The 114,179-nt window shown below is 70.8% G+C and carries 106 protein-coding genes (2 of these 106 cut by a window edge); 58 read left to right on the top strand and 48 right to left on the bottom strand.

Annotated elements, in window-relative coordinates:
• The 7 genes from P8R59_RS07170 to P8R59_RS07140 form a co-directional block, all read right to left on the bottom strand.
• Nucleotides 1-706, bottom strand: the 5' portion of a protein-coding gene (locus P8R59_RS07170) for a pyridoxal-phosphate-dependent aminotransferase family protein (protein WP_278103349.1). The gene continues 524 nt to the left of window position 1, outside the view; only the first 706 of its 1,230 coding nucleotides appear in the window; the start codon lies at nt 704-706; its stop codon lies off the left edge, out of view.
• A gap of 145 nt (nt 707-851) precedes the next feature.
• A complete protein-coding gene (locus P8R59_RS07165) occupies nt 852-2,474 on the bottom strand; it encodes an AtzH-like domain-containing protein (protein WP_278103348.1) in 1,623 nt (540 codons plus the stop codon).
• Nucleotides 2,471-2,653: a hypothetical protein gene (locus P8R59_RS07160; protein ID WP_278103347.1), complete on the bottom strand. Its 183-nt coding sequence runs from the start codon at nt 2,651-2,653 to the stop codon at nt 2,471-2,473. Before P8R59_RS07160 ends, P8R59_RS07165 begins: the two co-directional genes overlap by 4 nt.
• A complete protein-coding gene (locus P8R59_RS07155; protein WP_278103346.1) occupies nt 2,650-3,786 on the bottom strand; it encodes an acetamidase/formamidase family protein in 1,137 nt (378 codons plus the stop codon). Before P8R59_RS07155 ends, P8R59_RS07160 begins: the two co-directional genes overlap by 4 nt.
• Nucleotides 3,783-5,111, bottom strand: coding sequence for an allantoinase AllB (gene allB / locus P8R59_RS07150; protein WP_278103345.1), 1,329 nt, complete (start codon nt 5,109-5,111; stop codon nt 3,783-3,785). Before allB ends, P8R59_RS07155 begins: the two co-directional genes overlap by 4 nt.
• Before the next feature lie 51 nt (nt 5,112-5,162).
• Nucleotides 5,163-5,987, bottom strand: coding sequence for an aspartate/glutamate racemase family protein (locus P8R59_RS07145; protein ID WP_278103344.1), 825 nt, complete (start codon nt 5,985-5,987; stop codon nt 5,163-5,165).
• Nucleotides 5,984-7,648, bottom strand: a complete 1,665-nt coding sequence (locus P8R59_RS07140; protein WP_278103343.1) for an NCS1 family nucleobase:cation symporter-1 — start codon at nt 7,646-7,648, stop codon at nt 5,984-5,986. Before P8R59_RS07140 ends, P8R59_RS07145 begins: the two co-directional genes overlap by 4 nt.
• Nucleotides 7,649-7,807: 159 nt before the next feature.
• On the opposite strand from P8R59_RS07140, the gene P8R59_RS07135 reads away from it, so the two are divergent.
• From P8R59_RS07135 to hpxO, 4 genes are all read left to right on the top strand, one after another.
• The gene (locus tag P8R59_RS07135) at nt 7,808-8,407 is read left to right on the top strand and encodes a helix-turn-helix domain-containing protein (protein ID WP_278103342.1); all 600 of its coding nucleotides are present in this window, start codon (nt 7,808-7,810) and stop codon (nt 8,405-8,407) included.
• A gap of 202 nt (nt 8,408-8,609) precedes the next feature.
• On the top strand, nt 8,610-9,125 hold the full coding sequence (uraD, locus tag P8R59_RS07130) for a 2-oxo-4-hydroxy-4-carboxy-5-ureidoimidazoline decarboxylase (RefSeq protein WP_278103341.1): 516 nt from the start codon (nt 8,610-8,612) through the stop codon (nt 9,123-9,125).
• Nucleotides 9,122-9,442, top strand: coding sequence for a hydroxyisourate hydrolase (uraH, locus tag P8R59_RS07125; RefSeq protein ID WP_077050920.1), 321 nt, complete (start codon nt 9,122-9,124; stop codon nt 9,440-9,442). The genes uraD and uraH overlap by 4 nt, the downstream gene beginning before the upstream one ends.
• 9 nt (nt 9,443-9,451) lie before the next feature.
• Complete coding sequence (hpxO, locus tag P8R59_RS07120) at nt 9,452-10,636, top strand: FAD-dependent urate hydroxylase HpxO (RefSeq protein WP_077050921.1); 1,185 nt, start codon at nt 9,452-9,454, stop codon at nt 10,634-10,636.
• Between the two features lie 311 nt (nt 10,637-10,947).
• On the opposite strand, the gene P8R59_RS07115 is transcribed toward hpxO, so the two are convergent.
• On the bottom strand, nt 10,948-11,472 hold the full coding sequence (locus P8R59_RS07115; protein WP_077050923.1) for an adenine phosphoribosyltransferase: 525 nt from the start codon (nt 11,470-11,472) through the stop codon (nt 10,948-10,950).
• A gap of 402 nt (nt 11,473-11,874) precedes the next feature.
• On the opposite strand from P8R59_RS07115, the gene P8R59_RS07110 reads away from it, so the two are divergent.
• Together P8R59_RS07110 and P8R59_RS07105 are read left to right on the top strand one after the other, a co-directional pair.
• Nucleotides 11,875-13,554 carry a glycoside hydrolase family 13 protein gene (locus tag P8R59_RS07110; protein WP_278103340.1) on the top strand — a complete coding sequence of 560 codons (1,680 nt, stop codon included), beginning with the start codon at nt 11,875-11,877 and terminating at the stop codon, nt 13,552-13,554.
• Nucleotides 13,555-13,581: 27 nt separating this feature from the next.
• Nucleotides 13,582-14,574: a LacI family DNA-binding transcriptional regulator gene (locus P8R59_RS07105; RefSeq protein ID WP_278103798.1), complete on the top strand. Its 993-nt coding sequence runs from the start codon at nt 13,582-13,584 to the stop codon at nt 14,572-14,574.
• 139 nt (nt 14,575-14,713) lie between these two features.
• Here the strand turns inward: P8R59_RS07105 and P8R59_RS07100 are convergent, their stop codons facing one another.
• Together P8R59_RS07100 and P8R59_RS07095 are read right to left on the bottom strand one after the other, a co-directional pair.
• Nucleotides 14,714-15,964 carry a septum formation family protein gene (locus P8R59_RS07100; protein WP_278103339.1) on the bottom strand — a complete coding sequence of 417 codons (1,251 nt, stop codon included), beginning with the start codon at nt 15,962-15,964 and terminating at the stop codon, nt 14,714-14,716.
• A gap of 27 nt (nt 15,965-15,991) precedes the next feature.
• Nucleotides 15,992-17,185 carry an NAD(P)/FAD-dependent oxidoreductase gene (locus P8R59_RS07095; RefSeq protein ID WP_278103338.1) on the bottom strand — a complete coding sequence of 398 codons (1,194 nt, stop codon included), beginning with the start codon at nt 17,183-17,185 and terminating at the stop codon, nt 15,992-15,994.
• 317 nt (nt 17,186-17,502) lie between these two features.
• Between P8R59_RS07095 and P8R59_RS07090 the strand changes: the two genes are divergently transcribed.
• The 4 genes from P8R59_RS07090 to ypfJ all read left to right on the top strand — a co-directional run bounded on the left by P8R59_RS07090 (nt 17,503) and on the right by ypfJ (nt 21,194).
• Complete coding sequence (locus P8R59_RS07090) at nt 17,503-18,717, top strand: amidohydrolase (RefSeq protein ID WP_278103337.1); 1,215 nt, start codon at nt 17,503-17,505, stop codon at nt 18,715-18,717.
• A gap of 46 nt (nt 18,718-18,763) precedes the next feature.
• Nucleotides 18,764-19,258 carry a hypothetical protein gene (locus P8R59_RS07085; protein ID WP_278103336.1) on the top strand — a complete coding sequence of 165 codons (495 nt, stop codon included), beginning with the start codon at nt 18,764-18,766 and terminating at the stop codon, nt 19,256-19,258.
• A 100-nt stretch (nt 19,259-19,358) separates the two neighbouring features.
• Nucleotides 19,359-20,204, top strand: coding sequence for a serine hydrolase domain-containing protein (locus tag P8R59_RS07080; protein ID WP_278103335.1), 846 nt, complete (start codon nt 19,359-19,361; stop codon nt 20,202-20,204).
• A 117-nt stretch (nt 20,205-20,321) separates the two neighbouring features.
• Nucleotides 20,322-21,194: a KPN_02809 family neutral zinc metallopeptidase gene (gene ypfJ / locus P8R59_RS07075; protein WP_278103334.1), complete on the top strand. Its 873-nt coding sequence runs from the start codon at nt 20,322-20,324 to the stop codon at nt 21,192-21,194.
• A gap of 151 nt (nt 21,195-21,345) precedes the next feature.
• On the opposite strand, the gene P8R59_RS07070 is transcribed toward ypfJ, so the two are convergent.
• The 6 genes from P8R59_RS07070 to P8R59_RS07045 form a co-directional block, all read right to left on the bottom strand.
• Complete coding sequence (locus tag P8R59_RS07070) at nt 21,346-22,578, bottom strand: glycoside hydrolase family 32 protein (RefSeq protein WP_278103333.1); 1,233 nt, start codon at nt 22,576-22,578, stop codon at nt 21,346-21,348.
• A gap of 45 nt (nt 22,579-22,623) precedes the next feature.
• Entirely contained in the window at nt 22,624-23,670 is a 1,047-nt protein-coding gene (locus P8R59_RS07065; RefSeq protein ID WP_278103332.1) for a LacI family DNA-binding transcriptional regulator, read from the bottom strand.
• A gap of 11 nt (nt 23,671-23,681) precedes the next feature.
• Nucleotides 23,682-25,094, bottom strand: coding sequence for a NosD domain-containing protein (locus P8R59_RS07060; RefSeq protein WP_278103331.1), 1,413 nt, complete (start codon nt 25,092-25,094; stop codon nt 23,682-23,684).
• Nucleotide 25,095: 1 nt separating this feature from the next.
• Entirely contained in the window at nt 25,096-25,932 is an 837-nt protein-coding gene (locus P8R59_RS07055; protein ID WP_278103330.1) for a carbohydrate ABC transporter permease, read from the bottom strand.
• Nucleotides 25,929-26,783, bottom strand: a complete 855-nt coding sequence (locus tag P8R59_RS07050) for a carbohydrate ABC transporter permease (protein ID WP_077051371.1) — start codon at nt 26,781-26,783, stop codon at nt 25,929-25,931. The genes P8R59_RS07055 and P8R59_RS07050 overlap by 4 nt, the downstream gene beginning before the upstream one ends.
• A gap of 148 nt (nt 26,784-26,931) precedes the next feature.
• Nucleotides 26,932-28,254, bottom strand: a complete 1,323-nt coding sequence (locus tag P8R59_RS07045) for an extracellular solute-binding protein (RefSeq protein ID WP_278103329.1) — start codon at nt 28,252-28,254, stop codon at nt 26,932-26,934.
• A gap of 215 nt (nt 28,255-28,469) precedes the next feature.
• Here P8R59_RS07045 and P8R59_RS07040 point away from each other — a divergent pair, with 215 nt between their 5' ends.
• Nucleotides 28,470-28,688 (top strand): hypothetical protein, encoded by a 219-nt coding sequence (locus tag P8R59_RS07040; RefSeq protein ID WP_278103328.1) that lies wholly within the window; start codon nt 28,470-28,472, stop codon nt 28,686-28,688.
• A 31-nt stretch (nt 28,689-28,719) separates the two neighbouring features.
• Nucleotides 28,720-29,931 (top strand): NosD domain-containing protein, encoded by a 1,212-nt coding sequence (locus P8R59_RS07035; RefSeq protein ID WP_278103327.1) that lies wholly within the window; start codon nt 28,720-28,722, stop codon nt 29,929-29,931.
• An 82-nt stretch (nt 29,932-30,013) separates the two neighbouring features.
• Here P8R59_RS07035 and P8R59_RS07030 read toward each other — a convergent pair whose 3' ends face one another.
• Entirely contained in the window at nt 30,014-31,324 is a 1,311-nt protein-coding gene (locus P8R59_RS07030) for an ETX/MTX2 family pore-forming toxin (protein WP_278103326.1), read from the bottom strand.
• Nucleotides 31,325-31,618: 294 nt separating this feature from the next.
• Nucleotides 31,619-32,719, bottom strand: coding sequence for a VanZ family protein (locus P8R59_RS07025; protein ID WP_278103325.1), 1,101 nt, complete (start codon nt 32,717-32,719; stop codon nt 31,619-31,621).
• 132 nt (nt 32,720-32,851) lie between these two features.
• Between P8R59_RS07025 and P8R59_RS07020 the strand changes: the two genes are divergently transcribed.
• The 5 genes from P8R59_RS07020 (at nt 32,852) to P8R59_RS07000 (ending at nt 37,671) form a co-directional block, all read left to right on the top strand.
• Entirely contained in the window at nt 32,852-34,939 is a 2,088-nt protein-coding gene (locus tag P8R59_RS07020) for an APC family permease (protein ID WP_431606881.1), read from the top strand.
• Nucleotides 34,940-35,019: 80 nt separating this feature from the next.
• Entirely contained in the window at nt 35,020-35,829 is an 810-nt protein-coding gene (locus P8R59_RS07015) for a winged helix DNA-binding protein (RefSeq protein ID WP_278103324.1), read from the top strand.
• A 98-nt stretch (nt 35,830-35,927) separates the two neighbouring features.
• Nucleotides 35,928-36,410, top strand: a complete 483-nt coding sequence (locus P8R59_RS07010; RefSeq protein ID WP_278103323.1) for a hypothetical protein — start codon at nt 35,928-35,930, stop codon at nt 36,408-36,410.
• Nucleotides 36,410-36,787 (top strand): hypothetical protein, encoded by a 378-nt coding sequence (locus P8R59_RS07005; RefSeq protein ID WP_077050944.1) that lies wholly within the window; start codon nt 36,410-36,412, stop codon nt 36,785-36,787. The genes P8R59_RS07010 and P8R59_RS07005 overlap by 1 nt, the downstream gene beginning before the upstream one ends.
• Nucleotides 36,784-37,671 (top strand): CPBP family intramembrane glutamic endopeptidase, encoded by an 888-nt coding sequence (locus P8R59_RS07000; RefSeq protein ID WP_278103322.1) that lies wholly within the window; start codon nt 36,784-36,786, stop codon nt 37,669-37,671. The genes P8R59_RS07005 and P8R59_RS07000 overlap by 4 nt, the downstream gene beginning before the upstream one ends.
• 60 nt (nt 37,672-37,731) lie before the next feature.
• On the opposite strand, the gene arfB is transcribed toward P8R59_RS07000, so the two are convergent.
• The 5 genes from arfB to P8R59_RS06975 all read right to left on the bottom strand — a co-directional run bounded on the left by arfB (nt 37,732) and on the right by P8R59_RS06975 (nt 40,711).
• Nucleotides 37,732-38,169 (bottom strand): alternative ribosome rescue aminoacyl-tRNA hydrolase ArfB, encoded by a 438-nt coding sequence (arfB, locus tag P8R59_RS06995; protein ID WP_278103321.1) that lies wholly within the window; start codon nt 38,167-38,169, stop codon nt 37,732-37,734.
• Between the two features lie 213 nt (nt 38,170-38,382).
• The gene (locus P8R59_RS06990) at nt 38,383-39,144 is read right to left on the bottom strand and encodes an ABC transporter permease (RefSeq protein ID WP_278103320.1); all 762 of its coding nucleotides are present in this window, start codon (nt 39,142-39,144) and stop codon (nt 38,383-38,385) included.
• A complete protein-coding gene (locus tag P8R59_RS06985; protein ID WP_278103319.1) occupies nt 39,141-39,929 on the bottom strand; it encodes an ABC transporter ATP-binding protein in 789 nt (262 codons plus the stop codon). Before P8R59_RS06985 ends, P8R59_RS06990 begins: the two co-directional genes overlap by 4 nt.
• Before the next feature lie 91 nt (nt 39,930-40,020).
• Nucleotides 40,021-40,380, bottom strand: a complete 360-nt coding sequence (locus P8R59_RS06980; RefSeq protein ID WP_278103318.1) for a DUF1048 domain-containing protein — start codon at nt 40,378-40,380, stop codon at nt 40,021-40,023.
• 1 nt (nt 40,381) lies between these two features.
• Entirely contained in the window at nt 40,382-40,711 is a 330-nt protein-coding gene (locus P8R59_RS06975; protein ID WP_077050949.1) for a PadR family transcriptional regulator, read from the bottom strand.
• Nucleotides 40,712-41,054: 343 nt separating this feature from the next.
• On the opposite strand from P8R59_RS06975, the gene P8R59_RS06970 reads away from it, so the two are divergent.
• The 11 genes from P8R59_RS06970 to P8R59_RS06925 all read left to right on the top strand — a co-directional run bounded on the left by P8R59_RS06970 (nt 41,055) and on the right by P8R59_RS06925 (nt 52,901).
• Nucleotides 41,055-41,225 carry a hypothetical protein gene (locus P8R59_RS06970; RefSeq protein ID WP_278103317.1) on the top strand — a complete coding sequence of 57 codons (171 nt, stop codon included), beginning with the start codon at nt 41,055-41,057 and terminating at the stop codon, nt 41,223-41,225.
• Nucleotides 41,222-41,302 (top strand): potassium-transporting ATPase subunit F, encoded by an 81-nt coding sequence (locus P8R59_RS19245; protein ID WP_022878711.1) that lies wholly within the window; start codon nt 41,222-41,224, stop codon nt 41,300-41,302. The genes P8R59_RS06970 and P8R59_RS19245 overlap by 4 nt, the downstream gene beginning before the upstream one ends.
• Nucleotides 41,302-42,984 (top strand): potassium-transporting ATPase subunit KdpA, encoded by a 1,683-nt coding sequence (gene kdpA / locus P8R59_RS06965; protein ID WP_278103316.1) that lies wholly within the window; start codon nt 41,302-41,304, stop codon nt 42,982-42,984. The genes P8R59_RS19245 and kdpA overlap by 1 nt, the downstream gene beginning before the upstream one ends.
• Before the next feature lie 2 nt (nt 42,985-42,986).
• Complete coding sequence (gene kdpB, locus P8R59_RS06960; protein WP_278103315.1) at nt 42,987-45,125, top strand: potassium-transporting ATPase subunit KdpB; 2,139 nt, start codon at nt 42,987-42,989, stop codon at nt 45,123-45,125.
• An 11-nt stretch (nt 45,126-45,136) separates the two neighbouring features.
• Nucleotides 45,137-45,721, top strand: a complete 585-nt coding sequence (gene kdpC / locus P8R59_RS06955) for a potassium-transporting ATPase subunit KdpC (RefSeq protein WP_278103314.1) — start codon at nt 45,137-45,139, stop codon at nt 45,719-45,721.
• A gap of 443 nt (nt 45,722-46,164) precedes the next feature.
• Nucleotides 46,165-48,702 (top strand): DUF4118 domain-containing protein, encoded by a 2,538-nt coding sequence (locus P8R59_RS06950; RefSeq protein ID WP_278103796.1) that lies wholly within the window; start codon nt 46,165-46,167, stop codon nt 48,700-48,702.
• Nucleotides 48,699-49,370 (top strand): response regulator, encoded by a 672-nt coding sequence (locus P8R59_RS06945; RefSeq protein ID WP_077050956.1) that lies wholly within the window; start codon nt 48,699-48,701, stop codon nt 49,368-49,370. Before P8R59_RS06950 ends, P8R59_RS06945 begins: the two co-directional genes overlap by 4 nt.
• A gap of 414 nt (nt 49,371-49,784) precedes the next feature.
• Entirely contained in the window at nt 49,785-50,444 is a 660-nt protein-coding gene (locus P8R59_RS06940) for a CatA-like O-acetyltransferase (protein ID WP_278103313.1), read from the top strand.
• Nucleotides 50,445-50,613: 169 nt separating this feature from the next.
• Entirely contained in the window at nt 50,614-51,855 is a 1,242-nt protein-coding gene (locus P8R59_RS06935) for an aminotransferase class V-fold PLP-dependent enzyme (RefSeq protein WP_278103312.1), read from the top strand.
• Complete coding sequence (gene sufU, locus P8R59_RS06930) at nt 51,852-52,307, top strand: Fe-S cluster assembly sulfur transfer protein SufU (protein WP_278103311.1); 456 nt, start codon at nt 51,852-51,854, stop codon at nt 52,305-52,307. The genes P8R59_RS06935 and sufU overlap by 4 nt, the downstream gene beginning before the upstream one ends.
• Before the next feature lie 150 nt (nt 52,308-52,457).
• Nucleotides 52,458-52,901, top strand: coding sequence for a hypothetical protein (locus P8R59_RS06925; protein ID WP_278103310.1), 444 nt, complete (start codon nt 52,458-52,460; stop codon nt 52,899-52,901).
• 54 nt (nt 52,902-52,955) lie between these two features.
• Here P8R59_RS06925 and P8R59_RS06920 read toward each other — a convergent pair whose 3' ends face one another.
• Both P8R59_RS06920 and P8R59_RS06915 read right to left on the bottom strand, forming a co-directional pair.
• Nucleotides 52,956-53,933 (bottom strand): SRPBCC family protein, encoded by a 978-nt coding sequence (locus tag P8R59_RS06920; RefSeq protein WP_278103309.1) that lies wholly within the window; start codon nt 53,931-53,933, stop codon nt 52,956-52,958.
• Between the two features lie 18 nt (nt 53,934-53,951).
• Nucleotides 53,952-54,317 carry an ArsR/SmtB family transcription factor gene (locus P8R59_RS06915; protein WP_278103307.1) on the bottom strand — a complete coding sequence of 122 codons (366 nt, stop codon included), beginning with the start codon at nt 54,315-54,317 and terminating at the stop codon, nt 53,952-53,954.
• 516 nt (nt 54,318-54,833) lie between these two features.
• Between P8R59_RS06915 and P8R59_RS06910 the strand changes: the two genes are divergently transcribed.
• The 5 genes from P8R59_RS06910 (at nt 54,834) to P8R59_RS06890 (ending at nt 58,691) form a co-directional block, all read left to right on the top strand.
• The gene (locus P8R59_RS06910) at nt 54,834-55,721 is read left to right on the top strand and encodes an ABC transporter substrate-binding protein (RefSeq protein WP_278103306.1); all 888 of its coding nucleotides are present in this window, start codon (nt 54,834-54,836) and stop codon (nt 55,719-55,721) included.
• Complete coding sequence (locus tag P8R59_RS06905) at nt 55,718-56,797, top strand: FecCD family ABC transporter permease (protein WP_278103305.1); 1,080 nt, start codon at nt 55,718-55,720, stop codon at nt 56,795-56,797. Before P8R59_RS06910 ends, P8R59_RS06905 begins: the two co-directional genes overlap by 4 nt.
• The gene (locus tag P8R59_RS06900) at nt 56,794-57,624 is read left to right on the top strand and encodes an ABC transporter ATP-binding protein (RefSeq protein ID WP_278103304.1); all 831 of its coding nucleotides are present in this window, start codon (nt 56,794-56,796) and stop codon (nt 57,622-57,624) included. The genes P8R59_RS06905 and P8R59_RS06900 overlap by 4 nt, the downstream gene beginning before the upstream one ends.
• A complete protein-coding gene (locus P8R59_RS06895) occupies nt 57,614-58,447 on the top strand; it encodes a DJ-1/PfpI family protein (protein ID WP_278103303.1) in 834 nt (277 codons plus the stop codon). The genes P8R59_RS06900 and P8R59_RS06895 overlap by 11 nt, the downstream gene beginning before the upstream one ends.
• A gap of 67 nt (nt 58,448-58,514) precedes the next feature.
• Nucleotides 58,515-58,691 carry a hypothetical protein gene (locus P8R59_RS06890; RefSeq protein ID WP_278103302.1) on the top strand — a complete coding sequence of 59 codons (177 nt, stop codon included), beginning with the start codon at nt 58,515-58,517 and terminating at the stop codon, nt 58,689-58,691.
• Nucleotides 58,692-58,825: 134 nt separating this feature from the next.
• On the opposite strand, the gene P8R59_RS06885 is transcribed toward P8R59_RS06890, so the two are convergent.
• Genes P8R59_RS06885 through P8R59_RS06875 form a run of 3 tightly spaced genes read right to left on the bottom strand, consistent with a single transcriptional unit; the run spans nt 58,826 to nt 63,356 of the window.
• Nucleotides 58,826-61,105, bottom strand: a complete 2,280-nt coding sequence (locus P8R59_RS06885) for a heavy metal translocating P-type ATPase (protein ID WP_278103301.1) — start codon at nt 61,103-61,105, stop codon at nt 58,826-58,828.
• On the bottom strand, nt 61,102-63,156 hold the full coding sequence (locus P8R59_RS06880) for a cytochrome c oxidase assembly protein (RefSeq protein WP_278103300.1): 2,055 nt from the start codon (nt 63,154-63,156) through the stop codon (nt 61,102-61,104). The genes P8R59_RS06885 and P8R59_RS06880 overlap by 4 nt, the downstream gene beginning before the upstream one ends.
• A complete protein-coding gene (locus P8R59_RS06875) occupies nt 63,153-63,356 on the bottom strand; it encodes a heavy-metal-associated domain-containing protein (protein WP_278103299.1) in 204 nt (67 codons plus the stop codon). Before P8R59_RS06875 ends, P8R59_RS06880 begins: the two co-directional genes overlap by 4 nt.
• Before the next feature lie 112 nt (nt 63,357-63,468).
• On the opposite strand from P8R59_RS06875, the gene P8R59_RS06870 reads away from it, so the two are divergent.
• Complete coding sequence (locus P8R59_RS06870; protein WP_278103298.1) at nt 63,469-63,837, top strand: BlaI/MecI/CopY family transcriptional regulator; 369 nt, start codon at nt 63,469-63,471, stop codon at nt 63,835-63,837.
• 4 nt (nt 63,838-63,841) lie between these two features.
• Nucleotides 63,842-64,651: a M56 family metallopeptidase gene (locus tag P8R59_RS06865; protein WP_278103297.1), complete on the top strand. Its 810-nt coding sequence runs from the start codon at nt 63,842-63,844 to the stop codon at nt 64,649-64,651.
• A gap of 39 nt (nt 64,652-64,690) precedes the next feature.
• Here P8R59_RS06865 and P8R59_RS06860 read toward each other — a convergent pair whose 3' ends face one another.
• Entirely contained in the window at nt 64,691-66,136 is a 1,446-nt protein-coding gene (locus tag P8R59_RS06860) for a PepSY-associated TM helix domain-containing protein (protein WP_278103296.1), read from the bottom strand.
• Between the two features lie 56 nt (nt 66,137-66,192).
• Between P8R59_RS06860 and P8R59_RS06855 the strand changes: the two genes are divergently transcribed.
• Nucleotides 66,193-66,792: a DUF5134 domain-containing protein gene (locus P8R59_RS06855; protein WP_278103295.1), complete on the top strand. Its 600-nt coding sequence runs from the start codon at nt 66,193-66,195 to the stop codon at nt 66,790-66,792.
• Nucleotides 66,793-66,795: 3 nt separating this feature from the next.
• Here the strand turns inward: P8R59_RS06855 and P8R59_RS06850 are convergent, their stop codons facing one another.
• Entirely contained in the window at nt 66,796-67,734 is a 939-nt protein-coding gene (locus P8R59_RS06850) for a PDR/VanB family oxidoreductase (RefSeq protein ID WP_278103294.1), read from the bottom strand.
• A 446-nt stretch (nt 67,735-68,180) separates the two neighbouring features.
• Between P8R59_RS06850 and P8R59_RS06845 the strand changes: the two genes are divergently transcribed.
• Both P8R59_RS06845 and P8R59_RS06840 read left to right on the top strand, forming a co-directional pair.
• Complete coding sequence (locus tag P8R59_RS06845) at nt 68,181-69,335, top strand: LLM class flavin-dependent oxidoreductase (RefSeq protein ID WP_278103293.1); 1,155 nt, start codon at nt 68,181-68,183, stop codon at nt 69,333-69,335.
• Between the two features lie 266 nt (nt 69,336-69,601).
• A complete protein-coding gene (locus tag P8R59_RS06840) occupies nt 69,602-70,354 on the top strand; it encodes an SDR family NAD(P)-dependent oxidoreductase (protein ID WP_278103292.1) in 753 nt (250 codons plus the stop codon).
• 34 nt (nt 70,355-70,388) lie between these two features.
• On the opposite strand, the gene P8R59_RS06835 is transcribed toward P8R59_RS06840, so the two are convergent.
• Entirely contained in the window at nt 70,389-71,135 is a 747-nt protein-coding gene (locus tag P8R59_RS06835) for a DUF429 domain-containing protein (RefSeq protein WP_278103291.1), read from the bottom strand.
• A 75-nt stretch (nt 71,136-71,210) separates the two neighbouring features.
• On the opposite strand from P8R59_RS06835, the gene P8R59_RS06830 reads away from it, so the two are divergent.
• The gene (locus P8R59_RS06830; RefSeq protein WP_077050965.1) at nt 71,211-71,585 is read left to right on the top strand and encodes a hypothetical protein; all 375 of its coding nucleotides are present in this window, start codon (nt 71,211-71,213) and stop codon (nt 71,583-71,585) included.
• 222 nt (nt 71,586-71,807) lie between these two features.
• Here the strand turns inward: P8R59_RS06830 and P8R59_RS06825 are convergent, their stop codons facing one another.
• Nucleotides 71,808-72,902 carry a citrate synthase gene (locus P8R59_RS06825; protein ID WP_278103290.1) on the bottom strand — a complete coding sequence of 365 codons (1,095 nt, stop codon included), beginning with the start codon at nt 72,900-72,902 and terminating at the stop codon, nt 71,808-71,810.
• Between the two features lie 52 nt (nt 72,903-72,954).
• On the opposite strand from P8R59_RS06825, the gene P8R59_RS06820 reads away from it, so the two are divergent.
• The 3 genes from P8R59_RS06820 (at nt 72,955) to P8R59_RS06810 (ending at nt 74,846) form a co-directional block, all read left to right on the top strand.
• A complete protein-coding gene (locus P8R59_RS06820) occupies nt 72,955-74,136 on the top strand; it encodes a citrate/2-methylcitrate synthase (protein ID WP_278103289.1) in 1,182 nt (393 codons plus the stop codon).
• Nucleotides 74,137-74,211: 75 nt separating this feature from the next.
• Complete coding sequence (locus P8R59_RS06815) at nt 74,212-74,454, top strand: type II toxin-antitoxin system Phd/YefM family antitoxin (RefSeq protein WP_278103288.1); 243 nt, start codon at nt 74,212-74,214, stop codon at nt 74,452-74,454.
• On the top strand, nt 74,451-74,846 hold the full coding sequence (locus P8R59_RS06810) for a type II toxin-antitoxin system VapC family toxin (protein ID WP_278103287.1): 396 nt from the start codon (nt 74,451-74,453) through the stop codon (nt 74,844-74,846). Before P8R59_RS06815 ends, P8R59_RS06810 begins: the two co-directional genes overlap by 4 nt.
• Nucleotides 74,847-74,859: 13 nt before the next feature.
• On the opposite strand, the gene P8R59_RS06805 is transcribed toward P8R59_RS06810, so the two are convergent.
• From P8R59_RS06805 to P8R59_RS06795, 3 genes are read right to left on the bottom strand one after another with little or no spacing between them, the layout of a single operon-like run.
• Nucleotides 74,860-75,129 (bottom strand): DUF6457 domain-containing protein, encoded by a 270-nt coding sequence (locus P8R59_RS06805; protein ID WP_278103286.1) that lies wholly within the window; start codon nt 75,127-75,129, stop codon nt 74,860-74,862.
• Nucleotides 75,126-75,710 (bottom strand): molybdenum cofactor guanylyltransferase, encoded by a 585-nt coding sequence (gene mobA, locus P8R59_RS06800; RefSeq protein ID WP_278103285.1) that lies wholly within the window; start codon nt 75,708-75,710, stop codon nt 75,126-75,128. Before mobA ends, P8R59_RS06805 begins: the two co-directional genes overlap by 4 nt.
• Nucleotides 75,707-76,921 carry a molybdopterin molybdotransferase MoeA gene (locus tag P8R59_RS06795; RefSeq protein WP_278103284.1) on the bottom strand — a complete coding sequence of 405 codons (1,215 nt, stop codon included), beginning with the start codon at nt 76,919-76,921 and terminating at the stop codon, nt 75,707-75,709. Before P8R59_RS06795 ends, mobA begins: the two co-directional genes overlap by 4 nt.
• 91 nt (nt 76,922-77,012) lie before the next feature.
• Between P8R59_RS06795 and P8R59_RS06790 the strand changes: the two genes are divergently transcribed.
• On the top strand, nt 77,013-77,501 hold the full coding sequence (locus tag P8R59_RS06790) for a DUF1990 family protein (protein ID WP_278103283.1): 489 nt from the start codon (nt 77,013-77,015) through the stop codon (nt 77,499-77,501).
• A gap of 35 nt (nt 77,502-77,536) precedes the next feature.
• Here P8R59_RS06790 and P8R59_RS06785 read toward each other — a convergent pair whose 3' ends face one another.
• The 3 genes from P8R59_RS06785 to P8R59_RS06775 all read right to left on the bottom strand — a co-directional run bounded on the left by P8R59_RS06785 (nt 77,537) and on the right by P8R59_RS06775 (nt 79,572).
• Nucleotides 77,537-78,148, bottom strand: a complete 612-nt coding sequence (locus P8R59_RS06785; RefSeq protein ID WP_278103282.1) for a copper resistance CopC family protein — start codon at nt 78,146-78,148, stop codon at nt 77,537-77,539.
• Between the two features lie 2 nt (nt 78,149-78,150).
• Nucleotides 78,151-78,906 (bottom strand): YcnI family copper-binding membrane protein, encoded by a 756-nt coding sequence (locus P8R59_RS06780; RefSeq protein WP_077050978.1) that lies wholly within the window; start codon nt 78,904-78,906, stop codon nt 78,151-78,153.
• A 72-nt stretch (nt 78,907-78,978) separates the two neighbouring features.
• Nucleotides 78,979-79,572 carry a hypothetical protein gene (locus tag P8R59_RS06775; RefSeq protein ID WP_278103281.1) on the bottom strand — a complete coding sequence of 198 codons (594 nt, stop codon included), beginning with the start codon at nt 79,570-79,572 and terminating at the stop codon, nt 78,979-78,981.
• Nucleotides 79,573-79,730: 158 nt separating this feature from the next.
• Here P8R59_RS06775 and fdhD point away from each other — a divergent pair, with 158 nt between their 5' ends.
• Genes fdhD through P8R59_RS06760 form a run of 3 tightly spaced genes read left to right on the top strand, consistent with a single transcriptional unit; the run spans nt 79,731 to nt 83,325 of the window.
• A complete protein-coding gene (gene fdhD, locus P8R59_RS06770; RefSeq protein ID WP_077050979.1) occupies nt 79,731-80,609 on the top strand; it encodes a formate dehydrogenase accessory sulfurtransferase FdhD in 879 nt (292 codons plus the stop codon).
• A gap of 60 nt (nt 80,610-80,669) precedes the next feature.
• Entirely contained in the window at nt 80,670-82,991 is a 2,322-nt protein-coding gene (locus P8R59_RS06765; protein ID WP_278103280.1) for an FdhF/YdeP family oxidoreductase, read from the top strand.
• Between the two features lie 4 nt (nt 82,992-82,995).
• Nucleotides 82,996-83,325, top strand: a complete 330-nt coding sequence (locus P8R59_RS06760) for a low molecular weight protein tyrosine phosphatase family protein (RefSeq protein ID WP_278103279.1) — start codon at nt 82,996-82,998, stop codon at nt 83,323-83,325.
• A gap of 131 nt (nt 83,326-83,456) precedes the next feature.
• Here the strand turns inward: P8R59_RS06760 and P8R59_RS06755 are convergent, their stop codons facing one another.
• Nucleotides 83,457-84,035, bottom strand: a complete 579-nt coding sequence (locus tag P8R59_RS06755; RefSeq protein ID WP_278103278.1) for a TetR/AcrR family transcriptional regulator — start codon at nt 84,033-84,035, stop codon at nt 83,457-83,459.
• Between the two features lie 62 nt (nt 84,036-84,097).
• Between P8R59_RS06755 and P8R59_RS06750 the strand changes: the two genes are divergently transcribed.
• The 3 genes from P8R59_RS06750 to P8R59_RS06740 all read left to right on the top strand — a co-directional run bounded on the left by P8R59_RS06750 (nt 84,098) and on the right by P8R59_RS06740 (nt 87,802).
• Nucleotides 84,098-85,111 (top strand): hypothetical protein, encoded by a 1,014-nt coding sequence (locus P8R59_RS06750; RefSeq protein WP_278103277.1) that lies wholly within the window; start codon nt 84,098-84,100, stop codon nt 85,109-85,111.
• A gap of 175 nt (nt 85,112-85,286) precedes the next feature.
• Nucleotides 85,287-87,626, top strand: coding sequence for a phosphoribosylformylglycinamidine synthase subunit PurL (purL, locus tag P8R59_RS06745; RefSeq protein ID WP_278103276.1), 2,340 nt, complete (start codon nt 85,287-85,289; stop codon nt 87,624-87,626).
• 38 nt (nt 87,627-87,664) lie between these two features.
• Nucleotides 87,665-87,802 carry a hypothetical protein gene (locus P8R59_RS06740; RefSeq protein WP_175627586.1) on the top strand — a complete coding sequence of 46 codons (138 nt, stop codon included), beginning with the start codon at nt 87,665-87,667 and terminating at the stop codon, nt 87,800-87,802.
• A 182-nt stretch (nt 87,803-87,984) separates the two neighbouring features.
• Here the strand turns inward: P8R59_RS06740 and glsA are convergent, their stop codons facing one another.
• On the bottom strand, nt 87,985-89,022 hold the full coding sequence (gene glsA, locus P8R59_RS06735; protein ID WP_278103275.1) for a glutaminase A: 1,038 nt from the start codon (nt 89,020-89,022) through the stop codon (nt 87,985-87,987).
• 76 nt (nt 89,023-89,098) lie between these two features.
• Between glsA and P8R59_RS06730 the strand changes: the two genes are divergently transcribed.
• Nucleotides 89,099-90,016: a hypothetical protein gene (locus tag P8R59_RS06730; RefSeq protein ID WP_278103274.1), complete on the top strand. Its 918-nt coding sequence runs from the start codon at nt 89,099-89,101 to the stop codon at nt 90,014-90,016.
• A 9-nt stretch (nt 90,017-90,025) separates the two neighbouring features.
• Nucleotides 90,026-90,739 (top strand): hypothetical protein, encoded by a 714-nt coding sequence (locus tag P8R59_RS06725; protein ID WP_278103273.1) that lies wholly within the window; start codon nt 90,026-90,028, stop codon nt 90,737-90,739.
• A 9-nt stretch (nt 90,740-90,748) separates the two neighbouring features.
• On the opposite strand, the gene P8R59_RS06720 is transcribed toward P8R59_RS06725, so the two are convergent.
• Entirely contained in the window at nt 90,749-91,009 is a 261-nt protein-coding gene (locus P8R59_RS06720; protein WP_278103272.1) for a DUF3253 domain-containing protein, read from the bottom strand.
• 47 nt (nt 91,010-91,056) lie between these two features.
• Here P8R59_RS06720 and P8R59_RS06715 point away from each other — a divergent pair, with 47 nt between their 5' ends.
• Entirely contained in the window at nt 91,057-91,803 is a 747-nt protein-coding gene (locus P8R59_RS06715; RefSeq protein ID WP_278103271.1) for a YqjF family protein, read from the top strand.
• 29 nt (nt 91,804-91,832) lie between these two features.
• Here P8R59_RS06715 and P8R59_RS06710 read toward each other — a convergent pair whose 3' ends face one another.
• The 4 genes from P8R59_RS06710 to P8R59_RS06695 form a co-directional block, all read right to left on the bottom strand.
• Nucleotides 91,833-92,741, bottom strand: a complete 909-nt coding sequence (locus tag P8R59_RS06710) for a glycine betaine ABC transporter substrate-binding protein (protein ID WP_278103270.1) — start codon at nt 92,739-92,741, stop codon at nt 91,833-91,835.
• 111 nt (nt 92,742-92,852) lie between these two features.
• Nucleotides 92,853-93,830 carry an ABC transporter permease gene (locus P8R59_RS06705; RefSeq protein WP_278103269.1) on the bottom strand — a complete coding sequence of 326 codons (978 nt, stop codon included), beginning with the start codon at nt 93,828-93,830 and terminating at the stop codon, nt 92,853-92,855.
• Entirely contained in the window at nt 93,830-95,167 is a 1,338-nt protein-coding gene (locus P8R59_RS06700) for a quaternary amine ABC transporter ATP-binding protein (protein WP_278103268.1), read from the bottom strand. The genes P8R59_RS06705 and P8R59_RS06700 overlap by 1 nt, the downstream gene beginning before the upstream one ends.
• A gap of 312 nt (nt 95,168-95,479) precedes the next feature.
• Nucleotides 95,480-95,800, bottom strand: a complete 321-nt coding sequence (locus P8R59_RS06695; RefSeq protein ID WP_278103267.1) for a chorismate mutase — start codon at nt 95,798-95,800, stop codon at nt 95,480-95,482.
• A 65-nt stretch (nt 95,801-95,865) separates the two neighbouring features.
• On the opposite strand from P8R59_RS06695, the gene P8R59_RS06690 reads away from it, so the two are divergent.
• Nucleotides 95,866-96,990: an AI-2E family transporter gene (locus tag P8R59_RS06690; protein ID WP_278103266.1), complete on the top strand. Its 1,125-nt coding sequence runs from the start codon at nt 95,866-95,868 to the stop codon at nt 96,988-96,990.
• Between the two features lie 73 nt (nt 96,991-97,063).
• The gene (locus P8R59_RS06685; protein ID WP_278103265.1) at nt 97,064-97,774 is read left to right on the top strand and encodes an NYN domain-containing protein; all 711 of its coding nucleotides are present in this window, start codon (nt 97,064-97,066) and stop codon (nt 97,772-97,774) included.
• A gap of 90 nt (nt 97,775-97,864) precedes the next feature.
• On the opposite strand, the gene P8R59_RS06680 is transcribed toward P8R59_RS06685, so the two are convergent.
• From P8R59_RS06680 to P8R59_RS06670, 3 genes are all read right to left on the bottom strand, one after another.
• Nucleotides 97,865-101,830, bottom strand: coding sequence for an OmpL47-type beta-barrel domain-containing protein (locus P8R59_RS06680; protein WP_278103264.1), 3,966 nt, complete (start codon nt 101,828-101,830; stop codon nt 97,865-97,867).
• A 68-nt stretch (nt 101,831-101,898) separates the two neighbouring features.
• Nucleotides 101,899-108,099: an OmpL47-type beta-barrel domain-containing protein gene (locus tag P8R59_RS06675; protein ID WP_278103263.1), complete on the bottom strand. Its 6,201-nt coding sequence runs from the start codon at nt 108,097-108,099 to the stop codon at nt 101,899-101,901.
• Nucleotides 108,100-108,213: 114 nt separating this feature from the next.
• Nucleotides 108,214-109,236 carry a LacI family DNA-binding transcriptional regulator gene (locus tag P8R59_RS06670; protein ID WP_278103262.1) on the bottom strand — a complete coding sequence of 341 codons (1,023 nt, stop codon included), beginning with the start codon at nt 109,234-109,236 and terminating at the stop codon, nt 108,214-108,216.
• Between the two features lie 161 nt (nt 109,237-109,397).
• Between P8R59_RS06670 and P8R59_RS06665 the strand changes: the two genes are divergently transcribed.
• The 4 genes in view from P8R59_RS06665 to P8R59_RS06650 are tightly spaced (at most 58 nt apart) and all read left to right on the top strand, a layout consistent with a single transcriptional unit that may run on beyond the window.
• Nucleotides 109,398-110,693: an ABC transporter substrate-binding protein gene (locus P8R59_RS06665; protein WP_278103261.1), complete on the top strand. Its 1,296-nt coding sequence runs from the start codon at nt 109,398-109,400 to the stop codon at nt 110,691-110,693.
• Between the two features lie 58 nt (nt 110,694-110,751).
• Nucleotides 110,752-111,660: a carbohydrate ABC transporter permease gene (locus P8R59_RS06660; RefSeq protein ID WP_278103260.1), complete on the top strand. Its 909-nt coding sequence runs from the start codon at nt 110,752-110,754 to the stop codon at nt 111,658-111,660.
• 1 nt (nt 111,661) lies between these two features.
• A complete protein-coding gene (locus tag P8R59_RS06655) occupies nt 111,662-112,570 on the top strand; it encodes a carbohydrate ABC transporter permease (RefSeq protein WP_278103259.1) in 909 nt (302 codons plus the stop codon).
• 2 nt (nt 112,571-112,572) lie between these two features.
• Nucleotides 112,573-114,179: the 5' portion of a glycoside hydrolase family 127 protein gene (locus P8R59_RS06650; protein WP_278103258.1), read on the top strand. 346 nt of this gene lie beyond the right edge of the window; 1,607 of the gene's 1,953 nt are visible here — the first part of the coding sequence; it begins with the start codon at nt 112,573-112,575; its stop codon lies beyond the right edge, outside the window.

The following is a 114,179-nucleotide window of genomic DNA, read 5'->3' as shown; positions in this document are numbered from 1 at the left end:
CATCCCCCTCCTCCCGGATCCCCGCCTCGACCCGAGCCCGCGACCGCACGACCTCGACGGCACGGTCGGACAGGCTGATCGGCGCCGATCCCGAGGGTCCGCCGAGGCACTTCTGCAGGCCCGCCGTCGCGGCATCCAGGCCCCAGGCATCCATCTCGAACGGGTTGCCGCCGAGCGAAGCCGTGGCGTCGGTGTAGAACAAAGCGCCGTGGGCGCGGCAGATCTCGCCGATCTCGTCGAGCGGCTGCAGCATCGTGGTCGACGTGTCGCCCTGCACGCACGCGACGAGGTGCGGCTTCACCCGCTCGATCGCCTCGCGGATCGTCGAGACCGGGAAGACCTCTCCCCACGGCACCTCGATCGTGTGGACCTCGGCGAGCGCGCGCTCGGCGATCTCCTTGAGGAGGTGGCCGAAGCGGCCGAAGACCGGGACGAGCACGCGGTCGCCGGGGCGGATGAGCGAGACCATCGCCGCCTCGATGCCGGCGCGGCTCGTGCCGTCGATGAGCAGGGTTGCGTCGTTCTCGGTGCCCCAGACCTGGCGATACAGCTCCTGCGTTTCGTTCATGGTGGCGGTCATGAACGGGTCGTACTGGCCGACGAGCGGGGCGCCCATCGCGCGCAGCACGCTCGGGTACGCCGAGATGGGGCCGGGGCCCATCAGCAGACGCGCGGGCGGGTCGATCGGGCCGGGGAGGTGGGTCATCTTGGCTCCGTGGTGCGGGGGTGTGACGTGGGGATACGTGGGGTGGCGTGCCGGGCTCCGGAGATTCGGGCCCTTCGAGGCTGTGGGTGGCTGGGGATAGGCGGGTCGCGGCGTTCTGTCCGGAGCGCGGCACACACGGCGCGGGTCATCGGCCGGCCCCCGACCCGACCAGCGCCGCGAGGCGCCGGGCCAGACGCACGAGCGCGATGTCGGTGCCGGCGCGCGACACGAGGCACACGCCGACGGGGGCGCCGGCGACCGTCAGCAGCGGCACCGAGATCGCGGGGAGCCCCGCGGCCGCCGCGGGGGCGGTCATGCGGAGGGTCGCCGCGCGGACGGCATCCACGTCCGCCGTCCGGAGCGGCGCGGGGCCGGGAACGGTCGGGAAGATCAGCACGGCACCGTCGACGAGCTCGGCCAGGTGCGCGGCGATCGACTCGAGGTCGAGGCGCGCGGCGGCTTCCTCGGCGGCGGTGATCTGCGACGCGGCGCGGAAGCGCTCCGCGACCGCCGGACCCACCGCCCCGGGGTGCGCGCGCAGCCACTCCCCGTCGTTGCGCCAGGCCTCGGCACCCTGGACCGTACGGAACGCGGTGAAGGTGGCATCCAGGTCTCCGGAATGCACGGCGCGGAACGGAGGCGGATCGTCGGATGCCGCGAGCGCGGCGAGCATCCGCGAGAAGGCTTCGCGGGTCGCCGGTTCGACGCAGTCGAGGATCTCCTCGGGCACGAGGAAGCGCCACGGGAGGTCGTCACCGGAGGCGCCGTAGACGTTCTCGGTGGAGGCCGAGCCGTCGTAGCTCAGGCACCAGTCGGCGACGCGGTGGAGGGTCTCGCCGTCGCGGGTGAGCCAGCCGATCGTGTCGAACGACTGCGCGAGCGGCAGCATCCCCTGCCGGGGCACGAGATCGTGCGTCGTGCGGAGGCCCCAGAGGCCCTGGTACGACGCGGGCACGCGGATGGACCCGGCCGTGTCGGTCGCGAGACCGATGTCGGCGTGGCCCAGGGCGACGGCGGATGCCGGTCCGCTGGACGAGCCGCCGGGGAGGGCGCCCACGACGGCACCGTTCGGCGGAGTTCCGTAGTGCACGTTGTCGCCCGCGATCGAGTACGCGAACTCATCGGTGCGGGCGATGCCGCGGAGCGACGCTCCGGCACGGAGCAGATCGGCGACGGCCGGGGCGGTGACCTTCTCAGGGCGGGCCTCCTCGAGGAACGTCGGGTTGCCCGCGCCGATGCGGAACCCCGCGATCGCGAACAGATCCTTGACGGCGACGGTGAGGCCCTCGAGCGGACCCTCCCACGCGCCCTGCTGGAACGGGTCGCCGACGCTGCGCCAGATCGTTCGGTCGAGGGCGGGCGTGCGCGGGGTCACGTGCGCCGCGACGATGAGCCAGCGCCCGTCGATCCGCTGCCACACCTGCGTCTGCAGCCCCCGCCCGCCACCGCGGAACGCCGAGACCGAGACGAGGAGCGCGATGTCGCCGTCGGTGCTTTGCTCCGGGGATCCGGATGCCACGGCCTCGCCGCCGCGGGCGAGCGGACGGTAGTGCACCTCGGCGATCTCTCGTGGGGGAACGCCGCCGCGGAGCGCCCGGAACCCGCTGATCGCGTCGTGTCCGACGAGGAGGCCGCCGCCGTCGCCGCGCAGCGTGTCCTCACCCGGCGCGAAGAACGCGTCGAGCGCGTCGAGGTCGTTCGCGACGATCGCCCGCTCGTACGCGTCGAACGCGTTACGCAGGTCGCCCGGGATAGTGGCATCCGTCATCGCCCTTCCTCCCCGACGCGATCGAGTGTCCAAGACACGCCGCGTGCGGCCCGCGCCATGCGGCGTGTCTTGGACACTGAACCATCATCGGCGTCGCGTCGCGGCACGATGCCGGGGGCGGCGCCGGCGGCGTCCGCGGCCTCGGCGCGAGCAAGGGCGGCGGCGAGCGCGGGGGTCATGCGGCGCCTCCCTCGTCGTCGCCGTCCAGCGCGACCGGCTCCACCGCAGGCACCCCGGCGAAGTCCGCCTCGCGGATGCGGGCGTGCACGCCGGACACGATGTCGACGACCTGCGAGATGTCGAAGTCGGTCGCGGCGCTGAGGTACGCGTACGCGAGGTGCTCGTCCATGCCCCAACGGCCCCCGATCAACGACAGCGACGCCCGGACGCAGGCGCGCATCGCGGCATCCAGGTCGGGGTCCATACCGGTCGGCACGAGGTACTCGGGCGTCCGGACGAGCGGGCCGGTGACGTGTCCGAACGCTGCGCGGGCGGCATCCGCGGGGATCACCTCGAAACGCAGCGTCGCCCGGAGCGAGGCCTCGAGCGCGGTGAGCGCGACCTCGCCGTCTCCCTGCGCGAAGTGGGGGTCGCCGACGTACGCGAGCGCCCCCTCGACCTGCACCGGGAGGAACAGCGTCGTCCCCTCGACGAGCAGGTTGATGTCGATGTTGCCGCCGTGGGTTCCGGGCGGAACCGAGTGCGGGCGCTCGTGCCCCGCGACCGCGACGCCCATGGTCCCGAGGAACGGCGCGAGCGGGAACGCCACCACCGGCTCGCCGCCCTCGACGACGGGGAGCGTGCCGTGCAGGACGCCGTCCCGCTCGCTGACCGACGCGAACACGCTGACGTTGTGCTCTCCGCGCGGCAGTTCGCCCACGAGCGCGCCCTTGCCGTGACGGTTCGAGATCACGCCGTACGGCACGCGCGGCGCGAGCGCCTCGACCGTGATCTTCAGCAGATCGCCCGGGTGCGCACCGCGCACGTGCACGGGGCCGACGACGACGTGCGGACCGTCCGCCATCACATCGCGGGCGACGGATGCCGCGATCTCGATCGCGTCGTCCAGCACCTGCTCGGGCGGAACACCGTGCGCCGCGAAGAACGCCGCCGGGTCTTTGCCCTGGTCGTCGAGGATGCCCTCGTGGCTCACGGTGTCGAACGTGACGGTCTCGCCCGACGCGATCTCGAGCACCGCGGCATCGGCCGCGCACGGGAGGCGTCCCCACAGCACCGTTCGGGACGTCGCCGGGACGTAGTGGTCGCCGGGGATCGCTCCCGCGCCGGGCTGCAGGATCGGGACGGCGCTCACGCCTCGACCACCGTGTTCACGAGCTCGCGTCCCGAGCGGAGCGTCACCGATTCACCGCGGCGGAAGACCGACTCGCCGCGCAGCCATGTCTCGCGCACGACGCCGGCGAGCGTCTGCCCGTGCCAGGGCGAGACGGGGTTGCGGTACTCGAGGGCCGTGGCATCCACGGTGAATTCCTCGTCGGGAGCGAACGCCACCAGGTGCGCCGGGGCGCCGGCGGCGATGACGCCGAGGCCCGCGAGTCCGGCGATGCGCGCGGGTCCGGTGGTCAGGAGCGGCAGAAGATCTTCGAGCGGGATGCCACGCCCCCGCGCCGCGGTATGGACCGACGACAGTCCGGTCTGGAGCCCCGCGATCCCGCCCCAGGCCAGGCCGAAGTCGGGGTTGGACTTCAACTCCACCGTCGCGGGCGAGTGGTCGCTGACGATGGCGTCGATGGTGCCGTCGACCACCCCTGCCCACAGCAGGTCGCGGTTCGCGGCGCCGCGGATCGGCGGGCAGCACTTGAACGCCGCGGCTCCGTCGGGTACCTCGGCGGCGTCCAGCGTGAGGTAGTGCGGGCACGTCTCGACGGTCAAGCGCACGCCCTCGGCCTTCGCGGCACGGACGTCGTCCAGCGCCTCGCCGTCGGACACGTGCACGATGTGCGCACGAGCTCCGGTGCGGCGGGCCGCCTCGATCACCCGACGGATCGCCGCGCGCTCGCTCATCGGCGGGCGGCTGGCCTCGAAATCGGCGTAGTGCGGGCCGAGGGCGCCGTCGGCGTGCAGATGCGCAGGGTCTTCGGCGTGCACGATCAGCAGCCCGTCGAACTCCGCGAGTTCCGCGAGGCAGGCCTCGAGCTGCGCGGCATCCAGGTGTCCGAACTCGTCGATCCCGCTCGGCGACAGGAAGCACTTCACGCCCACCACACCGGCATCCGTCAGCGCGCGCAGCGAGCCGAGGTTCTCGGGGACGGCTCCTCCCCAATAGGCCACGTCGACCGCGAGCTTTCCGACGGCGGCGGCGCGCTTGGCATCCAAAGCTGCAGGGGTCGTCGTGACCGGCGAGCTGTTCAGCGGCATGTCGACGACGGTCGTCACTCCCCCGGCCGCGGCGGCCGCGGTGCCGGTGGCGAAGCCCTCCCATTCGGTGCGGCCGGGCTCGTCGAGGTGCACGTGCGAGTCGACGAGGCCCGGCAGCAGCACGGCGTCGTCGGGCAGCACGCGGTCGGCCATCGGATCGAAGACGGTCACGGCCGCGATACGGCCCTCATCGATCACGACGGTCGCGGGGACGAAGCGCCCGTCCACGAACGTGCGCCGGGCCGAGATCCTGGTGCTCATGCCGATCACGCTAAAGGCCCCGCGTTTCGCCGATGTAACCGTCATCAACATTCACGCGAAAACTCGGGCTGGGGAGGAGGGGTGCGACTGCGGGTTCGGGGCGTGATCGTCCGTTTGGGGCACGGCATCCCCCGCCCCAAACGGAAATTCGCGCCCCGAACGGGCACCGGTCACGCCCCGCACCGGAGGCGCCGCGTACTCGTCGCGCTTGCTCGGGCCGAGGCCCATGCGCACCATCCCGGATGCCAGGCCCACCGCGGCCGCGACCCCGTCGACGACCGGCACGCCCACGCGGGCCGTGAGCTCGGCGCAGAGGTCCGCCATGCCCGCGCAGCCCAGCACGATGACGTCCGCGCCCCCGGAAGCCGCGTGGACCGCGAAGCGCTCGATGATCGCGACGGCGTCCGACCCGGTGTCCTCGAGATCGAGGACCGGGATGCCCGTCGCCGCCAGCGACACGCACGCGCGCTCCATGCCGTACCGGCTGACGAGGTCACGGGCCCGACCGAGCGTGCGGCTGAGGGTCGTGACGACGCCGAAGTGCCGCCCCGACACCGCGGCCAGGTGCATCGCGGCCTCGGCGATCCCGACGACCGGGGCGTCGACCAGCTCGCGCGCCGCGTCGAGTCCCGGGTCGCCGAAGCACGCGATGACGTAGGCGTCGGCGGGCGCGGGACCGTCGCGGTCGGCCGTGACCAGTTCGACGACCGCGGCCGCGGCCGCGACCTCGTCGACGTGGCTCTCGATGGCGGCCGCACCGACCGCGGGGCACACCGCATCGACGAGGACGTCGGGCCCCGCCACCCCCCGGGCGGCGTCCGCGATCTTCGCGGTCATCGCCCGGGAGGTGTTGGGGTTGATGAGCAGGATCCTCACGCGGTCGCGCCCGACCCCGAGATGACCGTCGGCACCGAGGCCGTGGCATCCACCGGGATCCCTCCCGACATGGCCGGCGGCTCGGATGCCGCGGTGGCCGCCGCCCCGTCGACGGTGCCGTCCGAGATGCCCTCGGCCTCACCCGCGAAGGTGGGGATGCGGGGGTCGAGACGCTCGAACAGGAGGAACAGGACGTACCCGAGTCCGCAGCCGATGAACCAGCTGTAGTCGCTGATCGCGGAGACGTCGAACAGACCCAGGTCGGCGAAGAGCTTCGGGAAGACCGCGATGGCCACCGTCGGGATGCCCGCCGCGATGACGGCCTTGACCCCGTTGGGGTTGAACCCGTTGCGGTACCAGTAAGGGCCTTTGGCATCCATCGTGAACATCGCGTCGACCTTCACGCGCTGGCGGGCGGAGATGTAGTACCCGGCGATCAGGATGCCGAAGAGCGGTCCGATGAGCGCGCCCAGGACGCCGAGCGAGTAGTGGATCGCATCGTCGTTGGCGTACCAGTTCCACGGCATGAGGAAGGTCGAGCCGACGGCGGCGATCATTCCGCCCGCGCGCCACGAGATCTTCTTCGGGGCGACGTTGGAGAAGTCGAACGCGGGCGAGATGAAGTTCGCGACGATGTTGATGCCGACCGTCGCGGTGACGAACGTGAGGCCGCCGAGGAGGATCGCGAAGGGCGCGTCGATCGCCTCGACCGTCTTGATCGGGTCGGTGATCAGCTCGCCGAACACCGGCACGGTCGCGGATGCCGTGATGACGGTGAGCAGCGAGAAGAACAGGAAGTTGATCGGCAGACCCCAGAAGTTGCCGCGCTTGACCGCCGAGAAGCTCTTGCCGTACCGGGCGAAGTCGCCGAAGTTGAGCATCGGACCGGAGAAGTACGACACGACCAGGGCGACCGCGCCGAGCATCACGGGGATCGAGGCCCAGAAGTCCAGCTGCGTGGTCGACAGGGTGAAGGAGATGTTCTGGATGCCGGCCTGCGACACCAGGTATACCGCGAGCACGATCATCACGAGGTACACCGCCGGGCCCGCCCAGTCGATGAAGCGTCGGATGACCTCCATCCCGTTCCAGAACAGGAGGAACTGCGCGGTCCACAGGATCGCGTACGAGATCCAGCCGAGCGCCGACAGGCCCGCAAACGACACGTCGAGCAGGGCCGCGGAACCCGGGATGAACTTCAGGAATACGATGTTCAGCGACTCCGCCGCGAGGAACGTCTGCACGCCGTACCAGGCGATCGCGATGAGACCGCGGATGATCGCGGGGATGTTCGCCCCCCGGATGCCGAACACCACCCGGTTGATCACCGGGTAGGGGACGCCGGTCTTCTGGCTGGGCTTGGCGACGAGGTTCGCGAAGACCTGCACGATGACGATGCCGGCGATCAGGGCGACGAGCACCTGCCAGGACTGCAGGCCGAGGGCGAACAGCGAACCCGCGGTGACGTAGCCGCCGACCGAGTGCACGTCGCTCATCCAGAACGCGAAGATGTTGTACGACGTCCACTTCTGCTTCTTCAGCGGAGCGAGGTCCTCGTTGGCGAGCCGGTCGTCGTACTGCGGCTTCATGTTGCCGCCGCCGGTGGGGTGGCCTGCGGCCTCCACGAGATCGTGGGGGCCGGTGAGCGGTGTCGTGGTCATGTCATTCCTCTCAGGACGGTGGATGCCACGACGTGGAGTCCGCGGCCAGAGTGGTGCACTGATGTGAAGCTATGGGTTCACACATCCGCTCCGGTTTCGCTCATGTAACAGCTGTGTGAAGTCGCTCCTTCACACTTCGGGCTTCCCTAGACTCGGGGCATGACGCAGCCCGCCGCCGTGGACGACCTCGCGGGCTCCGCCGTCGGCACCCGCATCCGCGAACTGCGCACCGCCCGCGGCATATCGGCGCGCACCCTCGCGGCGAAACTCGGCATCTCCCCCAGCGCCGTGTCGCAGATCGAACGGGGCGTCCTCCAGCCGAGCGTCTCGCGGCTCATCGCCATCACCGACGCCCTCGGCGTTCCCCTGGTGGCGGCGTTCGACCCGGCATCCGACCGTCCCGTCGAACCCGCCGGACCCTCGGGCTTCACGCTTCAGCGCGCCGGGCAGACGCCCGACATCGTGCTCGACAGCGGCGTCTCGTTCCGCCGCCTCACCCCCGGCACCTCACCCGGCGTCGACTACTTCGAGTCGATCTACCCGCCCGGAGCCTCGGCGCACGGCGCCGACGGGCTGTTCCACCACGAGGGCTACGAGGTCGGCACGGTCGTTTCGGGAGAGTTGACCATCGACTTCGAGGCCGAGCGCGTGATCCTCCGGGCCGGGGATGCCATCAGCTACCCCTGCTCGGTCCCCCACCGCCTGCACAACACCGGCACCGCCGACGCCGTGGCGCACTGGCTGATCGTCCACGCCTGACGGGCTCGGAGCGTGGGGACGGGTTCGCGTCGGGTTTGGGGCGCGATTCGTGCTTTGGGGCGTGAATATCGCGCCCCAAAGCGCAGAATCCGCCCCAAACCACGGATGCCACCCGCGGCTCCATCCCGAAATGTTCCCCACAGCAACATCGCGGACACATCCCGCCACAGCCCCGTAACGCGCGCCGCATAGCGTTGCAGGCATGCACCTCACCGCCTTCAACGCGGCTTCGCCCGCCGACGCGGCGGGAGTCGTCCGCGTCTGGGCCGACATCCCGGGATGGGTCGACGCCGTCGTCGCCGGCCGGCCCTACGCCGACGTCGACGCCCTCGCGGCCTACGCCGGAGACCTGGCCGCGGCCTGGTCGCCGGAAGACCTCGCCGCCGCTCTGCACGCCCACCCCCGCATCGGCGCGAGAGTGTCGGGCGAGAACGCCGAGGCCGCGGCATCCCGTCGCGAACAGGCCGCGATGACCACCGCCGCGGACGACGACGTCGCCGCGATCGCCGCCGGCAACGCCGCGTACGAGGAGCGGTTCGGTCGCGTCTTCCTCATCCGTGCGGCGGGCCGCACCCCCGGCGAGATCCGCGCCGAACTCGAGCGCCGCCTCACCAACGACCCCGACGCCGAGACCCTCGAGGCGACGCGGCAGCTCGCCGAGATCGCGCTGCTGCGCCTGCGCGGCAGCGTCACTGACGCCCCGGAGGGCACCGAATGACGCACCTCACCACGCACGTCCTGGATGCCGCGACCGGCACGCCCGCGTCCGGCGTCGCCGTGACGCTCGCGCACCTCGACGGCGCGACGATCGACTCCGCCGCGACCGACGCCGACGGGCGTCTCGCGCTCGGCCCCGACCGTCTCGCCGACGGCGACTACTCCCTGACGTTCGGAACCGGCGCCTACTTCCGGAGCCGCGGCGTCGCGTCGTTCCACCCCGTCGCGACGGTCGCTTTCACCGTAAGCGGCGAGGGCCACCTGCACGTGCCGCTGCTGCTGAGCCCGTTCGCGTACTCGACCTACCGCGGCAGCTGAGGAGGAGCCATGAAGGTCATCGTCATCGGAGCCGGCATCGGCGGAACCTCCGCCGCCCTGGCGCTGCAGAAGCTCGGCCACGACGTCGTCGTCTACGACCGTATGCGCGAGAACCGGCCGGTCGGCGCCGCGCTGTCGCTGTGGTCGAACGGCGTGAAGGTGCTCAACTGGCTCGGACTCGGCGCCGAGGTCGCCGCCCTCGGCGGCCAGATGGACGACATGGCCTACTACGACGGCCACACCGGGGAGGAGATGTGCCGTTTCTCGTTGGCATCCGTCACCTCTCAGACCGGGCAGCGGCCCTACCCGGTCGCCCGCGCCGATCTGCAGGCGCTGATGATGGATGCCGTCGGCGCAGACCGCATCCACCTCGGGATGCGACTGGTCGGGGTCTCCGACGACGGCGAGACGGTCACCGCGACGTTCGCGGACGGCTCGACCGACACGGCCGACCTCCTCATCGGGGCCGACGGGGCGCGCTCGCTCGTGCGGGACTACGTCACCGAGCCCACCGGCATCCGCCCCGAGAGGCGCTACTCGGGGTACGTCAACTACAACGGCCTGGTCGCCGCCGATCCCCGCATCGGGCCGCCGCACCAGTGGACGACATACGTCGGCGACGGCAAGCGCTGCGCCGTGATGCCCGTCGCGGGCGACCGGTTCTACTTCTTCGTCGACGTCCCCGGGCCCTCGGGCGTGCTCGAAGACCGTGTGGCGGCGCTCGAGTCCGCGTTCGGCTCGTGGGGAGCGCCGGGCGTGCGGGCGCTTCTGGATGCCATCGACCCCGACGCCTCGCTCAACCGCGTCGAGATCTGGGACATCGACCCGTTCGACACCTGGGTGCGGGGGCGCGTGGCGATCCTTGGCGACGCCGCGCACAACACCGCCCCCGACATCGGGCAGGGCGCGTGCTCGGCGCTCGAGGACAGCTTCGCGCTCGGGATCGTGTTCGCCACGACGACGCTCGGCGTCGAGGATTCGCTGAAGCGCTACGAGCGCATCCGCACCGAGCGCGCGGGCGACCTCGTGCTGCGGGCGCGCAAGCGGGCGCACGAGACGCACGCGTTCGACGTCGAGGCGACGCAGGCCTGGTACGACGGCCTGCGGCGCGAGGACGGCTCCGGCGTCATCCGCGGCATCGTCGGCAACATCGAGGGCAGCCCCGTGGAGCTCGGCGCGAGCGTGCTGCGCTGACGCGCGGCGCGGGGGCGCGGCGGGGCGGCGCGACGGCGCGGGGGCGCGGCGGGGCGGCGCGACGGCGCGGGGGCGCGGCGTGGGGGCGGCGCGGCAGCGCATCGGGTTCAGTGTCCAAGACACGCCGTATCGGGGCGCGGCGCAACGGCGTGTCTTGGACACTCGCCGTTGCGCGCCGCTGCGGGCGGCACGGTGTCTGGGCTTCAGTGTCCAAGACACGCGGATGCCACGACCCGCGGTCCGCGTGTCTTGGACACTCACGTGAGGGGCAGCACCGACGCGCCTCGGCGGGGAGGCAGACGCGCGGCGGGTCAGACGTGGAAGATGCTGTGCACGTCGCCGCCGAGCACATGGCGGCCGCCGAGGGCGTCGATCTCGAGCAGCACCGCGGTGCCGGTGACCTCTCCGCCGAGGCGGGCGACGAGGGCACGCCCCGCTTCGAGAGTGCCGCCGGTGGCGAGGACGTCGTCGAGCAGCAGGACGCGCGTGCCGTCGGCGATGTCGTCATGCATCTCGATCTCGGCGGTGCCGTACTCGAGCGCGTACGAGACGGATGCCGCGGGCCGCGGCAGCTTGCCCGCCTTGCGGATGGGAACGAGTCCCACGCCGGCCGCGACGGCTGCGGCTCCGGCGAGGAGGAAGCCGCGCGCCTCGATGCCGGCCACCACGTCGAAGCGACCCGCGAACGGCTCGAGCAGCGCCTCGATGGTGACGCGCAGGGCCTCGGCATCCGCCAGCAGCGGCGTGATGTCGCGGAACATCACCCCGGGCTCGGGGTAGTCGGGGATGCTGCCGATCAGCGATTCGGCACGGGAGAGAGCGGAGGCGTCGGGCACCGTCCCAGCCTAATCGCCGCGGGTTCTCCGCGTCGGGCCCCCCGTCTGTCCGGCGGCCCTCGCCCTGACGTCCGCTTCGGTGTCCAAGACACGCGGACGGCAGTGGGCGGCATCCGCGTGTCTTGGACACCGAAACACCGGCGAGGGCGCCGAAGCACCGAGGAGGACACTCACGCACCGAGGAGGGCGGCACCCTGGAACGCGCGGCGGAGCGGCGGCGACGGGTGGGCGGCGGCGGCGGAGCGGCGCAACGGCGCAGCGGCGGAGCGGAGCGGCGGCGGAGCGGCGGCGACGGGTGAGCCGCGGGGCGCCCTGTGACACGGCGGAAACGCGGCCCCGGTAGTCTGCGATCGTGTCGACCCCCTCCCCCGCGCTGCAAGCGCTTGCACTAGGTTGTACCGCATGACTTTCACGCAGCAGGACGCGCGCCCCGAACTCGAGTCCGCTCCCGGCTCCGAGTGGTGGCGGACCGCCGTCATCTACCAGATCTATCCCCGCTCCTTCGCCGACGCCTCGGGCGACGGCCTGGGTGACCTCCCCGGCGTCACCGCGCACCTCGACGACCTCCAGGAGCTGGGTGTGGATGCCATCTGGCTGAGCCCCTTCCAGCGGTCGCCGCAGAAGGACGCGGGGTACGACGTCGCCGATTACCGCGACGTCGACCCGATCTTCGGCACCCTCACCGACTTCGACGCCATGCTCGCGGGCGCCCACGACCGTGGCATCCGGGTGATCGTCGACCTGGTGCCGAACCACTCCAGCGACCAGCACGAGTGGTTCCAGGAGGCACTGAAGGCCGCCCCCGGCAGCCCCGAGCGCGCGCGGTACATCTTCCGCGACGGGAAGGGCGAGAACGGCGAGCTGCCCCCGAACAACTGGGAGTCGGTGTTCGGCGGCGGCATGTGGAAGCGGGTGACCGAGGCCGACGGCACGCCGGGCCAGTGGTACCTTCACATCTTCGACGAGTCGCAGCCCGACTTCGACTGGACCAACCCCGAAGTGCGCGCCGAGTTCCGCGACATCCTGCGCTTCTGGCTCGATCGCGGGGTCGACGGCTTCCGCGTCGACGTCGCCCACGGCCTCATCAAGGCCGACGGCCTCCCCGACTTCACCCCCGACCCCGAGGGCGGCTCGATGGGCGGCGACGCCGACGAGGTGCCGTACTGGGGCCAGCCGGGCGTGCACGAGGTGTGGCGCGAGTGGCACGAGGTCCTCGCCGAGTACGACGGCGACCGCGCCCTGTGCGCCGAAGCATGGCTCCCGACTGTCGCGCAGACGGCGCTGTGGGTGCGCCCCGACGAGATGCACCAGGCGTTCAACTTCGCCTACCTCGAGACGAAGTGGGATGCCGAGGCCCTCCGCGACGTGATCACCGAGTCGCTCGACGAGTACGCCGCGGTCGGCGCCCCGAGCACGTGGGTGCTGTCCAACCACGACGTCGTCCGGCACGCCTCGCGACTCGCACTCACCGCGGAGAACCCGCAGGGCGCGGGCATCGGCCCGAAGTCCCCGGGCCAGCCCGACCCCGTGAAGGGGCTGCGACGCGCCCGTGCCGCGACCTCGCTCATGCTGGCGCTCCCCGGCTCGTCGTACCTGTACCAGGGCGAAGAACTGGGCCTGCCCGAGGTCATCGACCTGCCCGACGACGCGCGACAGGACCCCACCTGGTTCCGCACCGAGGGCGAGCGGTACGGTCGCGACGGCTGCCGCGTCCCCATTCCGTGGACGGCCGACGCCCCCGCGTACGGCTTCAACGACACCGGCGCCGCCTGGCTGCCGCAGCCCGCCGAGTGGGCGGAGCTCGCCCGTGACGTGCAGCGCGAGGACCCGGCATCCACCCTGTCGCTCTACCGCTCACTGCTCGCCGAGCGCCGCGCGCGCGGCCTCGGGGCGGGATCGCTCGAGTGGCTCGACGGTTTCGGCGACGACGTGGTGGCGTTCCGCAACGGCTCCGTCACCGTGATCGCCAACCTCGGCGACACCGCGGTCGAGCTGCCCGCCGGAGACGTCCTGGTGGCGAGCGGACCGCTCGACGGCGCCTCGATCCCGACCGACACGACCGTCTGGATCGCCGCGGCCTGAGCCGTGGCATCCGGGATCCGCGAGACCGTGGTCGGCATCGACGAGGTCGCCCGCCGGGCGGGCGTGTCGACGGCCACGGTCTCGCGAGCCCTCAGCGGGCGCGGGCCCGTGTCGCCCACGACGCGCCAGCGCGTGCAGACCGCCGCGGATGAGCTGGGCTACGTCGTATCGGCGGCCGCCTCGGCGCTGGCGACCGGCCGGGCGCGGGCGATCGGGGTCATCGTGCCGTTCCTGGACCGGTGGTTCTACAGCACGGTGCTCGCGGGGATCTCGGACGGTCTCGTCCGTCGCGGCTTCGACATCACCCTTTACGGCGTGAGCACGGCGGCCGAGGAACGGCACCGCGTGTTCTCCGACAACGTGCGCCGCCGCCGGGTCGACGGGATCATCACCATCGCCCCCGAGCTTGACGCCGAAGAGGCCGAGCTCCTGCGCGGCCTCGGTGTCCCGATCGTCGCGATCGCCGGCCCCAATCCCCTGGTGACGACCCTCACCGTCGACGACCGCGCCGTGGGTCGCCTCGCCACCCGGCACCTGCTCGACCTCGGTCACCTGAGGATCGCGCACATCGGCTCGCACGAGACGAGGGGGTCGTCGGTGCCGGCCCTCCGCCGTCGTGGCTTCACCGAAGAGATGGATGCCGCCGGCGCGACGCCCTCGTTCGCCGACGCGGACTTCACGATCGAGGGGGGATCGGCTGCGGCGCGGCGCCTCCTCGACGCCGTCGACCGCCCGACCGCGATCTTCGCCGCGTCGGACGAGATGGCGATCGGCGCCGTCCTCGCCGCGCGGGAGGCGGGGCTGCGGGTGCCGCAGGACATCTCGATCATCGGCGTCGACGGCAACGACCTCGGCCGCTGGTTCGGGCTCACCACCGTCGACCAGTTCGCCCGCGGTCAGGGCGAGCGCGCCGCCGAGGCGGTCCTCGCCGACCTCGACGGAGCCGCCCCCGCCCTCCGTCGCGGCACGCTCCCGTTCGCTTTGCTCGAGCGCGGCTCGACGGCGGTGCCGCCGGTCTGAGGCGAGTGCCGGGCCGCCGCATCCCGGCACGACTCCTGCATGGCGCGTCCCGCCCGACGGGCACACCCGCAGGGATGCCGCACCGCAGGAACTGCGCGCGGCTCGCACCGCTCGTGAGCGGAACGAGACGAGCGTCCGGTCAGCGCTTGGAAGCCGCCAGCGACCCGGTCGTCTGCGCGACGGACGGGTCGAAGATCATGCACAGGATCTCGCGGTCGCCCTGCGCCCAGGTCTCCTTGGTCGGGGAGAGGTAGGTGTAATCGAGAGTCGAGTCCGCGTACGGGATGCCCACGAAGGCGGCGAACGCCGCGTCGCACTTCTCGTAGGCCTGCTCCTCGAACACGCTCTCCCCGGGGAAGGCGCCGTCGTCGACCAGGAACGAGCTGAAGATCTCGAAGTTGTGGGGCTGGGCGCAGTCGAGCACGTTGTCGCTCGTGATGTAGGTGGTCGCCAACTCGTCGAGGCACGTGCCCACCGGGAGCGCGAAGGTGTCGTTCTCCGCCGGGGGGAGGAACGGATCGAGAGGAGAGCCGGCACTCGACGACGCCGCGCCCAGGGCGAACAAGAGGAAGAGGGCGATGCCGACGATGATCGAGAGCACCATCATGACCGCCCCGGCCACGATGCCGCCGATCGCGAGGCCGCGGCCCTTCTCCCCCGTCCGCTTCACCTGGGCGAGCGCCACGGAACCGGCGATGATGCCACCGATCGGGAAGACGAAGCCCAAGACGATCGCGACGATCGCGACGGTGTTCGTCCGCTGCTCGGCGCCCGGGACCGGAGCCGGGGCACCGTACCGGAACCCGGGAGGCACGGCGGCGTACCCGGCGGGAGGGACGGGGGAACCGCCGGGGGCGGCGGACGCGGGGTGACCGCCGGGGGCGGGCGGGGCCGGGTGACCGCCGGGCACGACCGGCGGCGCGGGTGCACCCTCCGGCGCGTCGATGCCGGACGCCGTGTCCGGGGCCGCAGGCGCGGGGACGCTCCCGGCACCACCGGCCAGCAGCCCCTGCTGCGCGAGACGCACCCCGGCCAGGTGCGCCGCGTCGCGGACGATCTCGCCCACACGGGCCGCGCCGACGGCGCCGCCCGTGACGAACCCGCCGACCGCGGAGTGCTCGAACACGGCCAGGGTGCCCTCGGCATCCGGGGAGAGATGCACGTCGAACCGCACGTGCATGTCCTGTCCGGCGAACGCGCCCGCGACCACCGTCGTCCCGAGGCTCCCGCGGGAGACGTCGAGCGAACCGCCGGCCGTCGGCTGCACGGTGAAGCCCTGCTCGGCCAGCGCCGAGCCCACGGCATCCCGTGCCTGATCGAGCGGAAGAAGAAGTCGCAGTTCTGCGGTCGCCACGGATGCCCCCTGATCTCGCCGCACGGCGAGTGCCACGGCAGCGATCAGGCTATCGCCCGTCGGTCAGCGGATGCGGCCCACCAGGTCGTCGCGCGTCAGGGTGTCGGCCTCCGCGAGCACGGAGCGTGCGGCGTCGCGGGCGTCCTCGACGTTCCACAGCAGCACGCCGACGACCCGGTCGTCGTCGAGGTAGTAGACGACGCCGCGGTCGGAGTCGATCCAGTCCTCCACCGTGGCGAGCGACGAGTCGAGCGTGCCGACGGCCTCGTACCGGATGCCGAACACCGCCGAGTAGTAGTACGGCGTGTGCGTGTACGGCTCCGCGGCGCCGGCGAGGTTGCGGCCGACGGCCCGGCCCATCTCGTTGGCGTTGTCGACGTGCTCGACCCGGCGGCGCCCGAGCAGCCGATCCGGGTAGCTCGCGACGTCTCCCGCGGCCCACACGTCGTCGACCGACGACCGCAGCTGCGCGTCGACCACCACGCCGTCGTCGACGGCGATCCCCGCCGCCTCGGCCAGGTCGGTCGCGACCTCGATGCCGAGCCCGCTCACCACGGCGTCCGCGCGCACCTCGCCGCCGCCCTCGAGCGCGAGCCGGATGCCGTCGGCATCCGCCTCTCCTGCCTCGACCTTCGATCCCGCGACGATCTCGACCCCGGCGTCGCGGAACAGCTTCTCGAACCGCTCCGCGAGCGCGGCCGGGAACACCGCGTCGCCGAGCACCGCACCGGTGTGGATCAGGACCGTGTCGACCCCGTTCTGCACGAGGGCGGCCGCGAGTTCCGAGCCGATGTACCCGCCGCCGACGACCACGATGCGCTCGACTTCCTCGGATAGGGCGCGCAGCCGCCGGTAATCCGCGGCGGTGCGGAACGTCAGCGACCGCTCGCCGCCGGAGCGGTCGTCGATCGGGAGCGGCACGGGGTGGCCGCCGGTCGCCAGCAGCAGCTTTCCGTACGAGTACGTCGCGCCGTCGGCATCCACTTCGTGCGCCTCGGGGCGGACCGCGGTCGCGCGCGTGCGCAGCCGGATGTCGGCGCCGGTGTCGTCGGCGGTGCCGAGCGGCACCTTCTCCCACGTGAACTCGTCGTCGGTCCACAGCTTCTTGCTGAGGGCGGGGCGCGTGTAGGGCTCGTCGACATCGTCGCTCAGGATGCCGATCGACCCGCCGGCGTCGATCTCGCGGATGCCGCGTGCGGCGGTGTCGGCGACCATCCCGCCGCCGACGATGAGGTAGTCGAAGTGTGTCGTGGCCATGCCGCCAGCCTCTCCGCCACCGCCGCCCACCCGGGACGGCTGGACAGCGGAGGTGGCATCCGGTAGCGGGGCACGGCGCGACGGTTTCGGTGTCCAAGACACGCGGATGCCGCTCGCCCGCGTCCGCGTGTTCTGGACACTGGATCGCATCGAACGGTGCCTCGCCCGCTCGAGCGTCTCGTGAGGAGATTCAGTGTCCAAGACACGCCGTACGGCGTCGGGCGGATGCGGCGTGTCTTGGACACTGAAACGCGGGAAGTGCCGCGGCACGGAAGCGCGCGGGGCACCGCGACGACGCGACGCCTAGGCTCGGAGGCATGAGTGTCGACCTCGAAAGCCTGTACACCGACCTTCACACCCACCCCGAGCTGTCGTTCCAGGAGACCCGGACCGCCGGCGTCATCGCCCGGCACCTCGCGGACCTCGGACTCGAGGTCGAAGAGGGCGTCGGACGGACGGGCGTCGTCACGAAGATCGACAACGGCCCCGGTCCGGTGGTCTGGCTGCGCGCCGACATGGACGGCCTGCCCGTCGAGGAGCAGACGGGCCTCGCCTACGCGAGCACCGCGCGCGGGACCGACCCGGCCGGCAACGCGGTTCCCGTGATGCACGCGTGCGGTCACGACATGCACGTCACCGCCCTGATCGGGGCGCTCGAGCGTCTCGTCGCCACCACGTCGGAGTGGTCGGGCACGGTCGTCGCGGTGTTCCAGCCCGCCGAGGAGTACGGCGCAGGCTCGCAGGCGATGATCGCCGACGGCGTGCTCGACCGGTATCCGCGGCCCGACATCGTGCTCGGGCAGCACGTGACACCGCTCCCCGCCGGAACGATCGGCGTCCGGCCGGGCACCCAGATGGCGGCATCCGACGGCCTCACTGTCGTGCTGCACGGCCGCGGCGGACACGGCTCGCGCCCCCACTCCACGATCGACCCGGTCGTCATGGCCGCCGCCACCGTCATGCGCCTGCAGACGGTCGTCTCGCGCGAGGTCGACCCCCGCGACGTCGCCGTCGTCACCGTCGGCTCGATCCACGCGGGCCTGAAGAACAACATCATCCCGGCCGAGGCGAAGCTCGAACTCAGCCTCCGCTACCCCGACGACGCGGCGCGGGCGCGGGTGATGAGCAAGGTCGAGCGGATCATCCGCGCCGAGGCCGAGGCATCCGGAGCCGAGAAGACCCCCACCATCACGACCGACCACTCCCTGCCGCCCACCATCAACGACCCGGATGCCACGGCCCGCCTGACCGCGGCCTTCCGTCGGGCGTTCGGCGAGGCGGGCGTCGTCGACCCGGGCATGTTCACCGGCAGCGAGGACGTGTCGTGGTTCGCCCGCGAATCCGGCGCCCCGCTGGTGTTCTGGTTCTGGGGCGGAGTGGATCCGCAGACCTTCGCGGATGCCCTGGCCGGCGGCACGATCGAGCGCGACATCCCCACCAACCACTCGCCGTTCTTCGCGCCCGTCATGCAGCCGACGATCGACCGCGGAGTCGAGAACCTCGTGGTCGCGGCCCGGGAGTTCCTGGACTGATCGGCGCGGCCGTGTGAGGGTGGGAGAAACCTTTGGGGAGGCCGTCATGACCATCACGCAGGACGAGACCCACGTGAACGCGCTGCTTCCGGGGGCGGCGGTGGTCGTCGGCATCCGCTCGCTCCTGGTCTGGGCGATCGTGGCGGTGACGATGCTGGCGGTCTTCCTGCGCGGCAGCATGGGCAGCTGCTCGGGGGGCGTCACCGGCAGCGGGGGTTTCCTCGACGCCGAGGGACGACCGACCGACGTCGCCCCGATGTGCGGCTCGGTCACCGTGAGCGCGCACCCGCTGATCTACGTGGCGATCGGCCTGGTCGTGCTGTTCTCGCTCACGAGGATCCTGCGCCGCGCCGACACCGTCGAACGCGCCCTGAGCATCCTCCACAACGCCCGGATGGTGATCGTGGTGCTCACCCTCGTCACGTTCGTCGTGGGCTACTGGGCCATCTCGACCCTCCGCGTCGAGGACTGGAACAACTACTCGCTGTTCGCTCCCCTCCCCTTCGCCGGGTTCGACATCTCCACGCGCCCGATGGGCTGACCGGCCCTGGTGCCCCCGTCAGCAGGCGCACGTGCGCGACCGTCGGTGGGGGCGACGACGCCCGCGAAGACGGCGGGCACTCCTGCGTAGCCTTGTGGACATGTCCGCCGCCGCCCGCCTCCGCGATGAGCTCGTCCCCCGCATCGACGCGACCGGTTTCGCCGCGCACGGGGTGCACGTGAGGGTCGGCGACGACACCGCGACCCACCGCTGGGCGCCCGACGTGCGCGAGGAGATCCACTCCGTCGCCAAGGCCGTCGCCGTGCTGGCGGCCGGAATCGCGGCGGATGAGGGTCTCGTGTCGCTCGACGCCCCGCTGAGCGAGCTCGTGCCCACCTCCGCCGAGCTCACCCTGCGGCGCCTGCTGACCATGACCGGCGGAATCGACTTCGCGTACTCCGAGACGATGATGAGCGACTGGCCCGACCTCGCCGCCGAGTTCCTCGCGCGGCCCTCGCGCGGCCGCGTCTTCCAGTACTCCAACGCCAGCACGTATACCGCGATGCACGCGCTGTCGCAGCGCACCGGCGACGTCGAGGAGTACCTGCGGCCACGGCTGTTCGCCCCGCTGGGCCTCGACGAGGTGCACTGGCGCCGCTGCCCGAACGGCCGGGTGCTCGGCGGCGAAGGTCTCGCCCTGCGCACCGACGAGATGGCGCGCCTGGGCCTGCTGATCCGCGACCGCGGGCTCTGGAACGGTCGTCGCCTCGTCTCGGCGAAGACGGTGGATGCCATGCACTCGGCGTGGATCGAGACCGGCAGTGCGGGTGAGGGCTACCGCCGCTACGCGATGGCCGGGTGGGACGGTCCGGGGAACGCCTGGCGTCTGCACGGCGCCCACGGGCAGCTGATCGTCTTCGCCGGCGACGCGGTCGTCACGGTCACCGCGAACGATCACGGCGGCGCCGACGCGGTGGCATCCTTCATCGCGGAACGGGCTGCCTGAGAAGGCTCACGAGCGCGCGGCGGATCCCGCGCCCTCTCGCGACGGTGCGTCGAATCGGCTGACGGCCGCGTTTCAAGCCCCCTTCCTTCGCGACCGTCACGCGCTACCGTCTCGGACGTGACGTTCAACGACAACGCCCGCGTCGGCGGCAACTCGGCCAAACGCCGTGGCGGCACGGTCGCCGCCGTCGGCGGGGGCGCGGTGGGCCTCGGCGCGGTGGTCTTCCTGCTCATCCAGCTCTTCACCGGCACCGACCTGAGCGGGATCGTCGGAGGCGGAGGCGGCGCGGCGCCGCAGACCGGCGGCGAGCGCATCGCGAACTGCGAGACCGGCCAGGATGCCAACCGCAACGACGACTGCCGACTCGCCGCCGCATCGCTGAACATCGACCAGTTCTGGGGCAAGACCGTCGAGGGGTACCGCGAGCCGCAGCTGATCATCGTCGACGGCTCGACCTCGACGCAGTGCGGCACCGCGTCGAACGCGACCGGGCCGTTCTACTGCCCGCCCGAGGAGACCGTCTACGTCGACCCGACGTTCTTCGCGCTGCTGCGCGAGCAGTTCGACACCACGGCAGGCCCCCTGGCCCAGTTGTACGTCCTCGCCCACGAATACGGCCACCACGTGCAGAACCTCATCGGCGTCATGGAGCAGTACCCGAACAACGGCACCGGCCCGGACAGCAACGGCGTGCGCACCGAGCTCCAGGCCGACTGCTTCGCCGGCGCGTGGGTGGCCGACGCGGGCGATCAGGTCGACGAGAGCGGCACACCCTACCTCGAACCGCCGACCGACCAGCAGATCGCCGACGCCCTGGCCGCTGCGGCATCCGTCGGCGACGATCACATCCAGGCCGAGTCCGGCGGGGTCGTCAACCCCGAGAGCTGGACCCACGGCTCGAGCGAGCAGCGGCAGCGGTGGTTCGACGCCGGTCGCGCGGGCGGGGTGAACGCCTGCGACACTTTCTCGGTGCCGGGGACGAGCCTGTAGCCCCGGGCCCTCGTCCCACTTATGACGCCCTGTGTCCCACTTCTTGCGGGACACAGGGCGCCAGAGCGACGAGAAGTGGGACGCGGGTTCGCGGCACCCCGACGCGGCCCCCGACCTGCGGAGACCGGCGGCGTCGCTGCGGCCCGGCGTCTCAGCGCAGCGGGTAGACGGCCCCGGTGCCCGCGGTCGTCTCGACGTGGAGGTCGTCGCCGAGGGGGGCGAGGACGGCGCTGAACACCCCCGCCTCCGACGACAGTTCGAAGACCGGCCCGTCGAGGATGATCCGAACCGCCGCGCCGACGGGCACCGTCCACTGCTGCGTGCCCACGCGCACCACGGCATCCGCCTCGCCCTTGTCCACCGTCACGGCCTCCGCCCCACCCGATCGGACGGTCAGTCGCCCGCTCGTCGCCGACCACTCGATGTCGGCCGCGAGGCCGGCGACCCGCCCGTCGATGGCGAGCGGGCCGCGGTGCCGGGCGACGTCGGGATGCGGTGTGGCGGTGAGCACCGCACCCTCGAGGCCGAGGCGGTACGGCACGCTGTGCGCGCCCTCCCAGCCGGCGTCGTGGTCGCCGACCCCGCGGATCCAGAACTGGAGGCACGCAGCGCCCTCGGCGTCGACGAACAGGGACGGCGCGTACAGGCCGTCGCCGTAGGTCAGGCGCCCCCACGCCTCGGCGTCGAAGCGATCGCCATCGAATCCGCCGACGGCGTAGCCCGCGTAGTGCAGGATGTCGGCGTCCCAGACCGACGAGATCATGATGTCCCCGCCGTCGAGCGTGACGAACTGCGGACACTCCCACAGCGCCCCCATCCACACGGGTTCCGTCAGCTCGGTCGAGCGTTCCAGCGCCACACCGGTGTACCGCCACGCACGAAGGTCGGGAGACGTCCAGGTCAGCGCCATCGCCGTCCCGTCGCGTCCCGCCGCGCCGACGAACATCCGCCAACCGTCGCCGTCACGACGGATGAAGGGGTCGCGGAACGCGATGAGGTCGAGCTCGGCGGGCGCGGTGACGACGACCTCGCCCTTCACCCAGGCCCCGTCGAGGCCGGCATCGGGCGTGGCGACACGCACGCGGCCGATGCCGAAGTCGGGTTCGGTGATCGCGGTGTAGAAGATGCGCAGGTCGTCGCCGTCGACCATGAGGCATCCGGTCCAGATGCCGTCATCGCCGTCGCCCGGCGCAAGGACGACGTCGCGTTCCCGCAGCGACAGGAGGTCGGGCCCGCTGGCGTGGCCCCAGTGGCAACTCGGAGCCCACTCGACCCGATCAGGGACGTACTGGAAGAACGCGTGGTACTCGCCGTCGCGCCAGGTGATGCCGTGGGGGTCGTTGATCCAGCCCGAACGGGCGGTGAAATGCAGCGAAGGGCGCATGGAGGGTCTCCGAAGGAAGGGTCCCGGAAGGGGGAGGGGGGAAGGTCAGGCTCGGGGCGCCGCAACCGACTCGCGCTCGACGAGCGGGCACGGCAGCAGTGTCGGCGCGAAGGATGTCGCCCGCTCGCCGGACCCGCTGACGACGGCGTACAACGCGTCGACGGCCCACGCCCCCATCTCGTAGTGCGGGAGGGCGACGGTGGTCAGGGGCGGGAACAAGCTTTCGGGGATCGGCGCCTGGTCGTCGAACCCGACCACCGACAGGTCGCCGGGGATCGACAGCCCGCATTCCCCGGCTGCCCGGTAGGCGCCCATCGCCATCCGGTCGTTGTAGCAGAACAGCGCCGTAGGGCCGGCATCCAGGAGGGCGTTCGTGGCGGTGTAGCCGCCGCGGGCGTCGGAGCTCCCCTCGGCGACCAACCCCTCGGTGGGCAGCCCCGCCGCGGCCATCGCCTCGAGGTAGCCACCGAGGCGGCCGCGGGTGGCCGGGACGTCTTCGGCGCTCGCGGCGAAGGCGATGCGGCGGTGCCCCCGCGCGACGAGCATCTCGACGACCGCCACGGCCCCGGCGCGTTCGTCGGGGAGGACGGCGGGCAGGATGCCGGAGCTGTCGCGCGCGCCGATGAGAACGGCCGGGCGGGCGGAGAGGTTTTCGGGCGCGACGATCTCGTCGTGGTAGACGGTGGCGTAGATGATGCCGTCGACCTGGCGGTCGAGGAACGCCTGCACCTGCACCGGGGGGACCTCCGGATCGGGGTTCAGCTCGGAGTTGATGATCGCCAGTGTGAGGTTGTGGCGGCTCGCCTCCTCCTGCGCCCCGAGGATGATGCGACCGGCGTGCGGGGTGGTCGCGATCTCCTCGGTGAGGAGTCCGATCATCTCCGACGCCTGCGTGCGCAGGCCACGGGCCAGGCGGTTCGGACGGTAGCCGAGTTCCTCCGCCGCGACGCGCACACGAGCGGCGGTCTCTTCGCTGACCCGGGTGTGCGGGGTGGCGTTGAGCACGTGCGAGACGGTGGTCTGCGACACCCCGGCGCGCGCGGCGACGTCACGGATCCCCGCCGTCTTCTCGGTCAGCCGCGTCTCGGTCATCGTCGCCCCCCTCACGTTCGTACCATCTTCTGCCCCGGCACGGTGCTGTGCGACGTCCGGACGGCGGGTGTGAAGCGGACCGCATTGACCGTGAGGTCGGCGTCCACTTCGTCCTCGGTCCCGGAGTCGAGGATCGTGTTGCCGGTGGATGCCGCGTCCACGCGCACCGCGACCACCGCGAGCGGCCGTGCCTCCGCGGTCGACAGCAACGCCTCGACCTGCGCCTCGAATGCCGAATCCTGTGAGCCCGGGTCGACGTCGGAGGCAACGACGTGATTGTCGGACACCCGGTTGCCGCGGCCCGCGGCCAGTCGGACGATCACGGGCGCCGCACCGTCCGGCCGGACCCGTGACGCTGCGACGACCTCGGAGAAGTGGTTGCCGATGATCGAGTTGCCGGCACCGTCGACGTTCACGAGGCCGAACGCGTCGTCGTAGCGTCCCTCCACCCCGAGGAACGGGGTCCAGGGCTCGTGGTCGCGCAGGAAGTGATTGGATGCCACGAGGTTCTCGGAACTGCCGGCCGCCAGGACCACCATGCCGGGGTAGAACGAGTGCAAGCGGTTGTTCGTGACGCTCGACCGTGTCACCGCGTGGAGCGAGACGCTGCTGGACCCGCGCGGGAAGACGTTGTTGGCGGTGATGAGCAGACCGCCGTGATTCTCGGCGTAGATGGAATGGCCCGCGAACCCCGCGCCGATGAGGTTGTCGGTGATCTTCGACGCCTGCCCCCACCCGCGCAGCTCCACGCAGCTCCCGCACTCGGCGATGAAGTTGTCGTGGATCGACAGCGCGTCGGCGTTGTAGATGGTGAGCGCGTTCTCGAGGTACACGAACCCCATCCCGTTCACGCGGAAGGAGTCGTTGGCATCCCGGACGAAGATCCCGGTCTTGCCGTTGACGTAGGAGTTCTCCACATTGTCGTCGGGTCCGGGAGCGGTGAAATGCAGACCGTCGATGCAGAAACCGCTGAACTCCACCGAGCTGATCCGCGGGCTGCCCGTGCGCGCCACGAGGAACGCGGCTCCGGATGCCTCGTCGTCCGACTGCATGTTCACGAGATCGACCATGACCCGGCTTCCGCCCGGCCACAGCTCGTGCAACCCCGCCCACTCGGACTCGGGGACGTTGAACCGGATGCTGGAGGACGTGAACCCGTGCCCCGCCCCCTCGATGCGCACGAAGCTGAGGTCGATGACCACCTGCGTTCGCAGGCGGTAGTCGCCCGGCGGGATCTGGATGACGGCTCCGGGACGACCGCCGTCCTCGACGTCGGCCCCCTGCTGGCGCTCCTTGACGTCGCGCAGGATGTCGTTGATCACCGCGCCGATGTCCTGAGCGGCGTCGCCATGGGGCCATTCGGTCACGTCGTAGCGGTTGTTGCGCGGAGGCATCGGCGAGTTCTCCTTATCTGCGAGTGCCATGTCAGCCCTTCACAGCACCCAGGGTGAGACCGGCGACGATGTGCCGCTGGAGGAACAGCGTGAGCAGGATGACGGGAACCGAGTAGACCGTCGCCAGCGCGGTCATGCCACCCCAGTCGAGGCCGAACTGGGTCTGGAAGTTCGCGATGACGACGGGCGTCGTCTGCGCTCGCACGGAGGTGAGCAGCAGCGCGAACAGGAACTCGTTCCACGAGGCGAGGAACGCGAAGATCGCCGTGACCGCGAGCCCCCCGGACACCACGGGCAGCACGACGCGCACCATCGCCTGGAGTCGCGAGCACCCGTCGACCTCGGCGGCCTCGCCCAGCTCATCGGGCACCGCCTCGAAGAAGCTGGCCATGAGCCAGATCGACAACGGCAGCGAGATCGTCGTGTGCGCGAGGGCCAGCCCGAACGAGGTGTCGGTGAGGCCCAGCGATCGCATCACCTCGATGAGAGGCGCTCCGACGGCGATGGTCGGAACCATGCGGGTCACGAGGGCCGCGAGGATGAACACGCGACCGCTCGGTGTGCGGAACCGCGTGATCGCGTAGGCCGCCGGTACGGCCAACAGGAGCGACAGGGCGGTCGAGATCACCGCGGTCACCACGCTGTTGACCAGGGCGGCCGGCACTCCCGCGCGCGACAGCGCCGAGACGTAGTTCTCGAGCGTCCAGACGCCGGGGAGGACCGTGGGCGGGACGGCGATGGCATCCAACGGGGTCTTGAACGACGTCAGGAGGAGGTAAAGGAAAGGGAAGCCGTACAGGGCGACGGCGACGGCGAGCAGAGCCCACAGCACCACGCGGCTGCGGCCGACCGTTTCGAGGGGGTTCATCGCGCGGTACCTCCGGGACGCCAGATGAGCAGGACGGCCGCGATCGCGACGGCGAGCATGGCCACGAGGTAGACCGTGCCCATCGCGCTCGCCAGGCCCGGGTCGCCGAAGCGCGTCATCGTGCGGTAGATCAGCAGGCTGAGGGTGGTGGTGCTGTTCTGCGGCCCACCGTCGGTCTGGATGAGGATGATGTCGAACGCCCGCGCCGCGTCGATGCCGCGGACGATCAGGGCCACGGCGATCACAGGCCGCAGCAGCGGAAGGATGATGCTGAACAGGATGCGGGGGTAGCGCGCCCCGTCGATGCGGGCGGCTTCGATGACGTCGCCCGGGATGTTCTGCAGTCCCGCGAACAGCACGAGCGTGATGAACGACGTCGTCAGCCAGATGTCCGGCACCGCCACCGAGAACAGGGCGATGCGCGGATCGCTCAGCCACGCGATCTGGCTCGGATCCGAGAGGATGCCGACACGGGTGAGCAGCTCGTTGACGATGCCGAAGTTGTCGATGAGCAGGAAACGCCACAGGAGCCCCGCGACGACGGGGGCGATCATGAGCGGATACATGAAGATCGTGCGGAAGACCGCTGACCGACGTCCGAGAGCGGTGAAGAGCAGGGCGACGGCGAGTCCCAGGACGAACTCCGCCGTCACCACGACGACCGTGTAGACCACCGTGCGCATCGATGCCGACTGGAACGTCTCGGACCCGAAGGCCGCGGCGTAGTTGGCGAGCCCGACGAATGTGCGACCGGCTCCCGCGAACGGCGAGATCTCGAAGAAGCTGTCGTAGACGAAGCGGACGAGCGGCCACAGCACGAACACAGCGAGAAACAGCGCTGCCGGGGCCATGAGGGCCAGGGCGAAGCGCCGGTCTCCGGCGTCCTTGCTGCGGCGCCGACGCGGGGCCGCCGGCACGTCCCGCGACGGGGCGGCCGGGGCCACCCCGTCGCGGGCGGGAGGAGCGATGGTCTCCACGGGGTGCTTTCGAACGGGATCGTCAGTTGACGATCGACTGGATCTGGGTCTTGGCGTCGGAGAGGAGCTTGGCGGTGTCCGCTCCCGGCTCGACGGCCTTCTGCAGCATCGGCACGAGCACCGAGTCGACGATCTCCTGCCACTCCGGCGTCGCCGGGCGGGGCGCGGAGCCGGGAGCTTCGAGGGTCTTCACGAGGGCCCCGTAGTTCTCGAACCCGGCGACGTCGGCCTTCGACTCGAACGCGCTCTTGCGGGCGACGAGTCCCAGCGACGTGTCGGCGGCGAGGTCGTTGTGCTCGTACGCGAACGCGATGAAGTCCTTCGCGGCATCCTGCTTCGTCCCGCTCGCGGGCACCGACAGGTACCAGGCGCCGGGAACCCCGGCCACTCCCCCGGGTCCGCCGATCATGGGCGCGACGCCGATGGAGTCCTTCACGGGCGAATCCGCCGGAGTCTGCCGGTAGGCGTGGCCCCAGAAGCGCATCATGGCGAGTTTGCCCTGGTAAAAGAGGTTCTGCGCCCCGGCCCAGTCGAGCTGGGCGGCACCGGACGGCGCGTACGGCAGCAGGCTGATGTAGAAGTCGAGAGCCGCCTTGTGCTTCGCGTCGTCGATGGTGACGTCGCCGCTCGAGGGGTCGAGGACCATCTGCGACTCCCCGGCCTGCGAGACGGTGGCGAGCCACTCGGTCTCGACGGCGCCCTTCACGTCGGTGCCGTAGAGGTCGACGGTTCCATCGCCATCGGTGTCACGGGTGAAGAATTCGGCGACGTCGCGGTACTGCTCCCACGTGGTGGGGGCGGCCAGCGGGTAGCCGTACTTCGCCTGGAAGTCGGCCTTGTTGGTGGCGTCCTCGAACAGGTCGGTGCGGTAGAAGAGGATCTCGGAGTTCGTCCACACCGGCATCCCGATGTGCTTCCCGTCGACCTGCGACTCCCCCACGAGACCGTCGAAGAGATCGTTCTTCACGTCGTCCGTGAACAGGTCGTCGAGGGGGGCGAGACCCGGAGCGAAGGCCGGGAGCCAGATGGCATCCAGGGCGGCGACGTCGAACGACGGCGTGCCGGCCTGGAGTTCGGACTGGATGCGGTCGTACAGGCCGTCGTAGGGCAGCTCGACGAGCGTGACGTCGGTGCCCTTCTCCTTCTTGTAGAGGTCGGCGATCGGCTGGAGCTCGGCCTTGCCGCCGCCCTCCACGACGACGGTGAGGGTGGAATCCTCCTCGGCTGCACCGGTGCCGCCGCCGGCACCGCATCCGGTGAGGACGACGGCCGCGGCCGCCACGACGGCGAGCGGTCCGATCGCGCGCCGGACGAGTCCGGTCTGCTGTTGCGTGCGAAGCTTCATCACTTCGACTCCTTCGTGAGTGATTCGGGAAAGTGCGGGTGGGAGTCTCCGCCAATACGTTTTGGCAAATCGTCTTGGCACGAAGCTAACGGCCGTATGCCGCACCCGTCAAGCGCGGCCGGAGGCCAAAGTCTTTGGCGCTTGCCCGCCCCGCGAGCCCGTTCTACTCTCGCCTCGAGGCTGCATGCCAAATCCATTTGGCTCGAAGGAGAACCATGACCCGCATACGCTCACGCCGACTCGCGCCGACGGCCACCGCCTCCGCGGGCGGACTCACCCGGCGGGGGTTCCTCACCATCGCCCTCGCGGCCGGCGCCGTCGGCACCTGGGGCGCCCGCCCCGCCGTCGCGGCACCCACGGCCGGCGCAGCAGCCCCCGCCGCCGCGAACACGCCACCCCCACGACCCCACCGCACGCTGCTCGGCGTGCTCTGAAGCGAACGACCCGAACGGCGAAGGAGCCGACATGCCCTCGACCATCTACGACGTGACGACCTGGACGATCCCCTCCGCACCGACGATCACGGCCTCCACCGACATCGGCGCCGTGATCAACAGCATCATCGCCGACATCAAGTCGACGCAGACCTCCCAGGCGTCGAAGCCCGGAGCGGTGATCTACATCCCGCCGGGCGACTACTCGCTCAAGACCCGCGCCGTCATCGACATCAGCTACCTGCAGATCAAGGGCTCGGGCCACGGTTTCACCTCGTCGAGCATCCGGTACAACGCGGGCGACACGTCGTCGTGGTGGGAGATCTTCCCCGGCGGCAGCCGGATCCGCGTCGAGAACACCGACGGCAACGCCGAGGCGTTCCTCATCCAGCGCTCCGGATCGCCGCGACTGAGCTCGATCGAGTTCATCGACTTCTGCCTCGACGGCGTCTCATTCACGCCGAACCAGAACAGCTACACCAACGGCAAGATCGGCATCCGCTCCACCAGCGACACCGACTCCCTGCGGATTGCCGGGATGGGCCTGGTGTACCTGCAGCGCGGGCTCGTCATCACGGGCGCCGACGCGCTGGCGGTGACGAACAACTTCATCGCCGAGTGCGGCAGCTGCATCGAGCTCGTCGCATCCGGACAGGCCAGCCTCGTCAGCGGCAACCTCGTCGGCGCGGGGCCCTACGGGTTCTCGATCTTCGCCGAGGGCCACTTCGGTCTGCTCATCTCGGGCAACAATGTGTTCCCTCGCGGCAAGAGCAGCGTCCACCTGAAGAACTGCGGGAACAGCAGCGTCACGGCGAACCGCCTGCACAGCTTCTTCTCCGGCATGATCACGACCGAGGGCACCTGCGACAACAACCTGATCAGCAGCAACCACTTCCTGCGCAACCGCGAGAGCTTCCCGCCGTTCCAGAGCGTCCCCGCCCCGCAGGACGACCTCTTCGGGCTGATCCACCTGCGCGGCAGCGGGAACACCGTGGTCACGAACCATTTCTCGTTCGACGTCCCGCCGGCGAACGTCCTGCCCTCGGGTGCGGCTCCGACGATGGTCCTGGTGAAATCGGGGAGCAACAACTACCTGGCGATGAACCACCACGCCGCGAACGTCGCCGTCCGGTCGGCGGTGCTCGATGGGAGCACGACGAACACCAAGGTCCTGGATTCCGGCACGACGGCCGAGTTCCAGGCACTCGGCGCGGCGACCTACGGCTTCCGCGCGACGCCCTGAGCGACGTCACGGCAGCGAGGATCGACCCCCGCGCAGAGCACAGCCCGGCGCGGGGGTCGATCTCCGTCCTCCAGGGCAAGGGCTACCGCTTGTTCAGGGTGACGTCCGCGTTGTTCTTCACGACCTTGAGCGACTTCTGCGCCTTCTTGGATGCCGAAGTGCCGGGGATCGGCCAGGTCTCGGCGCTGATGAACTCCTTCGCCGCGGCGTCTGCGGTGAACCGCGACATCCACGTGAACGTTCCGTCAGGATGCACCCACGACGGCAGGAATCCCGAGGCCTTGCGGAAGGCTTCACCGACGCCGATGGTGCGCCAGTTCGATCCGTCGCAGTTGGAGATGCCGATCTTTCCACCGAACTCCCCGATCGACTCGATCTTGCCGGTGGCGCGCCCCTTCGTGAGCATGTAGTCGATCTTGCCGTGGTAGTTCGGCGGGACGATCAGCGTCTGCGACGGATACGTCACCGATTCGGTCTTGGTCTTGGTCTCGGTGGTCGAGTTCGAGTTCTCCGCCGAGAATCCGAGCTCCCAGCTCACGGAGGTCTCGAAGATCTCCATGATCGTGATCTTGAAGCTGTTGCCCACCTTCCCCGCGGTCGACGCCTTGTGCTCATTGGTCACCGTCGCGGTGGACGTCACGGTCTCGGTCCTGCTCCGCGTGGACCAGGTCTGCTTGTCGGCGGTCCTGTTGTCGGCATCGAGCGCGTTCGCGACGACCTTGTCCGTCTGCTCCAACTTCTGATCGAGGATCCGCGCAGACCGCACGTTCATGACGAGATCGTCGGTGTTCAGATTCTGATTCGGGTAGGCCTTCGCCAGGGCTTTGATGACGTCGAAGGCCTCGGGCTCGGCGTCCGCGGGCACGGCGGCCGTGGTGCACGGCGCTTCGGTTCGGACGTTGGGCACCGGCTTGTAGATCGCCCGCGCCGTTCCCGTGATGCGCCCCGTCGAGACGACCGGGAACGAGATCCGCGGATCGGGCGACGCGGAGCGCTGGATCGTGCCCTTCCAGGTGAAGTCGATGTAGAAGTGCCGGCGATCCGGGTCCATCCGGCAGGCGATCGTCACGATCCCGGGCGTGGGCACGCAGATCCCGGAGCGTTCGGCGCCGGATGCGAACTCGAGGCCACCCGGAAGGGTGAGGTAGTACTGCTCGGTCTCGCCCGCCCGTGCCTCCACGGTCGGGATCTGCGAGCTGGGGGCGGTCTTGAACTTCATCGTTCCCGCCACTCCGGCCTTGTCGAACACGGCCGAGCCGTTGGGTGTCACCGATAGCTCGTAGACCCCCAGCTTCGTCGTGCCACTGCCGGCGTAGGCCGCCCCGGCGGGGACGCCGACGGCGGCGACGACGATTCCGACTGCGGCGACGAGCGCCGTCCACTTGATTCTCATGCTGATTCGCTCCTTGGTTGCTCAGACGGCGGCAACCTTCCAGAGGCGAACGACACGAAGGTGACGCGACCGCTGGCTGACGGGAGGTGCGGGGCAGGACTTCGTCCGCCTCTCGTCCGAACGCTCAGCGGCGCTTCACCAGCGGCCGGCGGCGCGATCCTCGCGATGCACAGCAGGGACCACGGAGCGGGGAGGCGTGCGAAACCCAATAGTCGGTCGCTCGTGCGATGTCGTCGTCGGCAGCATTCGACGAAACGACCCGCATGACGTCATGGTGAGAGATGGCAATCCTTGTCATCGATCGTGGTCCGCGCGAGGAGCCGCTCCGGCGTCCACGGTCGGACTCACCACGCCCTCGCGGTCGTCGACGAGCCGACGGCGCCCGATCCAGCCGGTGAGGCCCCGTCCGTCGCGCCACGCGAACAGCAGCGCGATCGTGGCGATGAGGAGCACCACCGAAAGCAGCGACCACGGCGCCGGGAGGCCCTCGAGCACCGTGTAGGCGCCCGCGCCGGTCAGGAACCGCAGCACCCGCGCGAGCCAGGTCGGCAGGACGCCGTTCGTGTACCGCACGCGGGTGGCGAGGTCGCCCACCGAACGCCCGGTACCGAGGATCACGACGAGCCACACGGCGGCGCCGACGCCCGTGCCCACCGCCGAGGCGAGGTCACCCGTGCGTCCCGGGTCGTCGAACAGGAGGACCAGCGCCGCCTGCAGCGCCACCGCGACGCCCGAGCCGAGCAGTCCGATGCCGACCACGTCGCACAGGATGCCGAGCACCCGGCGGCCGCGCGTGACGGGACGGGGGATCTCGGCATCCGGGGACTTCTCCAGTCCGCGGTGCTTCCGCGGCACGGCGAACGCGACGAGGGATCCCAGGAGCGCACCGGACGTGTTGGCGATGAGGTCGTCGACGTCGAAGACGCGGTAGGCGCACGGGAACACGCCCCAGACACCCGTCAGCTGGGTCGTCTCGATGATTCCGCTGATCGCGAGACCGACGAGCCCGGCGACCACGATGCCGCGCCCGCCGAGCACGCGCAGGAAGAATCCGAGCGGCACGAACAGGAGAACGTTCAACGCGACCTGCAGCACGACCGGATCGGTCAGATACCGCCCCGACACGGCGACGGCATCCCGGATCTCGTCCACGAACTGGAACGGGCGGAGGTTCCTCCCCGCGCAGCGGTAGGCGTCGCTGTCGGGCATCGGGACGAGGGTGTACGTCCAGATGGCCCAGAAATACACCGCCGCGCCCGCCCACAGGAGCGTCCGGCCGAACGACAGCCGCCCGCGCCGTCGGTAGCTGACGGCCACGAACGGCACGAAGGCGAGGAACGCCACGACGCCTCCGAGGAAGATCGCCAGGCTCCCCGATCCGATGATGTTGTGCACCCGGCGAGCCTAGGGAATAGTGCCCGAGGCCACGGAGTTCTCACCGTTACGGTCACCCGTGCACCTCGCCGGATGACTACCAGCCGGTGAACGCGCCGCGGGTCAGATTGCGTACGGGCGGTAGTGCGCGTAATGTCGCGCGCCGTGACTGACGAAAGTCGCGAGCCCGGCGAACCGACGCCGATGGCCAAGCGCATCCTGATCGGCGAGCCTCTCACGTCGGAAAAACTCGACGAACAGCTCCTCCCCAAGAAGATGGCCCTCCCCATCTTCGCCTCCGACGCACTCTCCTCCGTGGCCTATGCGCCACAGGAGCTGCTGATGATCCTGCTGATCGGAGGAACGGCCCTGCTGACGCTCAGCCCCTGGGTCGCCGCAGCCGTCGTCATCCTGCTGGTCGTGGTCGTCCTGAGCTACCGGCAGCTCATCAAGGCGTACCCCTCGGGCGGTGGCGACTACGAGGTCGCCAGCAAGAACCTCGGCGAGGTGCCCGGTGTCGTGGTCGCCGCCGCTCTGCTGGTGGACTACGTGCTCACGGTCGCGGTGTCGGTGGCATCCGGGGTCGACAACATCATCTCGGCGCTCCCGGAACTGAACCCCTTCCGGGTCGAGATCGCGGTCGGGTTCGTCATCCTCATCGTCATCGTCAACCTCCGCGGCGTCCGCGAGGCCTCCTCGGTCTTCGCGATCCCGACGTACCTGTTCATCGGGTCGGTCGGCATCATGATCGTCGTCGGCCTCGGTCGCGCCGTGCTCGGCGACGTGCCGGAGGCCTCCAGCGCCGCCTACGGGGTGCAGGCGGAATCGCTCACCCAAGCAGCGCTCATCCTTCTCGTCCTGCGCGCGTTCTCGAGCGGCTGTTCCGCACTGACCGGCGTCGAGGCCGTCTCGAACGGCGTGCCGGCGTTCCGCAAGCCCAAGATCCGCAACGCCCAGACGACCCTCACGCTCATGGGCGGCATCGCCATCGCCCTGTTCGTCGGGCTGACGCTCCTCGCCCTGCTCTCCGGCGTGCACTACGCAGAGAACCCCTGCAACCTCATCGGCTTCGACTGCACGCTCCCGCAGCCGAGCCTCATGGCGCAGGTGGCCGCCGCCACGTTCGGCATGGGCAGCATCCCGTTCTTCATCATCCAGGCCGCGACCGCGTGCGTGCTCCTGCTCGCGGCGAACACCGCGTTCAACGGCTTCCCGCTGCTGGGTGCCGTGCTCGCGCGCGACGGCTACGCCCCCAAGGCGCTGAACACCCGCGGTGACCGTCTCGTCTACTCCAACGGCATGGTGATCCTCGGCATCGTCGCGATCGGCGTGCTGATCGTCTACCAGGCGAACCTGACGACCCTGATCCAGCTGTACATCATCGGCGTGTTCGTGTCGTTCTCGCTGGGGCAGATCGGCATGGTCCGCCATTGGCGCCGCACGTTGGCCGGCCTTCGCGCGCTGTCGCCCGAGGCGGCGCGGCAGCAGAGCGCGCGGTACGAGCGACGCTCCGCGATCACGGGCCTGTGGATCAACTCCCTCGGCGCCTCGCTCACCGTGCTCGTGCTCCTCATCGTCACGATCACGAAGTTCACGCACGGCGCGTGGCTGGTGTTCATCGCGATCCCGATCCTCGCGACGCTCATGCTCGGCGTGAACCGCTACTACCGCGACGTCGAGCACGAGATCCGCATGGACGACGACGTGCACTTCGGCTCGTCGGGCGACGTCGCGATCATCCTCGTGAACCGTCTGCAGAAGCCGGTCATGAAGGCGATCGACTACGCCCTCGCCGCCAAGCACGACAAGACGCTCGCGGTGCACGTGGCGATCACCGAGGAGGATGCCGCGGGCCTGCAGAAGGAGTGGGCGGCGCACGACATGCCCATCCCGCTCGTCATCATCGAATCGCCGTACCGCACGTACACGTCACCGGTCACGACCTTCATCAAGAGCTACCGCGAGAAGCACGGCTCGGCCGTCGTCACGGTCTATCTGCCGCAGTTCATCGTGGGCCACTGGTGGGAGTCGATCCTCCACAACCGCCGATCGCGTCGCCTCGCGCAGCAGCTGATGCTCGTGCACGGCGTCTCGATCACGCTCGTCCCGTGGCTGCTCGACTCGTCGGAGCTCATCTACGGCCGGCGCTCGCGTCCGCTCCCGGGCCAGCAGCGCGGTGGCCAGCCCGTCGCCGAGGTGCCCGCGCACCGCGGGAAGGCGCCGAACTCCCCGGCATCCTGAGCACCCGAGCCGGGTGAACGCGCAGGCACCCCTCCCGCGATCCTGATTGGATACCGGGAGGGGGAGGAGCGAGCGCAGGAGTGGATGACGAGGCGCGCGGGCGCGCGATCGGATTGCTGGGCGACTTCAACGACCGGATGACACGGGTCGTCGACGCCGTCTTCGGCACGAGCTGGGCCGAGATCGAGGAGATCATCGCGCTCGTCCTGCTCGCCTCCGAGCGGATCGTCACCACCCGTCGCATCGCGGACGTCAGCGGGCTCGGACGCCGTGCAGTCTCGCGTCTCATCCTGCGGCTGCAGAAGGAGGACCTGGTCGTCACGCGCGCGGCCGCGACGGACGCGCGGGCCGTGGAGGTCGCCCTGACCGCCGCCGGCGAGGAGAGGGCCCTGACCCTTCACCGGGAGACCACCGCGTTCTTCTCCGCGAGCACCGACATCGCCCGCGCCATCAGCGACAGAATGGCGACGCCGGCTCCGTCGTCGCCTCCCGTCTCGCCCGCCGACGCTCTCGACCTCCTCCTGCGCATCTGCGAGGCGGGCGCCCGCCTGGTCCGGTACATGCCGGCAGCCGCGACGAGGGGGAAGCTGGCGGCGCGCCAACGGGCTGGGCTGGTCCTGATCGCGATGCAGGACGGGGTACGGCCGAGCGAGCTCGCGGGTCCGCTGGAACTCTCGGCGGCGGGAGCCTCGCACGTCGTGGACCAGCTGTGCGCGAAGGGTTTCGTCGCTCGCGTGCGCGGCACCGTGCCCGAGGATCGGCGGGCCGTCGTGATCCGGGCGACGCCCGCAGGGTTCGAGGCCGTCGGGGCCGTCGCCTTCGGGATCGAACAGGAGTCCGCGTCGCTCGCGGCGCTCTTCGCCGAACTCGCGGCCTGGCGGACGGCCTGAGACTCCACGCTCGGTTTGTTAGAGCCGCGTACTGTTCGCACTTGTCTCATAACGAACTCTCTCGGTACTGTCCTGAAAGGGATACGAAGGAGTCGGAAATGTCACGAGAAGAGCACGCACGGGAAGGCGCCCAGGCGGTCGTGCCCGATGATCAGATCATCGACGTCGCCGTGGTCATGCCGCGTGGTTCGACGAAGGCGGGCCTCATCGGCTCCGTCATCGGCGTCAGCGCGGGAGGCGACAATCAGACGGCCTGGGGCGTCGCGGGCGGGATGCTGGCCCAACGGGCGCAGAGCGCTTCGCACGGGAGCTACCCCTCCATCGTCCTGGCCGTGTCCGAATCGAAGCTCCACGTGCTCGGTCGGCAATCCACCGGCATCGTCGGCGGCTGGAAGCACCTGCACCCCGTCGCGCACATCGCGCGCGCCGACCTCGAGGTCCGCACGCGGCACAGCGGCACGGTCCGCGTGATCGAGCTCACCGACACGACCACCGGCACCACGCTCGAGTTCGAAGCCCAGACCATCGGCGGCCTCGGGCTCAACGAGCTTCTCGCCGAACTCGGAAAGGATGCGCACTGATGGCCTACAACGACCGTCCGGGGGGCGTGACACTCGTCGCCGTCATCGCCTGGATCACCGCCGTCCTCCAAATCGGCCTTTCGATCCTGATCCTCACCGGAGCCATCGCTCCGGCGGGCGTCTCCGTGCCGTCGGCATGGATCGGGATCGTCGTGGGGGTCATCACGTTGCTGGTGAGCTTCGGTCTCTTCGGCGCGAACCGCATCGCCCGCGTCATCGTCACGGCATCCCTCGGGCTCAGCATCCTGAGTTCCATCCTCCAGGCGGCGACCCACCAGGATGCGAACGTGCTGGTCGGCGCGATCATCACGATCGTCCTGGCCGGCATCGGGATCGCGCTGCTCTACACGGCCCGAGCGAACCGGTTCTTCGCGTGAGCGCGACCTCGACCGGCGACCGCGAGACCATCGGCACGAACGGCTGGCAGCGATTCTGGAACCGGGGCGGATGGTGGCGCGCCGTCCTGATGGCGGCGATCTACATCGCGCTGTACAACCTCGTCGGCCTCGCTCTGCGTCCGGTCCTCGGCGGCCTCGTGCAGGGTGACGACATCTTCGCCACGCCGCTGGGAGCTTTCATCTCCATCGGGGTGCAACCGCTCGTCGGCTCGATCATCCTGGTGAGCATCGCGGCCAGCATCGGGTGGCTGCCGCGTCCGCTGTTCGGACGTCAGCCGGTCGGACGCAAGTGGTGGTTCTGGCTCGGACCGATCCTCATCCTCGTACCGATCGTGTTCCACTTCATCGGCATCGAGTACGGCCGGTACGGGGCGGCGGTCGTCGTCGCGGTCTTGATCGCCGGGCTGTTCGTCGGGTTCTCGGAGGAGTTCCTCACCCGCGGCATGGGCGTCACGATGCTCCGACGCCACGGGTACCGCGAGTGGGCGGTCATGACCCTCTCCTCGCTCATCTTCGCGTTGCTGCACCTGTCGAACCTGTTCACCGGGCAGAGCTTCGCGATCGTGGGCCCCACGGTCGTCTACACCTTCGCCTTCGGGATCTGCATGTACGCGACGCTGCGCACGGGCGGGTCGCTCATATGGCCGATCCTCCTCCACGCGCTGACCGACCCGACGACGATCCTGGCCTCGGGCGGCATCGACGACGGCACGAACGCGTCGGTCAACACCGCCAACCTGGTGGCGACCGCGGGCACGTTCGCGTACGTGGTGTGGGCCATCGTCCTGCTCATCGTCACGCGGGGCGACGCCCACGGGCGCGCCGAGGCCGACGAGCCCGCCCGCGTCCGCGCGGAGGCCTGACCCGGGGCGCCCCCGCCGCACGGGCGGGGGCCGCGCCCGCGGTATCCGGGTCGCTCGACCTCAATCGGAGGGGCGTCGACGCATCCTCTTCACATCGGTACGGCGCTGTTTGGCCTGCAGGCGACGCTCCTGAGAACCGCGGGTCGGCCGAGTCGCCCGACGCGGGGGCGCGGGTGCTCGCACGGCCTCGCCCACGAGCGCGGCGAGTCGGGCGCGCGCGGCGTCGCGGTTGCGCAGCTGGGCCCGATGCTCGGACGCCGCGATCGTCAGCACCCCGCCGACCAGGCGATCACCCAGTCGCTCGAGAAGACGCTCGCGCTGCACCCGTGACAGCACCGCCGAGCCGGCGGCATCCCACATCAGCTCCACGCGGGAGTCGGTGGTGTTCACGCCCTGTCCGCCCGGGCCCGACGAGCGCGAGAACCGCCACGACAGCTCCGACGCCGGGATCACGAGTCCGGCGCTGACGCGCACGTCGGGTCCGTCGGAAGCGGGCATGGTTCCATCATGCGCGGTCTGTGCGCACAACTCCGGCCGAACCCGCCTCCGGGCGCCGCCCGGGCGCTGGCATCCGGTCGGTCCCCGTCCAGACCTGCCGAGTGTCCAAGACACGCGGATGCCGCGCGAGGCGACCCGCGTGTCTTGGACACTGAACCGGGGTTGCGGCACCGCCCCCACCCGGCGCGACGGGCGGGGGCACCGACTCCGACGTCAGCGGCCCGACCGCCGGAACAGCGCCACCGCGATCGCCCACGCGACCGCGAGGATGCCGACGCACCAGGCCAGCGCGATCCAGACCGCCGTGCCGACGGGCTGCTGCGCGAGCAGGGCGCGGATGGCATCCACCAGGGACGTCACAGGCTGGTTCTCGGCGAACCAGCGCACGGGACCGGGCATGGTGTCGGTGGGCGCGAACGCCGAGCTGACGAAGGGCAGGAAGATCAGCGGGTAGCTGAACGCGCTGGCACCGTCGATGGTCTTCGCCGCGAGGCCGGCGATCACCGCCACCCACGTGAGGGCGAGCGTGTACGCCATCAGGATGCCGACGACCCCCAGCCAGGCGCCGAACGACGCGCCCGATCGGAAGCCGACGAGCAGCGCCACGCCGATCACCAGGGCGAGCGACACCGCGTTCGCCAGCAGCGACGTGAGGACGTGTCCCCACAGCACGCTCGCCGGCGCGATGGGCATCGACCGCAGCCGGTCGACGATCCCGCCGCGCACGTCCAGGAACACCCGGTACGCGGTGTACGCGATTCCGGATGCCACGGTGATCAGCAGGATGCCAGGCAGCAGGAAGTCCACGTACGCGGTGCCGCCCGTGTCGACCGCGCCGCCCAGGACGAAGACGAACAGCAGCATGATCGCGACCGGCATGATCGCGGTCGTCACGATCGTGTCGGGGCTGCGGAGGATGTGCCGGAGCGACCGGCCGGTCAGGACGGCGGTGTCGGACAGGGCGTGGGTGGTCATGATTCCTCCTCGGCGAGCGGGCCGGCGGAGCCGACGATGGCGAGGAAGATCTCCTCGAGGGTGGGCTGCTTCTCGACGTACTCCACGGTCGTCGGCGGGAACAGCGCGCGCAGCTCCGCGAGCGTCCCCTCGGCGATGATGCGTCCAGCGTGCAGGATCGCGATGCGGTCGGCGAGGTGTTCGGCCTCGTCGAGGTACTGCGTCGTGAGCAGCACGGTGGTGCCGGACGCGGCGAGGGAGCGCACGGCATCCCACACCTCCAGGCGTGCCTGCGGGTCGAGCCCCGTCGTCGGCTCGTCGAGGAAGACCACGGCCGGCTCACCGACGAGGCTCATCGCGATGTCGAGGCGCCGGCGCATTCCACCGGAATACGTGGATGCCGCCCGGCGCGCGGCATCCGTCAGCGAAAAGCGTTCGAGCAGCGCGTCGGCCACCCGGGCGGGGTCGGGCAGGTGACGCAGGCGGCCGACGAGCGTGAGATTCTCGCGCCCGGTCAGGACCTCGTCGACGGCGGCGAACTGCCCCGTGAGGCTGATGGAGGCCCGGACGCGGGCGGCCTGGGTCGCGACGTCGGCTCCGTCGACGACCGCTGTTCCGCCGTCGGCGCGGAGCAGGGTCGACAGGATCCGGACGGCCGTCGTCTTGCCGGCGCCGTTGGAGCCGAGGAGCGCGACGATCGTGCCGCGCTCGACGTCGAGGTCGAGGCCGTCGAGGACGCGGACGTCGCCGTACGACTTGGTGAGGTTCCGCACGCGGATGGCGGGACCGGTATCGGTGATGGGCATGGTGTTCCTCTCGTCGTGTTCCGGCCGGAGGGCGCACGAGGCCATCGCCTCCGGCCAGCCGGTTCCGGAGGACGCGTGCGGGAGAGGGCCTTCAGCCCGGCGACTGCGCCGCCTCGTCGATCGCGCGGGCGAGGCGCGCCCGCTCGCGTCCGATCCAACTGCCGTCGCCGTAGTTCGCCATGAACTCCTCGGCGAACACCGACGGGTCGGCACCCGTCAGGTCGCGGATGGGCGTCTCGGCCGCGGCCGCCTGCTCGAGCAGGTCGGCGAGGTCGGTCACCATGCGGATCAGCGCGTCGCTGTCGTCGCTCGGCCCGAGGTTGAGCACGTAGCGTTCGAGCGCGCGGCCCGCCTGCCGGTAAGGGGCCGGCAGGGCGTCGAGGCGGCGTCGGTACTCCCGCCACTGCTTCTTGGCGCCCAGGTCGCCGATGATCTTCTCGTACCAGGCCATGTCAGTTCCCTTCGTCGCGGAGCTGCTCGAGCCGGTCGGCGAGCAGACCCCAAGTGGTCCAGAATTCGGCGAGCTGTTCTCGCCCCGTGTCGTTGAGGGTGAAGACCTTGCGCGGCGGCCCCTTCTCGGATGCCACCTTCTCGACGTCGACGAGATCCCGCTGCTCGATGCGGACGAGGATCGCGTAGACCGTGCCCTCGGCGAGGTCGGTGAACCCCCGCTCGCGGAGGTCGGCGGTGATCTCGTACCCGTACGCCGGACGGCGCGAGAGGACGGCCAGGACGACGCCCTCGAGCACCCCCTTGAGCATCTCGGTGTCTTGTCTCGCCATGCGGTACTCCTCAACATTGACTACCGCTACAAAGTAACACTGAGTACCGGTACCTAGCAAGGGTGAGTACCGCCGCGGTAGTCGAGTGTCCAAGACACGCGGATGCCGTTCGGGTCGAACCGCGTGTCTTGGACACTGAACCCTCGGGCGCAGCACCGACCCGCGCGGCGGCGAACGCGGCCCACTGCGCCGTAAGCACCCCGTATGCGTCCGCGGGCGGGCCGTAGGGAAACCGTGAGGATCGCGGGATGCCGCGGCGCACAGGAGTTGCATCGACACACGTGCCGCCCTGCGGCGCCCGCGCCACAGCAGTCGCGCGGAAGCTCCCGAACCTGGAGTCATCGTGCTCGATGTCGTCTACCTCGTCGCGATCCTGGCGCTCTTCGCGCTGGTCGCGCTCATCGCGCAGGGGGTCGAGAAGCTGGGCCCGCAGCCCGGCGCTCCCTCCGCGCGCACCCCCGGCCGCGGCCCGCAGACCCCCGCCGCACCCGAACGAGGGGGCGACTCCGCATGAGCATCCTCGCCGCCGTCCTCGCCGTCGCCGCGATCGTCTACCTCGTGATCGCGCTCGTCCGTCCGGAGAAGTTCTGATGGATGCCGGAACCACCTGGTCCATCGTCCTGACCAGCCTCACCCTCATCGTCGCCCTGGGCCTGGCCTACCGCCCGCTCGGCGACTACATCGCCCGCATCTACACCGGCGAGCGCGACCTCGCCGTGGAGCGCGGCACCTACCGCCTCATCGGCGTCGACCCGCGCGGCGCTCAGACCTGGCAGGCGTACCTGCGGTCGGTGCTGCTGTTCTCCGCCGCGGGCGTCGTGTTCGTCTACGCGCTCATGCGCCTGCAGCCGCTGCTGCCCTTCTCGCTCGGACTCGACGCCCCCGGCGAGGCCCTGTCGTTCAACACGGCGGTCTCGTTCGTGACGAACACCAACTGGCAGTCGTACGCGGGTGAATCGACGCTCGGCTACACGGTGCAGTTCGCGGCGCTGACCGTCCAGAACTTCGTGAGCGCGGCCGTCGGCATCGCGATCGCGGTCGCGCTGGTGCGCGGCTTCGCTTATCGCCGGAGCGGCGTCATCGGCAACTTCTGGGTCGACCTCGTGCGCGGCACGTACCGCCTGCTGCTGCCGTTCTCGGTCGTCGCGGCAGTGGTGCTGCTCGCGGGCGGCGTCATCCAGAACCTGAACGGATTCACGGATGCCACGACCCTCGCGGGCGCGGCCCAGTCGATTCCCGGCGGGCCGGTGGCATCCCAGGAGGCGATCAAGCTCCTCGGCACCAACGGCGGCGGGTTCTTCAACGTCAACTCCGCGCACCCGTTCGAGAACCCCGCGCCGTGGACGAACCTGTTCGAGATCTTCCTGATGCTCGTGATCCCGTTCTCGCTCCCCCGCGCGTTCGGCCGGATCGTCGGCGACGACCGCCAGGGCTACACGATCCTCGGCGTCATGGGCGCGATCTTCGTGGCATCCGCGGCTCTGCTCACCTGGGCCGAGTTCGCCGGTGCCGGGACCGCCCCGCAGCTCGCCGGCGGTGCGATGGAGGGCAAGGAGGTGCGCTTCGGCATCTTCGGCTCGACGCTGTTCGGAACCACCAGCACCCTGACCTCGACCGGCGCCGTCAACTCGATGCACGACAGCTACACGGCGCTCGGCGGAATGATGCCGATGATCAACATGATGCTCGGCGAGATCGCACCCGGCGGTGTCGGCTCGGGCCTGTACGGCATGCTGATCCTCGCCGTGATCGCGGTGTTCGTCGGCGGCCTGCTCATCGGCCGGACGCCCGAGTACCTCGGCAAGAAGATCGGGCCGCGCGAGATCAAGCTCGCGAGCCTCTACATCCTCGTCACGCCCACGCTCGTGCTGGCCGGCACCGCGCTGAGCTTCGCGCTTCCGGGCATCCGGGACGACGTCGAGTCGACCTCGATCCTGAACCCCGGTGTGCACGGCCTGAGCGAGGTGCTCTACGCCTTCACGTCGGCGGCGAACAACAACGGTTCGGCGTTCGCGGGGCTCACGGCCAACACCCCGTGGTTCAACACGGCCCTCGCGGTCGCGATGCTGCTCGGGCGCTTCCTGCCGATCGTCTTCGTGCTGGCCCTGGCAGGTTCTCTCGCGGCGCAGGATGCCGTCCCCGCCACCGCCGGCACCCTGCCGACGCACCGCCCGCAGTTCGCGGGCCTCCTCGCGGGCGTGGCGGTCATCGTCACCGCCCTCACCTACTTCCCGGTCCTCACCCTGGGACCCCTGGCCGAAGGACTCGTCTGACCATGTCCACGCTCACCCACGCCCCGGCGCCCGCCGAGGCCCCGACCCCGGCCGCTCCGCGCCGCGCGTTCAGCGCCGCGCAGATCGTCGCCGCCCTCCCCGGAGCGGCGAAGAAGCTCAACCCCGCGTCGCAGTGGCGTAACCCCGTGATGTTCCTCGTGTGGGTGGGGGCGGCCCTCACCACCCTCATCGCGCTCACCGAGCCGTTCCTCGGCGGCGGCGATGCCTCGCTGCCGTTCGGGTTCACGTGGGGCATCGCGATCTGGCTGTGGCTCACGGTGTTCTTCGCCAACATCGCCGAATCCGTCGCCGAGGGGCGCGGCAAGGCGCAGGCGGCGACGCTCCGGAAGACCCGGACGACCACGACCGCGCGCCGCGTCGTGGCGTACTCCCCCGCGGACCCGCTGGCCACCGCAGCCGCCACCGAGGACGTACCCTCGGGCGACCTGAGAGTCGGCGACGTCGTGCTCGTCGAGGCCGGGCAGCTGATACCCGGCGACGGCGACATCGTGGCGGGCATCGCGACCGTCGACGAGTCGGCGATCACGGGCGAGTCGGCCCCGGTCGTGCGCGAGTCCGGCGGCGACCGCAGCGCCGTCACCGGCGGCACGCGCGTGCTCAGCGACCGCATCGTCGTCACGATCACGTCGAAGCCCGGCGAGACGTTCGTCGACCGCATGATCGCGCTCGTCGAGGGCGCGTCGCGGCAGCGGACGCCGAACGAGATCGCGCTGAACATCCTGCTGGCGAGCCTGTCGATCGTGTTCGTCGTCGTGGTGCTGGTGCTGAACCCGATCGCCTCCTACGCCGCGTCGCCCGTGTCGATCCCGGTGCTCGTCGCACTGCTCGTGTGCCTGATCCCCACCACGATCGGGGCGCTCCTGAGCGCGATCGGCATCGCGGGCATGGACCGGCTCGTGCAGCGCAACGTCCTGGCGATGTCGGGCCGCGCGGTCGAAGCCGCGGGCGACGTCACGACGCTGCTGCTCGACAAGACCGGAACGATCACCTACGGCAACCGTCGCGCGTCGGCGTTCGTCCCGATGGAGGGCGTCGGCGGGCCGCTCCTCGCGGAGTACGCGTCGCTGTCGTCGCAGGCCGACCCCACGCCCGAGGGCGTCTCGGTCGTCGAACTCGCCGCCGCGCAGGGGATCGTCGCCGAGATGCCCCGGGGCGCAGAGCCCGTGCCGTTCACGGCGCAGACCCGCATGAGCGGCCTCGACCTCGAAGGCGGCACGCAGGTGCGCAAGGGCGCCGCGTCGGCCGTGGTCGCCTGGCTCGCGGCATCCGGATCGGCCGTTCCCGAGACGCTGCGCGCGCAGCTGCAGGAGGAGACGGATGCCATCGCCGAGTCCGGCGGCACCCCGCTGGTCGTCGCGACCCTCACGCCCGCGGGCGAGGGGCGCGTGCTCGGCGTCATCCACCTCAAGGACGTCGTCAAGGACGGCCTGCGCGAGAGGTTCGGCGAGCTGCGGGCCATGGGTATCCGCACCGTGATGATCACGGGCGACAACCCCCTCACCGCCAAGGCGATCGCCGCCGAGGCCGGCGTCGACGACTACCTCGCCGAGGCCACGCCCGAGGACAAGCTCGCCCTCATCCGCCGCGAGCAGGAGGGCGGCAACCTCGTCGCCATGACCGGCGACGGCACCAACGACGCCCCCGCGCTCGCGCAGGCCGACGTCGGCGTCGCGATGAACACCGGCACGTCGGCCGCGAAGGAGGCCGGCAACATGGTCGACCTCGACAGCGACCCGACGAAGCTCATCGACATCGTGCGCATCGGCAAGCAGCTGCTCATCACGCGCGGTGCGCTCACGACGTTCTCGCTCGCGAACGACATCGCGAAGTACTTCGCGATCATCCCCGCGATGTTCATGGGCGTCTTCCCGGGACTCGCGGTGCTCAACGTCATGCAGCTGTCGTCGCCGGCCTCCGCGGTGCTCAGCGCGATCATCTTCAACGCGATCGTCATCATCGTGCTCATCCCTCTCGCGCTCCGCGGTGTGAAGTACCGCGCGGCGAGCGCCTCGAGCATCCTCAGCCGCAACCTGCTCGTGTACGGGCTCGGCGGCATCCTCGTCCCCTTCATCGGAATCAAGCTCATCGACCTCGTCGTGAGCCTGCTGCCGGGATTCTGAAAGGCCCCGTCATGCGCACCACCCTGCGTACCGCCGGCGTCGCCGTCCGCGCGATGCTCGTCTTCACCGTGCTCCTCGGCGTCGGCTACATGCTGCTGATCACCGGCATCGGTCAGCTCGCCCTCCCGTCCCAGGCGAACGGTTCGCTCGTTCGCTCCGCCGACGGCACCGTCGTCGGTTCGTCGCTGATCGCGCAGTCGTTCCAGGATGCCGACGGCACCGCGCTGCCGCAGTACTTCCAGTCGCGTCCGTCCGCCGCCTCCTGGGACGCCGCCGCCTCGACCGGGTCGAACCTCGGCCCGGAGAACGCGGATCTCATCGACTCGATCTCCGCGAACCGCGCGGCGTTCGAGGCGCTGAACGGGTCCGGCGCGATCCCCGCCGACGCGGTCACCTCCTCGGCCTCCGGCCTCGACCCCGACATCTCCGCCGCGAACGCGGAGCGCCAGGTCGCGCGGGTCGCCGAGGCCCGTGGCATCCCGGTCTCCGACGTCGAAGCGCTCGTCGCGGAGCACACGCTGCCGCGCGACCTGGGCTTCCTCGGCGACCCGCGCGTGAACGTCCTCGAGCTCAACCGCGCGCTGGACGCCCGATGACGCGCGAGAATCGCTGACATGCGCACGCCTCCCGCCACCGCCGTCGCCCTCCCCGGGCGGCGGCGGTTCGGCGCGTCGGCGGTCGGCGCCGGGTTGGCGCCTGCGGTCGGCGCCGCGCTCGCGCCCACGTCCAGCGCCGCGCCCGCGTCCAGCGCCGCGTCCGCGCTCGCGCCCGCGTCCCCGTTGAGTGTCCAAGACACGCCGTTGGCCGCGCGCCGCATCGGCGTGTCTTGGACACTCGAGCGGCAGCACGCCGCCCCCGCACCCGCCCCCGGCGCCGCGCTCAGCGCCGCACCCCCGTTCAGCGCCGCGCCCGCGTCCAGCGCCGCGTCCGCGCTCGCTCCCGCGTCCCCGTTGAGTGTCCAAGACACGCCGTTGGCCGCGGGCCGCATCGGCGTGTCTTGGACACTGAAACCGAAGCCGCACCCCCGCGGGAGCGTCCGGTGAAGCGCGGGCACCTGCGCGTGCTGCTCGGCGCGGCGCCGGGCGTCGGCAAGACGTACGAGATGCTCGAAGAGGGACGCCGGCTCCGCGAGGACGGCCGCGACGTCGTCATCGCGATCGTCGAAACCCACGGCCGCGCCGCCACCGCCGCGCAGGCCGAGGGACTCGAGCTCGTCCCGCGCCGCGACGTCGCGCACCGGGGCGTCGCCCTCGACGAGATGGACCTGGATGCCGTGCTCGCACGCCGTCCCCAGCTCGCCCTCGTCGACGAGCTCGCGCACACCAACGCGCCCGGGTCGGCGAACGAGAAGCGGTGGCAGGACGTCGAGGTGCTCCTCGACGCGGGCATCGACGTCATCACGACGGTCAACGTGCAGCACATCGCCTCGCTCGGCGACGTCGTCGAGAAGATCACCGGCGTGGTGCAGCGCGAGACGGTGCCGGATGCCGTCGTCCGCGCGGCCGACCAGATCGAGGTCGTCGACCTCGCACCGCAGTCGCTGCGGGACCGGTTGGCATCCGGGTTCGTGTATCCCGCTGAGCGGATCGACGCGGCCCTGTCGAACTACTTCCGGCTCGGCAACCTCACGGCGCTGCGCGAACTCGCGCTGCTGTGGCTCGCCGACGAGGTCGACTCGGCGCTCCAGCGGTACCGCGTCGAGCAGGGCATCGAGGGGTCGTGGCAGGCCCGCGAGCGGGTCGTCGTCGCGCTCACCGGCGGCGCCGAGGGCGAGACGCTGCTCCGCCGCGGTGCCCGCATCGCCGCGCGTTCGGCCGGCGGCGAGCTGCTCGCCGTGCACGTGTCGACGCAGGACGGTCTGCGCGCCGAGGAACCCGGCGCCCTCGCCGTGCAGCGCGCCCTCGTGGAGGCGCTCGGCGGGACGTACCACCAGGTCGTGGGCGACGATGTCGCCGCGGCGTTGGTCGATTTCGCGCGCTCGGTGAACGCGTCGCAGCTCGTCATCGGCGTCAGCCGGCGCGGACGCCTCGGCGCCGCCCTCACGGGCCCCGGCATCGGCGCGACCGTCATCCGGCTCTCCGGCGACATCGACGTGCACATCGTCAACCACGCGCGCGCGGGCGGACGGTTCGCGCTGCCGCGCCTCACGGGGCCCGCGCTGAGCGCGAAGCGGCGCATCCTCGGCTTCGTCACGGCGCTCGCGGGCGGCCCGCTGCTGTCGTGGCTCCTCATCGCCACGGGCACCGACGAGTCGATCACCACCGACGTCCTCGCCTACCAGCTGCTCGTCGTCGTCGTGGCCCTGATCGGCGGCATCTGGCCCGCGGTCTTCGCGGCGGTGCTGTCGGGCTTGACCCTCGACTTCCTGTTCATCCAGCCGTTGTACACGGTCACGATCGCCGACCCGATCCACGCGATCGCCCTCGTGCTGTACGTCATCATCGCGATGCTCGTCAGCGTCGTCGTCGACCAGGCCGCCCGCCGCGCCCGTGCCGCGCGCCGCGCCGCCGCCGAATCCGAGCTGCTCGCCACCGTTGCCGGCAGCGTCCTGCGCGGCGAGAGCGCGGTACCGGCGCTGGTCGTCCGCGCCCGTGAGGCGTTCGGGCTCGCGGGGGTGCGGCTCGTGGCATCCGACGGGTCGGTGCTCGCCACCGACGGCGAACCGGTGCGGGACGGCCGACGCGTCGAGATCCCCGTCGGCGACGGACGCGCCCGTCTCGAACTGCACGGCAGAGACCTGGATGCCACCGAGCGGCGCCTCCTCGACGTCGTCGTCGCGCAGCTCGCCGCCGCCCTGGAGCGCACCGATCTGGCCGAGACCGCCGCCGAGGCGGGAGTGCTCGCCGCGACCGACCAGGTGCGCAGCGCCCTGCTCTCGGCGGTGAGCCACGACCTGCGCCGGCCGCTCGCCGCCGCCGTCGCCGCCCTCGGCGGCCTGCGCGCCGCCGGCGATCACCTCTCCGCGGACGATCGCCGCGAGCTGCTCGAGACCGCGGACGAGAGCCTGACCACGCTGTCCGTGCTCGTCACCGACCTGCTGGACGTCAGCCGCGTGCAGGCCGGAGTGCTCGCGGTGTCGCTGGGACCGGTGGATTCGGCCGGTGTCGTGCTCGCGGCGCTGGATGAGCTGGGCCTCGGTCCCGACGACGTCGAGCTCGCGCTCGACCCCGACCTTCCGGCCCTCCGCGCCGACCCGGTGCTGCTGCAGAGGGTGCTCGTGAACGTGTTGAGCAATGCCGTCCGGTTCACCCCTCCCGGCGGGCGCGCGCGGGTGGCGACGAGCCGGCTCGGCGGAGTCGCCGAGATCCGCGTGATCGACCACGGACCCGGGGTCGCCCCCGAGCGTCGCGGCGACATGTTCGCGCCGTTCCAGCGCCTCGGCGACACCGACAACACCGTCGGCCTCGGCCTGGGGCTGGCGCTCTCGCGCGGCTTCGCCGAGGGCATGGGCGGAACCCTCACCCCCGAGGACACCCCCGGTGGAGGCCTCACGATGGTGGTGGCGCTGCCGGTCGCCGATCAGACGGCTCCCAGCGCCGGTGCCTCGGCATCCCTCCCCCGAACGGAGACGCGATGAAGGTCCTCATCGCCGACGACGACCCGCAGCTCGTGCGGGCGTTGCGGATCACCCTCGCCGCGCACGGATACGACGTCGTCGCCGCGGCCGACGGGGCGGCGGCGATCACGCTCGCCGCGCAGGCGCACCCCGACATCGTGCTGCTCGACCTCGGGATGCCGCACCTCGACGGCGTGCAGGTGATCCAGGCGCTGCGCGGGTGGACGACCGCGCCGATCATCGTCGTGTCGGGGCGCACCGGCTCGGCCGACAAGGTCGAGGCGCTGGATGCCGGCGCCGACGACTACGTCACCAAGCCGTTCCAGATCGATGAGTTGCTCGCGCGCCTCCGGGTGCACGCGCGGCGGTCGATGCCGTCGAGCGGCGAGTCGGTGGTGCGGTTCGGAGACGTCGAGGTCGACCTCGCCGCGAAGGCCGTCACCCGCGCCGGTGCGCGCGTGCACCTCACGCCGACCGAGTGGCGGATGCTCGAGTTCCTCGCCCGGAACCCGGGCTCGCTCGTGACGCGGCAGACGCTCCTCAAGGAGATCTGGGCCAGCGAGCAGGTCGCCGACAGCGGATACCTGCGCCTGTACATGTCGCAGCTGCGGAAGAAGCTCGAGGCCGAGCCCTCGACCCCCGCGCACCTGCTGACCGAGCAGGGCATGGGGTACCGGCTGGTGCTGTAGGGCGGGGCCGGGCCGCGACGAGCGCGTGCCAAACTCCGGAGAAAATCGTCGTCTCGGCCCCGCCGCGCGGCTTCCGACCCGGATTCGGCCGAAATCTCAGGAGTTCGGCACGGGCTCGCCGGACTCCGCCGCCTCCGCGGCCTCGAACTCGGCCTGCACGCGGGCGCAGCGGCAGGCGTAGACGATCGAGTGCAGGAGCATCAGCGAACCTCGCCGGCCGTGTGGCATCCGGGGCACGGGAAGGCGATGCGGTCGCCGCCCCGCACGTCGTCCGGCGCGCGCAGGGTGGGAAGGAGGGCGGTGAGGGTCATGGCATCCGGTCTACGCCGCGCGGGTCGGGCGGGCGGGCGTCCTGACGCTTCCCATGCGGACGGCTGCCCCACCCGCACGATGTCGATGCGCGAAAATACCGACATGGACCGACCCGTCCCGATCGACCTCGCCACGTGGCCGCGCGCGGAGCTCTTCGCGCACTACTGGCGCGCGGTGCCCTGCACCTACGCGCTCACGGTCGACATCGACGTGACCGCCTTCGTCGCCGCACTGAAGACAGCCGGCCGCAAGACCTACCCGGCCCAGATCTGGGCGATCGCGACGGTGGTGAATCGGCATCCGGAGTTCCGCATGACCGTCACGGATGCCGGGAACCCGGCGATCTGGCCGGTCAGCCACCCCGCGTTCACGGTGTTCAACACCGAGCGCGAGACGTTCGCGTGCGTGTGGACGCCATACGACTCCGACTTCGCCCGCTTCCACAACGCCGTCGTCGGCCTGCTCGCGACCCATCGCTCGGCCACGACGATGTTCCCCCAGGGCGAGGCACCGGCGAACGCGTTCGACGTGTCGAGCGTGCCGTGGACGTCGTTCACCGGGTTCACGCTGCAGATCGACGGCGGGTCGCAGCACCTCGCTCCCATCTTCACGATCGGTCAGTACGTCGAACGCGACGGGCGCACGTGGATGCCGCTGGCCGTCCAGATCCACCATGCGGCAGCAGACGGCTTCCACACCGCGCGGCTCGTCGAGGAGCTGCGCGTTCTGTTCCGCGATGTCGCGTGGGTGGGCGGGGCCTGACCCGCGCCCGCCCAACCCGCGCCCGGCCGCCCCTCCCCCACCTCCGCTGACTCGGGCCGAATGCACGCGGGATCGCCCCGTCGGCGGACGTTCGGCCGAAGTCAGCGGGTGGGGCCCCGCGCCACAGGCCCCTCGCCCGCGCCCACCCGCCGCCGCGTAGCCTGGAGGGGTGACACTCCCCTTCGACGTGGCCGCGGTGCGGGCCGAGTTCCCGATCCTCGGCACCGAGATCGACGGCCGGCCCCTCGTCTACCTCGACTCCGGCGCGACGAGCCAGAAGCCGCGCGCGGTCCTGGATGCCGAGCGCGACTTCCTCGAGACCGCCAACTCCGCGGTGCACCGGGGTGCGCACACGCTCGCCGCCGAAGCGACGGAACTGTTCGAAGACGCCCGCGCCGCCGTCGCGGAGTTCGTCGGCGGCACGCCCGAGCAGCTCGTCTGGACCTCCGGCGCCACCGCCGGCCTCAACCTCGTCGCCGGTTCCCTCGGCTACGCCGGGCGCCTGCGCGAAGGCGATGAGATCGTGGTGACCGAGAGCGAGCATCACGCGAACCTCATCCCGTGGCAGGAGCTCGCCGCCCGCACCGGCGCCCGCCTGCGCCACATCCCGGTGCACGACGACGGCACGCTCGACCTGGCCGCCGCGGAAAGCCTCATCGGCGCGCGCACGAAGGTCGTCGCCTTCCCGCACGTCTCGAACGTCCTGGGCATCGTGAACCCCGTCGCCGAGCTCGTCGCCCTCGCGCGGAGCGTGGGCGCGCTGACCGTCCTCGACGCGTGCCAGTCTGCCCCGCACCTCGTGCTCGACCTGCCGGCATCCGGCGTCGACCTGGCCGTCTTCTCGGGCCACAAGATCTTCGGCCCCTACGCGATCGGCGGCCTCTGGGGCCGCGAGGACGTGCTCGATTCGCTGCCGCCGTTCACCACCGGTGGATCCATGATCACCACCGTCACGCTCGAGAAGGCCGACTTCCTCCCGCCGCCGCAGCGCTTCGAGGCCGGCACGCAGCCGGTGTCGCAGGCGATCGGCCTCGCCGCCGCCGTCCGCTGGTTCGGCGGACTCGATCGCGACGCCGCGCACGCGCACGAAGCCGCGCTCGAACGGCGCCTGCGGGAGGGACTGCGGTCGATCGCCGGCATCCGTCTTCTCGGAGACACGGATGCCGCCGACCGCGTCGCCCTGCAGGCGTTCGACGTCGAGGGGGTCCACGCGCACGACGTGGGGCAGTTCCTCGACAGCCGCGGCGTCGCCGTGCGCGTCGGACACCACTGCGCGCAGCCGCTGCACCGCCGTTTCGGCCTCACCGCGTCGGTGCGCGCGAGCGCGGCGGTCCACACGACGACCGACGAGATCGACACCTTCCTGGATGCCGTTTCCGGCGTCCGCAGCTTCTTCGGGGTGAGTGCATGAGCGGCCTCGAGTCCCTTTACCAGGACCTGATCCTCGACCACTCGAAGAACCGCCGCGGGTTCGGACTGGCCGACCCCGGCGCGCACAGCGCCACCGTGCACCAGCGCAACCCGATCTGCGGCGACGAGATCACGCTGCGGGTCGACGTCGACGGCGGCCGCGTGGCATCCGTCACCTGGGAGGGCGCGGGCTGCTCGATCTCGCAGGCGTCCGCGTCGATGCTCGTCTCGCTGCTCGACGAGGACGGCGGCGACGACGGGATGCCGCTCGGTGACGCCGATGCACTGATCGGTCGCTTCCGCGAGGCACTGCGGTCGCGCGGCCAGATCCCCCTCGACGAGGAGACGTTCGGCGACGCCGCGGCGCTCTCCGGCGTCTCGAAGTACACCGCGCGCGTGAAGTGCGCGATGCTCGCCTGGGTCGCGCTGGAGGAAGGCCTCCGGCAGGCCTGACCCGCGCGCTCCCTCGCGGCGCAACCTCCGCGATCCGCGCAACCTCCGTGGCATCCCGCCGGTCCTGACTGACCCGGCGCGGATCCCCCACCCTGCGCGACCGTCCGCGGCGCTATCCTGCGGAGCGACGACGTCGAAGGGACGGATGCCATGGCACCGGGCGGAGCAGGATTCAGCGACGAAGAACGCGCGGCGATGAAGCAGCGCGCCGAGGAGCTCAAGGCCATGAAGGGCCTCAAGGGCGCGGCGAAGCTCCAGAAGGAGAACGAAGCCTGCCTCGAGGCGATCGAGAAACTCGAGGGCACCGACCGCGCGGTCGCGGAGCGCGTGCACGTCATCGTGCTCGAGGAGGCGCCGCACCTCACCCCCAAGACGTTCTACGGCTTCCCGGCGTACGCGAAGGACGGCAAGGTCGTGGTGTTCTACCAGCCGGGCTCGAAGTTCAAGACGCGCTACGGCACCGTGAGCTTCGATGAGACGGCGCAGCTCGACGACGGACCCATGTGGGCCGTGTCGTACGCCGTGATCGAGGTCACGCCCGAGGTCGAGCAGAGGATCCGCGAGCTGGTGCGCCGGGCGGCCCCGACCGCCTGACGCATCGCCGGGAGCCGGCATCCACTGGTCTGGCGGACCCGTGGATGCCGCACCTCAGCGGACGAGTACTCCCTCGAGCCGCCGGTAGCTGTCTTCCATGCCGCCGATCATGCCGGTGGCGAGGATCATGTCGCGGGTGGCGGCATCCGGGTACTCGATGAGCAGCGTGAGGAGCGTCACGCCGTCCTCCTCGTAGAGCGAGAGGTCGTTCGTCGTGGACGGGAAGTCGGTGCCGCTCATGCGCTCGGTCTGGACGACGCGCCGCGGCGCCTCGATGTACAGCACCTCCCCCTCGAAGCCGAAGGCCTCGCCCTCGGTCCCCGGTTCGGGTGCCCACGCGGTGCGGTACGTCGCGCCGACGGTGTCGCCGATCTCGCACACCGTCATGCGCCAGCCGTCGGGGCCGAGCAGCCAGCGTCGCATCAGGTCGGGGTCGGTGTGCGCGCGCCAGACGAGGTCGCGCGGACCGTCGATGAGCCGCGTGATGCGCACGTGCTGATCGTCCAGCACCTCGAGCTGCGTGCCCTTGCCCCGGGCGTAGTCGCGGAGATCCTGCACCACGATGTCGAGCTGGTTCATCGCAAGCCGGGAGCCTTCGATGATGCCCATCGCGACGACCTGTTCGAGCGCCTCGACCGAGGCGAAGCGCGACACGCTGGTGAGACGCGAGCCCTCGGGCGTCTCCTGGAACGTCATCGCCATGCGCATCGACGGCATCGCCTCGAGCGGCTCGCCGTTGTCGTCGGCGAAGGAGTCGAGGACCTCGAATCCACGCGGCGGGTCGATCGAGAGGAACTCCCACCGCCCGGCCGGACTCTCGCCGGTCGGCGAGGTCATCCGATACTGCGCGCGCCCGCCGGGAGTGAAGTCGAACGCCGTGAACGTTGCCGGCCACCCGGGAGGACCCCAGAACCGCTCGAGCTGGCGGGGGTCGGTGAAGACCGCCCACAGCCGTTCGGGGCCGACCGGGAATTCGGCGACGAGGGTCATGGTGAGCGCTTCGGTGTCGGTCTCGACGGACGTGACAGGCATGAGGGACTCCTTCGTTTCTCAGTTCGGTCGGTTGGATGCCGTGGCATCCGGGTCTTCGGCGAGAAGGGCGTCGAGGCGGTCGATGCGTCCTCGCCAGAGGTCTTCGTACGAGCGGAGGAGGCGCTGCACGCGCGCGATCGCCTCGGGTTCGGCGCTCACGAGACGCTCCCTCCCGTCGGCGCGCTTGCGGACGAGTCCGGCCTCGACGAGCACGCCGACGTGCTTCGACACCGCCGCGAACGACATCGCGTACCCCGCGGCGAGCGCCGACACCGACTGCTCGGCCACGAGCGTGCGGCGCACGATGTCGCGACGAGTCGCGTCGGCCAGCGCGTGGAACACGCGGTCGATGTCGGCGTCGGTGGGGGCAGTTTGTTCAACCATTTGGTTGCACGTTAGCAATGACCTCCCGTGCGGACAAGGGCGGGCGCGGCGGGACGGCGAAGTCGAGGGGCGGGCAGGACCGCCACATGGTCAGCGGCGCCCGACCACTACGGGACGCGGCGAGGAAAACGCTTCCGAAGGCCTTCGCGTCCGCGCTCGAGGCCGCCGCGAATGGACCAGCCCGGACCCCCGTCCGTCAGCCCGATCCACAGGATCACGAAGAACAACGCACCGCACTGAGCCAGAAGCCCGAGGACGGTCATGCGTCGCTCACGGAAGATCGGCCCATCGCTCGAGTGTGACGCCGCGCAGACGGGGGAGCAAGGGCGAGTCGTTGATCTCTACGTGTCGTAGAATAAGGGCTCCAGCGACAGGAGTCCCATGTTCTCAGTTCCCCGGCGCTTTGTCGCCAGCGTCACGGCAATCACCGCACTGACCCTCATCGTCACCTCCTGCGCGGGCGACACATCGTCCCCCTCGTCCGAGAGTTCCCCGTCGACCGCTACGGGGTACCCCGTGAGCATCGAGAACTGCGGACGGACGCTCACCATCGACGCCGAGCCGCAGCGTGTCGTCAGCCTCTGGCAGTCGGTGACAGAAGAGCTCCTCGCCCTGGGCCTGAGGGATCGCATCGTCGCCGTCCAAGGGAACTACGCTCCGTACCCGGAGTCGGTGGCGGAGCAGGCACAGGGACTCACGTCCATCGGCACATCCATGGGATTCCCCTCCAAAGAGGTCCTTCTCAGCCAGGCACCCGACTTCGTCGCCGGCCAGGTCCTCGACGGCTTCGCCTTCGACGCCTCACAGGGATACGCCTCCGTGGAAGAGCTCGAACAGTCGGGGGTGACGGTCTACGGAGCGAACCTCTGCACGTCTGCTGACGCGCAGACCGACGCCTGGTCCATCGACACCGCGGCGAAGACACTGAGCGACCTCGGCAAGATCTTCAACGTCTCCGACAAAGCCGACGAGGTGATCGACCGGCTCAACGCCGACAAAGAGGCGGTCGTGCAGGCCGTCGCCGGTGAGCCGACGGTGAAGACCGCCTACTTCAACGGCGGGACCGGTCCCGTCATCGTCTTGGCCGGCGGCGTGTACGACAGCCTGATCACGACCGCGGGCGGCGAGAACGTCTTCCCCTCCGATGCCATCTACGTGAGCAAGGAGGAGTTCGCGGCGTCCGATCCGGACGCCATCCTCGTCGGCACCTTCGAAGGGCAGGACTTCGCCTCCCAGAAGCAGTTCCTCGAGGAGAACTTCCCTGAGATGCGAGCCGTGAAGGACGGCCGGATCAGCGAGGTCCCCACACAGGAGACCGACTCCTCGATCTCCGTCATGGTCGGACTCACGAAGATCGCCAACGCTCTCCACCCCGATCTTCAGCTCACCGTTCCCACCTCGTGAGCGTGGGATCCTCGGCCGATCGCCGGACGACCTCCCTCGTCCGGCGATCTCCGCGGAGTGCGCTCGTCATCCTGGCGGCCGCGTGCGCCTTCGCCGTCATCCTCTCCGTGGGAATCGGAAGCGTCGCCATCGCCCCGACGCGGGTGATCGAGGTGGTCACCAGCCACCTGTGGCCCTGGAGCAGCGGCTCCTCGACGGGGCTCGAGGACCGCATCGTCTGGGAGTTCCGCCTGCCGCGCGCACTGCTGGCGCTCGTGGTGGGCGCCGCGTTGGCCGTCGCGGGGGCCGTCCTCCAAGCGGTGGTGCGCAACCCGCTCGCGGACCCCTTCGTGTTCGGGGTGTCATCGGGGGCCTCGGTGGCGGCCGTCGCCGCACTCACCGTCACCTCCGGCGCTCTCGCGGCCGTGTCCACTCCCGCCGCAGCCTTCGTCGGTGCGCTGGTCACGACGCTGGCGGTCTTCCTCCTGGCCCAGCAGAACGGCCGCGTGACGCCGAATCGACTCGTCCTCGCGGGGGTCGCCGTGTCCTACCTCCTGAGCTCGGTGACGAGCTACCTCGTCCTGCGATCCAGCGCGGCGAACCAGGGCGTCAGCGGGGTGCTTTCCTGGCTCGCCGGCAGCCTCGCCGCCGCGACCTGGAGCGACCTCGGCATCCCCGCGGCGGTCCTCGTCCTGGCCACCGTCCTGCTTGTTCTCCTCGCTCCCGTTCTGAACGCCTTCCTCACCGGCGACGAAACGGCCGCCAGCATGGGCGTCGACGTCGGCCGCGTGCGCCTCGTGCTCTTCGTCATCACCTCACTCCTCGTGGGCACCGTCGTCGCCGTCAGCGGTGCGATCGGCTTCGTCGGGCTGGTGGTACCGCACGCTGTCCGCATGGTCCTCGGATCGGACCACCGGTGGGTGGTCATCGGCTCCGCGTTGGCGGGAGGACTGCTCCTGGTCGTCGTCGACATCGCTGCGCGCACCCTCCTCGCGCCCACGGAAGTACCCGTGGGCCTGTTGACCTCGATCGTCGGCGCCCCGTTCTTTCTCTGGCTCCTGCGCCGGTCGGGCCGGCGCGAGGCGGTGGGCGCGTGACGACGGGCACGCTGCACGTGGACGGGGTGAGTGTCGACCTCGGGGGGCATCGCATCGTCGACGACGTCACGCTCGGCGCCGAGGGCAACATCGTCGGATTGGTGGGCCCGAACGGCAGCGGGAAGTCCACGCTGCTGCGCACGATCTATCGAGCCATCCGACCCGCGGAGGGACGGGTGCGCACCAATGGACGCGACGTGTGGACGACACCCGCACGCGAAGCCGCGCGGGTGACTGCCGCCGTCGTCCAAGACGGCCCCGTCGATCTGGACCTCACCGTCGAAGACTTCGTCCGCACGGGCCGACTCCCGCACGGTCGTCTCCTCCTCGCCGATCAGTCAGCCGACCGGGCGATCATCGAGAGGTCGCTCCGCCAGGCCGGCGTCCTCCCCCTCGCGTCCCGACACGTGAGCACGCTGTCCGGCGGGGAGCGTCAACGCGTGCACCTCGCCCGCGCCCTGGCCCAGGAACCCCAGGTCCTGATCCTGGATGAACCGACGAACCACCTCGACATCCGGCACCAGCTGCACCTGCTCGACCTGATCCGCGATCTCGAGGTCACAACGCTCGTCACCCTCCACGAGCTCAACCTCGCCGCCGCGTACTGCGATGAGGTCGCCATGCTGCGCGAGGGCCGAATCGTGGCGTTCGGAACACCGGAGGACGTCTTCACGCCACAGAACTTGAACGACGTCTTCGGAGTCCTCGCGACGGCTGTCCGGAATCCCCTGACCGGACACCTGCAGCTGATGTATGCCAGCGGGAGTACCCACGATGACCCCGCCCCTGCCGACCCACCTCTGGAAGGAACCAACGATGAGCGCTGACAACGGGGTGGACCGCACCCCTGCGAGCCCTATCCACAACTCCGACGCACCGTCCCTCAGCACGCTGTTCACCGCCGCAGACGACGACCTCGCGAAGAAGCGAGCCATCGACCGATCCGTGCGCGCTCACCACGCCCTCGAGGAACTCCCGGGGGTGACCTTCGCCACCGAGGCCGTGATCGTGATCGTGCTCCACCCGGGATTCGAGCTTCTCGACGTGGTGGGTCCCCTGCACTTCCTGAACGCGACGGGCGCCCGTGTCGAACTCGTCACGACCGGGGAGACGCTCGAGCCCGTCGCCAGCGGCGGCGGCGTCGCCCTCGTTCCGACTCTCACACTCGACGAGGCGCCCGCCGACCCCACGGTCATCCTCGTGCCCGGGGGCGACACCGGCATCCTGCTCCGCGATCGACGGGCGATAGCGTCGCTGGCCGCGTGGGGGGCGGAGGCGGCATTCGTCACGAGCGTGTGCTCCGGTTCCATCGCCCTCGCCGCCGCCGGCCTCTTGAAGGACAGGCGCGCAACGTCGCACTGGTCGGTCCGCCACCTCCTCCCGGGCTACGGCGCGATCGACGTCGACGAACGAGTCGTGGAGGACGGTAACCGGATGACGGCCGCCGGCGTCACCGCCGGGATGGACCTCGCGATCCGACTTCTCGCGAAGATGTGCGGGGAGGAGTACGCGCGCTTCACGGTCTTGGGGGCGGAGTACGCGCCGGAACCCCCGTTCGATTCCGGCAGCCCTGAGGCAGCGGGCCCCGCGCTGACGGCACTGTCACGCGACTTCCTCGCCCCTCTCGTAGAGGAGCTCACCGCCCGATGAGCGAGTCATGCTGCCGCGAGGATCGCGCCCTCGCGGACGCCCACGTCCGAGAGAGAACCCCACGGACATGGCGCTAGCCACCGGCCTCCTCGGACTCCTGCTCGCCCTTGCCGGCGCGATCATCGCCGGTATCGCGCTCGTCCGGGGGCAGCCATCCGCCACGTCTCGTCGCTGGCTGGTCGTGTCCGGTGCCTTGGTCGCGGCTTCCCTCGTCTGCTTCGCCGCCTGGGTCTCGCTCCGATGAGATCGCGCCGAACCCCGGAACCTTTTCTCTACGTGTTGTAGAGTAAAGGCACAACTTCATAACCGAGGGCGGGCAGGTCGTCACCGAGCCCGCCTTCGGCGCACCCGGGCGACGACGAAACCGCGCCCGGACGCTCAGAGGACGTCCGCCTCGACCACCTCGGGCCGGTGCGCCGCGAAGTTCCTGAGCCGCAGACTGTTCCAGACGACGAAGACCGACGACAGCGCCATCGCCGCTGCGGCGACCAGAGGGTTGAGCAGACCGGCGGCCGCCAGCGGTATTGCTGCGACGTTGTACCCGAACGCCCAGACGAGATTTCCGCGGATCGTCCGCAGCGTGCGCCGGGAGAGGCCGATGGCGTCTGCGACGACGGTGAGGTCATCCCGAACGAGGATGATGTCGGCCGACTTCAACGCCACGTCCGTGCCGGAGACGACCGCCATGCCCAGGTCGGCTGTCGCGAGCGCGGCGGCGTCATTGATCCCGTCGCCGACCATCGCGACGCGGTGTCCGGCCTCGTGCAGCGACGCGATGAAGGCGGCCTTCTCGACCGGTGTCTTCTCCGCCTGCACGTCGGCGATGCCGACGTGCGTCGCCACCCGCTCGGCGGCGGCGGCGTCGTCGCCCGTGAGGAGGATGGTGCGCATCCCGCGCGCGGCGATGGCGGCGATCGCGGAAGCGGCGGTCTTCTTGACCTGGTCCTCCAGCGAGAACACCGCCAGCACCTCCCCCTCCCTGATCGACACGATCAGAGAGGCGCCCTTCGCCCGCGCGTCATCGACGGCCTCTCGCAATCGCCCCGCGATGGCCGCGTCGAAGTGCGCGATGAGGCGCGGACCTCCGACGGCGACCACGTCGCCGTCGATCTTGCCCTGTACGCCGAGTCCGGGAAGCACCCGGAAGCCGGTGACGGAGGGGAAGTCGGCCACGGAGGTTCTCGCGTAGCCGACCAGGGCTGCGCCGACGGGGTGGGTGGAGCTCTCTTCGAGAGCTCCCGTCATCGCCAGAACGACGTGCAAGGGGACGTCTTCGCGGGTCACCGCGTCGACGACGCGCATCACGCCCTCGGTGAGCGTGCCGGTCTTGTCGAGGACGACCGTGTCGACACGACCGGACGCCTCCAGCGCACCCTGACCCTTGATCAGCACGCCCAGCTGCGCACCCCTCCCCACCCCGACCATGAGAGCGGTCGGCGTAGCGAGTCCCAGGGCGCACGGGCACGCGATGATCAGCACGGCGACCCCGATCGAGATCGCGTGAGCGGGTTGCGCGCCGGAGAGCAGCCATCCCATCGTGACGAGGACAGCGAGGACGACGATCACGGGAACGAACCACTGGACGATCCGGTCTACGAGCGACTGGATGCGAGCCTTCGACTCCTGGGCCCGCTCGGCGAGAGCCGCCAGCTGCGCCAGCTGCGTGCGCGGCCCCACCGCGGTGACGGAGAGGACGAGACTGCCGTTCGTGTTGATCGTGCCCGCCATGACAGTCGCACCCGGTCCCATCTCGCGGGGTACCGGCTCACCCGTCATCGGGCTGGTGTCCACGGCAGCCCACCCGTCCACGACGAGGGCGTCGACGGGAATGGTCTCGCCCGGGAGGACGACGACGGTGTCGCCGGAGCGGACGTCCGAGATCGCCACGACGGAATCCCGTCCGTCGCGACGGACCCGCGCCGTCGCGGGCGCCAGCGCGGCGAGCGCATCGAGCACGTCGCCCGCCTTCCGACGGGATCGCGCTTCGAAGTACCTCCCCGCGAGCTGGAACGTGGTCATGCCCGCGGCCACATCGAGATAGATGGCGTTCGCCCCCGGCGGCGTCGGGCCGTACCCGATCCAGTAGCCGGCCGATTCCGACCCGAACAGGACGGTCACCAGGGCCCATCCGAACGACGCGGCGATGCCGAGCGAGACGAGGGTGTCCATACTCACGGCACCGTGACGGAGGTTTCGCAGAGTCGCCCGGTGGAACGGCCAGGCGGCCCACGTGACGATGGGCAGCGCCAAGGCGACGCACACCAGCTCCCAGTTCGGGAAGCGCCATCCCGGCACGAGGGCGAGGATGAGCGTGAGGTCCATGAGGGGGATCGTGAGAAGAGCCGCGACGATGAGCCGACGGCGCAGGCCGGTGATCCGGTTCTCGTTGCTGCGCTTGGTCCACTCGTCGGAGGCGTCGACGCGCACCTCCGCCCCGTAGCCGGCCTTCCGGACTACAGCGACCGCCTCATCGAAGCGAGAGGGCTGCAAGCCGGTCACGACGGCGCGCTCGGTGGCGTAGTTGACGACGGCGTCGGCGCCGTCGATGCGGTTGAGGGCACGTTCGACGCGTCCCGCGCACGCGGCGCAGCTCATCCCCGAGATGTTGAGTTCGACGGCGGTCGGCGCCTCGGTGACGGGAGGAACGGAGGTGCTCATCGGCTCTCCTTCGGGGGCGGTGGGGCGAGAGAGGGGCCCGCCTGTCGCTGCGAGCGTTCTGCGAGTTCGGTCAGCATCCGGTTGTACGCGTCGAATTCGTCGTCGACGCCGGTGTCCAGGTGCCGGTCCTTGCGCGTCGCTTCACGGTGATCCTGCCGCGCCCATTGGATGCCGAGGGCGATGACGACGATCAGAAGCGGTAGCTCCCCGCCTGCCCAGGCGACACCGCCGCCGAGATACTGCTGCACCATGAGGTCTCCCATCCAGGGGAAGTCGAGGGTGCGGTAGAAGTTCTCGGCGAGCGGGGTGGGAGCGGTCATCAGAATGACACCGAAGAACGCGTGGAAGGGCATCGCGGCGAGAACGAACCCCAGCTTGCCGATCGGCGGGAGCGGACGCGGAGGGCGGTCCACGCCGATGACGAGACCGTAGAAGAGGTATCCCACGACCAGGAAGTGCACGTTCATCGCCTGGTGCGCCCAGTGGTACCTCATGATGTTCTCGAACAGCGGCGTGAGGTAGAGGCCGTAGTACGAACCGATGTAGACGATGAAGACGATGATCGGGTTGTAGATGAAGCGCGTGCCCGGCCAGTGCAGCACGGCGGTGATCCACTCGTGCGGACCGGCCGGCTGATTCCTGGAGTGGGAGACCGTCGCTCGGAGGAGGAGGGTGACGACGCCGCCGAGCACGAGGAGCACGGGAGCCAGCATGTTCAGGCTCATGTGCACGATCATGTGCGTGCCGAACTGCGCTCCGGCGTACTGCCCCATCGCGGAGCTCGTGGCGATGATGACAACGAGCCACCCGAGGATCCAGGCCACGATCCGACCGGCCGGCCAGCGATCCCCCCGTCGGCGCAGTCTCACCACGGCCGACACGTATACGGCGATGGCCGCGACGGAGAGGACGAGGAAGAGGATGTTCGGTCGCCAGTGCGTGACCAGAACCTCCATCGTCGGGGCGATCTCCGTGATGTCGTAGCCGAAGAAGATCTGCGAGGTGTTGGTCACGACGAAGTACTGCGGCGGCGGCACGCGTGTCATCGCGACGGAGAGGCCGAAGAACGCCGCCCCGAGCACCACCAGCACGCTGCCGCCGACGAAGATCCGACGGTCGGTGAGGCGGCGCCGCACGATCCACCAGGAGGCGAGGAACACGCCGACGAGGGCGAGGATGCCGACGCGGATCGCGAGCAGCGCCACGGTGGCGTTGCCCTCGAGCGGGCCGGACAGCTTGAACACGCCGAGGACGGCATCCGAGAGGACGACGACGAACCAGCTGACCGTGCACACCCATCGGGCACGGTGCAGGGCGACGGGTCGCAGCAGACGACCGCTGACGAGGCGGACGAAGAGCATCAGGACGGTGCCGAAGAGCACCGCGGATGCGAGGGTCTGGAAGATCGCGGCATCCGAGCCGAAATCGTGATCCGCCCCCACCTGCACCTGATGCACGAGAACCGGTGCGAGGGCCGAGAGCGACGCGAGGAGCGCGACGGGCAGGAGCGTCGCCCATCGATCGGCCACGTAGGAGATCACGGCGGCCACCATCACGGCGAAGAACACGAAGAGCCAGGCCTTGGGCAGGTACGCCGCTTCGACGAGGTAGCTCAGCGCTCCCGGCTCCGCGAGCCGATCGATCCCCAGGCCGTTCGCGTCGGCCGCGTCGACAGGCACCAACGCGGCCGCAGCCAGCATCCACACGAGGAGCGCCGCTCGCAGGACACGGAGTTCGAGACTCGCATCGACCGACACGGAGGTCTTCCGTGGCGCGGCGAGCACGCCCAGCACCGAGACGAGACAGCCCGCGACCGTCCACCACGCCAGGTCCACGATGATCCTCAAGGACGCGGACAGGATCGCGGTGAGCTCACCCGGGTATCCGCGGGACAGCATCCGGTACCCGGTGTCCCCCCACCCGACCGTGAACCCGACGGGCACCGCGACGGCGAGCAGGAGGGTGACCACGGCGATCACGGCGATCACCCCGGGCGACCTGCGGATGCGACGCTCCGTGTATCCGGCGAGCTCCGTCGACGTCGTACTCACTCGCCGACGCTGTAACCCGCCTCTGCGACGGCCGCAGCAACGGCATCCGCAGCGAGGGGACCCTCGTGCTCCATCACGGCGATGCCGGCTTCCGCATCGACAGACACGGAGGTGATACCGCCGACAGCTGTCAGCGCCTGTCCCACCGCGTGCTCGCAGTGCTCACAGGTCATCCCCTCGATGACGATCTCCGTCTGCACTGTCACACCTCACCGTTCATCGGAACCCTGTTAACTCTACGTCATGTCGTTCAAGGTCGACCCTGGAGCACGGAAGTCGGGGAGGGACGTAGCATGTCGGAAGGAGGCCGGGATGAGTGGAATTCGCAGCAGGGGCCGAGGCGAACTCGAGAGCGAGGTCCTCGCCATTCTCCGACGCCACCCCCAGCCGGTGAGCGCGGCCGACGTGCAGGAAGAGTTCTCCGCGCCGCGTCCGGCGTATACGACGATCCTGACGGCACTCGATCGACTCGTGGACAAGGGCGAGGTCGCGCGCCACGCTGAATCCCCCCGACGGATGCGATTCAGCCCGACTTCCTCGGCTGCCGAGAGTGCCAGCAAATCCATGCGTGCCGCCCTCGGCGGGAGTGATGACAGGCGAGCGGCGCTGTTGCAGTTCGCGGGCGACCTGTCCACCGACGAGGTGGAGATGCTGCGCTCGGCCCTCGATCGCCGAAGCTGACGCCGTGGTCCTCGTCGGCCTCTGCCTGCTCGGTGCGCTCGCCTCGTGGTGGACAGGCGCGCGGCTTCTCACGGTCGGACGGTGGCAGATCCACCACCCGCGTACCGCACTCGGGATGTGGCACGCGACGTTGCTGCTCGGGGTGGCCTCTCTCGCGGCCTCCGTCGTGATCTCCGTCGGTCTCGCCCTGTCGGCGCCGTCGATCGCATCAGAGACTGCGGCAGTCATTCAAACGGTGGCGGGGTGGGCGGCGCTCGGCGCCGTCGGAGCGGTGGTCGTCACCATCGCCGCGGGTTCGGACGAAACGGCCGGCGCGGGCTCGACGACGTACGGAGCGGTGCTGGCGATCCCGCACTCCCGCGCACGTCTGGATCGAGGGGCCTTCCTGCTCACGTGCGAGACCGAAGAGCTTTTCGCGTGCGCCCTCCCCGGCCGCGACGCAGCGGTCGTGGTGTCTCGGGGGCTTCGCGAGGCGCTCACCCCCGCGCAGCTCCGTGCCGTCGTCGCGCATGAGCGCGCTCACCTGCGCGGCCATCACTACCTCGCCGTCCGCGCGGCCGAGCTCTATCGCGCGTGCGTGCCGTTTCTTCGCTCGGGTCGTCGCCTGCTCGTCGCGACAAGACTGCTCGTCGAATTGATCGCGGACGACGACGCGGCCCGTCGCGCGGGCGCGGTCCATCTCGCGAACGCGCTCGCGGTCATTTCGGAGCGGACGGGCGACGTCGCGATGGAGATGAGAGCGGATCGCCTCACGGCGCAGAAATGGGCGCCGGCCCGGCGGCTGGCGCCCGTTTCCGCGATCTACACGTCGTAACGGGTGGGCAGGGCGTGAACCCCACCCACCCGCCCTCGACTAGACCGTTCCGAAGAACTTGCGCGCCGCGGGGATTCTGCGGATCACCAGTTGATCCAGCGCGAGGATGACGAGCAACGACAACCCGAACAGCGGCAGGAAGATGCCGAGCCCGATGACCGCGACCAGCAGGATCACGTTCGCGAACAGGGGCAGCCTGGCCCGCGGTGCGGCGAGACCCGACGCGTTGCCCCGACGTGTCCACCACATGATCGGCGCGGAGACGCACATGAAGAGCACGGCGAGGCAGAACAGTGTCGTGAGGATCGTGTTGATCGGCCCGAAGCGACGACCTTCGTGGATGGCGATGCCATTCGCGACGGTCTTGGACAGCACGGAGAGATCGTCGTAGCTGTAAACCGCGAGCGCCTCGCCGGAGTACTGGTCGACGTGCACGGTCTTCTGGAGCGTGACGTCGGATTCCGCGGGGTTGCCGTTATTCGCCCACTGGTATCCGAACACGCTGTAGACGCCCGTCTCCCCCTCGGGGTAGGTGACGAAATACGGTTCCGGCGCCCCCTCCGCGCGGGCGGTGGCGGTGGCGACGTCGATGGAGATCGACGCGCCGGCGCCGGTGCTGGTCGCGGTGGGTAGGTCAGCCACCTCCCACCCCGCCGGACTCGATGAACCGTTGCTCGCTTCGATCTGCTCCTTCACCGTCGACTCGGCGCCCGGGTCATCACCCCAGAGGGAGTCTCCCGTTCCGGATGCGACGGAGGAGGCGAGGGAGCCCCACACACCCGTCCAAGGGAGGCCCGAAACCACGAGCATCAGGATTCCCAGCCCGACCGGGAGCCCGACGAGACCGTGCCAGCTCCTCAATCGTGCTCCCCGGGCACGTTTCGCCACCGCGATCTTTCTGGGCCGCCGGCCGAGGAAGAAGATGATGAAACCGGTGATGGTGAGCACGATCGCCCAGCTGGCACCGAGCTCGACGATGCGATCGCCGACCTCGCCGTCCCCCAGAAGCAGATCTCCGTGGACGCGTTCCGCCCAGGTCGAAACGAGATCGTCGATGTGCAGATCACCGGTGATCGACGCGTCATACGGATCGACGTAGACGTTCCTGCTGCCCTCACCCACCGCGGTGACGAAGACCGTTGCACGGTCGCCGGAATTGTCGGTCACCGACAGGATCTCCCGATCCGGGAAGGCGGTGCGGACCGCCGCTTCCTGCTGCGAGAGCGGGAGTCGTTCGGCGCCCGCCGGCACGGACACGGTCAGGACACCCGGATGCGTCCAGGCGTCCACCTGAGCCCGGAACATGTAGGTCATGCCGGACACCGACAGAGCGAACAGGACGGGGATGACGATGAGCGAGCCGTAGAAGTGCCAGCGCCAGAATGCGCCGAACCAATTGGTGGGGCGCCGGGAAACGGGGACGGAACGAGGCGGCGGCTCGCCTTCCGCAGGCGACGACGAGGGCGCGGTGTCTGTGGTGGTCATGCCTACTCCAGGGTCGAAGGTGCGATCTCTACGAAGTGTAGTAATAAACTGACCGCGTGCTTTCTTCCCCGTGGAACCTGATCCTGACGGCGACCTTCAGCGTCACCGCACTGTGGTGCATCGTCGACCTCGTTCGCCACCGCCGCACCCGAAACGAGACCCACGACGGCCTGGCGCACCACACCATCGTCGACGCGAATCACCTCGTGATGAGCGTGGCGATGATCGTGATGGTGTGGGTCTCGGTGGTGGATGCCGCCACGTGGGCGCAGATCGCGGTGTTCGCGATCTTCGCGCTCGCCCTCATTCCCTCCCTGGCGACGCAGCGGGTATCGGATCGCATCTCGACCGCGGCGCACATCGTTCTCAATGCGGCGATGATCTGGATGCTCGCGGCGATGCCCCTGTTGATGGCCGGAATGGACATGGATGCCGGGGAAGGCGGGCATCATCACGGCGGGGGCGACGAGTCGATGCTCATGGCCACGCCCGGCTGGGCTGATGCCCTCAACGTCGTCTTCATCGCCTTGAGCGCCGCCGCGGCGCTCTGGTGGGCGGTGCGACTCATCCGCTCGCGCGGGCGCGACCTCCACGACGGCTGCTACATCCTGATGGGCGCCGGCATGGCCGTCATGCTGGCCGTCATGAACGCCTGACGCTCAGAGGTCGAGTTCGAGGACCGGGGTGCGGGAGCGGGAGACGCACACGTTGATGATCGCGTTCGAACGGTGCTGGGCGTCCGACTGATAGTCATCTCGGTGATCGGGGATTCCCCCGCGTACACCGACGACGCAGGAGCCGCAGAACCCCTGCCCGCAGGAACGGTAGGTCTCGAAGCCGCGACCCTCGAGGGCGTCCGCGAGGGACTCATTCTCCCCGACGGGCACCCGCTCCCCGGTCGACGCGATCACGACCTCGAACGCCGCCCCTTCCCGCGACTCGTCGGGTGCGCGGAATCTCTCGATGTGCAGCTGATCCGCAGCCCAGCCCCCGTCGAGTGCGCGGCTGAGGGCGAGCTCGACGAACGCGTCGGGACCGCACACATAGACGGCACCGCCGCCGACCGGTTCGGAGAGCGCGGAGGGGCCGCTCGAACGGAAGGAATCACCGCGATCACTGTAGTGCGCGTGCACGCGTGCAGCCCACGGCCTCTGTTCGAGGTGGTCGGCGAGCGGGAGCGAACGGCGGTCGCGCGCGTACACATGGAAGTCGAACGGCACCCCATCCCGATGAAGCTGCTCGGCCATGGACACGAGCGGCGTGACTCCGATTCCTCCACCCAGCAGCAGAACCCTCGACGAGTGGGACCTCAGCGCGAACGTGTTCCGCGGACCGGACACGCTCACCAGGGCTCCGGGCATGAGCCGGTCGTGCACGGAGATGGACCCCCCACGGCCCTGGTCCTCCCTCTGCACGCACACGAGGTAGGCACCGGAGTCCGCAGGGTCGCCGACGAGCGAGTACTGCCGAACGGCCCCCCGCTCGATGTGCAGATCGACGTGCGCGCCGGCACCGAATGAGGGGAGACCCCGCCCGGGGTCCGAGTTCTCCAGCCGCAAGAGGATGGCGCGATCGGAAACGCTCGTGCGGTGCGTCACCCGGACCGAATGAGTCGCGCTCGCGGCGCTCCCCGGGCCCACATCTGCTCGCTTCGGCTTCCACCACGCCATGAACGTCCCTCGCTTCCCGCGTCGTATATCTACAAATTGTAGAGCTGAGGATGATGGGACCGCGCCCTTGCTCGACACCCCGCCTGCCCGCCGCAACGCGGCTCGGGACCGCCATGCGGCACCGAAGCACCTGCAGTCGCAACATTTCGAGATGTTGGGAAACGCTGCGACGCCGCGCGCGGGAGCTCGCCCGACGACCCGGACGGGCTGTGCGTCGCGGAATTCCGGGCCTTCGCGAGCGCCCCGGCGAGACATCGCGCACCCCTATCGAATCTCATCACCCCTGCGTCTTGGACGGCCCCGCGACACCCGGCCTAGCGTCGCCGACAGGGCGCCGGCCGAATCGGCATCCGTGCGACGAAAGGTTGTGTGTCATGGCCGTGGAGTTCATCAGCCTCACGTACCCGAATGCCTCGAACGAGCTATCCCCGATCCCGGGTGCACAGATCGACAAGGACTACCTCGTCCGGTACGCCCGAGCCGTCGAGGACGCCGGCTTCGACTACACGCTGCAGCCGTACGGCTCCCACTCGTTCGACCCGTTCATCACCGCCACCACGTTGGCGCAGTACACCGAGCGGGTGAAGCCGATCGTCGCGCTGCGGCCGAACAACATCCACCCGACCTACGCCGCGAAGACGCTCGCCACGCTCGACCAGGTGAGCGGGGGACGGGCGGTCGTGCACTTCATCTCCGGCGGAAACGACGCCGAGCAGGCGCGCGAGGGCGACTTCCTCTCGAAGGAGCAGCGCTACGCGCGCACCGAGGAGTACATCCGCATCCTGCGCCGGGCGTGGGAGTCGGACGAGCCGTTCGACTGGGACGGCGAGCACTACCGGTTCGTCGGGTACTCGAACGGGGTGCGGCCCGTGAACGGCACGATCCCGGTGTCCGTGGGCGGATCGTCCGCCGAGGCCTACCGCGTGGGCGGTGCGCTCGCCGACATCTTCGGGCTCTGGGGCGAGCCGCTGAAGGAGACGCAGGAGCAGATCGACCGCATCGCCGCAGCGGCCGATGCCGCGGGACGTACGGATCGTCCGCGCACGTGGGTGACTTTCCGCCCGATCATCGCCCCGACCGAGGAACTCGCGTGGGCGAAGGCCGCGACGGTGCTCGACGCTCTGAAGCGCAACGTCTCCGGCGGCGTCGGCGTCCGCGCACGCTACCCCCAGGAACCGCAGAACGTCGGGTCGCAGCGGCTGCTCGACATCGCCGCGCGCGGCGAGGTGCACGACCGCGCGCTGTGGACCGCACCGGCCGCGGCCACGAATGCCGCGGGCGCCTCGACCGCTCTCGTCGGGACCCCCGAGACGGTCGCGGCCGCGATCCTCGACTACGTCGACCTCGGCGCCGACCTCGTCTCGATCCGCGGCTACGACAACCTCAACGACGTCATCGACTACGGCCGCTATCTGCTGCCCCTCATCCGCGAGGAGCTCGCCCACCGCGAAGCGACCGGGCGCCGCGGCGAGGTCGTGGCGCAGGAGCCGCTCCCCGACCGCTCGCCCGCCGGCGTGGCCACATCCTGACGCGACGGGGCGACCGCGCAGTGTCGCGTTAGCCACGCACACCCTCAGCGCTTCGCGCAACGTCAGCCACCGGTGGCCGGATGCCGCTGAGCCAGCGCGGATCGCAGAGGTTGCGCGACGCGCGCCCCGGCGGGCGGTTGTTGCACCCCGCCCAACATCCATTCATGCGCATCCATCCCTCTCGTGCGGGCGTAGGGTCGAAGGACGAGGACGGACCGTCCGAGAAGATCTCCCGGCACCGCGCCCGCCCGGGAAGAAGGCCACCCATGGCCCAGTACGACGTAGCGAACCGCTCGGCGATCGTGACGGGAGCGGGCAGCGGGATCGGACGCTCGACCGCGCTCCTCCTGGCCCGGAACGGCGCCGCCGTGGTCGTGAACGACCTCAACGCCGACAACGCGAACAAGGTCGTCGAAGAGATCCGCGCTGCCGGCGGCACGGCCGAGGCCTCGGTCGGCGACGCCACCGACAGCGCCTGGATCGCGTCGTCGGTCGAGCTGGCGAACACCCTCGCGCCGCTGCGCATCGGCGTGAACAACGCCGGCATCGGCGGCGCCGCCGCACCGACGGCGGAGTACTCCGACGAGGCCTGGGACAAGGTCATCGCCATCAACCTCAACGCCGTCTTCCGCAACATGAAGGCGCAGATCCCCTCGATCCTCGCGAACGGCGGCGGCTCGGTCGTCAACATCGCCTCGATCCTCGGCAGCGTCGGCTTCGCCACGTCGCCCGCGTACGTCGCCGCGAAGCACGCCGTCGTCGGCATGACGAAGACCGCCGCGCTGGAGTACTCGGCGCAGGGCGTCCGCGTGAACTCGGTGGGCCCCGGCTTCATCGACACCCCGCTGCTGGATGGCGTCGGTGACGACGTCAAGGAGTTCCTGGTCAGCAAGCACCCGATCGGCCGCCTCGGCAAGCCCGACGAGGTCGCGCACCTCATCGCGTTCCTCGCCAGCGACGCCGCGAGCTTCGTGACCGGCAGCTACCACCTGGTCGACGGCGGCTACACCGCCCCCTGATCCCGGATGCCGCGCGGCCCGGACTCCAGGCGAGTCAGGGCCGCGCGAGCTCCTCGAACTCCCCCTCGGGCAGCGCCACCCACCCCTCGCGCCGCGCGACCTCGACGTCGTCAGCACCCGGACGCGAGAACCGACCGAGAGCCGCAGCCCGCGTCGAGAGCGCCGCGATCATCGCGTCGAAGGCGTCGGCGGATGCCACGGCGACCGACGCGTGCGGACCGACGTTGAACCACGGCGCCCGCTGCCGCAGCACGGCGAGCAGGTCGGCCCGGCGGGTGGCATCCACCCGGTATCTCCTGGTGTCGAAGCCCCAGATCCGAAGGGCGCCGCCGGGGTACACCTCGAACAGACGCCCGTCCCCGGCACGGTCGACGGGGAATCCCGTGGCGGCGAGCCGCCGGAGCAGTCCCGCTCCGCGGAGAGCAGTGACCCCGAGCCGATCGGTCGAGACGCTCAGCGGCCACCGTCCGATGCGCTCGCGCACCACGACGTCGGTGCGGCGGTAGACGAGGCCGCGACGCCAGTCGGCGCCCCCGTCGACGGGGCCGAGCTCGGGCTCTGCTCCGACGTGGTGCGCACGTACGAAGTCGACGAACGCGTCGGGCCAGCCGAGCGGACAGTCCAGCCCCAGCCACGCGCCTACGCCGACGGATGCCACGATCGCGGCGTCGTCGACCCCCACCTCGAGCCGCGCGAGTCGCGCCCCGCCGCCCGACCACACGATCTCGGCGAGGGCGGTGCCGGGCACCCCGGCGGCCAGGTCGACGCCGATCGTTCTCATCCCCGCAGGCTACGCGGGGGCGTCGACATCGCAGCCCTCTCGCCGCGGGGGCGGCGAACCTGCGAGGATCGACCCATGCCCGCCGACGACGCACTCCCCGACTCCCTCGAGCCGGGCCAGCACGTGCCGCCGCGGGATCAGCCTCCCGCACCCCCGACGCCGCGCGGCGACCTGCGCGTCGTGTCGATCCTCGCGGTCATCACGGGCGTGATCGTGGTCGGCTGGCACATCTTCCTGGTGTCGGTCAGCGCCGTGGCGGAGCTCGACCAGTTCCTCTGGATCCAGATCGGCATCTGGGCCCTGGCGCTCGTGTCGTTCGTGCTCGGCATCCTGAGCCTGAACGCGCGCATGGCGCGCGAGCTGGCCGCCGCCGGCTTCATCGCGGGGGTCGCGGCGTTCCTGCTGTCGATCTCGATCGGCCTCTTCAGCGGCGCGCTCTTCCTGAGCTGAGGTCGCGCCCGCGGTGCGGCACAGCCCCCGCCCGTTCAGTGTCCAAGACACGCGGACGGGATGCCGCGGCATCCGCGTGTCGTGGACACCGAACCGCCCGGGGACCGGGGGCTCCGAACATGGCGCGGCTCAGCGTCCAAGACACGCCGCATGGCGCGGTCGGGATACGGCGTGTCTTGGACGCTCAACCCCGCGCGACGCACCGAAGCCGACGCCGCAGACCTACGCCGGCGGCCGCCCGACGTACCGCGCGGAGGGCCGGATGATCTTCGGGTCGCGCGCCTGCTCGAGGACGTGCGCGGTCCAGCCCACCGTTCTGGCCAGGGCGAACGTGGGCGTGAACATCTCGGGAGGGATGCCGCACTCCTCCATGACGACGGCGGCGTAGAACTCGACGTTGGCGTGCAGCGGCCGGTCGGGCTTGTGCTGGGCGAGGAGCCGTTCGGCCGTGCCCTGGAACGCCAGAGCCTGCGCGACCCGCGGGCCGCCGAAGCCCTCCGCGACCTTGCGCAGCAGCGCGGAACGCGGGTCGGTCGTGCGGTATACCGCGTGCCCGAAGCCCATCAGCCGACGGCCGGCGGCGAGCTCGCCACGGATCCACGCCTCGGGATCCTCACCCGCGCGGTCGAGACTCTCCAGCGCCCGCGCGGGCGCGCCGCCGTGGAGCGGACCCGACAGCGCCCCGAGCGCGCCGGTGAGGCACGCGGCCATGTCGGCGCCGGTCGAGGCGATGACCCGCGCGGTGAACGTCGAGGCGTTGAAGCCGTGGTCCATCGCGGCGATGAGGTACGCCGTCAGCGCCCGCTCGTGCGCGGAATCGGGATGGCTGCCGGTGAGCGCGGCGAGGTAGCCGGAGACGACCGGCCCCGTCGGGCCGGGGTCGGCCCTGCGGGCGACGGCGGCGATCACGCGCGGGGCGACCGCCGCGAAGGCGATCGCGTCGTCGAGCCGCCCGCGCTCATCGAGGTCGTATAGCGGACGGGTGCCCCGAGCGGATGCCAGCAGCGGCCACGCCGCACGGAGAGCGGTGAGCGGGTCGTCGGTGCGGGCCACCACGGTCTCGACGACACGGTCGACCGCGGGGTGCGCGGCGGCCGCCGCGACCCGGTCGAGGAAGGATGCCCGGGTCGTGGCATCCGGGAGCTCCCCGACCACCAGCAGATGCCAGACGTCTTCGAACGTGCGCTCGCGCGCGAGATCCACCGCCGGGATTCCGCGGTAGTGGTACATCCCGGCCTCGCCGTCCACGTCGCCGATGGCGGTTTCGGCCGCCACCACCCCCGTCAATCCGCGGGGCACATCGATCAGCTCGCTCATGCGCTCAGTGTGCGAACATGACGATCACGCCGTCAACGTTGATCGGATCAATGTGCCCCCTTCCCTCCCCCGTCTCACCGCCGCACAGGCCGCCTCCCGCCTCGGCGTCAAGCCCGCGACGCTGTACGCCTACGTCTCGCGCGGCCTGCTCGCGCGCGACCGCGACGCGCACGGCTCGACGTTCGACGCGCTCGAGGTCGAGGCGTTCGCCGCCGCGCGTCGGCGCACGGCCGCGCAGACGCCCGCGCACCCGACGACCGGTCTCCCCCTCGGGGTGATCCGCACCGATGTGGCCGACATCGAGGACGGCGAGCTCCTCTACCGCGGTCGCCGCGCCCGCGACCTGATCGACCGCCCGTTCGCCGAGGTCGTCGCCTGGCTGTGGGATGCCGAGCGCGTCGACGCACCCGACACCGCGATCGGCTCCGCCCGCGCGATGGTGCAGGCGCTGCCGCTCCACACGGGCCCGATGGACCGCCTGCGCGCGGCCCTGACGGGCTTCGCCGCCGACGATCCGCTGCGCCGCGAGGCGAGTCCTGACACGGCGTATCGCATCGGATGGACCCTCCTGACCGGACTCCCCGTCGCCCTCGGCGGGCACCCGCACCCCGATCTCGCGCGCTCCCTCGTCACCGCCTGGATCCCCGCGCCGTCAGACCCGGTCGTCGCCGCCGTCAACGCCGCTCTCGTGCTGCTCATCGACCACGATCTGGCGGTGTCGACCTTCGCGGCGCGCGTCGCGGCCTCCGCGCGCGCCGACGGATACGCCGCGGTCAGCGCGGCGCTCGGCGCGGCCGATTCCCCCCTGCACGTCTCCGCAGCGACCCGCACCGCCCGCCTGATGGCCCGGGTGCGTCGCGGCCTGGAGCCGGAACGGGCCCTGGCCGAGGCGCTGCAGGAGGGCAACGGCATCCCGGGGTTCGGTCATCCGCTCTACGACGGCGTCGACGATCGGGCCGACGCCCTGTTCCCGCTTCTCGCCACCCTGCCCGACGGCGAGGGGACGATGGATGCCGTGCGCCGGCTGCAGGAGGTCGTCGCCGACCGCGCCCGCCTCGCGCCGAACGTCGACCTGGCGCTGGCGGCGCTCGCCTCGGCGGCCCGGCTTCCCGAGGACACCGCGGCCACGGTCTTCGTCGTCGGGCGGACGGCCGGGTGGATCGCCCACATCGCCGCCGAGTACGCCGAGCCCGCGATGCGGCTGCGTCCGCGCGGCGAGTACGTCGGGCCGTGAAGTTTCGGGCGGCCGGAGGTGAAAGCGTCCGCCTTCGCGCTCGTCCTCACCAGGGACCTGGCTAGGTTGCCGGACATGATGTACAACGTCCTGGAGGCCCGGAACCACCTCTCGCGGCTCATCGCCGACGCCGAGTCCGGCGTCGAGGTCACGATCGCACGACGGGGTATCCCTGTCGCGCGGATCGTGCCGATCGCCCCCGAGCCGCGACGGGCGAGCAACGCCTTCGCGCGATGGCTCGCGGAGAACCCCCTGACTCCTGACCTGGCGCGTCCGGTCGATGAGATCGAGGCAGTGATCGCCGAGAACAGGGCGTGATCTACGTCGACAGCTGTCTCGTCATCTACGCCGTCGAGCGCGACGACGGCGTCGGGAGCCGAGCCCGCGAAGCCCTCGCCGGTTCCGACGAGCCGCTCGCGACGAGCCCGCTGGTGATTCTCGAGGCTCTCGTCGGCCCGATGCGAGAGGGAGACGCGCTGCCACAGGCGCAGATGTGGGACGCCCTCGACCGCTTCGAGCTCCTCCCCGTCGACGATGACGACTATCTCCGCGCCGCTCGGCTTCGGGCGCGGCACCGCGGACTGCAGACGGCGGACGCGCTGCACCTCGCCGTCGCCCAGCGCGCGGGGTGCACCGCGTTCTGGACCAACGATGCGCGCCTCGCGGGCGCCTCGGGCGGTCTGGCAGTGGACGTGATCGGCGGTGGATGACACCGCCCGGCGCTCAGCCCGCGTGCCACCGCTTTGCGAGTTCGACCACCGCGGCGACCGCGGCCTCGGTGTCGGCGGGCGTCCCCCCGGCACGGCCCGCGACGAGACCCGCGACGAACGCGCTCAACGGGGCGGCCGGCCGCGCCACGCCGTTCGCGACGTCGCGCGCCAGGTCGAGGATCAGCGAGATGGGCACATCGCCCTCGGCGAGGCCGAAGCGCTCGGCGAGCGCGGCGCTCCACTCGTTCAGCGCCTCGGGCGGCAGGGTGCGGGATTCGGTCACGGCTCCTCCTCGGGCTCGCTCGCGGCCGAGCCTCCGACCGCCGTCAGATCGTCCCACGTGTCGATGTCGCGCGACAGCGCCGCGGGCGCGTCGACGAACGCGATCCGCAGGCTCGAGAGAAGCGCCCGCATCGCGGCATCCCGTCCGCCTCCGGGAATCGTGGATGCCGCCGTGCGGAGCGCCGCGGTCCGGTATCGGCCCGTGAGCCACTGGGGTCGGCCGCCCTCGGCGAGACACACGCCGTCGGCGTCGGCGGGGATCGGCGGAAGGGCGCCGACCGCGGCCGCCGGGTCGACGAGGTCGCACGCGAGGAGCAGGACCTCGTCGGCCTCGACCGCGCCGAGCGCCGCGACGGTCCCCGCGACGGGACCGCCGAACGGCGGATCCTCGCGCACCCAGATCACGTCGAGGTCGGGCACGAGGACCGGCGCGGCGACGACGGTGCGCTCCGCACCCGCGTCCCGCACCGCGGCCACGGCACGGGCGAGGAGCGTCTCTCCGTCGAGCCGGAACAGGGGTTTCCGCGCTCCGCCGACACGGGCGGCCCGGCCTCCCGCGAGCAGGATCGCGTCGAGGCTCATCCGACCCGCACCTCGACGAGGTCGCCGGGCTCGAGGTCGCGCTCGCCCGGCGGGATCACGGCGTAGCCGTCGGCGTCGCCGAGGCCACGGGTGGAGCCGCGGGTGCCCGGCACGGGCGGCACGGCGCGCCACGCGGCGGGATCGGTCCGGTCGAGGCGCACGGGAACGTACTGCACCCGGTCGGTGCGCACCCGCCATCCCTCGGCGAGCGGCAGTCGGACGACCGTGCGGTCCTCGCCGGAGTCCCCCTCCAAGGCGCGCAGCGCGGGGCGGACGAACACCTCGAACGACACCGCCGCACTCACCGGGTTGCCCGGCAGACCGAACACGAGGGTTCCCGCGGCAGTGCGCCCGAAGCCCTGCGGCCGCGCGGGCTGCATCGCGACCTGCACGAACGACAGCAGGTCGCCGAGGCTGTTCTTCACGACCTCGTACGCGCCCGCGCTCACCCCGCCCGAGAACACGACGACGTCCGCTCCGAGCCGCTCGGCCTCGGCGATCGATGCCCGCGGCCCGTCGCCCTCGTCGGCGATGCTGGCGCGGAGCACGACCTCGGCCCCCGCCTCCTCGGCGAGACCCGCGAGCAGGTAGCTGTTGGACTCCGGGATCTGCCCGTACCGCAGCGGCATCCCGGGCGCGACGAGTTCCGACCCGGTCGAGATCACGGCGACCCTCGGCGCCCGGGCGATCTCGACGGACGCGGTTCCGGATGCCGCGATCGCGGCGATCCGCGCGGCGGTCAGCCGCACTCCGGCGGGGGCGATCACGGCGCCGGCGGGCGTGTCCGACCCGCGCCGGCGGATGTGGGCACCGGGCCCGCGCGAGGCGATCAGCACCTCGGTCTCGGACAGCGACCCGTCGAGGCCGAGACGGGTGTCCTCGAAGGGGACGACGGCCGTGGCATCCGTCGGCACGGGAGCGCCTGTCATGATCCGCGCGGCTTCGCCAGGACCCAGGGTCGGGTTCCGCGGCGTCCCCGCCGGCAGGTCGGCCACCACCCGGAGCGTGACGGGGACGGTCGCGACGTCGTCGACCCGCACGGCGAACCCGTCCATGGCCGAGTTGTCGAAGCCCGGCACGTCGACGGCCGCGTGCACCGGATGCCGCAGCACTCGGCCGCGGGCGTGCTCGAGGGGTCGCTCCTCAGCCGGAAGCGGCACGACCGCGGAAAGGATCGCGGCGAGGTGCGCGGAGACCGCGATCACAGGCATCCCCTCAGCGTAGGCGGCGGGTCCTGGCATCCGGTCCGGTCCTGTTCGCAAGCCTCGCCCGCGACGGCCGCGCGCGAGTACCGTGTGCGGCATGAGCGACCTGACCTACCCCGAGATCGGGGCGACGGCGGGGCGGCTGCCGCCGGGGTATCACCACGTGCGCGCGGAACGCGTGATCGGTCGCGGCCGGGTGGCGTTCGAGCAGGCGGCCGACGCGCTCCTGTGCGGAGCGGTGCAGCGGCGGGCGGGAGCGACCGTGCGGTTGTCGCAGACGCCGCTGCGCGTCGGAACCCGGATCGACATGCGGCTGGGGCCGTTCGGCATCCCGTGTCTGGTCGTGTGGGCGGAGCGCGACGACGACCACGCCGGTTTCGCCTACGGCTCACTGCCCGGGCACCCCGAGAGCGGCGAGGAACGGTTCGAACTGACCCTCGCCCCCTCGGGAGAGGTGACCTTCACGATCACGGCGTTCTCGCGTCCGGGCCGCTGGTTCACGCGCCTCGCGTGGCCGGTGAACCGTTTCGTCCAGCGCCGCATGACCCAGCGGTACCTCTGCACCCTGGATTCGCCGACGCGCTGAGAACGGGGAGGGGCCGCAGCCCCTCCCCGCCCGCGTCACTCGGTGTCCGCGTCACCCTTCCGGCGCGGCCGCAGGAGCAGCGCGATGACGACACCGACCACGATGACCGCCACGCCACCGACGGACAGACCGATCACCAGCCCCGAGGGTGCGGCCGCGGGCGCCGCGGCATCCGGTGCCGCTTCCGCCTGTTGCGAAGCGACGTTCGCGCAGGGCGACGACTCGGCGCCCTGGCCGACCGGCTCTCCCGCGGCGGGCGCGTACGAGAACGCGTAGGTTCCCGACACGGGGTGCCCGTCGGATGACACCGCCCGCCACGTCACCTGGTATTCGCCGGCGGCGCCGAGCTCGACCGGGGTGGTCAGCGTCGGACCGGCGAGCGCGGTGCAGTCGGTCTCGTAGTGACGGGCGTCGGGCCCGACCACGATCACCTCGTTCCCTCCGTCGGCGCCGAGGAGGTTGGCGCTGAACGTCAGCTCCACATCGGATGCCGTCGACACCGTCGCATCGGCGGCGGGCGTCGACGAGACGAGGCTGTCGTGGGCCGATGCGGCCTGTGCCCCGCCGAACGCGGCGCCCACGGCGACCGCGGCGACGACGAGGCTGAGGACGCCGACTCGACGCCGGGGCGCCGTGAGCGCGCGCACGGTCAGGCCTTCTTCGGACGGCGGGCGAACGCCAGTGCGCCCAGCACCGCGCCGCCGATGCCGATGACGAGCGCGGCGATGCTGAGGCCCAGGGCCGCGCCCGCGGAACCGTCCGTGGACGACGCCGACGCCTCGGACATGGTGTGGTCGTCGTGTCCGTCGGCCGCGGGTGCCGCGGTCGACGTGTCGTGCGACGCACCGTGACCCGTGGTCGGGGGCGCGTCGTTGATGTACAGCACGGGAGCGGGCTCGAGCGTGTCGTCGGCGGCGACCTCGTCGGGAGTCGCCGACCAGTTCACGACCTCGCCGTCGGAGTACGTCTGCACGGCCGGGAGGACGACGTGTCCGGTGTCGGGCACGGGTCCGAGGACGGCCGAGAAGACCTGGAACTGGTCTTGGCCGATGCCCACGCCGGGGTCGGCCTGCCAGACGATCTTCAGCGGTCCGTCGCTGACGGTGTTGCCGTCGACCTCGACGGGCGCGGGGTAGGCACCCTTCTCGACGGTCGCCGTCCAGCCGGGCACCGGCTGCACGAGAACGGCGGTGAACGGGGTGTCGGTCGGGAGCGTCACCTCGACCTTGACGGTCGAGGCCGTCTCGGACTCGGTCGGAACGCGGAAGTTCACCGTGGCGTAGCTGCCCGGAGTGGCGGTGTTCGGGTTGACGGTGACGTGTGCGGATGCCGCGAGGGGCACGCCCAGCGCGAGGGCGAGGCCGGCGGCCGCGCCCACGAGGGCGCGCGAGAGGGAACGGGACATGAATGCTGCTTTCTGAATGTGCGCAGGCGTGATTGCACGCCGGAACGCGGGGGGTGAGGAGGTGGGAGGGTTCTACGTCGGAAGCGGCGGACCCCGATGCCTCATCACCGACAGGACGGTCATGCCGACCGTCAGCAGCGGCCGCTCGGGACGCACCCGGGGCAGCGCGAGCGGGCGCGGTGCCGCCAGGGGCACCAGCGCGCGGAAGGTGTCGGACAGCAGCCCAGCGACCGCGCGCAGCGCGCGTTCCCCCGATCCGAGCGCGAGGACCGTGACCCCCGCGGCGGACGCGTGCGCCAGCCACATCCAGGGCGACTCGGTGCCCGTGAGCCCGTGGGCGTGACCGGATGCCGCGACCTCGGCGAGCGCGACCGCCTCGCCGTGGTGCCCGGCCGTCGCGATGCCCCCGCTCAGGTCGAGAGCCAGCAGCGAGTGGAACAGCAACTGGCTGGCGGCGATCGCGGCCGTCAGACGCCACCACGACACCGTGCGTCCGACGAGGGCGATGCACAGGGGCGACGCGAGACTCAGGGCCAGGACGACGTTGAGCACGGAGGGGAGCTCGCCGGCGGCGACGGTGTGCGACAGGGTCGCGACCAACGTCGCGACCACGGCAGCGGAGACCCCGCGTGCCGCGCGGCGCGCGCGCCCCGCCCGTGCCGACATGTCGGTCCTCTCCATCCGTTCGCTGCCATTCCACCACACGGGTCGGACACCTCGGCGCCGTATGGCGCCCCGCTCCGGCGGTCCCCGGCGCCGCCCCGCGCCCGTCGTCCGGGCGTACGCTCGACCCATGTCCCCCTCCTCGCGCGGCCGGTCCTGACATGGGCCGCCTGACCGCTCCGCGTCGCGTCACCCGCATCACGCTGGACGGCGTGAACCGGCAGCGGCCGGACGTGGTCGCCGTCGAGGAGCCGCTCGAGATCCGGGTCGCCGGTTCCCCGCTGTCGGTGACGATGCGCACGCCCGGGCACGACGTCGAACTCGCGGCCGGATTCCTCGTGTCGGAGGGCGTCCTCCATCGCGGCGACCAATTCGCGCGGGCGATCCACTGCGGCGGACCGGGCACGGGCGGCGCCGACGGCAACACCTACAACGTCCTCGACCTCACGCTCGCTCCCGGTGTGACGCTCCCCTCCCCCGACATCGCCCGCAACTTCTACACCACGAGTTCGTGCGGCGTGTGCGGCACGGCATCCATCGAGGCCGTCGAGAAGGTGTCGTCGTACGACGTGTCAGAGGATGGCATCCGGGTCGATGCCGTCGATCTCGCGGGCTTCCCCGACCGGCTCCGCGAGGGGCAGAAGGTGTTCGAGAAGACCGGCGGACTGCACGCCGCGGCGCTCTTCGACATCGCGACCGGCGAGATGCTCGTCGTGCGGGAAGACGTCGGACGACACAACGCCGTCGACAAGGTCGTCGGCTGGGCCCTGCTCAACGACCGGCTGCCGCTGCGGGGAACCGTGCTGCAGGTGTCGGGCCGCGTGAGCTTCGAGCTGGTGCAGAAGGCCGTGATGGCCGGCATCCCGATCCTGTCCGCCGTGTCCGCGCCGTCGTCTCTCGCGATCGAACTGGCCGAGCGCGCGGGACTCACCGTCGCGGGATTCGTCCGCGGCGGCAGCATGAATCTCTACACACGTCCGGATCGCATCCTCGTTCCATCCACAACCCCCGCACTCGCGGAAAGCTCCGGCGTACGCTGACCGCAGGCGCACGGTGTGTGGATGCCACCGACTCGGCGCCGAAACCATCGGAGGGTGAACATGGGTGACGCGTTCGGGCTGATGAAGGACGCACCGCGTCAGGGCGGCCTCGGCCCCGCCGTCACGGGCGATTGGGAGAGCACCGGCGAGTACGAGCACCCGGCCGCCGGCTGGGGCGCGGCGCTCACGGTCGGGAAGGTCCTGCTCGAGCAGCGCCAGCCGATCGCCGGCACCAAGGCCATGTTCACGATGAACCACCCGAAGAGCGGCTTCGACTGCCCCGGGTGCGCGTGGCCTGACGACAAGGGCGTCGCCCTCGACATCTGCGAGAACGGCATCAAGCACGTCACGTGGGAGATGACGCACAAGCGCGTCGGCAAGGAGTTCTTCGCCGAGCACTCCGTGACCGAGCTGTCGCAGTGGACGGACTTCGCGCTCGAGGATGCCGGTCGCCTCGTCGGTCCGATGGCGTACGACGCCGCGACCGACCATTACGTGCCCATCTCGTGGAACGACGCGTTCCGCCTGATCGCCCAGCACCTGCAGGGTCTCGACAGCCCCGACCAGGCCGCTTTCTACACCTCGGGGCGCCTGAGCAACGAGGCGTCGTTCCTCTACCAGCTGTTCGCGCGCGAGCTGGGCACGAACAACCTTCCCGACTGCTCGAACATGTGCCACGAGGGCTCGGGCCGCGGGCTGACGGCTTCCCTCGCCACCGGCAAGGGCACCGCCGACCTCGAGGACTGGCAGAACTGCGACGCGCTGTTCGTCCTCGGCGTCAACGCGGCCTCGAACGCGCCGCGCATGCTCACGAGCCTCGCCGAGGCCGTCGAGCGCGGAGCGCAGGTCGTGCACGTGAATCCGCTCCGCGAGGTCGCGGCCACCCGCACGATCGTGCCGCACGAGATCGTCGACATGGCCACGTTCCACGATCACCCCACCAGCACCCTCAACCTCCAGGTGCGCCCGGGCGGCGACCTGGCCCTCATCCGCGGCATGGCCAAGGTCGTGTTCGAGGCGGCCGAGCGCGACCCGTCGGTGCTCGACCAGGCGTTCATCGACGGCTACACGCACGACTACGAGGCCTACCGCGCGCTCGTCGAGGCGACGCCGTGGGACGCCCTCGTCACGCAGGCGGGCCTGACCGAGACCGAGATCCGGGCCGCTGCCGACATCTACCTCGCGTCGGAGCGCACCGTCATCAGCTGGTGCCTCGGCGTCAGCCAGCACGAGCACGGCGTCGACACGGTCCGTGAGATCGTCAACCTCCTGCTGCTCCGCGGCAACGTCGGCCGCCTCGGCACCGGACCCTCGCCCGTGCGCGGCCACAGCAACGTGCAGGGCAACCGCACGTGCGGGATCAACCACAAGCCGACGGAGGAGTGGCTCGCGAAGCTCGACGAGGTCTGCGGCATCCAATCGCCCCGCGATCCCGGACTCGACACCGTGCACACCGTCGCGGCCCTCCACCGCGGCGACCTCAGGGTGTTCGTCGGCATGGGCGGCAACTTCGTGCGGGCCGCTCCCGACACGAAGCTCACCGCCGAGGGCATGAGCCGCTGCGAACTCACGGTCCACGTCAGCACGAAGCTCAACCGCAGCCACCTCACCCACGGCAAAGCGGCGCTCATCCTCCCGTGCCTCGGCCGCACCGAGCGCGACGAGCAGGAGTCGGGTCCGCAGTCGATCTCGACCGAGGATGCCATGAGCTCCGTCATGCTCTCGCTCGGGTCGCGCAAGCCCGCCTCGCCGCACCTGCTCAGCGAGCCGGCGATCATCGCGCGCCTCGCCCGCGCCGCGATGCCCGACTCGAGAACGCCGTGGGAATGGTACGTCGGCGACTACGACCGCATCCGCGACACCATGGCGAAGGTGCTGCCCGGGTTCGAGGGCTTCAACGAACTCGTCCGCCAGCACTGGGGCTTCCGCATCCCGCAGCCGGCGCGCGAGCGCGACTTCCGCACGCCCTCGGGCAAGGCCGAGTTCTCCACCGCCGAGCTGCCCGACGTCATCCCCGCCGACTCCGACGTGCTGGTGCTCCAGACCATGCGCTCGCACGACCAGTGGAACACCACGATCTACTCGGCCGACGACCGCTACCGCGGTGTCCGCAACATCCGCGAGCTCATCTTCATGAACCGCAGAGACATGCGCGACCGCGGCATCGCCGAGGGCGACCTCGTCGACATCGTGGCCACCTCGCGCGACGGGTCGGTGCGCAGCATCACGGCGTTCCGGGCGCTGGAGTACGACACCCCGCGCGGCAGCGCCGCCGGGTACTTCCCCGAGATGAACGTGCTGCTCGGCCCCGACGACTACAGCCGCCAGAGCGACCAGCCGCTGATGAAGAGCCTGCGCGTGCGGGTGGCCAGGACCGCCTGACCGGATGCCGCCGCTGCACGTTCTGTTCGTGTGCTCGCGCAACCGCCTCCGCAGTCCGACGGCGGAGGCGGTCTTCCGCGACTGGCCGGGGATCGAGGTCGCCTCGGTCGGCCTGAAGCCCGACGCCGAGGAGGTCGCGACCCCCGAAGACATCGCGTGGGCCGACCTCATCCTCGTCATGGAGCCGACGCACAAGCGCGAGCTGTCGCGCCGGTTCGCGCCGCAGCTGCGCGACACGCGCGTGGTCGTGCTCGGCATCCCGGACGACTACGGATTCATGGATGCCACCCTCGTCGAGCGCCTGCGACGGGTGGTGCCGCGGCACCTGCCGTGACGGTGGTCCCTGGCATCCGGGGTCGAGCTGCCCGGGGCCCGGCGCAGCCTCAGTGATCCGCAGCGCCTCAGCCCGAATCCGGGCAACGCGACGGAGTTAGCGCGAATCGCTGAGCCAGCGCCGCCGCCGGCTCACGCCGCGGAGTCGCCCCCGAGCACCGCGCGCAGACCGACGGAGTACTCCTCGAACGTCGCCTTCACGCCGAACGCGCGCTGCACGATGTATCCCTGCGCGAGCGCGACCATGTGGAGGCTGAGGTCCGTGGCATCCGTGCCGGGATGCTCGGCCACCCACGGACCGAGGGCCTCCTCGTAGGCGCGCCGGATGCGCCTCACGATGTGGGTGATCAGCTGCTTCATCTCGGGGTCGACCGCTGCTTCCGCCCACATCTGCAGGACGACCGAGGCGGGGGTGCCGTCGTCGTCGAACCCGCGGAGGAAGCCCGCCACGAGGTCCCACGGCGAGCGCGGCTCCCCGCCTGCAGCCGCGATGTGCGCTTCGCGCGCCCCGATCACGGCGTTGGCGGCGTAGAGGGCGATCTGCGCCTTGCTCTCGAAGTGCGAGTAGATCGACCCGGTCGACAATCCGGACTCCGCCGAGATGTCGGCGATGGCTGTCCGGGCGAGACCTTTCCGCTCCATGACCCGGATGGCGGCGCTCACAATCTCGTCGCGGCGGGCCTGCGAGGACGCTTCCGTGAGTCTCGGCATGCAAACAGAGTACCCGTTCTGTATAGTCGCACCCAGAACGCTCATTCTCTTTGGAGGCCGTCATGTCCGCCCGCGTCGATCCGCCCACGCACTGGGCCCGCTCTCTCGCCATCGCCGTCGGCGCGGCGGTCGCCGTCACGCTGATCGTGCTCGCCTTCCTGTGGCCGGTGGCCACGGCATCCGCGAAGAACATCCAGCTCGCCGTCGTCGGCGATGCGGCATCCGTCACCCAGGTCGAGGACGGCCTGGCGGAGAACGCCGACGGCGTCTTCGCGCCGACGACCTACGACAGCAGGGATGCCGCGATCGACGCGATCGAGCGACGGGAGGTCTACGGCGCGATCGTGACGGGCGCGCAACCCGAGGTCGTCGTCGCGACGGCGGCCGGCCCGGCCGTGGCGACGGCGCTCCGGGGCGTGGCGCAGGGCCTGCAGGCGCAGGTGTCCGCGCAGCTGGCCGCGGTGGGGCAGAACCCCCTGGCCGTCACGGTCACCGTCACCGACGTCGTGCCCCTCGTCGACGCCGACCCGAACGGTGCGGGCATCGTCGCGATCGGCTTCCCCCTCGTCCTGGGCGGCCTGGTCGGCGGCATCCTGATCTCGCTCCTGGTGACGGGGGTGGCCCGACGGATCACCGCCCTGGTCGTCTACGCGGTCGTGGCCGGAACCGCCGTCACCCTCATCGCGCACACCTGGTTCGGCATCCTGCCCGGCGACGCTCTCCCCCTCGCGGCGGGGGTCACTCTCGCCATGCTCGGGACCGCGTCGTTCATCGTCGGGCTGAACGCGCTGATCGGCCCTCCGGGCATCGCGGTCGGCGCCGTGACGACGATGCTGATCGGCAATCCCCTGTCGGCGGCGAGCATGCCGGTCCAGTTCCTCGCGGCACCGTGGGGCGGCGTCGGCCAGTTCTTCGTGCCCGGCGCCTCGGCGACCCTCATCCGCGACCTGAGCTACTTCCCCGCAGCCGACACGACCCAGCCCTGGCTCGTGCTGGCGGCGTGGGCGCTCGTCGGCGTCGTGCTCAGCGCGATCGGCCACTGGCGCAACCGCGAGGTCGTCCACGTCGCGGAGTGACCGGGCGGATGCCGCGCCCCACCGCCTCCGCGCAACCTCGGCGATTCGCGCAGCCTCGGCCCGGATCCTCCCGAACCGGCTGAGGTTGCGCAGATCCCAGAGCCACGGCAGCCCGCACCGACCGCCCAACTAGACTGTCCCCGTCCGGCCCCTGCGATTCTTGGAGCTCAGCCGCGTGACCACCCCGAACCCCGCCGCCCGTACAGCTCTCGCTGACACCGTCGAGAACGCGATCGCGACTCCCGAGAAGGACCAGCCGTACGGCGCCCTCGGACTCAAGGACGACGAATACGCGAAGATCCGCGAGATCCTCGGCCGTCGCCCCACGAGCGGCGAGCTGGCGATGTACTCCGTCATGTGGAGCGAGCACTGCTCCTACAAGTCCAGCAAGATCTACCTGCGCCAGTTCGGCCAAAAGGTCAGCGACGAGATGAAGACCCGCCTCATGGTCGGCATGGGGCAGAACGCCGGCGTCGTCGACGTGGGCGACGGCTGGGCGGTCACCTTCAAGGTCGAGTCCCACAACCACCCGAGCTACATCGAGCCCTTCCAGGGCGCGGCCACCGGAGTCGGCGGCATCGTCCGCGACATCATCTCGATGGGCGCGCGCCCGGTCGCGGTCATGGACCAGCTCCGCTTCGGTGCGATCGACCACCCCGACACCCCGCGCGTCGTCCACGGCGTCACGAGCGGCATCTCGTTCTACGGCAACTGCCTGGGCCTGCCGAACATCGGCGGTGAGACGGTGTTCGACTCCGTCTACCAGGGCAACCCGCTCGTCAACGCCCTCGCGGTCGGCGTCCTCCGTCACGAAGACCTCAAGCTCGCCAACGCCTCCGGTGCGGGCAACAAGGTCGTGCTGTTCGGTGCCCGCACGGGCGGCGACGGGATCGGCGGCGCGAGCATCCTGGCATCCGACACCTTCGCCGACGGCGGACCCACCAAGCGTCCCGCGGTCCAGGTCGGCGACCCGTTCGCCGAGAAGGTGCTCATCGAGTGCTGCCTCGAGCTCTACCGCGACGACCTCGTCGAGGCCATTCAAGACCTCGGGGCCGCGGGCATCTCGTGCGCCACGAGCGAGCTGGCCGCCAACGGAAACAGCGGCATGAAGGTCGAGCTGTCGAAGGTGCTGCTGCGCGACCCGTCGCTCACGCCGGAAGAGATCCTCATGAGCGAGAGCCAGGAGCGCATGATGGCGATCGTGGCTCCCGAGAAGCTCGACGCGTTCCTCGAGGTCGTCGGCAAGTGGGACGTCGAGACGAGCGTGCTCGGCGAGGTCACCGGCGACGGCCGCCTCATCATCGACTGGTACGGCGAGCGCATCGTCGACGTCGACCCCTCCACCGTCGCGGTCGACGGGCCCGTGTACGAGCGCCCGGTCGCCTACCCGACGTGGATCGACGCGCTGCAGGCCGACTCCGCCGCGAAGCTCCCCCGGGCGACGGATGCCGACACCCTCCGCGCGCAGTTCACGACCCTCGTCGCGAGCCCCAACCTCGCCGACACCTCGTGGATCACGAACCAGTACGACTACTACGTGCTCGGCAACACCGCGCTGAGCTTCCCCGACGACGCCGGCATGATCCGCGTCGACGAGGAGACGGGCCTCGGCTTCGCGATCGCCACCGACTGCAACGGCCGCTACTGCCAGCTCGACCCCTACACCGGTGCGAAGCTCGCCCTCGCCGAGGCGTACCGCAACGTCGCCGTCACCGGTGCCGTGCCGACGGCCGTCACCGACTGCCTGAACTTCGGCAGCCCCGAGAACCCCGAGGTCATGTGGCAGTTCAGCCAGGCCGTCGAGGGTCTCTCCGATGGATGCCTCGAACTCGGCATCCCGGTCACGGGCGGCAACGTGTCGTTCTACAACCAGACCGGCGACCAGCCGATCCACCCGACCCCCGTGGTCGGTGTCATGGGCATCATCGACGACGTCGCCGCGCGCATCCCGAGCGGTTGGCAGGATGCCGGCGAGAACCTGTACCTGCTGGGCGTCACCGCCGACGAGCTCGACGGGTCGCAGTGGGCGGGGACCATCCACGACCACCTCGGCGGTCTTCCGCCCAAGGTCGACCTCGCTCAGGAGCGCAAGCTCGCCGAGCTGCTGCAGGCCGCAGGATCCCAGTCGCTCGTCTCCAGCGCCCACGACCTCTCGTCGGGCGGTCTCGCGCAGGCCCTCGCCGAGGGCGTGATGCGCTTCGGCGTCGGCGCGCGCGTCTGGCTCACCGAGTTGATGGAACGCGACGGGGTGGATGCCACCGCCGCCCTGTTCAGCGAGTCCACCGGCCGCGTGCTGGTGAGCGTGCCGCGCGAGGAGGACGTGAAGTTCCGCGGTCTGTGCAACGGACGCGGATACCCGGTGCTCCGCATCGGCGTCACCGACGTCGAGCCAGGCGCCGAGGCGACGCTCGAGATCCAGGACGTCTTCACCGTCCCCGTGTCGGAGCTGCGCCGCCTGTCGACCGAGACGCTTCCCGGCGTCTTCGGCCCGACGGTGACCGAGCCCGTCGCCTGAGCCGTTCGCGGTAACAGCCCCACGAGAAGGAGTCGCCGATGACCGACCACGACGACGACATGGCGGGCTTCGACGCGCGCCGGCAACGCCGCGTCAGGATCACCGCATGGGTGGTGATCGGCGCCCTGGTCATCACCGGCGGCGGCGCGACGGTCCTGTCGCTGATCTTCGGCTGAGCGCCGCTGTCCGGCCGAGCGTCCTGACCGCCGAGCGCGCTCACCGGCGAACGGCCTGAGCGGCCCCATCGACATGCCCACCGGCTGAGCCGTCCCGGGGGGACGTCCATCGCCCGGGCGCCGCGTCCCGCACCGCGACGTCACCCCGTGGCATCCCGAGGTCGAGAGAACCGCTCGGGCGGTCAGCGCAGCGGCAGCCCCGAGGCGTACGGTGCGGAGGCGAAGATGTTGAGGCCCAGCACGCGCGACAGGTATGCAGCCGCGATCTGCCCGCGCACGCTGTTGCCCGCGGCGTCGAGGCGGGGGGCGTACGACGCCATTCCGACCTTGCCGGGGGCGACGGTGATCAGGCCGCCCGCCACGCCCGACTTGCCCGGGAGCCCGATCTCGAACATCCAGTCCCCCGACGTCTCGTACAAGCCACTGGTGGCGAGCACGGCGAGCGTGTCCCGGCAGGCTTCGGCCGAGACGACCCGTTCACCGGTCACGGGGTTCACCCCGCCGTCGGCCAGCGTCGCCGCCATGACCGCGAGGTCGACGGTGTCCACCGAGAGCGCGCACTGCCGGGTGTACACGTCGACGACATCGGCCGGTCGACGCTCGATGCGGCCGTAGCTGTGGACCAACTGCCCGATCGCCCGATTGCGCTGGTTGGTCTCGGACTCGGAGCGGTACACCTCGTCGTCGACGGCGAGCGGCCGACCGGCGAAGCGCGACAAGCCCTCTCGCACGGCCTCCCACTGCGCGTCGGGGTCGGCACCGGGCATCAGAGCCGTTGTGGCGATGGCTCCGGCGTTGACCATGGGATTCCTGGGGTGGCCGTCGTGGAGCTCAATTGCGATCAGCGAGTTGAAGGCGAGGCCGGTGTTGTTGACACCCACCACCTCGCGCACACGCCCGTGACCGAGATGGTCCACGACGAGGGCGTAGACGAAGGCCTTGGAGATGGACTGGATCGAGAAGCGCGTCGCCGTCTGCCCGACCTCGTGCCGCACGCCGTCCACGCCGACGACGCAGAGGCCGAACGCCTCGGGATCAGCGGCGGCGAGAACCGGGATGTAGTCGGCGACCCGCCCCTCGTGATGACGTGCGGCATGGGCGTGGGCCTCGGCGAGCATCCGGTCGATGCGTGCCCCCTCGGGCAGCAGCCCGGTGCCCACGGACTGTGCGATCCCGCCTGCATCCACGTCCACGCGCGCCCCCGAATCGTCAGCGTTCACCCTACCCTCGCCCCGGCCGAGGCCCGAGCGTCGAAACTCCCCGCGGGATGCCAGACGACAGACGTAGCATGAAACCGTGGAACCGCTCCTCGCGCTGATGGCCGATTGGTGGTGGATCGCTCCCGCCGCGGCCGGAGCCGGCACCGTCGGCTGGATCGGCGTGCGCAGCACACGTCGCCGCGCCCTCCCGGCCGGCGCCTCCACGACCGACCGCGCCACGCGGGTGTGGGCGAACCGCCCCATGAGCAAGTCGGCGGCCCGACGTCTGGAGTTGGATGCCACGCTCCTCGACCTGCAGACCGCCCGTCACGCCGTCACGCGGGGGCGTGCCGAGGTGAAGATCGCGGATGCCGAGGTCATGCGCGCGCAGGCCGAGCGGGCGGCATCCCGGGCCTCATCCGACGTCGTCGGCGCCGCACGCGCTCGCCTTGCGGCAGCCCAGCGCGAGCTGCGCGCGGCTTCCGCGGAGATCCGCGCGCGCCGGGCGGCCGTGCGGGCCGCGAAGGCGATGCTGCCCGCGATCCGCGCCGGCAGCGCCCCGCTTCCGGTGGCGCGGCTGTTCGCCGAGCACGACGCGATCCTCCAGCGCTGGATGGCCTACGAGACCGACCCCGCGCTCGCGATCGATTTCCCGACCATGAGCGATTCGCGGTCGCCGCTCACCGCCGAGTTCCTCCGGGCGCAGGAGCGCGCGCAGTGGCTGCGACCCTCGTCGACGGCCGCCCGCCTCGAACCCGCCGACTTCCTCGCCTACCGCGACGCCGTGCGGGCCCTGCACCACGCGTTCGAGCGTGCCGAGCGTGCCGCGCGCCACGGCCGCGGCGATCGACCGGAGGCCGAGCCCGCCGAGGCCTGGGGATGGATGACGTCGGAATGGGCGGAGCAGGCGCAGCGCGCGCTGACCTGGTCGGTGGAGAACATGGGGCGGGCGGCATCCAGGTCCTGGACCGAGCGTCAGGCGAAGCGCGCCCGCAAGAACGACCCGAACGCGTAGCGTGGCGCCGTGAACGAATTCCTGCAGTTCGCCGGACAATACTGGTGGCTCGTCTTCCCCCTGTTCGGGATGACGATGGGCGCCATCGGAACGGTGAACAAGCAACGCGAGCTCTCCGCCCGCCGCCGCCACCGCGAGCAGCTGGAACTGATCCGGATGCAGGGCGGCGAGGTCGCGGCATCCCGCCCCGCCCCGGCGGTCGCGGCGCCCGCCGCGGGCGACGACCTCAGGCGGGTCGAGGCGCAGCACGACGACGTCACCCACCGCTGGCTCGACTACGAGCTCGACGTGTCGAAGCTCATCGCCTACCCCGCCATGAGCGACGGTCGGCAGCCGCTGACGGCCGCGTTCCTGCGGGCCAAGAAGGTCGCGGACAACCTGCGCCCCGCCGCGGGCGAGACGCCCTCCCCCGAGCGGGCGAAGGAGTACCGCGACGCCGTGACCGACTACGAGGTCGCGTTCGAGCTCGCCGAGCGCGACGCGCGGCGCGTGAAGGCGGCCGCGTTCACGCCCGACGAGCGCAAGCGCCTCGAGACGGCGCAGCAGCTCCTCGGTGTCGCCGTCGACCAGGCCGCCAGCCCGAACGAGCGGCAGGTCGCCTACCGCCGTGTTCGGCAGGAACTGGACGGCCTCATCTGGCTGAGCGACGAAGCCGTCGAGAACCTCGAGAAGAAAGTGGCGCTCGAACTGCCCTCCGCGACGCCGCCCGAGCCTGCCGCCTGACGCGCCGGGTCAGCGCGCTCGGCGGATCCGCACGGGTCCGCGCGCGGTCGTCACGTCGACGACCTCGCCACGCTGCGTGACCTCGACCTCCCCCGCGTCGGCCAGCTCGCGCGCGGCATCCCGTGCCGGCTGCATGAGATCGCGCCAGTCATCGCCGCCGACCTCGCGCGCCGCCTCGGACGGGCAGATCGTCGCGCCCTCGGCGCGCAGCTCGAGCAGGGCGCGGATGGATGCCACGAGCCGGGGATCCGCAGCAGATGACGGGGGCATGTGTCCAGTGTCCCTCCGCGCGCGGGGCTGAGGGCGAGAATCGGCCCGTGCCTGTCGAACGCCATGCCCCCGCCCTCCCCGGCCGCGCCGTCATCGAACAGCGGTGGAACCGCGCCGTCTTCGTGCACTGGCGCGTCGACCCGGACGAGATCGCGCCGATGCTCCCCGCCGGGACCCGGCCCGACGTGCACGACGGCTCGGCATGGGTGGGGCTCGTGCCGTTCGTGCTGAGCGAGTTCCGCTTCCTGCCGCTCCCGCCGGTTCCTTTCGTCGGCACGTTCACCGAGATCAACGTCCGCACGTACGCCGTGGACGACGCCGGCCGCCGCGGCGTCGTCTTCCGCACGCTCGAGGCAGAGCATCTCGCGCCCGTGCTCGCGGCGCGCGCGTTGTTCGGGCTGCCGTACCGCTGGGCGCGCGCGGGGGTGCGCACCGACGGGCCGCTCATCGAGTACCGGTCGCGGCGGCACACCGGGCGGCATCCGGGCACCCGGCTGCGGGCGCGCCTCGGCACCGACCCCGTCGACACCGCGCTCTCGCGATTCCTCACGGCGCGCTGGGGCTTCCACGAGCGGCATCTGGGGCGGACGATCTGGGCCGCCAACTCCCACGAGCCGTGGCCGCTGGTGCACGCGGAGCTCGAGGCGCTCGACGATGACCTCGTCGCGGATGCCGGTTTCCCGCAGCTACGCGGACGCACCCCCGACTCGGTGCTCGCGATGCCCGCCGGACACCCGGGCTTCCGCACCCGCTTCACGGCCGCCCGCGGGATCGCGAAAGCCCCCTCCGCCTGACGCGGCGGAGGGGGCTCGGGACGCGGGGGTCAGTCGCGCTGCGTCGAGAACGCGGCGGGGTTCTGCTCGAGCCACGCGTCGACGGCCTCGGCCTCGCGGCCCTCGCCGTACTCGTTGACGACGAGGTCTTCGAGAGAGCCGTACTGCGCGTCATCGAGCTGGATACCGGCGATGAGTTCGGCGGCATCCGGATACTTTTCTGCGAAGCCGGCCGTGCCGAGGAAGTGCAGCTTCTCGGGGTCGCCCATGAGGCCCTGCGGGTCGGCGAGGTCCTTCACGTCGTAGGCGTCGTTGGCCCAGAACGGACGCCAGAGCGTCACCGCGATGTCCTTCTGCGCGGCGATGGCGTTGTCGAGTTCGGTCAGCATCGCCGCGGTCGACGAGGTCACGAGCTCGTAGTCGCCGTCGAGGCCGTAGCCGGGGAGCATCGTCTCCTGCGTCTGCTTGGTCAGGCCGGCACCCGGCTCGATGCCGTAGATCTTGCCGTCGAACCGCGCGGCGTTCGCCTGGAGCTGGTCGATCGAGTCGATGTCGACGTAGCTCGGGACCGCGATGGTGAGCTTGGCGTCGTCGTAGTACGAGCCGAGGTCTTCGATGGCGTCACCGTAGGTGTCCATGTACGACTTGTGAGTCAGCTCGGGCCACGCCGACGGGTAGATGTCGACGTCGCCCTGTGCGAGTCCGGCGTACAGCGGACCGGCTTCGGTGAGCGTCTGCATCTTCACGCTGTATCCGAGCTTGCCCAGCTGGTCTTCGAGGAGGTACGCCGTGCTGAGGCCGTCGGTCCACGAGGGCAGGAAGCCCAGCGTGATCGTGCCCTTGTCGCCGCCGTCGCCGGCGCCGCCTTCAGCCTGGTTGCCGCTCGCGCATCCGGCGAGCGCGAGGGCCGCCACGGTGCCGAGGGCGAGGGTTGCTGTGAGGTGTCGCGTGTTCTTCATGTGAATGCTCTCTTTCTGGTTCCGTATGTCGTTTCGTTCTCGCGTGAGTCGCCAAGTTTTGTCGCCACCGGTGCATCGCAGGCGACAGATCCTGGCGACTCACGCAAAGGGTCAGGCACCCGTCGTGATCGGGGCGCGGCGCGGGGAGGCGACCTGGTGCCCGGCCTCGCCTGCGGCGTCGGCGGCCTCGCCTGCGGCATCGGCCGCGGGGGTGCCGGGGCCGCGGCGGCGGTCCAGTGCGGCCAGGAGCGACGACGTGTTCGCGGCGCGGGTGCCGAGGGCGGCGGTCAGGCGGTCCAGGTACACCGCGAGGATCACGACGCTCAGGCCCGCCTCGACGCCCTTGGGGAGGTTGACCGTCGAGATCGACTGCACGACCTCTTTGCCGAGACCGTCGGCGCCGACCATGCCGGCCACGACCGCCATCGACAGCGCGAGCATGATGACCTGGTTGACCCCGGCCATGATCGTGGGCATCGCGAGCGGGAGCTGGATGCCACGGAGGATCTGCGCGGGCGTCGCACCGAAGGCGTGTCCGGCCTCGACCGTCTCGGCATCCACGCCCCGGATGCCGAGCTCGGTCAGACGCACGCCCGGGGGCAGCGCGAAGATGACCGTCGCGACGACGCCGGGGACGACACCGATGCTGAAGAACGTGATGGCCGGGATCAGGTAGACGAACGCGGGCATCGTCTGCATGAAGTCGAGCACCGGCTTCATGACCGCCCGTACCGCGGGGTTGCGCGCCGACCAGATGCCCAGCGGCACCGAGATCGCCACGGCGACGGCCGCCGCCACGACGACGAGCGCGAGCGTCTGCATCGCGGTCACCCACTGCCCCATCGCGAGGATGAGCGCGAACCCGACGAGGGTGCCGAGCGCGAGCTTCCACGAACGGATCAGCCAGGCCAGCAGCGCGGCGACGACGATTACGACGACGATCGGAGCCGCGAGGAGCACGTCGCTCAGGCCGCCGACGAGGAAGCGGACGACCACGGCGATGACGTCGAAAAGCCCCGAGAGGTTGTCGCGGAGCCAGTCCACGCCCGCGTCGACCCACGTGCCGACAGGAATGCGGAACCCGTCCATCAGCGCACCCCCTCGATTCCGGATGCCACGGCTTCGGGGGCATCACCCGCGTCGGCCAGCACGGCGTCGATCTCGGCGGACGGCACGGGCTGCGGGAGCACGGTGATCTCCTCCGTGGCGGTGGGTCCGGGCCCGAGGGCGGCGAGCAGCGTCACGCGCGGGATGACGCCGGTGAGGCGTCCCTCGGCATCCACGACCGCCAACGGCAGCGGGGACTCGACGGCGGGCACGAACAGGTTCATGAGCACCTCGTCCTCGCGGACGCTCTGCGGCACGGGCTTGAGCCGCCCGAGGAGCGAGCTCTCGCCCGCGCGGACGAGCTTCACGGCATCCCGGTCGGTGACGATCCCGAGGAGCTTGCGGTCGCGGTCGGTGACGTACACGGCCGACATGTACGCGTCGCGCATCTGGCGCAGGGCCGTGCGCGGGCCGGCGGCGGCATCCACCCGGGGACGGGGACGCTCCATGACGTTCGCCGCCGTGAGCACACGGGCGCGGTCGACGTCCTGCACGAACTGCTCGACGTAGTCGTTGGCGGGATCGGTGAGGATGTCCTCCGGCGTGCCGATCTGGACGATGCGACCGTCGCGCATGACGGCGATGCGGTCACCGAGGAACATCGCCTCGTTGAGGTCGTGCGTGATGAACACGATCGTCTTCTTCAGCGTCCGTTGCAGCTCGAGGAGCTGCTCCTGCATCTCGCGGCGGATGAGCGGGTCGAGAGCGCTGAACGCCTCGTCCATGAGCAGGATGTCGGTGTCGGCGGCGAGCGCGCGGGCGATGCCCACACGCTGCTGCATCCCGCCGGACAGAGCCGAGGGAAGCTTGTCGCCCCACCCCTCGAGGCCCACGAGGCCGAGGATCTCGTTCGCCTTCGCGAGGCGCTCGGCCTTGCCGACGCCGCGGATCTCGAGCGGGTACGCCACGTTCGCGGCGACCGTGCGGTGCGGAAGGAGGGCGAAGTGCTGGAACACCATCGCGATGCGCTCACGGCGCAGGCTCCGCAGGCGCGCGGGGCTCACGCCGGTGAGCGGGTCGCCCTGCACCTCGACGGTTCCGGCCGTGGCGTCGTGCAAGCCGTTGAGCATGCGGATGATGGTGGATTTGCCGGAGCCGGAGAGGCCCATGATCACGAAGATCTCGCCGGGTTCGACGTCGAAGCTCGCGTCGATGACGGCGGCGGTTCCGGCGTCGCCGAGGTCGTCGCGCCGCGCACCGGCGCGGAGCTTCTCGACGGCGGACTGCGGGGAGCGGCCGAAGACCTTGAAGAGGTTCTTCGCCGCGATGGCGTGCGGAGGGGTCACTGTGTGCACCTGCGCGGCCTCGGGTGGCCGCATCGGTCACGCCCGGGTGGCAGCCGTCCGGCGCTCACCGGGGGTGCGAGCGCTCCGACACCGGATGTCGGATCCGGGTCCTGGCCGCCGACCGTACGCTCGCGGTGCGACTCCCCCGAGCCGGCACCGGCGACCGCGGACTGGTCGGGTGGGCGGCCCGCTGGGGGCCTTCTCTACCGTTTCACGCTGATGGATCCGCTGGCAAACCAGCGGTCGGGTTGCGATCTCCGGGCGACCGTGGCACGCGCGGGCGCGTGCCGGAGAGGTGCGCGACCCCGACGTCGCGAGGACGCCCGGGCGTGTCGCGGCGTCGGATCAGTCGTCGGCCGACGTGCCCGCGGCCGCCGTGCCCGCGGCCGACCGGTGGTGACGGATGACCTCGGCCACGACGAAGTTGAACCACTTCTCCGCGAACTCCGGGTCGAGGTCGGCCTCGGCGGCCAGACGCTTCAAGCGGGCGATCTGCTGCTCTTCGCGAGAAGGATCGGATGCCGGCATCCCGTGCTGCGCCTTGAGCACACCGACCTGCTTGGTGCAGCGGAATCGCTCGGCGAGCAGGAAGATGAGCGCGGCGTCGATGTTGTCGATGCTGCCGCGCAGGCCCTGCAGGATCGTCGTGGGGTCGGCGTCGGTCATGGGTCCTCCGGACCCGACCCTATCGCGCACCCGCGCTCGGCCGCGGCGAGCCCTACAGTGTGACCATGAGCCGCTCGTCGCACCCCGATCCCTCCGCCGCCGGCGCCAACGCCGGGGAGGTCACCTCGCGTGACCGCCCCGTGTGGTCGGCGATCGCGCGGCCCTACGCGGCGGGTTTCTTCCTCACGCTGGGTGGGCTGACCGCGCTCCTCCTCGGCCTGTCGCTGGCGAACCTCTCCACGGTCCTCATCTACATCGCGATCGCCCTGTTCATCGCCCTCGCCCTCGATCCGCTCGTGCGCCGTCTCGTGCGCCGCGGCATCTCGCGCGCCTGGGCGATCGTCATCGTGTTCGGCGGGCTCGCGATCATCCTCACGGCCGCGCTGCTCCTCCTGATTCCCCCGGTCGTGCGTCAGATCTCGCAGTTCATCACGGACGTCCCCACCTTCATCAACGACGCCATCGACAGCGACGCCGTGCGGTGGGTCGAGGCGAACTTCGGCGACAGCCTCGGTGACATCCTCAAGGAAGTGCAGACGTTCTTCACCAACCCCGCGAACCTCACCGCGATCGGCGGCGGTCTGCTGCAGGCCGGCGTGACGATCGCGACGGGCATCTCCGGCGCGATCATCGTGCTCGTGCTGAGCCTGTACTTCCTGGCATCCCTGCCGTCGATGAAGAACTCGCTCGTGCGCCTCAGCCCCGCCCGCAACCGCGCGACGGTGTCGGAGATGACGGGTCAGATCACCGACTCGGTCGGTGGGTACCTGTCGGGCATGGTCGTGCTGGCGCTGATCAACGCGGTCTTCGCCTTCATCGTCCTGACGATCGTCGGGCAGCCCTTCGCCGCCCTGCTCGCGGCGCTCGCGTTCGGCATCACCCTGATCCCCCTCGTCGGGTCGGTGCTCTTCTGGGGCACCGCCACCGTGTTCACCCTCATCGTCAACCCGACCGCGGGACTCATCTTCGCGATCGTGTACCTCGTCTACATGCAGCTCGAGGCATACATCCTGACGCCGCGGGTCATGAGCCGGACAATCTCGGTCCCGGGGTCGCTCGTCGTGATCGGTGCACTCGTCGGCGGCACGCTGCTGGGTCTGCTCGGCGCCCTCGTCGCGATCCCCGTCACGGCCTCGCTGCTGCTGGTCGTGAAGCAGATCATCATCCCGCGTCAGGATGCCAAGAAGTAGGGGATGCTCCGACCGTTGCGAGTTCTCCACAGACGCCCGAAGGTTCCCCTCGCCCGCTCGTAGACTGCGCCGCATGCGAGAGCCCGCACGCCCGACCGCCATCGTCTACGTCGACGGGTTCAATCTGTATCGACGCTGCCTCGAACAGCACCCCGGCGCCAAGTGGCTCGACCTCCCGGCACTGATGGACCGGCTCTTGCCCCACCATGACGTCCGCCACGTGCACTACTTCACGGCGTTGATCCGCGCAGGTGCGGGCGATGACGCGCAGGGGCCGATCCGTCAGCAGACGTACATCCGGGCGTTGCAGGCAACAGGACGAGTCACGCCCCACTACGGCACGTACCGCATCGATAGAAGGCTCATGCCGAAACATCCGGCAGAGCTGGATGACGACGGGTCGCTCGCACGTGTCTCCGTGAGGAAGATCGAGGAGAAAGGATCAGATGTGAACCTCGCCGTCCGGATGTTGCTCGACGCTCACCGAGGCGAGGCCGACCTCTACTGCCTCCTGACCAACGACTCCGACCAGGTGACGACGATCCGCACGCTCCAGGAGGAAGTGGGCGTCTCGGTCGGGTGGATCAGCCCGATGCCGACTCTGCGCCAGAGCAAGGCGTTGCAGCAGACGGGGCCGGCGCTGATCGCCTGCGTAACCCTCGATGCCGTGATGGCGAGCCAACTACCCGAAGAAGTCCGATCTGGGCGCCAGACCTTGCGTCGACCTGAGCGATGGCGGCCGAAAACCGAAAGCCCCGCCGGAGCGGGGCTTTCTAACCGGTAGCCGAAGCGCCCGGGGGTGTCCACGCAGTTTAGCAGCGCGACGCCGCAGGCGCCGCTGCGTTCACCCGCCGCATAGCCACGCCACCGCCTATCAGCGATCCCGCCGCGGGCGACGGACGACCGCGCCGACGTAGAGCAGGACGACCGCGAGCGCGAGCGCGGACAGGGGCCAGACGGTGCCGGTCCGGGCGAGGGTCGCGGGACCCGTGACCCCGGCCGCCGCCGATCCCCCCGCCGACGCGCTCGCCCCGGTCGGGGACGGCGAGGGTGTCGGTGTCGGTGTCGGTGTCGGCGACGGCGACGGGTCGACCGGCCCGGTCGTACCCGTGTCGACCGCCACGGTGAGCGCGTCGGACGTGTTGCCGGCGACGTCGCTCGCCCGCAGCACGACCGGAACCGTTCCGCCGCCCGAGGGGAGCGCCACGCGGCCGTCAGCCAGGGCGACCCACGTCTCGTCCACGCGACGCTCGATCGTTTCAACGCCGGACAGTTCGTCGGCGGCGACGACCTCGACCACGGGCCCCGAGGCCTCGTACGTCACGACGGTCGTCACGGTCGGCGCGGCCCCGTCGATCTTCACCGTCACAGCGATCCGCGAGGACACGTTGCCTGCGGCGTCGACCGCCTCGGCCTCGACGAGGTGCGTGCCGTCACCGGTGACCCGGAAGTCGTCGGTCAGCGGGGTCCACGCCCCGCCGTCCATCCGCACGCGCACGGCCGGAGACGGATCCGTGTCATCGGTGACGGTCGCGGCGACGCGCACGGCCTCGCGATACCAGCCCGACGCGGGGGCCGGGGATGCCGTCTCGAAGGTCAGCGCGGGCGGCGTGGTGTCGACCGGCGGCTGGTCTGCAGCCGCCCACACCTCGAACTCCGCGATACCGGCCGACCCCTGGCTCTCGGCGGCGCCCCACGACTGCATCAGCGCGCGCACGGCGGTGGTCTCGACCGCGGCGAAGTGCACCTCGTTCGCGGCATCCGACGACCGGCCGTAGGCGTCCGAGGTCGTGACGTCCTTCCAGGCGCCCGAGTCGTCGCGGTACTGCAGCACCCACGAGCGGGGCGGGATGAGACCGGCGTTCGCGTCGTCGGCCGCGTCTCGGGCGAACTGCACGCTCGCCCGGTCCACCGTCACCGCGCGATCCCAGGTCAGCTGGACCCACTGCTCACCGACGCGCGGCCAGGTGCCCCAGGGGGTCCCCGTCGTGCTGCCGTCGTTCACCCCGCCGACGGGCGCCCAGCCGGACGCAGAAGAGGCCGTCGGCGTCGCGTACAGCGCGATGTTGCCGGTCAGCGGCGCGTCCGGCGACCGCGGAACGGTCACCGCCGTCGGGTTCGAGACGTTGCCGGCCGCGTCCGTGGCGCGCACGTACACGACGTGGCGCTCCAAGTCGGGCGCCGCGACGGCGGCCGTGTACGGCTTCCACTGCAGCGGGTCGTCCAGCGCGTACTCCACGCCCGCGAGGCCCGAACCGGCATCCGTCGCCGTCGCCGAGACCGATCGGGCCCCCTCGTCCACGGTCGCCGTGACCGCGGGGGCGGTCGCGTCGATGCGGAAGGATGCCGTCGCCTCGGGCGAGACGTTGCCCGCGGCGTCCGCGGCCCTCGCGGTGACCGTGTGCGATCCGTCCTGACGGACGACGGTGTCGACGCGGCGCACATCGGTCGTGGTCGCCTCCGGTGCGCCGTCCACCGCCACCGAGATGGCGACGCGCAGGTCGCGGTCGTCGGTCGCCTCGGCCCGCGCCGTCACGGGACCGACGAACCACCCGTCCGCGCCCCGCGGACCCCGCGCCTCGAGCGACACCTCGGGGGCGGTGGCATCCACCGTCTCGCCGAGCACCTCGAGTTCGGACAGCCCCACGGCGGCATGCGTGGTGCCGTCGGACTGCGCGTCGAGCACGACACGGATGCCGGTGGTCGTCACGGGGGTGAAGGACACACGGCTGGGAGCCGACGCCTCGACCGGGTACCCGCCGGCCCCCGAGACCTCGGTCCAGTTCCCGTCCACGAGCGCCTCGACGTGCCAGGCGGCGGGGAGCGCCACGCCGTTGCCCGCGCCCGAGGCTCCGGGCACGTCGCTCCAGAAGTGCGCGGTCACCGCGTCGACGGTGACCGGCTCCTCCCAGGTGTACCCCACGTCGCGGCTCGCCGGACGGACACCGGCCCACGTCGCCCAGACCTGCGACCCCTGGCCGCCCTCGTAGACGATGGTGCCGTCGTTGATGGACGCGAGCGAGTTCCAGCCGGCGGTGAAGTCGGCGACCGGCGTGCCCGTCTTCGCGAGGTTGGTGCGCCACGCGTCCGCGCCGATCACCGTCACCGTGGCCTGCACGCGACCGGTGGCGTAGCCTCGCGCGGTGCCGTCCACCGTGAACGCGCCGGGAGCGGCGTAGGCGCCGGGGTCGACGGCATCCCAGGTCACGGGCGCGGCCGCGCGCTCGTCGCCGTAGAGGAGCGCGACGGTGTCGGGGAGCACCGGCGCCTCTCCGACGAGCGTGCTCGACGCGGCGGGCTCGACACCCGTCGGCTCGACGGCTCCCGCGGTCCATTCCTCCACCGCGAGGGCGGAGTAGCCCGACGACGGACCGGTGCCCGCGGAGGCGTTCAGGACCGCCCGCAACCGGGTCGTGGTCACGGGCGAGAAGGTCACCTCGTGCGGTTCGCGCGTCGTCGTCGGGTATCCGCTCGGATTCTCGACGTCGCTCCAGCGCCCGTCCGCCCAGTACTGCAGCTTCCACGACGACGGCGCCGACACCCCGTCGCCGCTCCCCGGCTCGCGATCGCTCCAGAACTGGATCGACGAACGGTCGAGGCGCACGGGTTCCGACCAGTCGTACTGGATCCACTGGGATGCCGGTCGGTCGGGGGCGTACGAGCCCCACATGTCCGGTGGCAGCGGATTCGGGCGGATAATGCCGTCATTCAGCGCCGCCTTCCAATACTGCACGGGCACCGGTTCGTTCGACGCCGAGACCGCGGCCCACGGGGCGACGTTCGCCGAGGGGGTCGTCGTGACGTCGTGGGGCGGAGTGGTGGCCACGGGCTTCATGCGCGCCGGGGTCACCGAGTCGTCCCACTGCACCTCGTCGACGGCGACCGATCGGCGGAAATGGTTCCCTCCGACGGCATCCGCCGTGTGATACGCCATGTACCAGGTGCCGTGGTACTCGGTGATGGCGGGGTGGCTCGTGGTCGACGAGACGGGCGCGAGCACCCGGCCCCGCGAGGTCCACGGCCCCATCGGCGTCGGGGCCGTCGAGTAGGCGATGCACGCGTGGTACACCGCCGGGGTGCACCAGCTGTCGGGGCCGGCCGTGTTGGCGGCGTAGGCGAGGTAGTAGGTGCCCTTCCGTTCGAACAGCCACGCGGCCTCGAAGAAACCGTCGACTCCGCTGCGGAACTCGGTGGGGGTGCCGATCAACGTCTTCATGTCGGATGCCAGCTCGACACCGAGCAGGCGACCGAAACTGCCCCAGTACATCCAGACGCGCCCGTCGTCGGCGACGTAGACGGTGGGGTCGATGTTGTGGGCGTTGTTGCCCAGGATCTCCTGCGACACGATCGGCCCGCCCGCGTCGTCCTTCCACGGGCCCAGTGGGGTGTCGGACACCGCGACGCCGATGCCGAACGGATCGGGCGAGCTGCTGCCGGCCTCGTGCACGGGGACGTACCAGTAGAAACGACCGTCGCCGCCCTGCACGACCTGACCCGCGTAGGCGCGGCCCGGCGTCGCCCACGAGAAGACCTGCTCGGGGCGCATGAGCGACGGGTGGTGCTCCCACGCGCCGTCCTCGACGTCGGTCGTGGAGAACGCCTGCCACTCGTTCATGATGAAGTCGTTCGTCGTCGCATCGGCCTCGTCGCGACCGGCGTACACGTACAGCGTGTCGTCGGCGACGAGAGTGGCGGGGTCGGCCGAGTAGACCGAGCCGTCGCCGATCAGAGGATTGGGCAGCGCGGCGGCGGGGCTCGCCGGCGCCAGTGCCAGCAGCCCTCCCATCAGGCCGACGACGGTCGCGGCCGCCCAGAAGCGGCGCGGGGCAGGACGGATCACGGTGGTCTCCTTCGACCGACGGGACGAGCGGGAGGGGCCGGGGGCGAAACGCCCCCGGCCCCGGGATGTCAGGCCGAGCGGCGCCGACGGAAGCGGGCGATCGCCAGGACGATCAGCCCGAGCAGCAGCACGCCCACGCCGATGCCGATCGCGACCTGGGTCGACGCGGCATCCTGTCCCGTGACGGCCAGCGGCGGCGTCTGCGACGACGTCGCCCCGGGGGCGACCACGGTCACCTGCGCGGTGAGCTCACCGCCGGGCACGACCAGCGCCACCGTGTGGACCCCCGCCTCGGCGTAGGCCGGAACCGTGAACACTCCGCCGGCGGTGCCGTCGGCGCCGACCGTGAGGGTGCCCAGGCGCGCCGGGGTGGAGCGGAACTCCACCGCGAACACCGTTCCCGGAGCCGCGCCGCTGACCGAGACCGGCAGCTGCCCGCCCGGTGCCACCTGGGCGACGCCGATCCGGACGACCTCGTTGCCGGTGAGCGAACCCGTCGGCTCGGATCCCGGATCGGTTCCGCCACCGCCACCGGGGTTGGTGCCGGGGTCGGTGCCGGGGTCGGTCGTCTTGACGGGCACCGCGACCTCGGCGACGTCGGAGACGTTGCCGGCGACGTCGGTCACCCGCACGCGCACCGTTGTGGCGGCATCGCCGACGGCGATCGGACCCGATGCCGCGGTCCACGCCCCCTCGCCCAGCTGGTACTCGACGACAGCCACGCCCGAACCGGCATCCGCGCCGGTGGGGGTCACCGTGCGCGATGCGGCGTTCCACCCCGCGTCCGCGGTCGGCTTAGTGGCATCCCGCTTCACCTCGACGCCCACGGGCTCGGAGGTGTTGCGGGCGGCATCCTTCGCCCGGAACGACACGGTGGTCGTCCCGTCGGTCGCGACCTCGAGGGGCGCGGTGTAGGCCGCCCACGCGCCGTCGCCGACCCGCACCTCGACGACGGGAGCGTCGTCACGGTCGTCGATGGCGGAGGCCGAGACCGTCACCGTGCCGGTGTGCCAGCCGCTCGCGGGAGCAGCCGGGTCGACCGTGGTGGTGACGACGGGCGCCTGGGTGTCGGGGACCGGGGTCTCCGGCTGCTCCCACACCTGCCATTCCTTGATGCCCACGCTGCCCTTGCCCTGCTCGGTCCCGACCGGGTCGAGCGCGAGGCGGAGCTTCGTCGTGGTCACCGGGTCGAACGACACCGTGTTGTACGTGTCCTTCGCGGTGCCGTAGGCCCCCGCGTTCTTCACCGGCACCCATGCGCTCGTCGTGGCATCCCAGTACTCGGCCTTCCATTCCGCCGGGACGTCGATGCCGAGCCCCTGCGCGTCGATGTTCGACACGAAGTAGACGCCCAGCTCGCCGATGGTCACGGGCTCGGTCCAGTCGTACTGCACCCACTGGTCGGTCACCTGGGGCCAGACGCCCCAGACGTTCGCGTTGTCGTTGGGCGTGACATCGCCCGACGACGTGGGCTGGACGTTGTCGTTCAGGCCGGTGACCTTGTTCCATCCGGCGGTTCCGGATGCCGTGGGGGTGGCGAGCAGAGCGACGTTGCGCTTCTGCGAGCCGTCGGCCTTCGGCACCGTCCGCTCGACGACCGGCGAGACGTTGCCGGCCTTGTCGGTGGAACGCACCTGCACCTTCGTCTCGTCGAGTCCGACGAGCACGGAGCCCGCCAGCGCCGTCCAGTCACCCGAGTCGCCCAGGCGGTACTCGATCGACGCGACGCCCGACCCGGCATCCGTCGCGGGCGCCTTGACCGTGCGCGAGACCGCGTCGGCGGTGACCTCGACGGCCGGGGCCGTGGTGTCGATGCGCACGGTCTGCTCGGCCACCGGCGAGGTGTTGCCCGCCGCGTCCGTCGCCCGCGCCTGCACGACGTGGGATCCGTCGCCGGTCACCGAGACGGTGCCGGTGTAGGCGCCCCACGCTCCGGCGTCCACGCGCACCTCGATGCGCGGAGAGGCGTCCTGGTCGTCGCGCGCCGTCACGTCGACGGCGACCGCCTGCGTGTACCAGCCCGAGCCGGGAGCCGCGGGCGACACCTGGAACGCCACCGTGGGCGCCTTCGTGTCGTCGCCGCCCTCGCCGACGGTCACCGCGGCCGACGCGGCCTTGGTGCCGGGCAGGTCGCTCTGGACCGTGCCGGCGACCGTGAACTGCCCGGGGGCGGCGTAGGAGTCCGCGGCGACCGCGTCCCACGTCACCGGCAGGTCCTGGCGCGAGCCGTCGTTGAACAGCACGCCCACCGCCTTGGGCAGCACCGGCGCGACACCCGGCTGGGTGCGGCTGGTCACGGCATCCACCTGGTTGATCTGCCCCGGAGCCGTCGCGCGGACCCAGACCGTGGCCTTGGCCGACACCGGCGAGCCGGGGACGATGCCCGACACGGGGAAGCTGCCCTCACCGGCGACCTGCGCGTCGCTGACCGCGGCCCACGTCACGGGGAGGTCGGCGTGGCTGCCGTCGGAGTAAGTGGCATCCACTGTCGCGGGCAGCGCCGGCTTCGTGCCGACGGACGTGCGGACGTCGATCGGCTCGATCGAGGTGGGGGCGTCGGCGAACACCTTCAGTTCGCTGACGGCGACCGCCGCGTACGGTCCGTTCCCGGCCGCCTGCAGCACGACGCGGAACCTCGTCGTCGTGACCGCGTCGAACGTGACGGAGTTCGTCTCGTCGCGCTTCACTGTGTACTCCGAGGCGCCGGCGACGTCGGCCCAGTCCGAACCGGTCCAGTACTGCGCCTTCCATCCCTTCGGGACGTTGACGCCGTTGGCGGAGTTCGCGTCGTCCTGGTCGCGCCAGAAGCCGACCTCGGCTCCGGCGATGCGCTGCGGCGTGTTCCACTCGTACTGCAGCCAGCGGGTCGCCGGGTGGTTGCCCGACCACGTGCCCCAGATGTCGCTCTGGCTGCCGCCGGTGAAGAGCACCTTGCCGTCGTTGACGGCCTTGACGTTGTTCCAGCCCGCCGTGTACTCGGCGGTCGGGGTCGCCTCGGGGGCGACGTTCGTCCCCGCGGTGACCGGCTCGCCCTGGACGGTCACGTCGGTCTGCGACGTCTTCTCCCCGTCATCGGCGGTCAGGCGCAGCACGTACTGGCCCTTGTCGGAGAAACGCGCGGTGGTGGAGGCGGCCGCGGCGTCGTCGAAGAGCACCGTCGCCCCCTCGGGCGCGCTCACCACGCTCCAGGTCGACGACACCGTGCCCGAGGGCAGTCCGTCGTCCTTGACCGTGCCGACCAACGCCGCCGCGCCTCCGACCGATGCCTGGAGGTTCTGCCACGCCGTCACCAGCGGAGCTTCGTTCGTGGATGCCGGAGCGGCCACGCCCGTGCGGAACACCTGCAGCTCCTTGACTCCGGTCTTGAAGCCACTCGCGTGCGTCACCGTCAGACGCACCGCGTCACCGGTCACCTCCGGGAACTGCACGTGGTTGTAGTTCGCGCGCGGGTACGCCGGCGTACGGGCCTGCTGCGGGATCACCGACCACTGCCCGCCGCGACGCACCTCGAGGGTGTAGACCGACGGCTCGGCGTATCCCGGCGCGGTCGCCGAAGAGGAGCTGTCGTAGAAGTACGGGCGGATGTCGTCGAACGTCTTCTCGCCGCCGAGTTCGACGGTGAGGGAGTCCTGCGCGGTGGGCGAGCCCGCGGTGCCCCAGAAGGGCTCGTTGATCGTCGTCCCGTCCACGGCCCCCGAGGGCGCACGGCCGGAAGCGGAGTAGGTCGCGGTTGCCGAGCTCGCGAGGTTCGCACTGCCCGTGCTGGCGGTGCGGACGTCCGCACCCGCCTTGGCGAACAGATCGACGACGCGGGCGTCATCGGCGAAGCGCACGTCCTGCGGGGCCTTCACCGACGATGCCGTGGCCGTGGTGACCTTCGCGTCGCCCTTGACGACCTCGACCGTCCCCGACGCGGGGTCGTAGACGACGTGCGAGAGCTTGTCGACGGTGAAGGCGAGCGTGCCGTCGAGGAAGACGGAGTACCCCTCGGGCACGTCGTCGCCGTAGTACCGCGTGCCGCCGGGAGCGTCCCACGTCACCGTCAGGTCGCGGTCGCGGTAGCGGATGTTGTTCGCGGTGAAGTGGTCCCAGCCGATGTCGATCGGGTCGAGCTCGATCTTGGCGTCGTCGCGGGTGCGCACGCCCATCGCGTCCTCGATCATGGTGAAGTTCGTCGCGCCGAGGATCGTGTGGTGGATCCAGGAGCGGTAGTCGATCTTCTGCGGGTCCGCCGAGCCGTTGGCCCAGAACTCGTTCTGGTCGGGCAGCCGGTTGTCACCGCCGTTCTGGTAGTGCGCCCACGCGTTCCAGTACAGGAGCTTCTTGTACCACTCCGCGTTGATCGCGTCGGTGGGGTAGTCGCGCAGCACCTTCGAGAGCATCCGGAAGGTCACGGTCGAGTTGATGACCGAGAAGTTGTTGCTGCCCTGGCCGCCGGTGGCGTTGTACGCCGCCTGGTCGGCCTGGTTCGCGGTGTAGAAGGGGAAGATCGGGTACTGCTTGTCGTCGGCGAAGAGCCGCAGCGCCTCGACGTAGTCGTCCTTGTAGTCGGGGTCGCCGGGCTTGGGCACGAGGCCCACCGAGAACGGGTAGTAGTTGTTGATCTCCTTCCAGGGCACGTGCTCGCCGTTGCTGGCCATCGCGTGCTCGAGGAGCTGGGTGTCGGGGTTCCAGAGCACCTTCATGACCTGGGTCTTGATGTTCTGCGCGAACGCCTCCATCTCGTCGGCCTTGGCGGTGTTGCCGGCCGTCCGGTAGGCCTCGGCCGAGGCGAGGGCGTTGGAGTAGAGGTAGGCGTTCTCGGCGCGGTCCTGGTATCCGCCCTTCCAGTGGAAGGACACGGCATCCGCGTCGTTGCCGGTCATCGCGCCCCAGTTGTACTCGATGAGGCCGTTCTTGTTGAAGTCGTACGCGTCCTGCAGACCCTTGACGTCGTCCTCGGCGTACTTCGCCAGGTTTCCCGCGATCGCGGTCGGGCCACCGTGCAGCTCGTACGAGCGCCACGCCGCCTCGGAGATGTACTGGGTGTAGCTGTTCGACCAGTTCGCGGGGTCGCCGGGGTTGTCGACGAACTTGTAGCTCTTGCTCGTCTCTCCCGTCGAGACCCAGGGCCCGTACGAGTAGATCGGGTCGCGGAAGTACTTCAGGTCGTCGATGAACATGCCGGTGGTCAGCACGATCGAGTTGTTGTACCCGAGGACGCCCTCCATGGCGACCGGGAACTGGTAGGTGTTGCCGGGCATGTCGGCGTCGAGGAAGTTGAACCGCATGAGCCACCAGCGGTAGAACAACGTCTTGTCGATGTTGTCCTCGGGGGTGTCCAGGTACGGCACGTTCTCGGCCCACCACCGGTTGTAGGCGGTCACGTGGGTCGTGTACGCCTCGGCCGGCGACTGCGTCCGCGTGGCGTCGTAGTCGGTCCGCGACTCGGCGATCTCGTCGGTGATCAGCCCCAATTGCACCTTGGCCGTCGCGCTGCCGCCCGCCGGGATCGACAGGGTACGCGCGAGGGTCGCGCCCGCGGGCGAGAAGCCGTCGCCGGAGAAGCGGGGAGACAGCTTCGTCAGGTCGTTCAGCGCCGTGACGTGGCCGACGAGTTCGTCGCCCTCGGCGGTGGTGGCGTAGGGCGAGGATGCCACGAGCTCGACCTCGACCGCCCCACCCGTGGAGCGCACCTCGAGGTCGGTCACGAGCACGTTGGCATCGGTGATGAACTTCGTCTGGACGACCTCGATGCCGCCGCCGCGGTGGACGCTCCGCCAGTAGCTCGGCGTCTGCTTCCGCTGCGCGACGTCCTCGGTCAGGGTGACGTCGGCGCCGCCGACCCGGGCGGTGATCGTGTAGCCGGAGCGGCCGTCGATGGCCTCCCAGTACGCCAGCTGGCCGCCGAACCCGAGGGCCGCGGGGTTGTGCTCCTTCATGAATGCCGCGCGCCCGCGGGTGAAGAGCCACTGGTTGTTGTCGCCGAAGCTGCCCGCGTCGCCCGTGCGGGCGAGCATGCGGTCCATCCAGAAGTCCTTGTCGACGCTCGTGCCCGCGCCGGCCGCGACATCGGCGTCGAAGATCTTCTGGAGCTGGTTGCCGGGGGTGTAGGTCACGCCCGTGGCCGGGACGGGGGTCGGGCTACCCGAGAACGTGGGGTAGCCGATGTCGGTGTTGGCGGCCTGCGCGGGGGCTGCGGCGACCAGGGTGGCGACGATGGCCGCGGAGGCGATCGTGCCGATGGCCGCGCGGCAGGTGCGACGGCTCGAGCGATGTGGGGAGTCCACGATGTCTCATCCTCTCGGTCTCTCTCTTCGCCGAGAGAGACATGCGGGATGAAACGCTAAGGAAACGCTTACGTTTTCTCAATCCTTTTCGAAGATTTCGAAGGGAGCGAAAAGTCAGCGGCGCGCGATCGTCGATCCGCGGATGATCAGGCGCACCGGGAGCTCGGTCGTCCCCGACTCCAGGCGCGCGCCGTCGATCGCCTCGAAGACCCGTTGCGCCGCGAGCCGGCCGAGGCGCTGGAGGTTGGCATCCACCGTCGTCAGCGCCGGACGCGAGTTCGTCGCGAGGATCTCCCAGTTGTCGTAGCCGACCACCGCGAGATCGTCGGGCACCGTGCGGCCGAGCTCGCGCACGGTCTCCAGCACGCCGCGCGCGATCTGATCCGACCCCGCGAAGATCCCGTCGATGTCGGGATGCCGAGCCAGCAGCATCGCCGCAGCGTCGCGCCCCCAGTTCTCGGACCACTCCGAGAACATCGGCTCGCCCACCAGCTCCAGCCCCGCCGCCGCGAGCCCCTCGCGGGCTCCGGCGAGACGGTCTTTGGCCGCGGCGTAGGTCGGGTCGCCCGACACGTGGGCGATGCGCGTGCGCCCGCACGAGATCAGGTGCTCGACGGCGAGACGCCCGCCGGCGCGGTTGTCGGGTACGAGCGAGAGGTCGCGCGGATCGTCGGAGGGAGAGTAGGCGTAGACCACGGGAACGGGGATGTCCGGTCCCAGCGACGGCCGCGGGTCGGTCTGCCGGCCGACGACGATGATGCCGTCGACCCGCCGGCTGAGCAGCGCCCGCAGATGGTGCTGCTCGCGGATGGCGTCCCCGCGGGCGTCGCAGAGGAAGACGTTGACCTGCCCTGCCCCGAACGCGTCTTCGGCGCCCATGAGGATCGGCAGCACGAAGCGGCCCTCGAGGTCGCTCGTGAGCAGGCCCACGGTGCCCGTCCGGCCCGCCACCAGACCCCGCGCCATCGCGTTCGGGGTGAAGGACAGCTCGTCGGCCGCGAGCAGCACACGACGGCGCGTCGCGTCGGCGACATCCTCGCGCCCGTTCAGCGCCTTCGACGCCGTCGCGATGGAGACCTGCGCCCGCTTGGCCACGTCGCCGAGCGTCACCGCGCGATTCGCTCCATTGCCACTCACCGGCGCCTCCTTCCGAAAACCTTATCGAGATGTGTTGACCATAGTGCCTCAGGTGGATAGTGTCCCGAAATGGGTTTCGAGTTTTCGAGCCCGTCCCGATCACATGTGCGACAGCGGCGCCCGCCGCAGCGCTTACTCGATGAAGAGCAAGAGGAGTACCGATGATGCATTCCCGGAGCCGGACCGCACTGCGGACGCTGACCGCCGCGCTCGCGGCAGGCGTGCTGGTGGGGTCGCTCACCGCCTGTGGCAGCAGCAGCACCACCACCGCCCCCGCCGACATCCCGGCGGAGGGCACCGACGACGGCACCAGCCTGACGCTGTGGACGCGCGCGCCGCTGGAGAAGCAGGCGAAGGAACTGGTGGAGGCCTACAACTCCAGCCACAAGAACCAGGTCGAGCTGACCGTCGTGCCCAACGACGACTACGTCGCCAAGGTCGGCGCCGCCGCGGGCTCCGGCGGACTGCCCGACCTCTTCGCCGCCGACATCGTCTACGTGCCGAACTGGGTGCAGCAGGGCCTCTTCCAGGACGTCACCTCGCAGATCGACGGCCTCTCCTACAAGGACACCCTCAACAAGGGCCACCTGGATGCCGGCACCCTCGACGGCAAGCAGTACGTCCTGCCGTTCGTGCTCGACCTGTCGGTCATGATGTGGAACAAGGACCTCGTGAAGGAGGCCGGACTCGACCCCGAGAAGGCCCCCGCGACCCTCGCCGACTTCGCCAAGACCGCCAAGGCCGTGCAGGCGCTGAACAAGCCCGGCGTCTCCGGCACCTCGACGGGCCTGAACTGCGGCGGCTGCCTCCTGTTCACCTGGTTCCCCTCGATCTGGGCCTCGGGCGAGGACGTGCTCAACGCCGACGGCACCGAGTCGCTGCTGAACAACAGCGCGGCCAAGGACGTCTACTCCACGTGGAAGGACCTCCAGGCCTCGGGCGCCGTCGCCCCCGGCTCGACCGACGAGACCGGCGCCACCTGGGTCGCCGGCTTCCAGGAGGGCAACGTCGGCATCATGCCCTTCCCCGCCACCCTGCTGCCGGGCCTGACCTTCGACGCCGGCGTCGCGGGCATCCCGGGCGTAGACGGCGGCGAGTCCACCTTCGTCGGTGGTGACGGCATCGGCATCTCGAAGGACTCGAAGCAGTCGGCCCAGGCCTGGAACTTCCTGTCGTGGCTGACCTCCGAGGACGCGCAGGTGGGCGTTCTCGCCAAGGGCGGCAGCACCGTGGCGCGCTCCGACCTCGCCGACAACGAGTACTCCGCGAAGGACCCCCGCCAGGTCGCGATCAACGAGGTCGCGGGCAAGGGCAAGACGCCCGTCGCGCTGAACTTCCAGCAGGCGTTCAACGCCCCCGGCAGCCCGTGGCTGACCCTCGTGCGCAACGCGGTCCTCGGCGACGGCAACACCGTCGACGCGGACAACGACGAGATCACCGCGGTCCTCGCGCAGTAATCCTCGCGGGGGTGCCGGCGGACACGTCGGCACCCCCGCACCCCTCGGAAGGAACACCGTGGCTCTCTCCCTCTCGACCCGGCGCCCCCGCCGGTACGCGCGCTCCGCGCTCGGCGGCCCCGTCCAGGGCTGGCTCTACGCCGCCCCGACGGCACTGTTCGTGGTCGCCCTCTTCGTCATCCCCCTGCTCCTGGTCCTGCAGATGTCCGGGTCCGATTGGCCCCTCCTGCGCGGGAACATGGGTCCGAACTTCCCCGAGAACTTCGCGGATGCCGTCAACCACCGCCTCTTCTGGGATTCGGTGCGGTTCACGGTGCTGTACACCGTGATCACGACGGTGCTCCTGATCGGCCTGGGCCTGGGGCTCGCGCTCCTCGTCCAGGAGTCCACCGCCTGGAAGGGGTTCCTCCGCACCGCGTTCCTCCTGCCGAGCGCGCTGGGCCTGGCCTCGGCATCCCTCCTCTTCTACGTGCTCTACTCCCCCATCGCTGGGCCCTTCGCGGGCCTCATGCAGTCGTGGGGGATCACGTTCCTCGGCTCCCCCGAGGGCGCGCTGTGGTCGACGGTGTTCCTCATCGTCTGGCGCTTCGCCGGCTTCTACATGCTGCTGCTGCTCGTGGGTCTCCAAGGCATCCCGGAGGACATCTACGAAGCCGCCCGCATCGACGGCGGGAGCCGCTGGCAGATCTTCCGCGACATCACCGTGCCGCTGCTGCGGCCCACCTTCGCGCTGACAACCGTGATGTGCGTGACCGGCTCGCTCCTGGCGTTCGACCAGTTCTACATCCTGACCAAGGGCGGACCCGACAACAGCACCATGACGGTGGTCCAGCTCATCTACAACATCGCCTTCCAGGGTCAGAACAGCCTCGGCATCGCCGCCGCGCTGTCGGTGATCATCCTGGTCGCGCTCGTCGTCATCAACGTCGTGCAGCTGCGCGCGTTCCGCCGCACCGAGGAGGCCTGACATGGCCCTGACCGACACTCCCGCCCGCCCCGCGACCCTGAGCACGCGAGCGATCGTCGCACCGGGATCCACGGGCCGTCGCCGTCGCTCCCAGGGCCCCGTGCTCTGGGGACTCCCCTCGAAGATCTTCACCGGCGCGCTGGCGATCATCTTCCTGTACCCGCTGGTGTGGACGGGCGTGGCATCCGTCAGCCCGCAGGCGGGGACCAGCCAGGTCGACGGGTGGGGGTTCGCCAACTACGCCAAGCTGGCGAGTTTCCAGTCGGGGATCTGGGTGCACCTGGGCAACTCGCTGTTCGTGTCGGTGTTGACCGTCGCGCTGACGCTCACCGTGTCGTTCTTCGGCGGCTACGCGTTCGCGCGCTTCTCGTTCCCGGGCAAGAACATGCTGTTCCTGCTGGTGCTGGCGATCCTGATGGTCCCCTACGCCACGCTGCTCATCCCGCTCTACGTGATCCTGAACGCGGTGGGGCTCCAGAACTCGCTCGTGGGCGTCGCGTTGGTCCTGACGATGTTCCAGCTTCCGTTCTCGATGTTCATGATGCGCATCTCGTTCGAGTCCGTCCCGCGCGAACTCGATGAGGCGGCCCTCGTCGACGGCTGCACGAGCTTCTCAGCCCTGCGCCGCGTGCTGCTCCCCGCGGTCAAGCCCGGGCTCATCACCGTGGGCCTGTTCGCCTTCCTCACCGCGTGGAACGACTTCATCGCCCCCCTGATCCTCATCAACGACCAGTCCAAGATCACGCTGCCCCTGGCCGTCGCGAACCTCCGCGGCCAGACCATGGGCGTCATCGACTACGGCGTCACCGAAGCCGGAGTCGTCGTCCTGGCGCTGCCGTGCATCGTCCTGTTCCTGATCCTCCAACGTCACTACGTGCGCGGCTTCATGTCCGGCGCCTTCAAGGGATGACCATGTCCACCACCCTCCCCTCCCGTCCGCTCGACGTCGCCTCCCCCGGAATCGTGATCGCCCCCGTCGTCCCGCCGCGCTCGGCACTGCGCCCGCTCGGCCTCGGCGAGGTCCGGATCACGGGCGGGTTCTGGGGCGACCGGCAGCGCGTGAACGCCGCCCACACGCTCAGCCACATCCTCGGCCGCCTCGAGTCCGAGGGCTGGCTGCCCAACTTCGACCTCGCGGCCGCGGGCCGGCTCCCCGCCGGCCGCCACGGCCGGGAGTTCTCCGACTCCGAGGTCTACAAGTTCCTCGAAGCCGCCGCATGGGAGATCGGCCGCAGCGACGACGCCGACCTCGAGCGCACCTTCCGGGACGTGGTCGCCCGCGTCGCCGCCGCCCAGGAGTCCGACGGCTACCTGAACACCGAGTTCGGCCGCCCCGGGCAGCAGCCCCGCTGGTCCGACCTCGAATGGGGCCACGAGCTGTACTGCCTCGGGCACCTCTTCCAGGCGGCCGTGGCGCGCGAGCGGACGCGGCCGGGGGCCGACGACGGGCTGCTGACCATCGCCCGCCGTGCCGCCGACCTCGTGTGCGACGTGTTCGGACCCGACGGCATCCCGGCCTTCTGCGGTCACCCCGAGATCGAGACGGCCCTGGCCGAGCTCGCTCGCGTGACCGGGGAGCCGCGCTACGGACACCAGGCAGCGCTGTTCGTCTCGCGCCGCGGCCACGAGACGCTCCGCGACATCGAGTGGGGCCGCACCTACTTCCAGGACGACGTCCCGGTGCGCGACGCCGAGGCTCTCAGCGGCCACGCGGTGCGGGCCAACTACCTCGCCGCGGGTGCCGTGGACGTGGCGGTCGACACCGCCGACGAGGCGCTGCTCACCTCCCTCCGCCGCCAGTGGGACCGCACGCGCGGTCGCCGGACGTACATCACGGGCGGTCAGGGCTCGCACCACCAGGACGAGGCGTTCGGGGTGGACTGGGAGCTGCCTCCGGACCGCGCCTACTCCGAGACCTGCGCCGGCATCGCCTCGGTGATGTTCTCCTGGCGACTGCTGCTCAACGACGGCGACGCGGCGTACGCCGACCTCATCGAGCGCACCCTGTACAACGTCGTGGCGACCTCGCCCGCGGCGGACGGACGCAGCTTCTTCTACGCCAACACCCTGCACCAGCGGGTCCCCGGCGTGGTCGCCGACCCAGACGGCACCTCCCCGCGCGCGTCGTCGTCGCTGCGGGCGCCGTGGTTCGAGGTGTCCTGCTGCCCGCCGAACGTCGCGCGCACCCTCGCGAGCCTCGACGCCTACATCGCCACGGCGGATGCCGATGGCATCCAGCTCCACCAGTACGCCCCGGCGCAGATCCGGACCGTGCTCGACGACGGCCGCCCCGTGTCGCTCGACGTCGAGACCGTGTACCCCGCGGACGGCACCATCCGCGTCACGGTGAACGACGACGCCGCGGGCGAGTGGACGCTGTCGCTGCGCGTGCCGCAGTGGGCGGAGGGCGCGCACATCGCCATCCGCTCGGGCGGGGAACTGGTCGACACGCACGCGGTGGCCCCGGGGGTCGCCCGGGTGCGTCGCGAATTCCGCGCCGGCGACGTCATCGAGCTCGA

It is taken from the genome of Microbacterium proteolyticum (assembly GCF_029639405.1).
Taxonomy (GTDB): Bacteria; Actinomycetota; Actinomycetes; order Actinomycetales; family Microbacteriaceae; genus Microbacterium.
Note: the sequence above shows the minus strand (reverse complement) of the source record. Positions and strands in the feature narration are given on the sequence as shown.

Bases quoted from the DNA above. Each gene is read 5' to 3' on its own strand.
- P8R59_RS07085 (WP_278103336.1), top strand. From the start codon at position 18,764: ATGACCATCACGCAGGACGAGACCCACGTGAACGCGCTGCTTCCGGGG.
- P8R59_RS06835 (WP_278103291.1), bottom strand. From the start codon at position 71,135: ATGAGAACGATCGGCGTCGACCTGGCCGCCGGGGTGCCCGGCACCGCC.
- P8R59_RS06840 (WP_278103292.1), top strand. From the start codon at position 69,602: ATGGCCCAGTACGACGTAGCGAACCGCTCGGCGATCGTGACGGGAGCG.
- P8R59_RS06895 (WP_278103303.1), top strand. From the start codon at position 57,614: ATGAGCGCTGACAACGGGGTGGACCGCACCCCTGCGAGCCCTATCCAC.
- kdpB (WP_278103315.1), top strand. From the start codon at position 42,987: ATGTCCACGCTCACCCACGCCCCGGCGCCCGCCGAGGCCCCGACCCCG.
- kdpA (WP_278103316.1), top strand. From the start codon at position 41,302: ATGGATGCCGGAACCACCTGGTCCATCGTCCTGACCAGCCTCACCCTC.
- P8R59_RS07140 (WP_278103343.1), bottom strand. From the start codon at position 7,648: ATGACCACGACACCGCTCACCGGCCCCCACGATCTCGTGGAGGCCGCA.
- P8R59_RS06690 (WP_278103266.1), top strand. From the start codon at position 95,866: ATGAGCCGCTCGTCGCACCCCGATCCCTCCGCCGCCGGCGCCAACGCC.
- P8R59_RS06700 (WP_278103268.1), bottom strand. From the start codon at position 95,167: ATGCGGCCACCCGAGGCCGCGCAGGTGCACACAGTGACCCCTCCGCAC.
- P8R59_RS06740 (WP_175627586.1), top strand. From the start codon at position 87,665: ATGACCGACCACGACGACGACATGGCGGGCTTCGACGCGCGCCGGCAA.
- fdhD (WP_077050979.1), top strand. From the start codon at position 79,731: ATGGGCCGCCTGACCGCTCCGCGTCGCGTCACCCGCATCACGCTGGAC.
- P8R59_RS06795 (WP_278103284.1), bottom strand. From the start codon at position 76,921: ATGCCTGTGATCGCGGTCTCCGCGCACCTCGCCGCGATCCTTTCCGCG.
- P8R59_RS19245 (WP_022878711.1), top strand. From the start codon at position 41,222: ATGAGCATCCTCGCCGCCGTCCTCGCCGTCGCCGCGATCGTCTACCTC.
- P8R59_RS06705 (WP_278103269.1), bottom strand. From the start codon at position 93,830: ATGGACGGGTTCCGCATTCCTGTCGGCACGTGGGTCGACGCGGGCGTG.
- P8R59_RS07095 (WP_278103338.1), bottom strand. From the start codon at position 17,185: ATGGCCACGACACACTTCGACTACCTCATCGTCGGCGGCGGGATGGTC.
- P8R59_RS07005 (WP_077050944.1), top strand. From the start codon at position 36,410: ATGGCCTACAACGACCGTCCGGGGGGCGTGACACTCGTCGCCGTCATC.
- P8R59_RS06830 (WP_077050965.1), top strand. From the start codon at position 71,211: ATGCCCGCCGACGACGCACTCCCCGACTCCCTCGAGCCGGGCCAGCAC.
- P8R59_RS06780 (WP_077050978.1), bottom strand. From the start codon at position 78,906: ATGTCCCGTTCCCTCTCGCGCGCCCTCGTGGGCGCGGCCGCCGGCCTC.
- P8R59_RS07165 (WP_278103348.1), bottom strand. From the start codon at position 2,474: ATGACGGATGCCACTATCCCGGGCGACCTGCGTAACGCGTTCGACGCG.
- P8R59_RS06860 (WP_278103296.1), bottom strand. From the start codon at position 66,136: ATGACCACCACAGACACCGCGCCCTCGTCGTCGCCTGCGGAAGGCGAG.
- P8R59_RS07035 (WP_278103327.1), top strand. From the start codon at position 28,720: ATGCCCTCGACCATCTACGACGTGACGACCTGGACGATCCCCTCCGCA.
- P8R59_RS07040 (WP_278103328.1), top strand. From the start codon at position 28,470: ATGACCCGCATACGCTCACGCCGACTCGCGCCGACGGCCACCGCCTCC.
- P8R59_RS06870 (WP_278103298.1), top strand. From the start codon at position 63,469: ATGAGTGGAATTCGCAGCAGGGGCCGAGGCGAACTCGAGAGCGAGGTC.
- P8R59_RS06825 (WP_278103290.1), bottom strand. From the start codon at position 72,902: ATGAGCGAGCTGATCGATGTGCCCCGCGGATTGACGGGGGTGGTGGCG.
- P8R59_RS06655 (WP_278103259.1), top strand. From the start codon at position 111,662: ATGGCCCTGACCGACACTCCCGCCCGCCCCGCGACCCTGAGCACGCGA.
- P8R59_RS06695 (WP_278103267.1), bottom strand. From the start codon at position 95,800: ATGACCGACGCCGACCCCACGACGATCCTGCAGGGCCTGCGCGGCAGC.
- P8R59_RS07160 (WP_278103347.1), bottom strand. From the start codon at position 2,653: ATGACCCCCGCGCTCGCCGCCGCCCTTGCTCGCGCCGAGGCCGCGGAC.
- P8R59_RS07060 (WP_278103331.1), bottom strand. From the start codon at position 25,094: ATGGCACTCGCAGATAAGGAGAACTCGCCGATGCCTCCGCGCAACAAC.
- P8R59_RS07065 (WP_278103332.1), bottom strand. From the start codon at position 23,670: ATGACCGAGACGCGGCTGACCGAGAAGACGGCGGGGATCCGTGACGTC.
- P8R59_RS07030 (WP_278103326.1), bottom strand. From the start codon at position 31,324: ATGAGAATCAAGTGGACGGCGCTCGTCGCCGCAGTCGGAATCGTCGTC.
- P8R59_RS06990 (WP_278103320.1), bottom strand. From the start codon at position 39,144: ATGACCACCCACGCCCTGTCCGACACCGCCGTCCTGACCGGCCGGTCG.
- P8R59_RS06845 (WP_278103293.1), top strand. From the start codon at position 68,181: ATGGCCGTGGAGTTCATCAGCCTCACGTACCCGAATGCCTCGAACGAG.
- P8R59_RS06755 (WP_278103278.1), bottom strand. From the start codon at position 84,035: ATGCCGAGACTCACGGAAGCGTCCTCGCAGGCCCGCCGCGACGAGATT.
- P8R59_RS06815 (WP_278103288.1), top strand. From the start codon at position 74,212: ATGATGTACAACGTCCTGGAGGCCCGGAACCACCTCTCGCGGCTCATC.
- P8R59_RS06885 (WP_278103301.1), bottom strand. From the start codon at position 61,105: ATGAGCACCTCCGTTCCTCCCGTCACCGAGGCGCCGACCGCCGTCGAA.
- mobA (WP_278103285.1), bottom strand. From the start codon at position 75,710: ATGAGCCTCGACGCGATCCTGCTCGCGGGAGGCCGGGCCGCCCGTGTC.
- P8R59_RS06980 (WP_278103318.1), bottom strand. From the start codon at position 40,380: ATGGCCTGGTACGAGAAGATCATCGGCGACCTGGGCGCCAAGAAGCAG.
- P8R59_RS06765 (WP_278103280.1), top strand. From the start codon at position 80,670: ATGGGTGACGCGTTCGGGCTGATGAAGGACGCACCGCGTCAGGGCGGC.
- P8R59_RS06760 (WP_278103279.1), top strand. From the start codon at position 82,996: ATGCCGCCGCTGCACGTTCTGTTCGTGTGCTCGCGCAACCGCCTCCGC.
- P8R59_RS06940 (WP_278103313.1), top strand. From the start codon at position 49,785: ATGGACCGACCCGTCCCGATCGACCTCGCCACGTGGCCGCGCGCGGAG.
- P8R59_RS06685 (WP_278103265.1), top strand. From the start codon at position 97,064: ATGCGAGAGCCCGCACGCCCGACCGCCATCGTCTACGTCGACGGGTTC.
- P8R59_RS07135 (WP_278103342.1), top strand. From the start codon at position 7,808: ATGACGCAGCCCGCCGCCGTGGACGACCTCGCGGGCTCCGCCGTCGGC.
- P8R59_RS07090 (WP_278103337.1), top strand. From the start codon at position 17,503: ATGAGTGTCGACCTCGAAAGCCTGTACACCGACCTTCACACCCACCCC.
- allB (WP_278103345.1), bottom strand. From the start codon at position 5,111: ATGAGCACCAGGATCTCGGCCCGGCGCACGTTCGTGGACGGGCGCTTC.
- P8R59_RS06890 (WP_278103302.1), top strand. From the start codon at position 58,515: ATGGCGCTAGCCACCGGCCTCCTCGGACTCCTGCTCGCCCTTGCCGGC.
- P8R59_RS06975 (WP_077050949.1), bottom strand. From the start codon at position 40,711: ATGGCGAGACAAGACACCGAGATGCTCAAGGGGGTGCTCGAGGGCGTC.
- P8R59_RS06920 (WP_278103309.1), bottom strand. From the start codon at position 53,933: ATGCCTGTCACGTCCGTCGAGACCGACACCGAAGCGCTCACCATGACC.
- P8R59_RS07070 (WP_278103333.1), bottom strand. From the start codon at position 22,578: ATGCGCCCTTCGCTGCATTTCACCGCCCGTTCGGGCTGGATCAACGAC.
- kdpC (WP_278103314.1), top strand. From the start codon at position 45,137: ATGCGCACCACCCTGCGTACCGCCGGCGTCGCCGTCCGCGCGATGCTC.
- P8R59_RS07080 (WP_278103335.1), top strand. From the start codon at position 19,359: ATGTCCGCCGCCGCCCGCCTCCGCGATGAGCTCGTCCCCCGCATCGAC.
- P8R59_RS07020 (WP_431606881.1), top strand. From the start codon at position 32,852: ATGTCGCGCGCCGTGACTGACGAAAGTCGCGAGCCCGGCGAACCGACG.
- uraD (WP_278103341.1), top strand. From the start codon at position 8,610: ATGCACCTCACCGCCTTCAACGCGGCTTCGCCCGCCGACGCGGCGGGA.
- P8R59_RS07010 (WP_278103323.1), top strand. From the start codon at position 35,928: ATGTCACGAGAAGAGCACGCACGGGAAGGCGCCCAGGCGGTCGTGCCC.
- arfB (WP_278103321.1), bottom strand. From the start codon at position 38,169: ATGCCCGCTTCCGACGGACCCGACGTGCGCGTCAGCGCCGGACTCGTG.
- sufU (WP_278103311.1), top strand. From the start codon at position 51,852: ATGAGCGGCCTCGAGTCCCTTTACCAGGACCTGATCCTCGACCACTCG.
- P8R59_RS06710 (WP_278103270.1), bottom strand. From the start codon at position 92,741: ATGAAGAACACGCGACACCTCACAGCAACCCTCGCCCTCGGCACCGTG.
- uraH (WP_077050920.1), top strand. From the start codon at position 9,122: ATGACGCACCTCACCACGCACGTCCTGGATGCCGCGACCGGCACGCCC.
- P8R59_RS06775 (WP_278103281.1), bottom strand. From the start codon at position 79,572: ATGTCGGCACGGGCGGGGCGCGCGCGCCGCGCGGCACGCGGGGTCTCC.
- P8R59_RS07045 (WP_278103329.1), bottom strand. From the start codon at position 28,254: ATGAAGCTTCGCACGCAACAGCAGACCGGACTCGTCCGGCGCGCGATC.
- P8R59_RS07055 (WP_278103330.1), bottom strand. From the start codon at position 25,932: ATGAACCCCCTCGAAACGGTCGGCCGCAGCCGCGTGGTGCTGTGGGCT.
- P8R59_RS07050 (WP_077051371.1), bottom strand. From the start codon at position 26,783: ATGGCCCCGGCAGCGCTGTTTCTCGCTGTGTTCGTGCTGTGGCCGCTC.
- P8R59_RS06925 (WP_278103310.1), top strand. From the start codon at position 52,458: ATGGCACCGGGCGGAGCAGGATTCAGCGACGAAGAACGCGCGGCGATG.
- P8R59_RS06750 (WP_278103277.1), top strand. From the start codon at position 84,098: ATGTCCGCCCGCGTCGATCCGCCCACGCACTGGGCCCGCTCTCTCGCC.
- P8R59_RS06790 (WP_278103283.1), top strand. From the start codon at position 77,013: ATGAGCGACCTGACCTACCCCGAGATCGGGGCGACGGCGGGGCGGCTG.
- P8R59_RS06945 (WP_077050956.1), top strand. From the start codon at position 48,699: ATGAAGGTCCTCATCGCCGACGACGACCCGCAGCTCGTGCGGGCGTTG.
- hpxO (WP_077050921.1), top strand. From the start codon at position 9,452: ATGAAGGTCATCGTCATCGGAGCCGGCATCGGCGGAACCTCCGCCGCC.
- P8R59_RS06985 (WP_278103319.1), bottom strand. From the start codon at position 39,929: ATGCCCATCACCGATACCGGTCCCGCCATCCGCGTGCGGAACCTCACC.
- P8R59_RS06720 (WP_278103272.1), bottom strand. From the start codon at position 91,009: ATGCCCCCGTCATCTGCTGCGGATCCCCGGCTCGTGGCATCCATCCGC.
- P8R59_RS07110 (WP_278103340.1), top strand. From the start codon at position 11,875: ATGACTTTCACGCAGCAGGACGCGCGCCCCGAACTCGAGTCCGCTCCC.
- P8R59_RS06665 (WP_278103261.1), top strand. From the start codon at position 109,398: ATGATGCATTCCCGGAGCCGGACCGCACTGCGGACGCTGACCGCCGCG.
- P8R59_RS06915 (WP_278103307.1), bottom strand. From the start codon at position 54,317: ATGGTTGAACAAACTGCCCCCACCGACGCCGACATCGACCGCGTGTTC.